The organism is Flavivirga rizhaonensis, from assembly GCF_004791695.1.
Taxonomy (GTDB): Bacteria; Bacteroidota; Bacteroidia; order Flavobacteriales; family Flavobacteriaceae; genus Flavivirga; species Flavivirga rizhaonensis.
The window spans coordinates 1-115,343 of the sequence record NZ_SRSO01000007.1; the positions used below are offsets into that span (position 1 = coordinate 1).

Annotated in this window: 95 protein-coding genes, 2 tRNA genes, 1 other RNA gene and 2 pseudogenes (1 of these 100 running past the window's edge); 42 read left to right on the plus strand and 58 right to left on the minus strand. The window is 33.2% G+C overall.

The genetic code is table 11. The features are described 5' to 3' along the window. Nucleotides 1-181 (minus strand): hypothetical protein (locus EM932_RS21065; protein WP_145988295.1); only part of this gene is annotated, 181 nt, incomplete at its 3' end. Between the two features lie 179 nt (nt 182-360). On the opposite strand from EM932_RS21065, the gene EM932_RS06400 reads away from it, so the two are divergent. Next, nucleotides 361-552, plus strand: coding sequence for a hypothetical protein (locus tag EM932_RS06400; RefSeq protein WP_246040942.1), 192 nt, complete (start codon nt 361-363; stop codon nt 550-552). 2 nt (nt 553-554) lie between these two features. Beyond that, nucleotides 555-1,118, plus strand: coding sequence for a Smr/MutS family protein (locus EM932_RS06405; RefSeq protein WP_135876360.1), 564 nt, complete (start codon nt 555-557; stop codon nt 1,116-1,118). Here the strand turns inward: EM932_RS06405 and EM932_RS06410 are convergent. Continuing rightward, complete coding sequence (locus tag EM932_RS06410; protein WP_135876361.1) at nt 1,115-2,035, minus strand: hypothetical protein; 921 nt, start codon at nt 2,033-2,035, stop codon at nt 1,115-1,117. The two genes, EM932_RS06405 and EM932_RS06410, sit on opposite strands and share 4 nt — an antisense overlap. Before the next feature lie 145 nt (nt 2,036-2,180). On the opposite strand from EM932_RS06410, the gene EM932_RS06415 reads away from it, so the two are divergent. Next, nucleotides 2,181-3,323, plus strand: coding sequence for a cysteine desulfurase family protein (locus EM932_RS06415; RefSeq protein ID WP_135876362.1), 1,143 nt, complete (start codon nt 2,181-2,183; stop codon nt 3,321-3,323). A gap of 3 nt (nt 3,324-3,326) precedes the next feature. Here the strand turns inward: EM932_RS06415 and EM932_RS06420 are convergent, their stop codons facing one another. Further along, nucleotides 3,327-5,789 (minus strand): TonB-dependent receptor, encoded by a 2,463-nt coding sequence (locus EM932_RS06420; protein ID WP_246040945.1) that lies wholly within the window; start codon nt 5,787-5,789, stop codon nt 3,327-3,329. Nucleotides 5,790-5,801: 12 nt separating this feature from the next. Beyond that, nucleotides 5,802-7,487, minus strand: a complete 1,686-nt coding sequence (locus EM932_RS06425) for a M23 family metallopeptidase (protein WP_135876363.1) — start codon at nt 7,485-7,487, stop codon at nt 5,802-5,804. Between the two features lie 188 nt (nt 7,488-7,675). Between EM932_RS06425 and EM932_RS06430 the strand changes: the two genes are divergently transcribed. The 4 genes from EM932_RS06430 to rny all read left to right on the plus strand — a co-directional run bounded on the left by EM932_RS06430 (nt 7,676) and on the right by rny (nt 10,092). Next, complete coding sequence (locus EM932_RS06430; protein ID WP_135876364.1) at nt 7,676-7,966, plus strand: hypothetical protein; 291 nt, start codon at nt 7,676-7,678, stop codon at nt 7,964-7,966. 15 nt (nt 7,967-7,981) lie between these two features. After that, nucleotides 7,982-8,275, plus strand: coding sequence for a cell division protein ZapA (locus EM932_RS06435; protein ID WP_135876365.1), 294 nt, complete (start codon nt 7,982-7,984; stop codon nt 8,273-8,275). A 56-nt stretch (nt 8,276-8,331) separates the two neighbouring features. Continuing rightward, nucleotides 8,332-8,461, plus strand: a non-coding RNA gene (ssrS, locus tag EM932_RS06440) — 6S RNA. A gap of 56 nt (nt 8,462-8,517) precedes the next feature. Continuing rightward, nucleotides 8,518-10,092, plus strand: coding sequence for a ribonuclease Y (gene rny, locus EM932_RS06445; RefSeq protein WP_135876366.1), 1,575 nt, complete (start codon nt 8,518-8,520; stop codon nt 10,090-10,092). A 257-nt stretch (nt 10,093-10,349) separates the two neighbouring features. Here rny and EM932_RS06450 read toward each other — a convergent pair whose 3' ends face one another. Continuing rightward, a complete protein-coding gene (locus tag EM932_RS06450; protein WP_135876367.1) occupies nt 10,350-11,837 on the minus strand; it encodes a T9SS type A sorting domain-containing protein in 1,488 nt (495 codons plus the stop codon). Nucleotides 11,838-12,026: 189 nt separating this feature from the next. Beyond that, nucleotides 12,027-12,923, minus strand: a complete 897-nt coding sequence (xerD, locus tag EM932_RS06455; RefSeq protein WP_135876368.1) for a site-specific tyrosine recombinase XerD — start codon at nt 12,921-12,923, stop codon at nt 12,027-12,029. Between the two features lie 149 nt (nt 12,924-13,072). Between xerD and EM932_RS06460 the strand changes: the two genes are divergently transcribed. The 3 genes from EM932_RS06460 (at nt 13,073) to aroQ (ending at nt 14,834) form a co-directional block, all read left to right on the plus strand. Next, nucleotides 13,073-13,636, plus strand: a complete 564-nt coding sequence (locus EM932_RS06460; RefSeq protein ID WP_135876369.1) for a porin family protein — start codon at nt 13,073-13,075, stop codon at nt 13,634-13,636. Between the two features lie 180 nt (nt 13,637-13,816). Next, nucleotides 13,817-14,347: a porin family protein gene (locus EM932_RS06465; RefSeq protein ID WP_135876370.1), complete on the plus strand. Its 531-nt coding sequence runs from the start codon at nt 13,817-13,819 to the stop codon at nt 14,345-14,347. Nucleotides 14,348-14,414: 67 nt separating this feature from the next. Then, complete coding sequence (gene aroQ / locus EM932_RS06470) at nt 14,415-14,834, plus strand: type II 3-dehydroquinate dehydratase (RefSeq protein ID WP_135876371.1); 420 nt, start codon at nt 14,415-14,417, stop codon at nt 14,832-14,834. Between the two features lie 243 nt (nt 14,835-15,077). On the opposite strand, the gene lpdA is transcribed toward aroQ, so the two are convergent. After that, nucleotides 15,078-16,454: a dihydrolipoyl dehydrogenase gene (gene lpdA / locus EM932_RS06475; RefSeq protein ID WP_135876372.1), complete on the minus strand. Its 1,377-nt coding sequence runs from the start codon at nt 16,452-16,454 to the stop codon at nt 15,078-15,080. A gap of 189 nt (nt 16,455-16,643) precedes the next feature. Between lpdA and EM932_RS06480 the strand changes: the two genes are divergently transcribed. Then, nucleotides 16,644-17,924 (plus strand): NAD(P)/FAD-dependent oxidoreductase, encoded by a 1,281-nt coding sequence (locus tag EM932_RS06480; RefSeq protein WP_135876373.1) that lies wholly within the window; start codon nt 16,644-16,646, stop codon nt 17,922-17,924. A gap of 499 nt (nt 17,925-18,423) precedes the next feature. Here EM932_RS06480 and EM932_RS06485 read toward each other — a convergent pair whose 3' ends face one another. Then, on the minus strand, nt 18,424-18,975 hold the full coding sequence (locus tag EM932_RS06485) for a DinB family protein (protein ID WP_135876374.1): 552 nt from the start codon (nt 18,973-18,975) through the stop codon (nt 18,424-18,426). Between the two features lie 96 nt (nt 18,976-19,071). Continuing rightward, a complete protein-coding gene (gene msrB, locus EM932_RS06490) occupies nt 19,072-19,545 on the minus strand; it encodes a peptide-methionine (R)-S-oxide reductase MsrB (RefSeq protein ID WP_135876375.1) in 474 nt (157 codons plus the stop codon). A gap of 161 nt (nt 19,546-19,706) precedes the next feature. Here msrB and EM932_RS06495 point away from each other — a divergent pair, with 161 nt between their 5' ends. Both EM932_RS06495 and EM932_RS06500 read left to right on the plus strand, forming a co-directional pair. Further along, nucleotides 19,707-20,525: a M48 family metallopeptidase gene (locus tag EM932_RS06495; RefSeq protein WP_135876508.1), complete on the plus strand. Its 819-nt coding sequence runs from the start codon at nt 19,707-19,709 to the stop codon at nt 20,523-20,525. Between the two features lie 225 nt (nt 20,526-20,750). After that, nucleotides 20,751-22,136 carry an MFS transporter gene (locus tag EM932_RS06500; RefSeq protein ID WP_135876376.1) on the plus strand — a complete coding sequence of 462 codons (1,386 nt, stop codon included), beginning with the start codon at nt 20,751-20,753 and terminating at the stop codon, nt 22,134-22,136. Between the two features lie 161 nt (nt 22,137-22,297). Here the strand turns inward: EM932_RS06500 and EM932_RS06505 are convergent, their stop codons facing one another. The 4 genes from EM932_RS06505 to EM932_RS06520 all read right to left on the minus strand — a co-directional run bounded on the left by EM932_RS06505 (nt 22,298) and on the right by EM932_RS06520 (nt 25,331). Next, the gene (locus EM932_RS06505) at nt 22,298-23,029 is read right to left on the minus strand and encodes a head GIN domain-containing protein (protein ID WP_135876377.1); all 732 of its coding nucleotides are present in this window, start codon (nt 23,027-23,029) and stop codon (nt 22,298-22,300) included. A gap of 25 nt (nt 23,030-23,054) precedes the next feature. Then, a complete protein-coding gene (locus tag EM932_RS06510; RefSeq protein WP_135876378.1) occupies nt 23,055-24,143 on the minus strand; it encodes a hypothetical protein in 1,089 nt (362 codons plus the stop codon). 65 nt (nt 24,144-24,208) lie between these two features. Further along, complete coding sequence (locus EM932_RS06515) at nt 24,209-24,778, minus strand: hypothetical protein (RefSeq protein ID WP_135876379.1); 570 nt, start codon at nt 24,776-24,778, stop codon at nt 24,209-24,211. Further along, complete coding sequence (locus EM932_RS06520; RefSeq protein ID WP_135876380.1) at nt 24,771-25,331, minus strand: RNA polymerase sigma factor; 561 nt, start codon at nt 25,329-25,331, stop codon at nt 24,771-24,773. The genes EM932_RS06515 and EM932_RS06520 overlap by 8 nt, the downstream gene beginning before the upstream one ends. Nucleotides 25,332-25,487: 156 nt before the next feature. Here EM932_RS06520 and EM932_RS06525 point away from each other — a divergent pair. Further along, nucleotides 25,488-25,736, plus strand: a pseudogene (locus tag EM932_RS06525) (Lrp/AsnC ligand binding domain-containing protein); the annotation flags it as partial. A gap of 260 nt (nt 25,737-25,996) precedes the next feature. On the opposite strand, the gene EM932_RS06530 reads toward EM932_RS06525, so the two are convergent. Next, on the minus strand, nt 25,997-28,546 hold the full coding sequence (locus EM932_RS06530; protein ID WP_135876381.1) for an ATP-dependent Clp protease ATP-binding subunit: 2,550 nt from the start codon (nt 28,544-28,546) through the stop codon (nt 25,997-25,999). A gap of 260 nt (nt 28,547-28,806) precedes the next feature. On the opposite strand from EM932_RS06530, the gene gyrA reads away from it, so the two are divergent. Both gyrA and EM932_RS06540 read left to right on the plus strand, forming a co-directional pair. Beyond that, the gene (gyrA, locus tag EM932_RS06535; RefSeq protein ID WP_135876382.1) at nt 28,807-31,380 is read left to right on the plus strand and encodes a DNA gyrase subunit A; all 2,574 of its coding nucleotides are present in this window, start codon (nt 28,807-28,809) and stop codon (nt 31,378-31,380) included. A gap of 19 nt (nt 31,381-31,399) precedes the next feature. Further along, nucleotides 31,400-32,662, plus strand: coding sequence for a tetratricopeptide repeat protein (locus tag EM932_RS06540; protein WP_135876383.1), 1,263 nt, complete (start codon nt 31,400-31,402; stop codon nt 32,660-32,662). Nucleotides 32,663-32,826: 164 nt separating this feature from the next. On the opposite strand, the gene EM932_RS06545 is transcribed toward EM932_RS06540, so the two are convergent. After that, nucleotides 32,827-33,576 carry a C40 family peptidase gene (locus tag EM932_RS06545; protein ID WP_135876384.1) on the minus strand — a complete coding sequence of 250 codons (750 nt, stop codon included), beginning with the start codon at nt 33,574-33,576 and terminating at the stop codon, nt 32,827-32,829. A gap of 123 nt (nt 33,577-33,699) precedes the next feature. Continuing rightward, nucleotides 33,700-34,875, minus strand: coding sequence for an acetyl-CoA C-acyltransferase (locus EM932_RS06550; protein WP_135876385.1), 1,176 nt, complete (start codon nt 34,873-34,875; stop codon nt 33,700-33,702). Nucleotides 34,876-35,000: 125 nt separating this feature from the next. Between EM932_RS06550 and EM932_RS06555 the strand changes: the two genes are divergently transcribed. The 5 genes from EM932_RS06555 (at nt 35,001) to EM932_RS06575 (ending at nt 39,455) form a co-directional block, all read left to right on the plus strand. Then, nucleotides 35,001-37,049: an HD family phosphohydrolase gene (locus EM932_RS06555; RefSeq protein ID WP_135876386.1), complete on the plus strand. Its 2,049-nt coding sequence runs from the start codon at nt 35,001-35,003 to the stop codon at nt 37,047-37,049. A gap of 95 nt (nt 37,050-37,144) precedes the next feature. Next, nucleotides 37,145-37,233: transfer RNA gene (locus EM932_RS06560), tRNA-Ser, on the plus strand. Between the two features lie 17 nt (nt 37,234-37,250). Beyond that, nucleotides 37,251-37,325 (plus strand) — tRNA-Pro (locus EM932_RS06565). A 228-nt stretch (nt 37,326-37,553) separates the two neighbouring features. Next, nucleotides 37,554-38,837 (plus strand): site-specific integrase, encoded by a 1,284-nt coding sequence (locus EM932_RS06570; RefSeq protein WP_135876387.1) that lies wholly within the window; start codon nt 37,554-37,556, stop codon nt 38,835-38,837. 96 nt (nt 38,838-38,933) lie between these two features. After that, nucleotides 38,934-39,455, plus strand: a complete 522-nt coding sequence (locus EM932_RS06575; RefSeq protein ID WP_135876388.1) for an ORF6N domain-containing protein — start codon at nt 38,934-38,936, stop codon at nt 39,453-39,455. 72 nt (nt 39,456-39,527) lie between these two features. Here the strand turns inward: EM932_RS06575 and EM932_RS06580 are convergent, their stop codons facing one another. The 7 genes from EM932_RS06580 to EM932_RS06610 form a co-directional block, all read right to left on the minus strand. Next, a complete protein-coding gene (locus tag EM932_RS06580; protein ID WP_135876389.1) occupies nt 39,528-41,810 on the minus strand; it encodes a hypothetical protein in 2,283 nt (760 codons plus the stop codon). 97 nt (nt 41,811-41,907) lie between these two features. Further along, nucleotides 41,908-42,708 (minus strand): DUF4138 domain-containing protein, encoded by an 801-nt coding sequence (locus tag EM932_RS06585; RefSeq protein WP_135876390.1) that lies wholly within the window; start codon nt 42,706-42,708, stop codon nt 41,908-41,910. Beyond that, entirely contained in the window at nt 42,705-43,661 is a 957-nt protein-coding gene (gene traM, locus EM932_RS06590; RefSeq protein WP_317129358.1) for a conjugative transposon protein TraM, read from the minus strand. The genes EM932_RS06585 and traM overlap by 4 nt, the downstream gene beginning before the upstream one ends. Beyond that, nucleotides 43,648-44,262, minus strand: coding sequence for a conjugal transfer protein TraK (locus EM932_RS06595; protein WP_135876391.1), 615 nt, complete (start codon nt 44,260-44,262; stop codon nt 43,648-43,650). Before EM932_RS06595 ends, traM begins: the two co-directional genes overlap by 14 nt. 19 nt (nt 44,263-44,281) lie before the next feature. Beyond that, nucleotides 44,282-45,121, minus strand: coding sequence for a hypothetical protein (locus EM932_RS06600; protein WP_135876392.1), 840 nt, complete (start codon nt 45,119-45,121; stop codon nt 44,282-44,284). Then, nucleotides 45,121-45,702, minus strand: coding sequence for a conjugal transfer protein (locus EM932_RS06605; RefSeq protein WP_135876393.1), 582 nt, complete (start codon nt 45,700-45,702; stop codon nt 45,121-45,123). The genes EM932_RS06600 and EM932_RS06605 overlap by 1 nt, the downstream gene beginning before the upstream one ends. 36 nt (nt 45,703-45,738) lie before the next feature. Continuing rightward, a complete protein-coding gene (locus EM932_RS06610) occupies nt 45,739-48,144 on the minus strand; it encodes a TraG family conjugative transposon ATPase (RefSeq protein ID WP_135876394.1) in 2,406 nt (801 codons plus the stop codon). Nucleotides 48,145-48,275: 131 nt separating this feature from the next. Between EM932_RS06610 and EM932_RS21310 the strand changes: the two genes are divergently transcribed. Beyond that, a complete protein-coding gene (locus EM932_RS21310) occupies nt 48,276-48,398 on the plus strand; it encodes a hypothetical protein (protein WP_262709943.1) in 123 nt (40 codons plus the stop codon). A 53-nt stretch (nt 48,399-48,451) separates the two neighbouring features. On the opposite strand, the gene EM932_RS06620 is transcribed toward EM932_RS21310, so the two are convergent. Next, on the minus strand, nt 48,452-48,739 hold the full coding sequence (locus EM932_RS06620; protein ID WP_135876396.1) for a hypothetical protein: 288 nt from the start codon (nt 48,737-48,739) through the stop codon (nt 48,452-48,454). Between the two features lie 166 nt (nt 48,740-48,905). On the opposite strand from EM932_RS06620, the gene EM932_RS06625 reads away from it, so the two are divergent. After that, nucleotides 48,906-49,568 carry an N-acetylmuramoyl-L-alanine amidase family protein gene (locus tag EM932_RS06625; protein ID WP_135876397.1) on the plus strand — a complete coding sequence of 221 codons (663 nt, stop codon included), beginning with the start codon at nt 48,906-48,908 and terminating at the stop codon, nt 49,566-49,568. 128 nt (nt 49,569-49,696) lie between these two features. Here the strand turns inward: EM932_RS06625 and EM932_RS06630 are convergent, their stop codons facing one another. Genes EM932_RS06630 through EM932_RS06655 form a run of 6 tightly spaced genes read right to left on the minus strand, consistent with a single transcriptional unit; the run spans nt 49,697 to nt 57,410 of the window. After that, nucleotides 49,697-51,157, minus strand: coding sequence for a type I restriction-modification system subunit M (locus EM932_RS06630; RefSeq protein ID WP_135876398.1), 1,461 nt, complete (start codon nt 51,155-51,157; stop codon nt 49,697-49,699). 4 nt (nt 51,158-51,161) lie between these two features. Next, nucleotides 51,162-52,976, minus strand: coding sequence for a hypothetical protein (locus EM932_RS06635; protein ID WP_135876399.1), 1,815 nt, complete (start codon nt 52,974-52,976; stop codon nt 51,162-51,164). 4 nt (nt 52,977-52,980) lie between these two features. Beyond that, nucleotides 52,981-53,862 carry a hypothetical protein gene (locus EM932_RS06640; RefSeq protein ID WP_135876400.1) on the minus strand — a complete coding sequence of 294 codons (882 nt, stop codon included), beginning with the start codon at nt 53,860-53,862 and terminating at the stop codon, nt 52,981-52,983. Beyond that, the gene (locus tag EM932_RS06645) at nt 53,859-55,460 is read right to left on the minus strand and encodes an ATP-binding protein (protein ID WP_135876401.1); all 1,602 of its coding nucleotides are present in this window, start codon (nt 55,458-55,460) and stop codon (nt 53,859-53,861) included. Before EM932_RS06645 ends, EM932_RS06640 begins: the two co-directional genes overlap by 4 nt. After that, nucleotides 55,457-57,202: a restriction endonuclease subunit S gene (locus EM932_RS06650; RefSeq protein WP_135876402.1), complete on the minus strand. Its 1,746-nt coding sequence runs from the start codon at nt 57,200-57,202 to the stop codon at nt 55,457-55,459. The genes EM932_RS06645 and EM932_RS06650 overlap by 4 nt, the downstream gene beginning before the upstream one ends. Before the next feature lie 13 nt (nt 57,203-57,215). Beyond that, nucleotides 57,216-57,410 carry a helix-turn-helix transcriptional regulator gene (locus EM932_RS06655; protein WP_135876403.1) on the minus strand — a complete coding sequence of 65 codons (195 nt, stop codon included), beginning with the start codon at nt 57,408-57,410 and terminating at the stop codon, nt 57,216-57,218. Between the two features lie 221 nt (nt 57,411-57,631). On the opposite strand from EM932_RS06655, the gene EM932_RS06660 reads away from it, so the two are divergent. Next, on the plus strand, nt 57,632-58,057 hold the full coding sequence (locus tag EM932_RS06660) for an exodeoxyribonuclease X C-terminal domain-containing protein (RefSeq protein ID WP_135876404.1): 426 nt from the start codon (nt 57,632-57,634) through the stop codon (nt 58,055-58,057). A 2-nt stretch (nt 58,058-58,059) separates the two neighbouring features. Here the strand turns inward: EM932_RS06660 and EM932_RS06665 are convergent, their stop codons facing one another. The 23 genes from EM932_RS06665 to EM932_RS06775 all read right to left on the minus strand — a co-directional run bounded on the left by EM932_RS06665 (nt 58,060) and on the right by EM932_RS06775 (nt 81,129). Then, nucleotides 58,060-58,722 (minus strand): ATPase, encoded by a 663-nt coding sequence (locus tag EM932_RS06665; RefSeq protein ID WP_135876405.1) that lies wholly within the window; start codon nt 58,720-58,722, stop codon nt 58,060-58,062. Further along, nucleotides 58,719-59,405: a hypothetical protein gene (locus EM932_RS06670; protein ID WP_211344262.1), complete on the minus strand. Its 687-nt coding sequence runs from the start codon at nt 59,403-59,405 to the stop codon at nt 58,719-58,721. The genes EM932_RS06665 and EM932_RS06670 overlap by 4 nt, the downstream gene beginning before the upstream one ends. 7 nt (nt 59,406-59,412) lie before the next feature. Continuing rightward, nucleotides 59,413-59,691 (minus strand): helix-turn-helix domain-containing protein, encoded by a 279-nt coding sequence (locus tag EM932_RS06675; RefSeq protein WP_135876406.1) that lies wholly within the window; start codon nt 59,689-59,691, stop codon nt 59,413-59,415. A gap of 292 nt (nt 59,692-59,983) precedes the next feature. After that, entirely contained in the window at nt 59,984-60,805 is an 822-nt protein-coding gene (locus EM932_RS06680; protein ID WP_135876407.1) for an RteC domain-containing protein, read from the minus strand. Nucleotides 60,806-61,081: 276 nt separating this feature from the next. Beyond that, entirely contained in the window at nt 61,082-61,993 is a 912-nt protein-coding gene (locus EM932_RS06685) for a helix-turn-helix domain-containing protein (protein ID WP_135876408.1), read from the minus strand. Nucleotides 61,994-62,005: 12 nt separating this feature from the next. Then, complete coding sequence (locus EM932_RS06690) at nt 62,006-62,497, minus strand: asparaginase domain-containing protein (RefSeq protein WP_135876409.1); 492 nt, start codon at nt 62,495-62,497, stop codon at nt 62,006-62,008. Nucleotides 62,498-62,524: 27 nt separating this feature from the next. Then, nucleotides 62,525-63,808, minus strand: a complete 1,284-nt coding sequence (locus tag EM932_RS06695) for a metal-dependent hydrolase family protein (protein ID WP_170179743.1) — start codon at nt 63,806-63,808, stop codon at nt 62,525-62,527. A gap of 149 nt (nt 63,809-63,957) precedes the next feature. Continuing rightward, the gene (locus tag EM932_RS06700; RefSeq protein WP_135876411.1) at nt 63,958-64,857 is read right to left on the minus strand and encodes a hypothetical protein; all 900 of its coding nucleotides are present in this window, start codon (nt 64,855-64,857) and stop codon (nt 63,958-63,960) included. A gap of 3 nt (nt 64,858-64,860) precedes the next feature. After that, entirely contained in the window at nt 64,861-65,325 is a 465-nt protein-coding gene (locus EM932_RS06705; RefSeq protein WP_135876412.1) for a YybH family protein, read from the minus strand. Nucleotides 65,326-65,353: 28 nt separating this feature from the next. Further along, on the minus strand, nt 65,354-66,706 hold the full coding sequence (locus tag EM932_RS06710) for a cadherin repeat domain-containing protein (RefSeq protein WP_170179744.1): 1,353 nt from the start codon (nt 66,704-66,706) through the stop codon (nt 65,354-65,356). Between the two features lie 13 nt (nt 66,707-66,719). Next, nucleotides 66,720-67,637, minus strand: a complete 918-nt coding sequence (locus tag EM932_RS06715) for a hypothetical protein (RefSeq protein ID WP_135876414.1) — start codon at nt 67,635-67,637, stop codon at nt 66,720-66,722. A 12-nt stretch (nt 67,638-67,649) separates the two neighbouring features. Beyond that, nucleotides 67,650-68,660 (minus strand): hypothetical protein, encoded by a 1,011-nt coding sequence (locus EM932_RS06720; protein ID WP_135876415.1) that lies wholly within the window; start codon nt 68,658-68,660, stop codon nt 67,650-67,652. 2 nt (nt 68,661-68,662) lie between these two features. Further along, nucleotides 68,663-69,754 (minus strand): hypothetical protein, encoded by a 1,092-nt coding sequence (locus tag EM932_RS06725; protein ID WP_135876416.1) that lies wholly within the window; start codon nt 69,752-69,754, stop codon nt 68,663-68,665. Nucleotides 69,755-69,759: 5 nt separating this feature from the next. After that, on the minus strand, nt 69,760-70,845 hold the full coding sequence (locus tag EM932_RS06730; RefSeq protein WP_135876417.1) for a hypothetical protein: 1,086 nt from the start codon (nt 70,843-70,845) through the stop codon (nt 69,760-69,762). Between the two features lie 114 nt (nt 70,846-70,959). Then, nucleotides 70,960-72,294 (minus strand): IPT/TIG domain-containing protein, encoded by a 1,335-nt coding sequence (locus tag EM932_RS06735; RefSeq protein ID WP_135876418.1) that lies wholly within the window; start codon nt 72,292-72,294, stop codon nt 70,960-70,962. 150 nt (nt 72,295-72,444) lie between these two features. After that, nucleotides 72,445-75,075 carry an ATP-binding protein gene (locus EM932_RS06740; RefSeq protein ID WP_135876419.1) on the minus strand — a complete coding sequence of 877 codons (2,631 nt, stop codon included), beginning with the start codon at nt 75,073-75,075 and terminating at the stop codon, nt 72,445-72,447. Between the two features lie 232 nt (nt 75,076-75,307). After that, on the minus strand, nt 75,308-76,753 hold the full coding sequence (locus tag EM932_RS06745; protein WP_135876420.1) for a type IV secretory system conjugative DNA transfer family protein: 1,446 nt from the start codon (nt 76,751-76,753) through the stop codon (nt 75,308-75,310). Further along, on the minus strand, nt 76,750-77,778 hold the full coding sequence (gene mobB, locus EM932_RS06750) for a MobB family relaxase (protein ID WP_135876421.1): 1,029 nt from the start codon (nt 77,776-77,778) through the stop codon (nt 76,750-76,752). The genes EM932_RS06745 and mobB overlap by 4 nt, the downstream gene beginning before the upstream one ends. Further along, complete coding sequence (locus EM932_RS06755) at nt 77,741-78,307, minus strand: BfmA/BtgA family mobilization protein (RefSeq protein ID WP_135876422.1); 567 nt, start codon at nt 78,305-78,307, stop codon at nt 77,741-77,743. Before EM932_RS06755 ends, mobB begins: the two co-directional genes overlap by 38 nt. Nucleotides 78,308-78,855: 548 nt before the next feature. Next, complete coding sequence (locus tag EM932_RS06760) at nt 78,856-79,053, minus strand: hypothetical protein (RefSeq protein ID WP_135876423.1); 198 nt, start codon at nt 79,051-79,053, stop codon at nt 78,856-78,858. Between the two features lie 15 nt (nt 79,054-79,068). Next, a complete protein-coding gene (locus EM932_RS06765) occupies nt 79,069-79,518 on the minus strand; it encodes a JAB domain-containing protein (protein WP_135876424.1) in 450 nt (149 codons plus the stop codon). Nucleotides 79,519-79,591: 73 nt separating this feature from the next. After that, nucleotides 79,592-79,948: a single-stranded DNA-binding protein gene (locus tag EM932_RS06770; RefSeq protein WP_135876425.1), complete on the minus strand. Its 357-nt coding sequence runs from the start codon at nt 79,946-79,948 to the stop codon at nt 79,592-79,594. Nucleotides 79,949-80,721: 773 nt separating this feature from the next. After that, nucleotides 80,722-81,129 (minus strand): hypothetical protein, encoded by a 408-nt coding sequence (locus EM932_RS06775; RefSeq protein ID WP_135876426.1) that lies wholly within the window; start codon nt 81,127-81,129, stop codon nt 80,722-80,724. 332 nt (nt 81,130-81,461) lie between these two features. Here EM932_RS06775 and EM932_RS06780 point away from each other — a divergent pair, with 332 nt between their 5' ends. The 7 genes from EM932_RS06780 (at nt 81,462) to EM932_RS06810 (ending at nt 92,859) form a co-directional block, all read left to right on the plus strand. Beyond that, nucleotides 81,462-82,226 carry a type IV toxin-antitoxin system AbiEi family antitoxin gene (locus EM932_RS06780; protein ID WP_246040949.1) on the plus strand — a complete coding sequence of 255 codons (765 nt, stop codon included), beginning with the start codon at nt 81,462-81,464 and terminating at the stop codon, nt 82,224-82,226. Then, entirely contained in the window at nt 82,219-83,112 is an 894-nt protein-coding gene (locus EM932_RS06785) for a nucleotidyl transferase AbiEii/AbiGii toxin family protein (protein WP_135876428.1), read from the plus strand. Before EM932_RS06780 ends, EM932_RS06785 begins: the two co-directional genes overlap by 8 nt. Nucleotides 83,113-83,135: 23 nt before the next feature. Further along, complete coding sequence (locus EM932_RS06790) at nt 83,136-86,123, plus strand: DEAD/DEAH box helicase (RefSeq protein ID WP_211344263.1); 2,988 nt, start codon at nt 83,136-83,138, stop codon at nt 86,121-86,123. Between the two features lie 1,456 nt (nt 86,124-87,579). Then, nucleotides 87,580-89,754 (plus strand): hypothetical protein, encoded by a 2,175-nt coding sequence (locus tag EM932_RS06795; RefSeq protein WP_135876429.1) that lies wholly within the window; start codon nt 87,580-87,582, stop codon nt 89,752-89,754. 1 nt (nt 89,755) lies between these two features. Further along, nucleotides 89,756-90,307: a hypothetical protein gene (locus tag EM932_RS06800; RefSeq protein ID WP_135876430.1), complete on the plus strand. Its 552-nt coding sequence runs from the start codon at nt 89,756-89,758 to the stop codon at nt 90,305-90,307. A gap of 8 nt (nt 90,308-90,315) precedes the next feature. After that, on the plus strand, nt 90,316-92,238 hold the full coding sequence (locus EM932_RS06805; protein WP_135876431.1) for a hypothetical protein: 1,923 nt from the start codon (nt 90,316-90,318) through the stop codon (nt 92,236-92,238). A 27-nt stretch (nt 92,239-92,265) separates the two neighbouring features. Further along, nucleotides 92,266-92,859 (plus strand): hypothetical protein, encoded by a 594-nt coding sequence (locus tag EM932_RS06810; protein ID WP_135876432.1) that lies wholly within the window; start codon nt 92,266-92,268, stop codon nt 92,857-92,859. 127 nt (nt 92,860-92,986) lie between these two features. Here the strand turns inward: EM932_RS06810 and EM932_RS06815 are convergent, their stop codons facing one another. Further along, nucleotides 92,987-94,591, minus strand: coding sequence for an ATP-binding cassette domain-containing protein (locus EM932_RS06815; RefSeq protein ID WP_170179746.1), 1,605 nt, complete (start codon nt 94,589-94,591; stop codon nt 92,987-92,989). Continuing rightward, nucleotides 94,572-95,618, minus strand: coding sequence for an ABC transporter substrate-binding protein (locus EM932_RS06820; RefSeq protein ID WP_135876434.1), 1,047 nt, complete (start codon nt 95,616-95,618; stop codon nt 94,572-94,574). The genes EM932_RS06815 and EM932_RS06820 overlap by 20 nt, the downstream gene beginning before the upstream one ends. Before the next feature lie 1,204 nt (nt 95,619-96,822). Here EM932_RS06820 and EM932_RS06825 point away from each other — a divergent pair. Beyond that, nucleotides 96,823-97,700 (plus strand): annotated as a pseudogene (locus EM932_RS06825) (IS982 family transposase). A gap of 122 nt (nt 97,701-97,822) precedes the next feature. On the opposite strand, the gene EM932_RS06830 reads toward EM932_RS06825, so the two are convergent. Together EM932_RS06830 and EM932_RS06835 are read right to left on the minus strand one after the other, a co-directional pair. Continuing rightward, on the minus strand, nt 97,823-98,926 hold the full coding sequence (locus EM932_RS06830; RefSeq protein ID WP_135876435.1) for a Fic family protein: 1,104 nt from the start codon (nt 98,924-98,926) through the stop codon (nt 97,823-97,825). A gap of 76 nt (nt 98,927-99,002) precedes the next feature. Further along, a complete protein-coding gene (locus EM932_RS06835; protein ID WP_135876436.1) occupies nt 99,003-99,281 on the minus strand; it encodes a helix-turn-helix domain-containing protein in 279 nt (92 codons plus the stop codon). A 611-nt stretch (nt 99,282-99,892) separates the two neighbouring features. Between EM932_RS06835 and EM932_RS06840 the strand changes: the two genes are divergently transcribed. From EM932_RS06840 to EM932_RS06870, 7 genes are all read left to right on the plus strand, one after another. After that, the gene (locus tag EM932_RS06840; protein WP_135876437.1) at nt 99,893-101,488 is read left to right on the plus strand and encodes a hypothetical protein; all 1,596 of its coding nucleotides are present in this window, start codon (nt 99,893-99,895) and stop codon (nt 101,486-101,488) included. An 11-nt stretch (nt 101,489-101,499) separates the two neighbouring features. After that, on the plus strand, nt 101,500-102,852 hold the full coding sequence (locus EM932_RS06845; protein WP_135876438.1) for a hypothetical protein: 1,353 nt from the start codon (nt 101,500-101,502) through the stop codon (nt 102,850-102,852). A 6-nt stretch (nt 102,853-102,858) separates the two neighbouring features. Beyond that, the gene (locus EM932_RS06850) at nt 102,859-103,095 is read left to right on the plus strand and encodes a hypothetical protein (RefSeq protein ID WP_135876439.1); all 237 of its coding nucleotides are present in this window, start codon (nt 102,859-102,861) and stop codon (nt 103,093-103,095) included. 137 nt (nt 103,096-103,232) lie between these two features. Then, complete coding sequence (locus EM932_RS06855) at nt 103,233-104,195, plus strand: hypothetical protein (RefSeq protein WP_135876440.1); 963 nt, start codon at nt 103,233-103,235, stop codon at nt 104,193-104,195. A 13-nt stretch (nt 104,196-104,208) separates the two neighbouring features. Continuing rightward, the gene (locus tag EM932_RS06860) at nt 104,209-105,132 is read left to right on the plus strand and encodes an esterase-like activity of phytase family protein (protein WP_170179747.1); all 924 of its coding nucleotides are present in this window, start codon (nt 104,209-104,211) and stop codon (nt 105,130-105,132) included. 482 nt (nt 105,133-105,614) lie between these two features. Then, the gene (locus tag EM932_RS06865) at nt 105,615-107,768 is read left to right on the plus strand and encodes a S8 family serine peptidase (protein ID WP_135876442.1); all 2,154 of its coding nucleotides are present in this window, start codon (nt 105,615-105,617) and stop codon (nt 107,766-107,768) included. Nucleotides 107,769-107,792: 24 nt separating this feature from the next. After that, entirely contained in the window at nt 107,793-109,127 is a 1,335-nt protein-coding gene (locus tag EM932_RS06870; protein WP_135876443.1) for an MBL fold metallo-hydrolase, read from the plus strand. A 442-nt stretch (nt 109,128-109,569) separates the two neighbouring features. On the opposite strand, the gene EM932_RS06875 is transcribed toward EM932_RS06870, so the two are convergent. Beyond that, nucleotides 109,570-111,831, minus strand: coding sequence for a S8 family serine peptidase (locus EM932_RS06875; protein ID WP_135876444.1), 2,262 nt, complete (start codon nt 111,829-111,831; stop codon nt 109,570-109,572). A gap of 476 nt (nt 111,832-112,307) precedes the next feature. On the opposite strand from EM932_RS06875, the gene hsdR reads away from it, so the two are divergent. The 3 genes in view from hsdR to EM932_RS06890 are tightly spaced (each overlapping or abutting the next) and all read left to right on the plus strand, a layout consistent with a single transcriptional unit that may run on beyond the window. Continuing rightward, entirely contained in the window at nt 112,308-114,608 is a 2,301-nt protein-coding gene (gene hsdR, locus EM932_RS06880) for an EcoAI/FtnUII family type I restriction enzme subunit R (RefSeq protein WP_135876445.1), read from the plus strand. Beyond that, nucleotides 114,608-114,943, plus strand: coding sequence for a hypothetical protein (locus EM932_RS06885; protein WP_135876446.1), 336 nt, complete (start codon nt 114,608-114,610; stop codon nt 114,941-114,943). The genes hsdR and EM932_RS06885 overlap by 1 nt, the downstream gene beginning before the upstream one ends. Continuing rightward, nucleotides 114,944-115,343, plus strand: partial view of a class I SAM-dependent DNA methyltransferase gene (locus tag EM932_RS06890; protein ID WP_135876447.1) — the beginning only. The gene runs 1,127 nt beyond the window's last position; the window shows 400 of its 1,527 coding nt (coding positions 1-400); it begins with the start codon at nt 114,944-114,946; the stop codon falls past the right edge of the window. It abuts the gene before it with no gap.

Consider the following 115,343-nt stretch of genomic DNA (forward strand, 5'->3'; position numbering starts at 1 on the left):
CTTGAATAACTTGAGCTTCGTTACGTAAATAAATAGAACTATCTGCTTCGTTTAGGTTAATATCATCTTCAACAAAGACAATTTCATCATTTATAAAAACATAAGCATCATTTCTTACTGATAATTGCGAGAAAGAGAGATTGCTTATTAATAGAAGAAAAAGGGCAGATCTGCTAAACATTGCTTAAATAGGTTACATGTATTCAGGATAACAAATATATATATTTTTTCACAAAAACTAGTTTTTCATCGATATAAAACGTTTTTAAACGAAATAGAGCTCAGAAAATCACGATTAAATCATTATTTAAAATCTAATTTTTTAATGTAATTTGCCAACCATAAAAAGACATGTCACTAATGAAGTATTTTAATTATGTATTGATAATTTTAGGCGCCATTGTTGCTATCTACGCCAAATCTGGCACAGAGCAAAACGAATATATTTTAATAGGAGGAATTATTATACTCATGATGGGGGTTTATAGAATATCTAGGAGCATACCAAGTAAAGAGGATAGTGATGATGTTGATAATACTGAAAACGGCTAGTTATGTCTTTAAAATTGGGTGATTCTGTGTTAGTTATTGATGAAAACTTATCCGGAGTGATAAGAAAAGTTTCGGGAAATACCATTTCTATTGAAACAACTGATGGTTTTTTATTAGATTTTCAAAGTGATGAGTTAGTTATAAACAAAGCTAGTAGTACTTTTACTAGAGAATTATTTTCACAAACAACTATTAATGCTGTTGTTTCAGAAAAAGAGCAACCTTCAAAAAGAAAACAGGTAAAAAGGAGAGCAAAAGATAGGTATGAGCCTACTCTAGAGGTAGATTTACATATTAATCAATTAGTTAGATCTTCAAAAGGAATGTCTAAACACGATATATTAACGCTACAATTAGATACAGCGAAGCGTCAATTAGACTTTGCCATAAGGAAACGCATTCAAAAAATAGTATTCATACATGGGGTAGGCGAAGGCGTATTGAAAGTAGAATTAGAATATTTATTTGGACGCTATAATAATGTAAAATTCTATGAAGCCAATTATCAGAAATATGGTTTGGGAGCTACCGAAGTATATATTTATCAGAATGTTATGCCTAATTAATTAAAAACGGGTTCTCCTTTTCTTGTTTTTGTTAATCTAGAGTCTTGTAGGATTCCAAAATCAAATATATCTAAAGATATTAGCGTTAAATCAAAATTAGAAATTGTAAGTGATACTGTAAATGTTTGGGTAATATTATGATCCCTATACGCTGTAGCTTCTACTAAAGTAGATACATCTGGATTTAAATAGTCAGGTGTTGTACCAATGGTAATATCGTTTGCAGGGTTTAGGTCATCAGAATCGTTTTCCTCATCGCGTGTTTTAACCCCGTCACCATCATCATCATTATCTAAATAATCAGGTGTACCGTTTCCGTCAGTGTCTTGGGCATCACTAAAAATACCGTCTTTATTTGGATCGACACCTTCATCTTTCGTTAAAATGTTATCACCATCATCGTCTGGGTCAATATAATTAGGTATAGAATCGTTGTCAGTATCATCATCTTCTAAATTTCCATTACCGTTTATATCCTCAAATTCAGCAGGGATGCCATCATTGTCATCTTCTGTTAAAATGGTTTCAATTACAGCAGTTCCAGATGTACTTTCTATATCTTGGGTTATAATGACATCAGAAAGCGGAATGTCATTACAGAATAAATTAGAAGGTAGCGTAGCATTACTATAAGTTCTATAATTAAATGGGTTAGAGCTATTTATTGTAACCTCTTTTGTGTAAGTTTTAGTCTCCTCATCAACTTCAAGAAGTTCATCAAAAGTAAGGGCATTCACTCTTAAAGATAAAGATTCGGATGGATCATTTTTAGTTTTGTAAAGTATTAAACTTGATACGCCTTCGCAAGCTTCAAAAGTTTCTTCAAATTCTAACTCAACAGTAATTACATCACCATCGTCACAAGAGTATATATTTAATAAAAATATAGATATTAAAACTAAAAATAATTTACGCATTGAGTTCGAATTTTAGGACAAAAATAATGGAATTGTTATTTATAACGTAGCATATTGAAAATAATTTTATTTCAAGTATTTTTGAACTCTAAAAAGTTTATTTGGTTATCTGAATTTTGTATTGAATTAATAAAATGTCTTTTCTATGAAGAATGTATATTTTGATAATGCTGCGACTACTCAAATGAGAGACGAAGTTATAACTTCCATTACGGAAGTTATGAGAAAAAACTATGGAAATGCCTCATCGTCGCATAGTTTTGGAAGATCTTCAAAGTCATTAATTGAACAATCAAGAAAGACTATTGCTCAATATTTAAATGTATCAGCTGGAGAAATTGTGTTTACTGCTGGAGGTACTGAAGCTGATAATTTAGTACTTAGAAGTGCCGTTAGAGATTTAGGAGTTAATCATGTTATTACTTCAAAAATTGAACATCATGCAGTTTTACATACTATAGAACAACTTGAAAAAGAGTATGGTATATTGGTTAGTTATGTTAATATTACTGCTCATGGCGATGTTGATTACAAGCATTTAGAAACGTTAATACAAACAGAAAATAAAACACTTGTAAGTTTAATGCATATCAATAACGAAATTGGTAATATTTTGGATATTAAGCGTGTTGCTAATTTGTGTAAGGCTAATGATGCTTTATTTCATACTGATGCTGTACAGTCTATAGGACACTATAAAATGGATTTACAAGAGTTGCAAATTGATTTTTTAGCGGCAAGTGCTCATAAATTTCATGGGCCAAAAGGAGTTGGGTTTACTTTTATTAGAAAGAATTCAGGCTTAAAACCGTTAATTTTTGGAGGTGAGCAGGAGCGGGGTCTTAGAGCAGGTACAGAAAGTGTGCATAATATTATTGGTATGGAGGTAGCCTTAAAAAGTGCTTACGCTAATATGAATAGTGAGGCTGATTCTATTAAGGCGTTAAAGCATTATTTTATTTATAAGGTAGTAAAAGACATCCCTAAAGTAACATTTAATGGGCAGTCTGGTGATTTGGAAAAAAGCACCTACACACTTGTTAATATTTGCTTGCCAGTACCTCCTAAAAAAGCTGCTATGCTATTATTTCAATTAGATTTAAAAGGCATAGCATGTTCAAAAGGAAGTGCATGCCAAAGCGGTAGCTCCCAAAACTCACATGTTTTGACCGAAATTTTAAGCGATACCGATTTGCAGAAACCTTCAATTCGTTTTTCATTTAGTGTGTATAATACTAAGGAGGAGGTAGATTATGTTATAGACGTTTTAAAAGCTTTTATTGAATAAATTTTAAAACTTCATAGTTGTTCTTACATTAAAAACACGTGGTGTTAAAAAATTAGGAATGGCAAATTGACGCTTACTAAGTGCGTCTCTTACCCAGGTATTTGTAATAGAGTTTTGGACATCAAACATATTATAAATTTCAAATCCGAAAGAAAGCTCTTTAAAAGGTTTTTTCCAGCCGCGTTTAAATTGTTTTTTTGCATCAACAAGTACAAATTGTAGACCTAGATCAGCACGTTTATAATCTGGTAATCTGTTTTGGAATTCGTAAGGATCTGCATAACTAGGAGACCCCCCCGGTAAACCGGTATTATAAACCAAATTTAAATACATTTTCATACTTGGCACATTTGGTACATAATCTTGAAATAGAGCGGCGAATTTTAAACGTTGGTCTGTTGGCCTGGAGATATAACCTCTGTTATCTATATTTTCTTCGGTTTTTAAATATCCAAAACTAAACCACGATTCAGTGCCCGGAACAAACTCCCCATTTAAACGCATATCTAATCCGTATGCATAAGCTTCAGCATTATTACTTGCCCTATAACGAATACGTACATTTTCTAAAGTATATGGATTTACATTGGTTAAGTTTTTATAATAAACTTCTGAGGTTAGTTTAAAAGGTCTATCCCACATTTTAAAACTATAGTCATTACCTAATACTAAATGAAATGATTGTTGCGCCTTTACATTAGGCTGTACGGCACCATTAGCCTCTCGAAGCTCTCTATAAAAAGGAGGTTGATAATACAACCCAGCTGCAACTCTAAAAAGCATGTCTTTTTCCCAAGAAGGTTTAATAGCAAATTGGGCTCTAGGACTAAATACCGTTTGATTTGAAGACGCGATACCATCTCCTTTAACACTCCAATTATGCACCCTAGCACCTGCATTATACCAAACATCGCTTGTTCCTATTTTAGAGCGTTTACTCCATTGTACATAAGCCTGTATTCTATTTATTTGTGTATTATTGGTCGCTCTTACATTTTGAAATGCTTCTAACGGACCACTATAAGGAGTATACGGTTGTTCGTTTATAGGTGTTGTTCTTGGTGGTCTAATTGAGAATCCAGACGAATCAATAATTTCCCATTCAATTAAGCGATCTCTAATATCTTCGTTGGTGTATTTTACAGACCACTCTATTCTATTATCATTAATATTAAAATCGCCTTTATGTTCAATATTAGTTATTAGGGCATCTAAATCATTTCGACCATGGTTTAGCTGACTACCAATACCTTGACTAAATTCTACTTCACCTAAATTTTCATCACCAATATTTGTATTTACTTCACCTAATCTGTATTGTGCAAAAATATCGAAATATTCTTCTTCGGTAGTGTGATATGTAGATGTAATTAGTTTAAGAGTTAGGTCGTTATTAGCAAAATAGGTGCCTTTTAAAGCACCAAAATAAGTTTGGTAACGATCTTTTTCTTGACCTTCATAAAAGACTATCAATGCAATAGGATCGCTTAATGTGCCAAAATTAGTTTGCCTTGTTTGTGGCTGGTAATTGTACTTGTTTATTGAGGCATTTCCCAAAAAGCTTAAATGAAATTTATTTGAAAACTTATAAGTGAAATACGTTTGGGCATCAGCAAACGTAGGATTAAAATTGGTTTCAGTTTCTTTAGCATTTACTAGCAAGCTATTATCACGATAGCGAACACCGGTAATAGCAGTAAACCTCGAATCTTTGCTTATATTTTCAACAGAAAGACTACCTCCCAATAAACTTAAATCTGCATTAATTTCAAATTGGTATGGTGTTTTGTATGTTATATCAAGAACTGAAGAAAGTTTGTCTCCATATTTTGCCTGAAATCCACCTGCAGAAAAATCAACGTTTTGTACTAAGTTTGTATTTACAAAACTTAAGCCTTCTTGTTGTCCAGAACGTACTAAAAAGGGACGATAAACTTCAATGCCATTAACGTATACTAAGTTTTCGTCGTAATTTCCACCACGTACCGAATATTGAGTACTTAATTCGTTATTATTACTTACGCCGGGTAGTGTTAATAATAAATTTTCTACTCCAGCATTGGCACCAGGTATTTTTCTTATAGCCTCAGGTTTTAAAGTTATTATACCTTCAACTTCTTTACGTCTATTGTTAGTTACAACAACAGTGGCTATTTGTTCAACAGAAGTACTCATTACAGGATTAAACTCGTATTCTTCTCCACTTTTCAAATTGAATGTACTTACAATTTTTTTATGAGAAAGGTGAGTAAACTCAACTACGATGTCTTGATTGGCATTGATTTCTAAAATAAAAAAACCGTTAGAATTTGTTACGGTTCCACTAGTTCCTGTTTTAATATTGACTTTTTCTACAGGTTGATTATTTTCATCTAATATAACGCCTTTAATTGTTGCTGTTTGTGAAAAACCAATTGTGATTATGAAAAAAAATATAAAGGAAGTTAATAATAGTTTTGTTTTCAAAAGTGCGTAAATTTATTTTCGGTAAAATAACGCTTCAAAAGTAGAATTATTTCCAACATTATCAGTTATTATTACCTTTAAATTATTCTTTGTATCTGTAATGATGCCATCATTAAAATCATGAGTAAGTATTTTTGTTTTATAATCGTATTCCATTAAAATCCATTTGCCATTCACTGTAGCTCTGTATTTAGAAATTCCAGAAAGCTCATCTTCAATTTTAATTTTTAAATAACGATATTTACTTAACCACTGTCCTTTTTTAAAGTTAACAGGGGTAATTGTTGGCTTTACGCTGTCTGTAGCTAGTGTAAAAGTACCCAGAGTTTTTGTTTTTGCTATCAAAAGATCTCCTTTTCTCTTTGTAGATGTGTAAGCAGGTTGTTTTTTACGCCCTAACAGACGGGCTATGTATAATTTCGATTTATCTTCATCATTGTATGCACTCACATCATAAGTTATGTTAAATGTTTTATTAGCAGCAATAACATTTTTATGTAAAGTAAGTGTGTCGTTTTTTACTTGAAAGTCCATGTAAAAATCATCATAAAACGTATCCTTGTAAAAATCAACAGAAACGTGTCCTTCTTTTAGGTTTGTAGCTTTATTAGCTTTTATATAATAAGGTGTTGATTGCTTTTTTTGTGGCTCAGAAATATGGTCTTTAGTACCCTTAATATGTATAGTCACCCATGATTCATTGTTCTTATAATCTGCAACTCTAATTTTGTAAACCGAATATGTACTATCTTGTATAGATACACAACCATCTTTTACAACAGACTTATATAAACTTAGAAAGTTATCTTTTTTGAATAGTTTCTGAATCCGCTGTTTTTTTGTAGTGTAATGTTCATAATCAATAAGCCGATTGATGTGTTTAGTCTCGCTAAATGAAAACTTCCTAAAATCCAATTCAAAGTTTCTACGACCATTTAAAAAAGTTTGAATGTTATAAACACCATTTGAATTTGCAGCCAAGTCTTGCCTATCTATAGTTTCAATACCAAAGCCAATATTGCCATAAGCTTCAATATTCTTTATAGTATAATCACCATTCTTTAAAGGTATTAATTGCAGCTTTTGTTTGGTATTCGCTTTATTTACAAACGAATTTTCATCCAAAGGGTATGCGTAAATCGATTTTATTATTGGGTTTGTGGAATCCTTTATATCAATGCCAAAGAGCATCGGGTTAATGGGGTGTTCTTTTTTATCCCGAATTTCATAATGTAAGTGAGGCCCCCCCGAGCCTCCCGAATTTCCACTATAAGCTATAATACTATTTTTTGTTACTGGTAAAACCTCTGCGTTTGGAAATAACTCGATCTCATAGGATTCTTTTTCATATTGATGCTTTTTAATGTACGCTTGAATCTCTGGAGCAAATTTTTGCAAATGTGCATAAACAGTTGTATAGCCATTTGGATGTGTGATGTATAATGCTTTTCCATAACCATAATGGGAAACTTTTATTCTGCTTACAAATCCATCAGCAGATGCTTTAACTTTTAAACCCGTTCTTTGTTGCGTTTTTATGTCTAAACCAGAATGAAAATGATTAGAACGTAATTCAGCAAATGTACCTGATAATATCAACGGAATTTCCAAAGGACTATCAAAATAATCTTGAGGATAATTATTTTGCGCATTTAAAAAAAACGAGGATATAAATAAAAGAGAAAGTATAAAACGCATATAAAAGTATTATGGCTAAAATATTAATTTGAAATGGATATGCAAAGAATAAAACAATAATCGAACCATAGTTGTAACCATTAATCTGATTATGAGCAATATCTATAGATTTTGAAATTTTATGAAAAAACAATTGTAATTTATAAACAGGTATGTTAACTTTGTGTTATAAGTATTGAAATTTGTAAATGAGTAATATTGAAGATATTGTAGATTCTTTAGAAAACAAAATTAGTAAGGTATTACACAAATTAGAGCTTTTAAAACTTGCTAATTCTAAATTAAACGAAGAATTAGAAGTTTCAAAAAAAGAAATTCAGAACCAAAAATTGCATATTGCAAGTTGGGAAGAAAAATATGAAGCTTTAAAAATAGCAAATACAATGCTTGGTAGTGACGATAATAAAAGAGAAACTAAGCTTAAAATAAACGCATTAATTAGAGATATAGATCATTGTATTGCTCAACTCTCAGATTAGTGTAACATAAATTCAATGTCAGAAAAGCTTAAAATAAAGCTGTCTATAGCAAATAGAGTGTATCCTTTAACTATTGAAGCAAGTCAAGAAGAAGGATTGCGTAAAGCAGCTAAAAACATTGAAGCAATGATAAAGCAATTTGAGCAAAGTTATTCTGTTAGAGATAAACAAGATGTATTGGCGATGTGTGCCTTGCAGTTTGCATCTCAAGTAGAACAGGAATCTATTAATAAAGATAATGTAAATGAACATGTAGAAGAAAAGCTAAATTCGCTTAATGATTTATTACATTCTTATTTGATCTCTTAACGTTCTTTAAAATAAACTAAAAAGTTACTGCCTACATTGGTTATTTTTTTTGATAAACTCAACGTTAATTCTTTAAAAAGGGTGAGTTTAAGTTGTAAAAGCATGCTGCCAGTACTGGATTTATTTCAGTAGTTTGGGCAGACCCTTGATCAACTTGTTAGCCCTAAACTTGTTTTTAAGGAGTTTATACAAAACTTTATACTGGTGTAGGCTTTTTTATATACAATAACTAACTAAATACGATGGACAACTTAATTATATATGCAGTAGGAGGCGTTATTTTAGGACTCATAATAGGTTTTATCATAACAAAAAGGCTAGAAAAGAATAATGCTTCTAAACTTATAAAAGAAGCTAAAAAAAATGCAGATTTAATACTCAAAGAAGCTAAAAGTGAAGGGGAAAGGCTAAAAAAAGATAAAATTCTTCAGGCTAAAGAAAGATTTATAGAACTCAAATCAGAACATGAAAAGGTCATCTTATCTAGAGATAAGAAAATGGCAGAAGCAGAGAAGCGTACACGTGATAAAGAATCACAAATATCCAATGAACTCTCAAAAGGAAAAAAACTTAATGAAAATCTAGAAAGAAAAATTAAAGATTATAACCATAGACTTGATGTTCTTGAAAAAAGGCAAGAGGAGCTAGATAAGCTTCATAAAAACCAAGTACAGCAATTAGAGGTTATTTCTAGTCTTTCTGCAGAAGAAGCCAAGGAACAGTTGGTTGAGTCTTTAAAAGGAGAAGCGAAGAATGATGCGATGGCTTACATACAAAGTTCTTTAGAAGAAGCCAAGCTAACCGCAGAGCAAGATGCTAAAAAAGTTATTATTAATACCATACAACGTATAGGAACTGAGGAAGCTGTTGATAATTGTGTGTCTGTATTCAATATAGAATCGGATGATGTTAAAGGACGTATTATTGGTAGAGAAGGTAGAAATATTCGTGCTATTGAAGCTGCAACCGGTGTTGAAATTATAGTTGATGATACACCAGAAGCCATTATATTATCTTGTTTTGATTCAGTAAGAAGAGAAATAGCCCGTTTGTCATTACATAAATTAGTGACTGATGGTAGAATTCACCCAGCACGTATTGAAGAGATTGTAAAGAAAACTAAAAAACAAATTGAACAAGAAATTATTGAAGTTGGAAAACGTACTGTCATTGATCTAGGAATACATAATTTAAATCCAGAACTTATTAAGATGGTAGGACGTATGAAGTATCGTTCTTCTTATGGGCAGAACTTGCTACAACACTCACGTGAAGTTGCAAAGCTTTGTGGTGTTATGGCTGCAGAATTGGGACTTAACCCTAAACTGGCAAAACGCGCTGGATTATTACATGATATAGGTAAAGTACCAGATGCTGAAGCAGATATGGAAACGCCACACGCTATTCTTGGGATGCAATGGGCTGAAAAATTTGGAGAAAAAGCCGATGTATGTAATGCGATAGGAGCACACCACGATGAAATTGAAATGAAATCGTTATTAGCGCCAATCATACAAGTCTGTGATGCCATTTCTGGAGCACGCCCTGGAGCACGTCGCCAAGTGTTGGATAGCTATATCCAGCGATTAAAAGATTTAGAGGATATTGCTTTTGGTTTTACAGGTGTTAAGAAAGCATATGCTATTCAAGCTGGTAGAGAACTAAGAGTTATTGTTGAAAGTGAAAAAGTAGATGACCAAAAAGCAGCAGATTTATCATTCAGCATATCTCAAAAGGTACAAACAGATATGACCTATCCTGGTCAAGTTAAAGTTACTGTTATTAGAGAAACACGTGCTGTAAATATTGCTAAATAGTTTCATCATTGTACATACTATGAAGTAGATTATATTCAAAAATAAAGACTTAATCCAATTTAAAAGAGGCTGTCTAAAAAGTAAGTTTTTAGTTTAAATGTCACATTGAGCGCAGTCGAAATGCTTTAGTTTTCAAAACATTATAACTTCGACTGCGCTCAGTTTGACAATAATTAATTGCTTTTTAGACAGCCTCTTTTAAGCTTAAGGATTATAATTATGGATTAATCCTAAATAATGTAATTATTGAAAATCTGCTATTTAACTAAGAATTTAGAGTTGATTTCATTTGTATTTCCTTTAACTTGAATAAGATATAGTCCGCTTTTTGGATTTAGATTTAATAGTAAGGTTTTATCTTCTTTTAGCGTTAAATTTTCATTCTGATAAATAATTTTTCCGTCTATACTGGATATGATTACTTTAGGGTTTTCAATACTATTGGGTATAGTAACATTTAATGTACTATTTCGTGCCATTGGGTTTGGGTAAACTTTAAAATCAGCTTTAATAGTAGCATCTTCCTTTACTGTGTTTACTGTTTCTATCTTAGTTTTTTTGTTGCTATTATTACCATTTTTAATAGAATAAAATCTTTTACCCGTACCTATGCTTTCTGATGTGCTAAAAGGATTATTTCCAGGTTCTCTCCCAGGTTCTTTACCCCTGGCACCCTTATATACACGTCCTTTGTTTTTGCATCTTGGGTTACTTCTGTTATATTCGGATACCGTATTATTGTAAACATAATTATCAGCTCTAGAATCTGTATGCTGATTTGACCAAGGTCCCATCACTACAAACCGTTGTTGGTTATTTGTACTCCCAACAATGGCTTGTCCTATGGTGATGTTATTTTTTTCTATAAGATTATTTCCGCTATCATCATTATGAAAATTGATATCCTGGTTAATGGTATTGTTATAAACAACATTATACTTAGCGCCTCCATTTTGAATTGCAAAGTGTCTAAGTTTTTCAATGGTACATTTGTATACTAAGCAATACCCAGAGCTAATGTTAAAGTAACCTTGACCTCCGCCACCTTTGTTCCATACTCCACTTATTAAGCAATTCCTAAAGGTATGATGACCAGTTCCATTACTATTAAAAGTGCTAATGGGAGAACCGCCACTGTTAATAATTTTTACATTATCTAAAAAAAGATTTTTAGATCTTAAAAAATTTACCATAATATTGTTTGCTTTGGGTTTTGCAGTAGTCCAGCTATTAATAACTGGGTTTCCCGAAAAAGGTCCTTTTAGAGTCATGTTTCTAATACCACCTACAGAATGACCAGTATTTAAGTTTTCAAACTTTATAACGACACCATTAGTATTACTGTTGTTTGTGGATAATTTGTCTTTAAGTGTTGTAACTCCGCTACTAGAACCCTGTAAAACTACATTTTTTTTAACGTTAAGTGTTTTGGTAATATTAAATGTTCCTGAAGGAAATTTGAGCACACCACCACCAGCATTAGAGAGGGCGTTTATTTTTGCTTGAATCTGGGATGTGTTTTCACCGGCTGCCACATTACGAGACCGGGCTGCAGGGTTTCGAATTCCTCCAACAACACCAGCTGTTGCCCATTTTTTCTGTTTTGATTCAAAGAAGTTATTTACTTTGCCAGACGCATCGTAAACCCAACCTGGACCACCAATGGATTGTGCACATAAATAAGATGTTGTAAAACCAACTACAAATATTGCAAATAATAAAATTTTTAAGTGTTTTGTTTTCATGTCTTAATTAGTTTTAGTTTATCATAACAAGGTAAAAAACACTAAATATATTTTATAGGGGTATTTTATTCTTTTTTAGGGTAATGATTAGTTTGTTGTGCTAGCATGATTATTAAAATATATGGATAGAAATCACATTAAAATGTTAGGCTAATTGATAAATACTAAGTGTATTGCTAAGTTTAATACTTATTTTCTAGGATGATATTGTTCTATGACTTTAGTTAAATGACTTTTATCTAAATGAACATAAATTTCAGTAGTCGTTATGCTTTCATGACCAAGCATTAATTGTATAGACCTGAGATCTGCATCATTTTGTAATAAATGAGTAGCAAAAGAATGTCTAAAAGTATGGGGGGAAATATTTTTTTTGAGCCCAATTTTCTCTGCCAACCGTTTAATAATTGTAAAAATCATTGCTCTGGTAAGTTGTTTCCCTCTCCTGTTTAAAAAAAGTGTATCCTCAAAGCCAGCTTGTATGTTTAAATGATTCCTAATTTCTTTTCTATATATATTAATATATTTTTGAGTAACATCTATAATAGGTACAAAGCGTTGTTTGTCACCTTTACCAGTAACTTTTATAAAGCCTTCATCAAAAAACAAATCAGAGATTTTAAGATTAATGAGTTCGCTAACTCGCAAGCCACATCCATAAAGTGTTTCTAGCATAGCGCGATTACGTTCTCCTTCCGGTTTACTAAAATCTATGGCATTTATAATCGTATCAATTTCTTCTTCACTTAAGGTATCAGGTAACTTTCTTCCAATTTTTGGGGATTCAATTAGCTCTAAAGGGTTTGAGGTTCTGTAATCCTCAAATATTAAATAGCTAAAAAAGCTCCGCAAGCCAGAAATTAGACGTGATTGCGAACGTGCATTTATGTTTTTAGCAACATTATATATAAAGCCTTGAACAATTTCTTTGGCAATTGTTATTGGAGATTCGTTTATATTATGATGCTCTAAATAGTTAATTAATTTTTTAACATCCCGTGAATAGTTTTCGATGGAGTTTTCTGATAAGCCTCGTTCAATTTTTAGATATAATTTATAGTCTTTAAGTGCCTGTCCCCATTTCATATTTTGTAAAAATAATAATATTTTATTCTTTATAAAAATCGATGAAATACATTTTTATTCGTCTAAAAATGTATTTTTTATTGATTTCTTTTTGTTTTATGGAAAAATAAATTTTATTTGCCACAATCAAAAACTAAAAACAATATCTTATGAAAAAATTATTACTTTGCGCTGCTATTGCAGCATTCGGATTATCAAGTGTAAATGCTCAGGGAATTAAATTAGGTATTAAAGCAGGTGCTAACTTTGCTAGTCTTAGTGGGGATGATGTTGATGATTTAGATGGAAGAACCAGTCTTCATGTCGGAGCTGCTGCAAAAATTGGTATTTCTGATAAATTCGCTTTACAACCAGAATTAGTTTATTCAGCTCAAGGGTTTTCTTACTCTGAAGCAGGATTTGATTCTACAGGTAAATTAGATTATATTAATATACCGGTTTTAGCTGATTTTACTATCATTGAGGGGTTAAGTGTACAAGCTGGACCGCAAATAGGATTTGTAATTAATGATGAGGAAGATTATGATGATGGAGAAACGGAAGATATAGGTGCAGAAAGTATCGATTTTGGTGCTTTGTTAGGAGCTCAATTTAAATTAGAAAATGGGTTGTTCTTTCAAGCTCGCTATAATTTAGGTCTTAGTGACGTTATTAGTGATGTTGACGCTAAAAATAACGTTTTTTCTCTTTCTGTTGGTTATTTTATATTTTAAAAATAGTCACCTTGAAATAGGTTGACAGATTTAATAAAATTAAAAACCTGAGAAGCTACTTCTTAGGTTTTTTTTGTTATCTACAGTTAGTAAGATGAAGTTAAGTAGTTGTTTTTTATTAGTAAAAAAACCTTAAGATAATTTTATTCGTATTTAAAGTTAATTAAACCCAAATCTATTATGAAAAAGATATTATTATGTACCGTAATTGTGTTATTTACATGGTTAAACACAAATGCTCAAGAAATTAAATATGGGGCTAAAGCTGGTGTAGATTTCTCTTCATTAAAAGTTAAAAACAGCGTGTTTAGCATAACAAACAATGAAACAGGTTTTTATGTAGGAGGGTTTGCTGAGATAAGAGTTTTTGAAGCAGTTACTTTTCGACCTGAGTTGCTTTATATTGCTGTAAAGGATTTAAATCAGATTAGTGTTCCGCTTATGGCAAAATATGAAGTATCTGAAGATTTTAATGTACTTGCTGGTCCAAGCTTTGGTTTCTTACTTAATGTTAATGATGGATTTAAGTCTTTTAATTATGGCATTGAATTTGGTGTTGCTTATGATATTTATATTAGCAGGTTTATAGATGGATTATTTGTAGAAGCTAGATACAACATTGGTCTATCTAATTTACTTGAAGAAGCACCTAGTGGCCTTACTAGAAAGCTAAGTGGTCTTTTTGTTGGTTTAGGATATAAGTTTAAATAGAACTAGATAAAGAGAAAGCCTTTGAGGGTTTCTTTTTTTATGCTCAATTTTTTAATATTTTTACTTCATGAAGAAATTGACAATCATTAACGGACCAAATTTAAACTTACTAGGAAAAAGAGAGCCTAATATTTATGGAAGTTTATCATTTACTGAATTTTTAGAAGAAATAAAACAAAAATATACTCATGTAGAGATTGATTATTTTCAATCTAATATTGAAGGCGAGCTCATTGATAAATTACATGAAGTAGGTTTTAATCATGATGGTATTATATTAAATGCAGCAGCTTATACACATACCTCTGTAGGTATTGGTGATGCTGTTAAAGCTATTGAAACACCAGTAATTGAAGTGCATATTTCAAACACGTTTAATAGAGAAGAATTTCGTCACCAATCTTATATTTCACCAAATGCTAGAGGCGTTATTCTTGGTTTTGGATTGCAGAGTTATGAATTAGCTATTCAAAGTTTTATAAATTAGAACCTAGAACCTAGACTCGCTCGCTTATAGAAACCAGATCATATTTAATGTAAATAAAAGAGGCTGTCTAAAAAGTGTCATTCTGAATGGAATGAAGAATCTCTTTAAAATATATGACTCTGATTATGAGTGAAATAAGATTCTTCGCGTTGCTCTGAATGACAAGATTAACCACTTTTTAGACAGCCTCTTTTTAATCTAATATCTATATCTAGCCATCTAGATATCTATATTCTTTCATCTTTAAAGATGTATCACTTCATCATAAGCATCAGCAACTGCTTCCATGACAGCTTCACTCATAGTTGGGTGAGGATGTACAGCTTTTAATACTTCGTGTCCAGTAGTTTCTAATTTTCTACCTAAAACAGCTTCTGCGATCATATCGGTAACACCAGCTCCAATCATATGGCAACCTAGCCATTCTCCATATTTAGCATCAAAAATCACTTTTACAAAACCATCGGCAGCACCACCTGCTTTTGCTTTTCCAGAAGCAGAGAAAGGGAACTTACCAACTTTAATATCTAAGCCTTTTTCTTTAGCTTGTTTTTCAGTTAGACCAACACTGGCAATTTCTGGCGAACAATAAGTACAACCAGGAATATTTCCGTAATCTAAAGCTTCAACATGCTGTCCAGCTAATTTTTCAACACATAAGATGCCTTCCGCAGAAGCGACATGTGCTAAAGCCTGACCAGGAGTAACATCTCCAATAGCATAATAACCAGGGATATTTGTTTGGTAAAAATCATTAACAATAATTTTGTCACGATCTACAACAATACCAACATCTTCCAGTCCAATATTTTCAATATTTGTTTTTATACCTACAGCAGATAAAATAATATCAGCTTCAAGAACTTCTTCGCCTTTTTTAGTTTTTACAGTTGCTTTTACACCTTCTCCAGAAGTATCAACAGAAGTAACTTCGGCAGAAGTCATAATTTTTATACCACTTTTCTTAAATGACCGTCCTAATTGTTTTGAAACATCTTCATCTTCAACAGGTACTATATTTGGCAGATATTCAACAATAGTTACCTCAGTACCCATCGAGTTATAAAAGTAAGCAAACTCAACGCCAATAGCACCAGAACCAACAACGATCATTTTCTTTGGTTGTTTAGGTAAACTCATAGCTTCTCTATAACCAATTACCTTTTTCCCGTCTTGAGGCAAACTTGGTAATTCACGAGATCGAGCACCCGTTGCAATAATTATATTATCAGCACTATATTCAGTTCCGTCAACATCAACCTTTTTACCGGGTTTAAGTTTTCCAAACCCATTAATAACGTCAATTTTATTCTTCTTCATTAAAAACTGAACGCCTTTACTCATACCATCAGCTACACCACGACTACGTTTAACTACCGCATCAAAATCTTTATCAAAATCTTTAACTGTAAGTCCATAATCTCCTGCATGTTTAAGATATTCAAATACTTGAGCAGATTTTAATAAAGCTTTCGTTGGGATACAACCCCAATTTAAGCATACACCACCAAGATTTTCTTTTTCAACAATAGCAGTTTTAAAGCCTAATTGTGATGCCCTAATAGCTGTAACATACCCCCCTGGGCCGCTACCAAGAACAATAATATCGTATTTATTCATGTGTGATTTTTTAAGCTACAAATCTACAAAATCGAATTCGAATAAAGAATTTAGAAAGCCTTAAATTTACATCTTTGTATTACCTTTGTGTTGCAAGCATTTATATATGAAATAAGCATAACCAATGTTAAATAATAATCTGAATTTTACGAATTACATAAAACCTATTAAAAAGACAAAAGCCTGTTTATGAATATACCAAGAACAAGTTTTCCTCGAATAATTATTATTGGGGGTGGTTTTGCAGGAGTAGCTTTAGCTAAAAAATTATCGAAACAAGATCTTCAAGTTGTTTTATTAGATAAGAATAACTACCATACATTTCAACCATTATTATATCAAGTATCAACAGGTGGATTAGAGCCAGATTCTATTGCTTATCCCATTAGAAAAATATTAAAAGACTTTCCTAATTTTCATTTTAGATTAGCCAACGTTGGAGAAATTGATGTTGAGAAGAATAAAGTAATTACCAATATAGGTAAGCTCAAGTTTGATTATTTAGTTGTAGCATCTGGATCTACAACTAATTATTTTGGAAATGCAGCCATAGAAAAGTATAGTATGGCCATGAAAACCATACCGCAATCTCTTAATTTAAGAAGTTTGATTCTTGAGAATTTTGAGGATGCTTTACTGACTTCAGATCTTAATGAACGGAATGCACTTATGAATTTTGTAATTGTTGGAGGTGGACCTACAGGTGTTGAGTTAGCTGGTGCTTTAGCTGAAATTAAGAAAGGCATTTTACCAAAAGATTATCCAGATTTGGATACACGGTTAGCACAAATTCATGTAGTTCAATCTGGTAATTGTATTTTAAAAGGAATGAGTGCTAATGCTTCGCAAAAAGCTGAGGACTTTTTAGAAAAATTGGGAGTAAATGTTTGGAAAAATGTTAGAGTGACTAACTATGATGGAAAAACAGTAACAACCAATACGGATTTAACATTTGAAACAGCTACTTTAATTTGGGCTGCTGGAGTAAAAGGGGCAAATATAAAAGGATTGGATGCAGAAAGGTTTGTGACTAGAGGGAATAGACTTTTAGTAAATGAATTTAGTCAGATAAAAGGATTCGAACATATTTTTGCCATAGGGGATGTGGCTTGCATGATAAATGAAGAACATCCTAAAGGTTTACCTATGATGGCGCAGCCTGCTATTCAACAAGGAAACCAATTAGGAGATAATATTCTACGGTTGATTGAGGAACAACCTATGAACCCCTTCTCTTATAAGGATAAAGGGAGTATGGCAACAATAGGAAGAAATAAAGCAGTGGTAGATTTAAAGCGATTTAAGTTTCAAGGTGTTTTTGCCTGGTATGTTTGGATGTTTGTTCACCTTTTTTTTCTAATAGGTTTTAGAAACAGGATGGTTGTTTTTATAAATTGGGTGTATAATTATGTGCGTTTCGATAGAGAAGCTCGTTTAATTATTAGACCTTTTAAGAAGAAGTTGGAATAATAATGTTGTTTGGGCGAGTTACTGTGGAAATTGGTTTTAATCTCGCAAAGTCACTAAGGCGCAAGGTTTCCAAGTAATGATGTTTCAGTTTAACTAAAAATAGGTCTTTGTTCTTGGCTCTAACAGCGAAGCGGTCTTAGGTCATTGGTTTTAATCTCGCAAAGTCGCTAAGGTGCAAAGTTTCCAAGTAAAAATGTTTCAATTTAACTAAAAATAGGTCTTTATTCTTGGTTCTAACAGCGAAGCGGTCTTAGGTCATAGGTTTTAATCTCGCAAAGTCACTAAGGCACAAGGTTTCCAAGTAAAAATGTTTCAATTTAATTTAAGATGAGTCTTTGTTCTTGATTCTAATAGCGAAGCGGTCTTAGGTCATTAGTCTTGGTCTCGCAAAATCGCTAAGGAGCAAAGTCGCTAAGTGATCATGTTTCAATTTAACTAAAAATAGGTCTTTGTTCTTGGTTCTAACAGCGGAGCGGTCTTAAATATCCAACTTATTCAACTACAAATCATCTGTAAAGTGACGTCTACCTTTTTCTTTACTGAACTTTTCCTTATTGTACTTTGAAGAATCTCCTTTGGGAATTGATAATGATTGCCAGTTTTTACCCTTAACTAATTTCCCAAGAAAAACGATCTGTCCAGTATGGTAAGAGTAATGTGCTAACTGTCTGTTAATAGCTTCTACAACTGTGTGTCCTTGATTTCGAATATAGATAATACGTTCTAGGTCGTTTTCAGATAATGGAGTAATAGCATCAAACAAACATTTCCAACCTTGATCCCAGGCTTTAGTAAGGTCATTTTTTGAAGTATAAGTATCTTCGAATTCCTGATCGCGATGCCTCCATTCTTTTTCACCATCTTCAGTTAAAAAATTCGTCCATCTACTTAACATATTACCTACAATATGTTTTACAACTATGGCAATAGAATTAGAATCTTCCGTAAATTCTTTTTGGAGTTCTTCAAAGCTTAGTTGGTTAAATGTTTTATCTCCTAAACTTTTATAATATTCAAATTGTTTAATGATACTTTTTAAATAGCTTTCCATTTTTTAAAAATAAAACTTCATTTTTAAATTCCAAATAGCAATTATAAATAAAAGCGAATTGGAATTTGGTAATTGTTATTTTGAATATTAAAAAGTTTATTCTTTTGGAATAAATTTTAAAGCAACCCCGTTAATACAATGACGTTTTCCTGTAGTATCTCTGGGACCATCGTTAAAAACATGACCTAAGTGTCCGCCACATGTAGCACAATGTTCTTCGTCACGAGAATATCCCAATTTATTATCGGAACCAAAAGCTACATTACCTTTAATTTCTCTATCAAAACTAGGCCACCCTGAACCAGAATCAAATTTGTGTTCACTTTTAAATAAAGGTGTATCGCATGCTTCACAAACGTAAACCCCCTTTTTATAATTTTTATTAAGCGGACTAGTAAATGGGCGTTCAGTTCCTGCTTCTCTTAGAACATAATATGCCATTTCAGATAACTGTGCTTTCCATTCTGCATCAGTTTTAGAAACTTCAAAGGTTTTTTGTTCTGTTTTTTGAGCACTACTATTACAACTAAATAGTGTTATTGCAAAACAGAATATAATCAGCTTTTTCATAAGGTTTAAGTTTTTTAATATGTCGGATATATTAAAGAGACATAACACCTTTTGTTTGAATATTTTTGTTCTATTAATGTGACTAATAAAAATATGCTGTGTCTAAAAATATATAATACTCCGAATTTTGTATTTTTATAGAAAATTATAAACCTTATATGATGAAATTAAAAAAGGCACTTTTAGTATTTGGTATAATCGTATTCATATTATCATGTGCTACGAATCCATTTACAGGTAAAAAGACAATGGCTTTAGTACCGAACTCTCAATTATTTCCAACAGCCTTTGCTCAATATAATCAGTTCTTAAACGACAATAAAGTTGTTAAAGGAACAAAAGACGCTGCTATGATTACAAGAGTAGGACAGCGTATAGCTGTAGCTGCAGAACGTTGGTTAAATGCTAATGGACATCATGGGTATTTAAACGATTATAAATGGGAATATAATTTGGTTGAAGACAATACGGTTAATGCTTGGTGTATGCCTGGCGGAAAAATAGTATTTTATACCGGTATTTTACCCATTGCAAAAGGAGAAGCTGGAGTGGCAGCTATTATGGGGCACGAAGTAGCACATGCATTGGCAAATCATGGACAACAACGTATGAGCGCAGCTTATGTACAGCAAGGTTTAGCTGTAGCAGGAAATATAGCCATTAAAGATGAAAAATCTAGAAATGCATTTAATCAATACTATGGTGTTGGATCGCAGGTAGGAGTGATGCTGCCTTTTAGTAGAAGTCATGAAACTGAAGCTGATAAAATTGGATTATACTTAATGGCAATTGCTGGTTATAACCCAGATGAAGCGTCAGAATTATGGAAGCGTATGAAGGCTAATAGTGGCGGTAAAGCACCACCGGAAATCTTAAGCACACACCCATCAAATGATTCTCGTATTGCAAACCTAAAAGCATTAGCTCCAACAGCTAAAGCAGAGGCTAAAAAGTTTGGGGTTACTACGTTTAGAAAATAATTTTTGTAATAACTAGTAATCATTTTAATTGATTATTACTACTTGTTATTGCTGATTTCTTAACATAAATAAAAATATTTGATTATTTTAGTGAGCTGCTCATATAAGGGCAGCTTTTTTATTAAAACAGGAAAAGAAGATTTTCTTGTTTTAATAATCCTAACAAAGGTTGGGATCTCGCGATTTAAGAGATAAAAGGGTTATTTATTATATCTAAATATTTATATGGAGCAACTTAAAAAAGGGAGTAAAAAACTCTTAAACGCTTGGGCGTTTTATGATTGGGCAAATTCAGTTTATACATTAACAATAACATCATCTATTTTTCCAATATTTTATTCGGCATTGTTTCTTTCAGAAATAAAAACCATTTCAGCTTTTGGGTTTGAATTTAAAAGTACAGCTCTTATTACGTTTGTTACCGCTTTCACTTTTTTAGTGGTTGCTTTTATGTCTCCAATTTTATCTGGTATTGCCGATTATATTGGAAATAAAAAGAATTTTTTAAAATTCTTTTGCTATGTCGGAAGTGCAGGTTGTATAGGATTGTATTGGTTTGATTTAGAGCATATTCACTTAAGTTTGCTATTTTATTTTATGGGTTTAATAGGGTATTGGGGGAGCTTGGTTTTTTATAATTCATATTTGCCAGATATAGCCTTTCCAGAACAGCAGGATAGTATTAGTGCGAAAGGCTTTTCTATGGGATACTTGGGGAGTGTTCTTTTGTTGATTTTAAACTTGTTGATGGTGATGTTTCCTCAGTGGTTTGGTTTTGATATTAGTATATCCGAATCTATAAGAAACACAGGTTCTGAGTTAGAAATCAATGAAGCTTTAAAAGTGGCAAAAGATACGGCTTCTATTGAAGCTATGAAAATATCATTCATTACGGTAGGTGTTTGGTGGGCACTATTCAGTCAGTATTCGTTTTACCACTTACCAAAGGGTGCTTCATCAGGACATAAAGTAACAAAAGCTATTGTCTTTAATGGTTTAAAGGAACTAAGACAGGTGTGGAAACAACTAAAATCAGATTTAAGATTAAAACGCTATTTATACGCTTTTTTTGTGTTTAGCATGGCAGTACAAACCATCATGTTAGTTGCTGCTTATTTTGGAGAAGAGGAAATAGCGTGGGGAAGTGCTTCAGATAAAACTATGGGATTAATAGGAAGCATTTTAATTATTCAATTAGTTGCTGTACTTGGTGCTTTTTTAACATCAAGAGCTTCTTCAAAATATGGAAATATTAAGACTTTAGTTGCTATTAATTTTATTTGGATGGCATTATGTTTTTATGCCTATTTTATGGAAACACCTTCACAATTCTATATTGCAGCATCTATTGTTGGTTTAGTAATGGGAGGCATTCAATCTTTAGCACGGTCTACGTATTCAAAATTTTTACCAGAAACAGAGGATACAACATCTTATTTTAGTTTTTATGATGTTGCAGAAAAAATAGGAATTGTAATTGGTATGGGAATCTTTGCAACCATAGATCAGATAACCGGAAGTATGAGAAATGCGATTCTATTTTTATTTATTTTCTTTTTAGCAGGTATTATCATGCTTTTTAGAGTGCCTAAATTATCAAAAATAGATTAAACGAAAAATGCAGTCTAAAAAGTGATATATTTTATTCTGAGGAGTACTAAAAGTGTGACGTAAGAATTTTTTAGATTAAATAGATTGCCACAGTTGTTCCTTCTTCGCAATGACACTTTTTAGACAGCGCTTTTTGTTGATTGATGAAGATCGTCTAGTTGTTAATTATTAGAAATACTTCCAGAGCCTGCTACTTTGCTGTCTACTACAGGATCTCCTTTGTAAACAATATCTCCAGACCCAGATACCCTAGCTTTTAAGGTTTTGTTGCTAACAACTTTTGCATCACCAGAACCGGCAACAGAAACGTCTGTGTTATTTGCTTGTAAATCGAACCCATGAAAATCACCGGATCCAGCCACTTTAGCTACTAAATTATTAGCGTTTCCTTTAAGCTTGAGATCTCCAGAACCTGCTATGGAGGCTTTAGCAGATGTTGCTTTAATGTCAAGGCTAACATCGCCGGAGCCCGCTAATGATATATCTAAGTTGTTAGCTGTTATTGTGTCTTCATTCCATAAATCGCCAGAACCAGCAAGAGAGACATTACTTATATCTTTAACAGGAATAGTAATTTTTATAGTTTTTGTCATGCTGGATTTTAGATTTATTCCTTTTTTTGTTTTTACTATTAAATTTTTGTTTTTAACTTCAGTAATAATGTAGTCCAGCAAATTTTCTTCTCCTTTAATTTTAATGTTTCCCTCTGTGCCATTTACAATAACGAAATCCATATTTCCGGCACATTTTACACCATCATATTCTGGGGTCGTTCGGGTTATGGTTTTCATAGTACCATTTCCTCTTATTGATTTCCATTGAGCATAAGATGTAGATGCTAAAAGTAAGGTCGCTATAACTAAGACTGTTTGTTTTTTGATTAATGTTCTCATGTGTTTAAGGTTTATTATTGATGAATTAATTTTTGTAAAGAGATACACTTCCGTACTCAGATTCTATATTAATAGTATTACTTGAGTTTTTACTACCATAATAGCCTATATAAAGTTTATCTGTAGACTCTATAATTTTCTTTGTGAATTCCAGTCCGTCGGTGTTTAATGATCCATATTCTAGATCAATATTAAAATTAAAATGATATGCAGGAACGTAACCAATTTTTATACCAACATAATCAGATTTTATAGTCACACTACCAGCATTTTCATTCATCCTTTTTATTTTTATGGAACCATAATCTGCTTTAATAATTATGTTTTTATATACATCACCTATAATAGTTGTTAAATAGTCGCCATTTCCAATAATATTGTTTGCTTTGTCAATACTTATGTTGCCATAGTCACAATTATAATTAACGTCTTCGGCTATTTCGATTTTAGAGTTTGTGTAGTCTGCATTAATATCTAGTTTATTTGCTTTAGACACAGTGAAACCACTATAATCGGCATTTATTTTTCCGCTTTTTATATATTCAAAGTAGCAGTTTTTCGTGTAATCAAAATTAATACTATTGTTATCGGACATTAGTTCTTTGGTAGTGATTTTACCATAGTCACAATTTATTTCTGCATGACCTTCAAGCTTATCAACATTAATACTTCCGTAGTCGTTATTTAAATCTATATTGTTTGTGATTGGAATTTTAACAATGTAATTGATTTTCATATTGACTTTATTATTCCTTGTCCAATTCCACCAAGAGTTTGATCTTCTTTCCCCAAATCTTGTTTCTGCAGAAATATTAGAAGAAGAAGCTTCAAAATGAATAGTTATATCATCTAGTTTTTCTTGAACTTTTTCTTCGTCATTACCTGTGGTAGTAATTGTAATTTCAAAAACCACCCTATTTTCGTTCCAAGTAATAATATCTATATTCCCATAGCTATTATCTACACTTAGCGAGGCATTCGATGCGACTGAGTATTCCTTGTTAATTGTTTTCTTTTTTGTGTATTTACCTTTGGCTTCTGTTGATGAGGCAGTAGCTAAAAGCGGTAATATTAGAAATAATATTAGTGTTTTATATGGTAGTGCTCGTTTCATGTGATCGATTTTAATTGTTTTTTAATTGGCACATGTAATATCTTAAATGAATCATTTTCGGATTATTAAATATTGATATTAGGCATTTCATGTGATCGATTATTTAATTGCTTTATTTTTTCAATTTGCTCTAAAGCATTTTGTAATATGTCTATTCTATTTTGAAAGTTGGAGATCATAGCATAGATAACCCTACGATCATCTCCACTTACAGTTAAATCTATTTTTAAAGATTCATAATCTTTTTCCAATACTTTTATACGTGCCATAGTATCTTGAATTAACGCTTGAGCTTTAGGTGAATTTTCATTCTTGATTTTGCTTAATTCTTCGGCTATTGTAGATGTGAAAAAGTCTTCTGTTTCTGCCATTTTAGGCGATACACTGGCTAATTCCCTATAATTTGTCTCTTGTTGAGAACCTATAAAAAGTGTAATTAATAATATAACAGAAGCGGCTACACCAATTAATGGTTTCCATAAACGACGCCTTTGTTTACCAACTTTAATTGATTGTAGCCCGCTTTGCTTATTTAATTTGTGTAAGAAACGTTCTGTATGATTTGATTCAGGTGTTTCTATATCGAAATCATTTTCATGTTCTTTAAACAGTTGATCTATACTCTTTTTACTCATAAACCATTTGTAATTTTGTTCTTAAGCTTTCTTTGGCTCTAGAAATAGTTGTTCTGCAATTAGCATTTGTAATATTTAAAATATCACTGATTTCATCATAATCGTAACCTTCAATTAAATTTAAGGTTAAAGCAATTCTATAATTGTCTTTTAACAATTTCATTGTGTTTAAGATTTGCTTTACTTTTATATTTGCAAACTCGTAATTGCTATCTATGCCATTATTGTCATCTTCTATCTTATGTAACATATCATCTAAAGGAACTTCTTTGTTTTTACTATTCTTTTTGTAATGATAAATACTATTATTTATAACAATTCGTTTTAACCACGCTCCAAATATTTTTGATTCTTTAAGGCTATTTAATTTTGTAAAAGCCATTAAAAATGAATCTTGCATAATATCCTCTGCTTCAAAACTATCTTTTACAATTCTAAAAGAAGCATTGTACATGGCTTTATAATATCTGTTATATATTTCCAATTGTGCAGATTGGTTTCCAGATTTACAAAGCTCAACAAGCTGTTCGATATTTAATTTAGTTGGCGTCAAAAAAACAATTTGTTATAGTATAGAGAGGTATTATTTTCTTTTGTTACAGTTTCACAAAAAAAATCCTAAATTCAGTTAAGAATATAGGATTTTAATATGGAACTCATCTAGGCTTTTTCTATTTCCTAAAAAACGGCTAAAATTCGCCCATATTTTATTACGCTTAAGGAGCATACTCGTAAAATAGGAAACCAATTTGTAAGAGACATTCTTTCTTTAAATGAAGTCATTGAGTGTTATAATATTTCTGGTGATTATGATTTTTTATTGAAGGTTTTGGTTAAAGACATGAAGGCTTATCAGAATTTTGTTTTGAACCATTTAGGAGAACTTAAAAACATAGGGAGCGCTCACAGTACTTTTGTGATGGGAGAAATTAAAAATACTTATATGGTTCCTATTTAATTCAATTTGTTATATGGACTATTAGTTATTTTATCGAGGAGAAGGAGGAGTCTCATGATTAATGAGGTTGCTTTATGTGATGTCGTAGAAATCGAAATGATTCAAAATACAAATGGATCTCGATGTTATGTCGATGATAAGAGACATAACATGATACTTTTTAATAGAAATAACAACTGAATTTATGTGATAAATCGCGTTAATTTAAGAGCAAAAAAAACTCGGAAATATTTCCGAGTTTTTAATTTTTAATGGTTACTTTAAGACTCTGTAGGCTTTTCAGCTTTTTCTATCGATATACTCAATTCTTGAGCTGCTTTATCTAAATCAATTTTAATTTTATCACCTTCTTTAAGATGAGAAGCAACAATTTCTTCAGCTAAAGCATCTTCAATATATTTTTGAATAGCTCTTTTTAAAGGTCTTGCCCCATATTGTTTATCGAAACCTTTTTCGGCAATATAATCTTTAGCACTTTTAGTAAGTTTTAAGATATAGCCTAAGCCTTTAATTCGGGCTAAGAGTTTTTCTAATTCAATATCAATAATTTTATTGATATCTTCTTTTTCTAAAGCATTGAATATCACAACATCATCAATTCTATTTAAAAACTCGGGAGCAAACGATTTTTTTAATGCGTTTTCAATCACACCTCTAGCATTTGCATCTTCCTGAGCTTTTTGTGATGCTGTTCCAAAACCAATACCAGTACCAAAATCTTTTAGTTTTCTGGCTCCAATGTTGGATGTCATAATAATGATGGTATTTCTGAAATCGATTTTTCTTCCTAAACTATCAGTTAAATAGCCATCATCAAGTACCTGAAGTAGCATGTTAAAGACATCTGGATGCGCTTTTTCGATCTCATCTAATAGTATGACTGCATATGGCTTACGTCTCACTTTTTCAGTTAACTGACCACCTTCTTCATAACCAACATATCCTGGAGGTGCTCCAATTAATCTGGAAATGGCAAATTTTTCCATATATTCACTCATATCAATTCTAACGAGTGATTCTTCACTATCAAATAACTCTCTGGATAATACTTTTGCTAACTGTGTTTTACCAACACCAGTTTGACCTAAAAAGATAAATGAACCAATTGGCTTATTTGGATCTTTAAGTCCAGCACGGTTACGCTGAATTGCTTTTACAACTTTGGCTACTGCGTCGTCCTGTCCAATAACTTTTCCTTTTATAAGGTTAGGTAGTTCGGCCAGTCTGTTAATCTCTGTTTGTGCAATTCTGTTTACCGGTACTCCGGTCATCATCGAAACTACATCTGCAACATTATCTTCTGTGACTATTTCTCTGTGCTGTTTAGTGTCTTCTTCCCATTTTTCCTGAGCAATAGCTAATTCTTTTTCGATGCGTTTTTCATCATCTCTAAGTTTTGCAGCTTCTTCATACTTTTGCTTTCTAACTACAGCATTCTTGGTTTCTTTAATACCTTCCAGTTGCTTTTCGAGTTCTATTATTTGTTTAGGAACATCAATATTAGTTATATGTACACGAGATCCCGCTTCATCCAAAGCATCGATAGCTTTGTCTGGTAAAAAACGTTCAGTCATGTATCTGTTTGTTAACTTAACACAAGCTTCAATAGCTTCCTGTGTATAATCAACGTTATGATGCTCTTCGTACTTTCCTTTTATGTTATTAAGGATTTCAATAGTTTCTTCTACCGAAGTAGGTTCTACTATAACCTTTTGAAAACGACGTTCTAAAGCACCGTCCTTTTCAATATATTGTCTATATTCATCTAAAGTCGTAGCTCCTATACATTGAATCTCGCCACGCGCTAAAGCAGGTTTAAACATATTAGAGGCATCTAAACTGCCTGTAGCTCCACCAGCACCAACTATGGTATGTATTTCGTCAATAAAAAGGATAACATCGTCATTCTTTTCAAGCTCATTCATAACAGCTTTCATGCGTTCCTCGAACTGTCCGCGGTATTTTGTTCCAGCAACTAAACTGGCTAGATCTAAAGTAACAACACGTTTATTAAATAAAATACGAGAGACTTTTCGTTTTACTATTCTAAGAGCTAAACCTTCTGCAATGGCAGATTTACCAACGCCAGGTTCACCAATTAAAAGGGGGTTATTTTTTTTACGTCTACTTAAAATTTGTGAGACACGTTGTATTTCCTTTTCACGTCCAACCACAGGGTCAAGCTTCCCTTCTTCAGCTAAGGCGGTTAAATCACGCCCAAAATTGTCTAAAACAGGTGTTTTGGACTTCTTGTTTGTTTTCCCTGTAGGTGTATTAAAAATATTGTCCTTTGATGCTTCGCCCTCGGTGTTCATATCATCATCTTGAAAAGATTCAGATTTTGGTTCTATATAATCATTGTCGTTAGTAATCATAAGTTTAAATTGTTCTTTAACGTTATCGTAGTCAACTTTAAGCTTATTTAAGAGCTTAGTCGTAGGATCATTTTCATTTCTTAAAATACAGAGCAGTAAATGAGCTGTGTTTATTGAAGTACTTTGAAATAGTTTAGCTTCTAAAAATGTAGTTTTTAAAGCGCGTTCTGCTTGCCTTGTAAGATGTAAGTTCTTTTTTTGATTTGAAGTTACAGTAATGTTGGGGTTTGCAGGGCTTAATATCTCAACTTTGCGTCTCAAATGATTTAAATCAATATCTAAAGCGTTTAGGATGTTTATAGCTTTGCCACTACCATCTCTTAGAAGTCCAAGCATTAAATGCTCAGTACCAATAAAATCATGGCCTAGCCTTAGTGCTTCTTCTTTGCTATATGCAATTACGTCCTTTACTCTTGGGGAAAAATTATCATCCATATTCGTGTTCCTTTCTGCATTAAAAATACTAAAACATTTTACTAAAGGCAAAAACTATACCTTAAATTGTCTGTAAGTTGCTAATTGACGAAAAAATCTTTAAAAAATCAAAATTTTTTAAAGCATACTTATCAACTAAAAAAACATATAAAATTGTTAATAAAAAACATGAAAAAATAGTCAGGAAACGCTTAACATGACTATTGAAATACTTATATTAGCATGTTTTGAAAAATAGATAAAACTTAATTAAATTATATATGGCAGAAGGAGAAAAATTGATCCCTATTAATATTGAAGATGAGATGAAATCGGCATACATTGATTATTCAATGTCAGTCATTGTGTCACGTGCTTTACCGGATGTAAGGGACGGCTTAAAACCAGTTCATAGACGGGTACTTTATGGTATGCACGAATTGGGTGTTAGAGCGAGTTCAGCACATAAAAAATCCGCAAGAATAGTTGGAGAAGTTTTAGGTAAGTATCACCCTCATGGAGATACATCTGTTTATGATGCGATGGTACGTATGGCTCAGGAATGGAGTTTGCGTTATATGCTGGTCGACGGACAAGGAAATTTTGGTTCTATAGATGGTGATAGTCCAGCAGCAATGCGTTATACAGAAGCACGTATGCAAAAAATATCTGAGGACATGTTGGCAGATATAGAAAAGGAAACGGTAGATCATAAATTGAATTTTGATGATACTTTACAGGAACCTACTGTTTTACCAACTCGAATCCCTGGGCTTTTAGTTAATGGTGCATCAGGTATTGCTGTAGGTATGGCTACTAATATGCCACCACATAATTTAACCGAAGTGGTTAATGGTACTATAGCTTATATTGATAATAATGATATTGAAATTGATGAATTAATCACCCATATTAAAGCTCCGGATTTTCCAACAGGAGGAACTATCTATGGTTATGATGGTGTAAAAGAAGCATTTCATACAGGTCGTGGACGTATCGTTATGCGTGCTAAGGCCAATATTGAGGAAGTAAACGGGCGTGAGTGTATTATAGTAGATGAAATACCTTATCAGGTTAATAAGGCAGACATGATTAAGAAAACTGCAGACTTGGTAAACGACAAGAAATTGGAAGGTATTGCGACTATTCGTGATGAGTCTGATAGAAATGGAATGCGTATTGTTTATGTTTTAAAGCGTGATGCTATTCCTAATATCGTTTTAAATAAGTTATTTAAATTTACAGCTTTACAATCATCTTTTAGTGTGAATAATATCGCGCTTGTAAATGGAAGACCGCAGTTATTAAACTTAAAAGAACTGATTCATTATTTTGTTGAGCATAGACACGAAGTTGTTGTAAGACGTACTACTTACGAATTACGAAAGGCTGAAGAACGTGCTCATATATTAGAAGGCTTAATTATTGCATCAGACAATATAGATGAAGTTATTGCTATAATAAGGGCTTCTTCTAACGCAGATGAAGCTAGGGAAAACTTAATAAAACGTTTTGAACTTTCCGAGATTCAGGCTAAAGCTATAGTTGAAATGCGACTACGTCAGTTAACTGGTTTAGAGCAAGATAAGTTGCGTTCAGAATATGAGGGAATAATGAAAACCATTGAAGACTTAAAAGATATCTTGGCTAAAAAAGAGCGTAGAATGGATATTATTAAGGAAGAGTTGGAAGTTGTTAGGAATAAATATGGTGATGAACGTCGTTCGATTATTGAGTATGCTGGAGGGGATTTAAGTATTGAAGATATGATTCCTGATGAAAAAGTGGTGATTACCATTTCTCATGCCGGTTATATTAAACGTACATCACTAACAGAATATAAAACACAAAATAGAGGAGGAGTTGGTCAAAAAGCATCTACTACAAGGAATGAAGATTTCTTAGAGCATTTGTTTGTTGGTACCAATCATCAATACATGTTGTTCTTTACGCAAAAAGGAAAATGTTTCTGGATGCGTGTTTATGAAATCCCTGAAGGAAGCAAGGCCTCTAAAGGGAGAGCGATTCAAAACTTGATAAATATTGAGCAAGATGATAAGGTAATGGCCTTCATTTGTACTCAGGATTTAAAAAATGAAGATTATATAAATAGCCATTATGTTATTATGGCTACTAAAAATGGACAAGTAAAGAAAACCTCTTTAGAGCAGTATTCTCGTCCTAGAACAAATGGAATTAATGCTATAACAATTAAGGATAATGATGAGTTGTTAGAAGCAAAATTAACCACAGGGAATAGTCAAGTTATGCTTGCACTTAAATCTGGTAAAGCGATTCGTTTTGAAGAAGCAAAAACCAGACCTATGGGTCGTGGTGCTTCTGGAGTTAGAGGTATTAGACTTGCTAACGATAAGGATGAGGTTATAGGTATGGTAACTATAGAAAATTCTCAAGAAGAATCTGTACTTGTAGTTTCAGAGAATGGTTATGGTAAACGTACTTATATTGATGATCCTGAAGATGGAGAACCAGTATATAGAATTACAAATAGAGGTGGTAAAGGAGTAAAAACCATTTCTATTACAGAGAAAACAGGAAATTTAGTTGCTATAAAAAGCGTAACAGATAATGATGATTTAATGATTATTAATAAATCAGGTATCGCTATACGTATGGTTGTGGCAGATTTACGAGTTATGGGTAGAGCTACTCAAGGTGTTAAATTAATCAATTTAAAAGGAAATGATTCTATAGCAGCAGTTGCTAAAGTTATGCATGATGAAGATGAAGTTGAAGTTGAAGATTCCGAAACTATTGAGAACACTAACGATTTAGAAGACGGCACAACTCTTGATAATAATGTAGAAGATAATAACGATAATACCGAAAATTAATTAATAATATTTTATAAAAATGAGAAAACAGTTAATCATAGCTTTAATCTTTTCAGTAAGTGCTTCATTTACATTTGCGCAAAAAAAAGAGCTAAAAACAGCAGCAAAAGCTATTAAAGGAGGAAATTTTGCAGAGGCAAAAACAGCTTTAAAACAAGCAAAAACGTTGGAGTCTAGTATGGATGATAAAACTAAATCAAAGTTTTATTATTTAAATAGCCAGGCTTTGTATGCACAAGGTAAAGGTTCATTAACAGATATCGATGGAGCTTTAGCTAACCTGAAAAAAGTTAAAGTAGGGTATTCGGCAGAGGTCAATCTATTAAAGCAAGACATTGCAAATGGTTTGCTATTAAAAGGAAATGAAGCCTATGAGAAAAAAGATTTTTCGGATGCATCTGTATTTTTTGAAAAATCTTATAGAGTAGCAGAAAGGGATACCGTATTTCTTTATTATGCAGCAGCTACAGCTGTTAATGTTAGTGAGTATGATAGAGCTTTAAAACTTTATGAAGAGCTAAAAAAATTAGGCTATACAGGGATTTCAAAGCAATATTACGCTACTAATGTTGAAACACAAAAAGAAGAAGCCTTTAATAGTAAAGATCTGCGTGATATTTCTGTTAGAGCTAAAACTCATATTAAACCAACTGAGCGTAAATCAGAATCAAAAAAGCCAGAAATTGTAAAAAATATTGCTCTTATATATGTTAATAAGGGGGATAATGAAAAAGCAATTGCAGCCATGAAAGAGGCAAGGGCAGAAAGTCCTAATGATGTTAACTTAATATTATCAGAGGCGAATGTTCATTATAAAATGGGCAATACAGAAGAATTTAAAAAGTTATTAGAGAAGGCTACACAAATGGATCCTAATAATCCTGAGTTACAGTATAATTTAGGGGTTATTGCTGCGGAGTCTAAGCAAACTGAAGAAGCAAAGCAGTATTATGAAAAAGCGATTGAGTTAGATCCTAAATATATAAATGCATATATAAACTTATCAGCCTTAGTTTTAAATGAAGAAGAGGCAATAATTAAGGAAATGAATGGATTAGGGACTTCCAGAGCTGATAATAAACGTTATGATGAGTTGAGAGCACAACGTCAAAACCTTTATAGAGAAGCGATACCTTATTTGACTAAAGCGCTTGAAATTGATTCAAAAAGTATAAGTGCTGCTAAAACGTTAATGAATATTTATAGTATTCTTGGAGAAACTGATAAATATAAAAGTATGAAAGAAAAGGTTGCTGCCATAGAAGGAGCTGAAGCTAACTAATCTGAAAATACTTAATTGATAATACATAAAAGAGGCTGTCTAAAAAGTGTCATTCTGAATGGAATGAAGAATCTCTTTAAAATATATGACTCTGATTATGAGTGAAATAAGATTCTTCGCGTTGCTCTGATGACAAGATTAACCACTTTTCAGACAGCCTCTTTTTAGATTATTTTTTTAATAACACGTAGTTTATGTGTATGTGTTTTTTTGTCGACATTATAAATGCCTGAGTGGTCTAACCTGTCTATTCTAACTTTACCATGAGCGTGTATTATGTAATTATCTTTCATAATAATACCTACATGTGTAATAACCCCTTCGCTATTATCAAAAAAAGCTAAATCACCAGGTTCACTTTCTTCAATAAAGCTTAAGGCTTCTCCTTGGGTTGCCTGCTGTGATGCATCACGTAGTAACTTATAACCGTTTAATTTATAAACCATTTGAGTAAAGCCTGAACAATCTATGCCAAAAGGTGTTTTTCCACCCCAAAGATAAGGGCTGTTTAAATATAAAAACGCCGTTTTAATAAGGTCACTTTTTACTTTTTTACCTTCAATATAATTACCTTCATGTTTATGGTTTAAATTGGATAACCCATTTAAAGAAGTTCCCAATACAATAGGATATAACTGGCTGTTGCTATCTTCAATAAACTCGACTAAATCAGCAGAAAGTTTAGGAGTTTCTTTATTTAAATCTTTATATGCTTCTTCTGTAATTTCAAGATGTTGTTTGTTATCAATCCAACCCTCATAAGAGTCAAATGCTAAGCGAATTTTACTCCAGTTTTTACGTTGCTCCAAGATTTTAAAAATTTCACCATAAATAACTTGAGATACAAGTTCACTGGTATCTGCGGGTTCTTCTCTAAGGGGGACAATGCTTAAATTACAAATTCCGTATTGCATAAAATTAATATCTATTGGCTATTACTATTAATTATTTATGCAATTATTGGAGAGGATAATAAGGTTGCTGAATAAAAATTTTAAAAAGTATTTCATAATAAATAATAACAATATTTAATATTACTAACGCTCTATAACTATTGCAGATGCTCCGCCACCTCCGTTGCAAATAGCTGCTGCTCCAATTTTGGCATTGTTTTGTTCTAAGACATTTAATAAAGTGATTATAATTCTAACACCAGAACAGCCTAATGGATGCCCTAAAGAAACAGCTCCTCCATTTACGTTTACATTATTATCATTTAATCCTAGAATTTTCATGTTAGCTAAACCGACTACGGAGAAAGCTTCATTAAACTCAAAATAGTCTATGTCGCTAATTTTAATTCCTGCTTTACTTATAGCTTTTGGTAATGCTTTTGCAGGAGCAGTTGTAAACCATTCAGGCTCTTGAGCAGCATCAGCATAACTTTTTATGGTTGCTAAAGGAGTTAGTCCTAATTCGTTTGCTTTTTCTTTACTCATTAAAACCATAGCACCTGCACCATCATTTATAGTTGAAGCATTGGCAGCTGTTACAGTGCCATCTTTTGTGAACGCTGGACGCAATTGTGGGATCTTCTCCATTTTCACATTAGTAAATTCTTCATCTTTGCTAACTATAATAGGTTCTCCACGACGTTGAGGCACTTCAACAGGAACAACTTCATTATCGAATTTTCCACTATCCCATGCAGCGGCAGAACGATTGTAAGACTGAATTGCAAAAGTATCTTGCTCTTCTCTTGAGAATTTATATTCTGTAGCACAGGCATCAGCACAAACACCCATAGCGTTATTATCGTAAGCATCTACTAAACCATCTCTTTGCATACCGTCGATTAATGAAGAAGGACCAAATTTAGTGCCAGTACGGGCATGTAAATAATGAGGAATTAAACTCATGTTTTCCATACCTCCAGCAACTACGATGTCAGCGTCACCAAGAGCAATAGCTTGAGCAGCTTGCATAACCGCTTTCATTCCAGATGCACATACTTTATTTATAGTCGTACATGGAACGGTATTAGGTATACCTGCATAAATAGCAGCTTGTCTCGCCGGAGCTTGACCTGTACCAGCTTGTACTACATTACCCATTAAAACTTCTTCAACTAATTCTGGACTTAAATTTATTTTATTTAAGGCTCCTTTAATAGCGATAGCGCCTAATTCTGGGGCTGGAATAGTTGACAGAGCGCCTAAAAAACTCCCAATTGGAGTTCTTGCAGCTGATACAATAACTACTTCTTTATTCATTAATTTGATGTTTAGTTTATACTTGCGAAAATAACGATTTTTTAGTAGAAATATAAACGATTCATTTATTATAAAAATGGTGAAAGCTTATAATTTTATTACATTTGAAACCATTACGCGTTTTGATGAAAGATTTTATAAATAAATTATATAAAAACCACTCCTTAATTTACAAGGGACTGTTATTTATAGCGACTACTTTTTTAATTGTTTATTTGTTTCCTAAAGGAGGGAAGTTTAAATATGATTTTGAAAAAGGGAAACCTTGGCAATCGGAAAATTTATATGCCCCTTTTGATTTTGCTATTATAAAAATGGATGCAGAAATAGCTTCTGAAAAAGATGAGTTGGTAAAAAAATCAATCTTATATTTTAACCTAGATAATACCATTGAGGCCAAAGTAAAAGCTTCATATAAAAATCAGTTTAATAACGTGTTTTCTGACTCTATTTCTAGAGGTGCATATAGAAAATTATACAATGCAGGAGAAGTTATTATTTCAAACTTGTACTTATTTGGAATTTTAAGTGAAAACTATAATTTTCCAGATGAAAAGGCTATAGTCATACTTGATGGAAGAGTTAAAAAACAAGATGGATTCTTTTCCAATTTAATTAAACCAGATGCTGTCTCAAAAGTAATAGATAATGTATTAAATAAATATGAATTAATGCATTACAAAACAGAATTTACTTCTTTGTTTTTTGATTTAATAGAACCTAATTTAACATTCAATAAGTCGTTTACAGACAAAGTATTACAAGAAGAAATTGGAAAAATAGCTTATGCCAGAGGAAGTATTGAAAAAGAAACTTTAATAGTTTCAAAAGGAGAAGTTATTGATGGTGAAAAATATCAGGTTTTAAAATCATTACAATCTGAGTATGAATCGCAGGTCTGGAATGAATCTAATTATATATGGGTGCTATTTGCTTACACATTATTGGTGGCTTTAGCTTTATTGATGTTACTTTTATTCTTGCGAAAATATAGAATGCGTGTATTTGAAAATAATACAAAAGTTACTTTCATTTTCTTTAATGTTTCTTTAGTAATATTTATAACGACTTTGGTTGTAAATTATGATTCAAAATATATTTATGTTGTCCCTATTTGTATTTTACCTTTAGTATTTAAAGCTTTTTTTGATGCTAGATTGGGGTTGTTTGCGCATGTGCTTACAGTATTATTAATAGGGTTTATTGTGCCTAATAGCTATGAATACATGTTTCTTCAAATTATTGCAGGAATTGTAACAATACTAACTGTTTCTGAGCTATATAAAAGAGCAAATTTGTTTATTTCGGTAGGGCAAATAACACTTATTTATATTATAGCTTATTTTGCGTTTTTTGTAATTCATGAAGGAAGTGTGAAAACTATAAAGTGGGAAACATTTATGTGGTTTATCTTGAGTGGGTTAGCAACTTTGTTTGTGCAGCCTTTGATATATGCTTATGAAAAACTGTTTGGTTTGGTTTCAGATGTATCTCTTTTGGAGCTGTCTGATACTAATTCTAAATTACTTAAAGAGTTATCCGATAAAGCGCCAGGAACATTTCATCATTCTTTAAATGTTGCAAACCTAGCTGAAGCATCCGCAAATGAAATTGGCGCAAATGCTATGTTGGTAAGGGTAGGGGCTTTGTATCATGATATAGGTAAAATGGAAAATCCAACTTATTTTACCGAAAATCAATCTACAGGAATTAATCCACATGATGAATTATCATCAAGAGAGAGTGCCCGAATAATTACAGATCATGTTATAAATGGTATTGAGATAGCTAGAAAAAATAATTTACCAGACAGAGTTATAGATTTTATTCGGACACATCATGGCACTAGTATTGTTTATTACTTTTATATGCAAGAAAAAAAGGATTTTAAAGAGGTTGATAAGTTAGATTTTTCTTATCCTGGACCAAAACCATTTAGTAAGGAAACTGCTATATTAATGATGTGTGATAGTATAGAGGCAGCTTCTAAGAGTTTAAAAGATCCTACGTCAACAAAGATCGATGCTTTTGTTGAAAGTATAATAAATAAACAAATTGAAGAAGGTCAATTTCTAAATGCAAATATTACGTTTAAGGAGATTGAATCTATTAAAAAAGTGCTAAAATACAAGCTTGCAAATATTTACCATTTACGTATTGAATATCCCGAATAAAAATTATAAAAAAGTAAATAAAATAGTTGCGTTATATCTAAGTATCTAGTACATTTGCAACCGCAATTTTATTGCAATGTTCTTAATATTAGAAAGGAGAGGTGCCTGAGTGGCCGAAAGGAGCGGTTTGCTAAATCGTCGTACCTAGAAATAGGTACCCTGGGTTCGAATCCCAGTCTCTCCGCAAATAGATAACCAATTCGGGGTGTAGCGTAGCCCGGTTATCGCGCCGCGTTTGGGACGCGGAGGTCGCAGGTTCGAATCCTGCCACCCCGACAAATAGGGTATTAAAATTAAATTTTTAATACGCAAATAAATGAAAACCAGTAAAATACATTTTTACTGGTTTTTTTTGTTTCCATTTGAGAGCAAATCTCTTAGTGTCCTATTTCGTGTCCTGTTTTTTAGGAAATAAATTCCTAAATTTACAGTTCACAGCCCGTATTTGACTTTCGAGGCGATTTGGCTTTCGTTTAACTGATTTAATAATCAAAAACGAAAGTAATGACAACTTCACACACCTTCAATGTCCATTTTTGGTTGAAGAAGACCTCAATCAAAAAAGATGGGACCATTCCCATATATGCCCGGATTTGGATAGACAGTATCCCTATTGATGTAAGTGCCAAAGAATCTATTTTGGAGGAACATTGGTGCGCTATTGCCTGCCGTGCAAAGATTAGGACAAAGAATGCAAAGTACATCAATGAAATTCTGGATAATATAAATTCTGGAATCAAAAAGGCCTATAAACAGCTCAAGGATGAAGGTAGGTCAATTACCGCACTAGCTATAAAGCAACGGTACTTAGGTAAGGATAAGGCGATTTTAACATTCAGGGACGTTATTCAATACCATAGGAAGGAGGAATCGGGAAAACTAGCTCCGGGTACCATAAAAAACTATGGCGCAACCGAAAAATATATAGTCCGTTTTATCAAAAAGGAATTCAAGTCGGACGATATCCAATTGGCGTTAATAGATTATTCATTTATAGTCAAATTCGAAAATTACCTCCGCACTTGCCCTCCACTATGTAAATCCCAACCATTGAACAACAATGGTATTATGAAGCATTTGGAGCGCTTACAAAAATTTACGACACTCGCCTTTAAGCATGGTTGGATTAAGGCAAATCCGTTTGCATTGTATGAACTGAAGTATGAAGAATTCGATTGTCCATTTTTAGAGCAATTCGAGCTTGATGCGATGGCTACACTTTCCATAACAAACGAAAGTATGTGTTTGGTCAGGGATGTATTCGTTTTCTCATGCTATACTGGACTCTGTTACATAGAAGTGAAAAATTTGAACAATAAGGATATTATGAACGGAATTGATGGTGAGCAATGGATTATGGTCAGACGTCAAAAATCTAATACTCCCGTAAAGTTGCCATTGTTGGATGAAGCAAAAGCGATTCTTGAAAAATATGCTAGTTATCCGTCAATTGAAAACAACTATTCGCTTTTACGGGTATTCAGCGACCAAAAGGTTAACCAATACCTCAAGAAAATAGCTAAGCTGTGTAATATTGAAAAGAACCTGACCTTTCACGTGGCAAGACATACGTTTGCAACTACCGTCGCACTTTTAAACGATGTCCCTATCGAAACAGTCTCAAAATTGTTGGGCCATACCAAATTATCGACGACCCAAAAATATGCCAGGGTCATTGAAAAGAAAATCAGTAAGGATATGATGCAATTAAGGGCAAAGCTGAAAGCTAATTCCAAAAAGGGTTTAGAATATACGGATACGGCTTACAGTCATTTGAAAATTATATAAAGAAGTCAAAAAAGTAGAATTCATTACAAACTACGTTAAACAAAAAAAAGAATTTGATATCACAAATTGTGATACTATATCCAAAAAACAAAGACAATGGAACTAACAATTATTAAAACCAAAATACACCATATTCAAGGTAACAAAGTAATGCTTGATTTTGACCTCGCGGAACTTTATGAAGTGGAAACCAGAGTACTTAAACAAGCCGTAAGACGTAACCTAAAACGATTTCCGGAAGACTTCATGTTTCAGCTTTCAAAGGAAGTTTGGAAAGAGGTTATCACAAATTGTGACAACCTTCCAGAGAACATAAAATTTAGTCCGACCACTCCTTTTGCCTTTACAGAACAAGGCGTGGCTATGCTTTCTAGCGTACTCAATAGCGACAAGGCGATTGACGTGAATATATCCATTATGCGCGCTTTTGTAGCACTACGGCAGCATCTTACCGATTATGGCAACCTTAAAGAACATATTGCCCTACTTGAAAAGGAAATGAATGTCAAGTTCAAAGACATTTACCAAGCTTTAAATTATTTGCTCCAAAAAGACAAAGTACAGGTTGAACAACAGAACAGGGAACGAATTGGTTTTAAAAAGGATAGGAAGGAATAAACCTATGCTAATATATTTTTATTTTAGAGGACTGGATTAGGTTTTAATAGGACACGTTGTTACCTGCTGGTTTCATTCCAATGGTTCAATGTCATTTAGATTATTTAATATGCCTTGTTCGCTATAAGGTGAAAAGATATTTATTTGGACTACATTTCTTATGTTTTTCCAAATTATGACCGTTTTGAAAGCAATTGTAAGGACTACTTTTTTTCTTAAATCACTTTCAGTTTCTTTATCTAGCCATCTTTCACGAATTGAATCATTCTCAGCTAAGTTTAAATCTAGTACAGAAGTGTATATACTGTTACCTCTAGTCGTTAATTTATTCAATGCTATTTCGTCATCGCCGAATTCAATATTCTTAATTGTTGGTAAATCAGACTTTTTTAAGATGAAAAATGTATCTCTTACTCTGTTATTAGTTGAATGAATTTTGATGACAAATTGTTTATAGTCATCAAGTAATTCTAATTTGCCATAAGAAGGATTAATAGCAACTATGATGTATTGGTCATTAAGTTTTAGTTTTTTAATTGCAGATTTTAACTCCTGTTCTTTAAATAAGTAACGTTTAGTCCGTGCTGTAAGAAATGAATTAGGAATGAAATAGTCTATTTGGTTAGTTACAACAGAGTTTGCCAAGAAAGTATCATAGTCTAAATGAGAATCATCCTCTGTAAAAGCTACCTTAGGATAAAGTGTATGTAATCCATTCACGCCAAATTTAGTCACGTCATCTTCACTTGATAAATCATTAGCATTATCTATTATTTTGTATTTATTGAGAGCCTGATTTATAATTAAATCAGTTTGTTCTGTAAATTTCTCAACTTTTGGTGCGTGCAAGTCAACATTAATTTCATTATTCTCGATTTTGTCTTCAATTCGTTGTTTGAGTTCCTCAAAGAAATGTGGAAAGATGTTCTCGTTATTGTTTTTCTCTATTATGCCCGAATAATTTAACAACTCAATTAATTCGCCATTTTTAGACACTTTTTCAACAGTCTTTTCAAATAACAAAACATTCTTTAGCCAATAATTTAACTCCGTATTATTATCTGGTAAATGCGGTTGTGATGTAAAATCTTGAAAAGTATAAATTCGTGTTAGTGAATATTCTCTAATAAATAAAAGGGCTATGTAACTATTTATAAATTCACGAATGTTTTGACCCCAGTAATCATCGAGACCTGAAAATGGATATTTAAACTCGATATTATTTTCTAAAAGATAGTTGTTGTCGGAAAATAGATGCAATACAGTAAATATTTCAGTCATACTAGATGGAAGTAAGACGTAATTTGGTGGTAGGCTTGAAGAGTGATTAAATAGGTATTTAATAGCAGAATAATTTTGCTTAAACATTAATAAGCCGCCGAAAGCATAATTAAATTCCAAAAAATCCCGTCTTTCTTTTTCTCTATTTTCTATATCATCTTGATTATCAAAAGTTCTACTTTCTAAGTCGTAATTATTACCACTTATTGGTTTTAGTTTAGTGTCATAATGTTGTGATGCTCTCGACCAGTACATTTTTATAAAATCCGTTTTTTCTGCTATTAAATTAAGATTTCGCCAAAGCCATGTATAAGACTCTTGAGATATTTTAACAGCACTAAAACCTTCTCCTAATATCCATACACCGCTAACAGCTCTATGCTCCAAGGCTCTCAATTTATTTTTATCATTTTCAACTAATTCGGATATGATATTGTAAATGAATTGGTAAAGGTCAGATTCGAAGACTAAAGGTTTTCCATCTTTTTGTGCTTTTTGTGCTTTTTTGGATTTAGAGAATTCTTCAAAGTAGAAATTCACTAAGGTTTTTTGAATATGAACATCTTGACTTTTAATGGCATAGTAACCAAATTCGTTTATTGTTTTTAAATGATAATTCCCATCTTCTTTAGCTGTTATTTGATGATGTTTTTTTATCAAATAGTTTAGAAGCCTAGTTGATTTATGATTATAGATTGATACTTTGTCTAGCCACATAAAAAACAAAACCACTAATATTAGAGAAAATATAAACACTAATAAATCAGCAGAATTTCTAATAAGCCAAAACTTATCCCAATCATATAACGGTTGAAACTTAAATATTTGAGGTATAAATGAAATAATAGTTAAGTAGAGGAATAATATAAAGTATGAGTATTTTTTACCAAAAATTTTGAATCCTAGTTTCTTTTGAGGAAATTCATCCTCGAATAACTCAGACAAATAATCAGATGAATATTTAGTACCAATATTTGATATCTTGTCGATTATTATGGGATATGCAATACCTATAATAGCAATGTCAAGTGCTATACATATTTCTACTATATTATTTATTTCAGGCAATGTCATTTACTATAGTTCGATTTTTTTTTCAACCCGTTAGTAACTTGTTATATCTGTAACAAATATACTTTTATTATCACAAAATAAGATAACAGAAATCGCTTTAAAGCATAGTCTCCAAAATCACTTTTCTGCTCCCTTTTAGTTCCTTCAACTCCAACATCAACTTTTCATTATCTCCTAAAACAAACTTAGGAAGCACATAAATAAAGCGTTGGGATTGCCCATTTATAATGACATCAGGCATTTTATGTTTGTATATAACCTCCTGCAACAAGCGTTGATAAGAAGCTTTCCGTTTCTTGTTTCCGTTGGTTCTATACACGTTGAGATAGTCTATTTCAAAATTGATTCCGGACTTGTTTTTGACTTCTATGACCAGATAAACTTCTGAAGTATCATAGGCCATTTTTTGCAGTTGCAATTTGATACCATTTTTACATTTAGTGGCGATAAGTTTGAAACTTGATTTTAGCAAATACGCACTGGCTCTTTGAATATATGGTTTTCTGTTTTCATAGGAATCAGGAATTGTCTTTTTTTCTTCTACTGATTTTATAGTGGGTCTTTCGTTCCCGATACATTCATTTTCATTGATAAAATAGTTCAGTTCTGGAAGATGGTTAGAATACTTCAAAATATAGGAATATACCTTGCCATCATTAGTAACAGTTAGTAAGTTGCTTTCCGTTCCTGGCTTTGCCTGTAACAATCCAAAGTACTGCTCTTTTTCACGATTGTAAGTAAATACAAAGTGGGAAGCTCCAGTGATGCCTTGACGTATCGGGTTGGGAAAAAATAAGGCCACGTTTTTCTGGTCATTGGCATAAATGGTGTCAAGGGGTTGCTGTGCTACTATTGACATCGAACAAGTCAATAGTATTAATGTGAAATATGTTTTCATTGGTATTTGATTTTAGGAATTTTCAATATGAGTTTGTAATTATCGGTTATCGTAACCTTTACATTTCTTTGGTTGCGTTGGAAAATCCTTTTGAAACCGCTTACCTGTGGTACGCCGGCAATATTTATATCTTCTACCATATCACCAACGATTTCATTAGTGACTTCCGCCCGAAAACTGTTTTCCACGTAAATGCCTTCGCTGCCATCCTGAAAATCATAAGCTGTCAGTTTAACTGGACGATGGTCAATATTTTCAATGGCAATTATTGTCCGGTTGGGCTTAAAACTGACAAATCCGTAGATAGATGTGTTCTTAGAATAGTGCTGTCCATAGACATTAGCATCCTTTAGCAATCGCATCTGTATACGGTGATTATTCTTCACGGTTTGGCTTCCATCCACACGCACATAAATGAAATCATCTGTGTTTTTTGAATTCAAATCTTCATTCTCAATGGGATGTGAAGCAAAAAAGAGTTGATGTTCTAAGGCTCGTTCCTTAGTTGCAACATCCGTTTCCTTTTCTTTAATAGCGGTCGTTGTATCTTTTGTAACCGCTTTAGCTGACTTTGAAGGCCTGTATCTTGGATTGATATTTTCATATGTTTTCTCGGAATAACGGATTTGTCCTTGTTGGTAGATGCTATCTACCATCCGCATTTTTTTCTTGTCCAATAAATCTGGGTCATATACGCCTGTGGAGTCCAACAGGCGTTCATCATAAATACTTGGAGCATTGGTTTCCCTGACTTCCTTTAAATCATTTAGTGCATCCAATTTGGATTCGTATTCCTTTTGGTCGTCCTCCAGTTCCGGTACAGGAATCTGGTTGTTCTCAATTGTTGGTTTTTCGTCTTCGCCCAATACCAACATTGCATAACCACCTATAAAAAGGAGTATGCAAAGCAGTACAATGGAAAAGACTATTTTGTTTTTTTCAATTTTCATCATTGATTTTCTTTAAAGTGTTTTCAAAAAAGTTGGTAATCAAAAGACCGTGGGTATTCTTTGGAAAGTTTCTATCAACCTTTATAAGATTGCCTGTTGTCTTTAACTCATAAGTGTCGGTTACCGACCCTCGGTTGATTTCAAAAATGGTTTTCGTTTCAAACCTATAAGGTTCATTTTGTATATCGACTTTTGATTCCATACCCAATACTTTCTGAACCAGAGAGTATTGTAACAAACGGTTGTAGACCCCATCGGCCTTTTTCTGACGGTACAGGGCATCAACGGAACTATTGCCCAACCACAGAGCCTTTTCTAAGTTCTTCTCGTAATTGCTGGCATCGATGTTATAGAAATAGGTGTGAAAAAGTTCCAGGTGTGCCAATGCTTCTACTTTTAAATTTTCTTGCTGGGAAACTAATTTCAAAGGAATAACGCTTCCGTCGGTATTGACAACAAAAGCATTGTTTACTGTTTCCTTATGTAGTTTTATGACCATAATCACAGAAATAGTACACGTTAAAACTGCTCCGATAATGACTGCTAATACGATAAATCGATTTAGTTTCAGAACATTGTAAATATTTCTATAAGGTGTTTTCATTTAATTGATTCTTGATTTATTATCCTGCAAAGAGCCTGAAGGTGAAAGAGGTTGCCCTACTATATAATTTGAACTTTAGGAATACGATAAATCCAATTGACCCTAATTGTAGAAGTGGTGCAAAAAAATTGCTACCCCAATCTGTTCCAAACAGGTCGCTCCAAAAATTAGTATTGATTTCTGTATAGAGGTTATTGACGAACACATTGACCAGAAAGAAGGCGGGTACCAGCATATAGACCCCTGCGTAGAGCTTAAAGAAATTGTAAGCCATTGACCTGAACTTTTCAAAAACGGCCAGACTAATGACCAAAGGAAAAAAGGCCTGCATAATGCCCAATAAAAAGTAGCGTTCCGCTAAGAATAAGGGATAGATAAATAAATCCAACAACCACAGAAATACACCGATGATGAAGGATAATATCTTTAGTCCGTATAATGGAGTGACCAAAGCTTCATAGAGCAATGCCCAAGCTTTTTTGGCGGCATCCCAAGCACCCACATCCTGTTCTATGTCAATGTCTTGCATCTGTAACGGGAGGAGTGCGGGTGCCGTGTCCCGGTATTGGGTCTCGATGGCCACCAAAATGGAATCGAAAACACCCAATACTTGTGTAGAGAAAATGACCAATATAACTATGGCAAAGTTTTTAGCGAGTTCAGTGGGGGTCAATCCCCAGGTATAACCCTCGTTATTGGCCACGCCTTCGTTGTATTTTTTTAGGATGTTTACAAGAAAGAACAATACCGCAAGAGCTTTCATTCCCCCAATGGTATATTGGGAGAAGTCACTGTTTTTAATCGTTTGAAAAACAGTGTCCACATATTCCAGTCCTATGCCTAAAAAAATCCCTGCCATTAGTAATTGGTCTCCCTGTTATTGATTTTGTGCTGCATTTCACGAAAGGCAATAATCTCACGATAACGTCTGGTCTTTGCCTCGATTTCCGATACCATTTCTTTAGATTGTAATTCTTGCTCCTTAAGCACTTCTGCGCGTTCTGCATCCGTCATTTTCAAATTATCGCTGGACAATATTTGGTCTATGTATTCCATACCTGCGATAGAATTCTCAAGGATGGCATCAAAGGAATCTGAAATGCGGGTAACTTCATCTGGCTTGATAAAAGGTGAATTCAAAATTTGCCTTAAATCACTTTGCACAACTTCATACAGGCGTTGATTGTTTCTTGCTAGTTCCCTGACTGCTTTTAGTTGTTTAATAACATTATTGACCTTATCGATGTTCTCTTTTTGCTGTTTCAAGAATTTGACGGTCTGCATTAGGTTACTGGTCTGTTTGGCGGATTCGACCAAGGATTTCATAAAAGAGATAAAGTTTGTGTTATCATACACGGGCATCCCCTGGCAGGCAGCGCCTGCAGGCATTAATAAAGCCAAGGTCAATGCTATACCTAAGATTTTGATTTTGCGTTTCATTTTTTTAAAGTTTTAAATGTTAATACTAAATGCAGTCTATGACTGCTTAATAAATATTTTGATGGCTTCCTCCATATTGTTTGTTTTGTCATAAATGGCCATTATAGCTTCGCTTTCACGTCCATCGGTCAGATAAGCTGCAAAGACCTCTGGGGGTACTTCCAATCGGAAAATGTTGCTTTCTTTTCCGATTTTGATGAACATCTCGGTATATTTTCGTGTTCCAGTAAGGTTGTTACGGATGGATTTTAACTGGTTTAAATCGTGACTGGAAAGGTTCAATCTACTTTTCAATTCTGCATAGCCTTTTTCATTTCGTAGGCTGTAAATGACCTGTGTATTTTCAAGAATACTGGCCGAAGTGGAATTATTGGGCAGTTGGTTGATGGATTGTAAAATGATGCCTATCGCTCCGTTCTGTTTTCTAATGGCCTGGTAATAGAATTCCACACTTTCCAGTACATTTCCGAATTTAAGCTGTTTGGCAAACTCATCGAATAGGATAATTCCCCTTTCAGCTTTGTTACGCCAGATTGTTCTTTGGATTGCCGACTTGATGAGCTTCAACATTACTGATAGCATTTCCTTGTTGTCCTTGACTTCATCAAGCTCAAAAACAATTAGCCTTTTGTCCTCGATTTTATAGGTTTGGTCTTCACTTACGTTGAATAGGAAACTGTACAGACCATCATCCACATATTCAGAGAGAATATGCAAAAAATCATAGAGGTTGAAATGCTGCTCTTGTATGTGAAGCTCTTTTAAAAGTGTATCTTTTTCAGCATCGACAAACTGATATAAACTGACCAGTGAATGCGTACCATCAACATTCTGCTGATAGTAGTACCGAAGCACTTTTTTGATGGCTACTTCTTCGGCTTTGGTCGTTTCTTTTCCGGATGCGAGCAGTTCTAGTATGAAAATACCCAAATCTTCCAACCGCTCCGGTGTCAAATCATCTGCATTGGAAATATAGAAAGGGTTGATACCCAAATTCTTCCCTTGTTCATAGCGTAGAATGATATGGTCGTTGGGATAGAGTTTGGCAAATTTGGCATACGAGCCACCCAAATCAATGACGACCAATCGTACACCACTTTCAAAATATTGGCGTAGAATGTTGTTTGCTAAAAACGATTTCCCTTCGCCAGTAGGTGCAAAAATGGCAAAGTTCCGAGCCTTGATGCGTTTCTTTTTTTCGTCCCAAACATCCTTCAAAACAGGAATGTTATGTTGCCTGTCATTAAAGATGATGCCCGTTGTATCCGATTTATAATTGCTGTTATTGATGAACAGGCATAGGGCGTGCTTTAAATCGGTTACGTATAAATCCTCGTTAGAAAAATTGGAAGTAAAGCAACAGTAACTGTTCAAAAAATAATGCTTCCGTTCTTCGCCTTTCGGATAGTAGGGAACAATATCCAGTTCTTTGAATTCGGTTTTTATTTTGGAAGCGATTCGTTCAAGTTCTTGGCCATCTTTGCTCCAAAAGATGATATTAATATGCCCCCGAATAATCCGTGAACTGTCGTCCTCATTAATTTTGGCAACAATTTCTTCAATCTTCTTTAAGATGACTTTGTTCTGTGTCCCGAAATTGGAACTCTTTTTAAGTTCCTCGATTTTCTTATCGAGCAGCTTTCGCCATTTATGCTTATCATCCAAATAGATGATTTGGTTGACAATATGGTTTTCATTAAGGTTGAGCCCCAATCCGTCAATAAATCCCTGATGGAACACAAAATCGTCCGAAGTGAATTTATCATTGGTCTTACTGCTTTGTACTACATCGCCAAAACAAAGCTCACTATTGATGGCCAGCACGTCAAAATGATTTTCCCCGATTTCAATGTTCGATTTTTTCAATTGGATATCGGTATCGAAACCTTCGTTAAAACCATTAAAATATGTATCCGTAAGCGTGAGGATATCAGAAGGAGCCAATGGCATCAACGACACCTTTCGGCTGTTATTGACAAAGGAAACGGCATCGTTTACTGAGGCAATAAATTCCAGTACATTATGGTCCATTTTCTTATGGATGCCCTTTTCAACCTTACGAAACGGATTAGTATACTTAGAGGCATTCAATGCCTTGTTATGTGGAAGGATAAAGAATAGGTAAGAAGAGTGTTTGATGTATTCCCGTCCTTTAAAATAATCGTGTGTGGCACGTTGCAAAAAACTTGTATTCGGCAATTCTTCAGCTAAGTATGCCGCCTTCCGATAAATGTCCTGTTTATGGATGACTGTACCGACAGGCAGTGATTTAAAAGCCTGAAACCACGAACCGTGAATATCCTCAAAATCTTTTTCCGCTAGTGAATAGATTTCAGGATTGTCCGCAGCATAACATATTACTACATTACCATTATTAGCAAAAACATTATGTTCTTGGATGTCCAAAATAGGATGATATGCCGATAGGTTAATCTTCTTCATAATACAAGCGACTTCCTTTTTTATTACTGATAGTTTGTGGGAATACCTTATTGATGTGCATTAAGGCTGGATTCTTGGTAATGTGGGTCAAGACGATATACAGTCCCCCGTTCAATAAAAATGTGGAAACGATGACAGCAAAGCTGAACGAAAAAATGATGAACAATAATGAACCTATGACTACGGTCATCATCAAAGCGAACAATGATATGGGCAAGCCCATTATCACAGCTCGCTTACGTATGTTTTTATAGACTTCGAACTTTTTCATAAGCATCATTTGTTGTTTAAAATGCCTCTTAGGGGCTCAGACTACGATGCTAATGAGATAGGTAAAGATGCCTACCACAGCTCCGGCTATCAAAACAAAGACCAATACTCGTGTGATGCCCTTTTTCAGGTCTGCGTTTTCACCAAAGAAATGTCCTGCATTAAAGAGGAAGCCTATTAAAAAGATGACCCCAAGAATGATTGGAAAAATGGCACGAATGGTATCCGAAACATCGTTTACGGAATCTTCGATACCTCCAATTTGTGCAAAAGTTGAACTTGAAATAAGCAATGATAAGATGGTTACATAATGTGATTTTTTCATACCCAAAAAGATTAAGATTTTACATCAATTTTGATATTTGAAAAATACTGTATATTGTAATTCAAATAACTGATAATCAGTTATTTGTGAATAAAATAAATTTTGAAATCAATTGTTTTTATTTGGTGTGAATTGGCATCAAATTGTATGAAAATTTGAGATACCTATGTTGATAACTGCAAAATCTTGGAGGTGGGCACCGCTCAAAAACGTCAGTTTTGCGATTTTGATGCTACAAATCTGTGTGATTTTTGGTCAGCAAAAAGTGATTGTTATCGACCCTGGACACGGTGGAAAAGATACTGGTGCAATTGGTAAAAACGGAATCAAGGAAAAGGAAGTTGTTTTAAAAGTGGCCCACCAAATTTTGTTTTTGAATAATGCGCTGTTTGATAATAGAAGTGATATATACCTGAGCCGATATGGTGATACTTTGATTTCATTAAAAGATAGAAACCGATTGGCTAATACCCTAAAAGCCGACCTATTTATATCGTTGCATTGCAACGCTTCTACCACTTCTTCAAAGGGAATGGATGTTTACATACATAATGCCACTAACGCTGACCAGATGGATATTAAAAAATCCATTGTACTCGGATTATCCATTTTGGAAGAAAGCACCCTGAAATTGGGATTTAAAAAATGGAGGATTCAATTTGCCAATTTTCAAGTGCTGCGGGAGAATATCAAATTTCGTCCGGCAATACTTATTGAAATAGGCTTTGTTACCAACGCCGATGAGGCGGATTATTTTTTAAAGCCTAAAAATATTAGGGCAATGGCATTAGCCATTTTAATGGGATTGTATAACTATTTAGATAATTGATTATGAAAGAATTTTTTCAACAAACCGTAAAAGTTCTGAAGGAGATTACTTTGGCTGTTCTAAAAGACTTTATTAGATATATCAAATTTTTTAAAGAAATTTAAAACGTTTATTAAGTTTAAACATGGCTAATCATCAATTTTCAATGCAACCGCTTTAAAGCTTTCTAAAGCACCTTCAATATTTTCGATAATCTCTTGAGCCAATACATTTGGCTCTGGTAGATTTTCTAAATCAATCATGTTCTCATTACGTAACCAAGAAACATCCAAGCTAGTTTTATCTCTTGCTAAAATTTCATTATAAGAGTACTTTTTCCAACGACCTTCTTGATTTTCTTCAGACCAAGTTTCTTCTCTTTTCGTGCGATTATCAGGTTTATATAGTTCTATGAATTTTTTAAGGTCATCATACTTTAAAGGATTTTTTTTAGGAGTATGGCTAATATTAGTTCTATAATCATAATACCATATTTCCTTGGTTGCAGGAGTTTTTACTTTGTCTCTTTTGTCAAAAAATAAAACATTCGCCTTAACTCCTTGAGCATAAAAGATTCCTGTTGGCAATCTTAGAACTGTGTGTAATTCTGTTTCTTCCATTAATCTCTTACGAATAACTTCTCCTGCCCCTCCTTCGAATAAAACATTGTCGGGCAAAACTACCGCTGCACGTCCATTAGTATTTAGCATAGCCACAATGTGTTGTAAAAATGCTAGTTGTTTATTACTTGTAGTTACCCAGAAATCTTTTCTCAAAAAATAACCTTCTTTTTTTGATTGCTCTACATCCACAGTTGGAATATCACTACTGCTAACACCAAAGGGAGGATTTGCCAAAACAACATCTACTTTTTCTTCATCATTAATTTCTCCTTCATCCCCTTGTTTTAAGCTATCTGTAACTTCTATCTCTGGAGTTTCTTTTAAGTCTCCTACACCGTGAAGAAATAGATTCATAAGGCAAAGACGAGCGGTGGATTTCTCAATTTCCCAACCATGAAACGTTTCGAATTTTAAAAACTTCGCTTCTTTAGAGCTTAATTTTTGTTTGTTTAAATACTCTAAAGCTCCTAAAAAGAAGCCTCCTGTACCGCAAGAAGGATCAGCAATTGTCTCCAAAGGAGTAGGTTTTACACAATCAACCATAGCTGAAATAACTGAACGTGGAGTAAAATATTGACCAGCACCACTATTTTCGGCATTTTTCTGAAGAAGGGACTCATAGATTTCTCCTTTTATATCAACATCTTGTGATGTCCAGTTTTCCCCATCGATAAGATTAATTAACCGTTTTAATTTAACGGAATCGTGTATTTTATTTTGAGCTCCAGCGAATATCTTACTGAGCATTCCTCCTGAAGTTGATAGGTTTTTTAAAAGTGCCTCATAATCCTCAATTATTTGAGTGCTACTTAAAATTGATTGCCAATCACATCCTTTTGGCAAACTATACTCACTCTTATTTTCGTCAGCCATTTTAAGAAACAATAGATACGTCAATTGTTCTAAATAATCTCCATAACCCAATCCATCGTCTCTGAGAGTATCACAGAATGACCATATTTTCGCTACTAAATTGTTTGTTGCCATAAGTTTATATTTCTGATATTATTTCCCCTTTTTCTGTGTCAAAATGAATATATGAAAAGGGTATATTTATAAATTTCTTAATATGGTTAAAGTATGTTATAAGTTCCTCAGACGGAGAAACATGAGATACTAGAACTACTTTTTCTGCCTCCTTAACGTTAGGATAAAGACAATACTCTAATAACTGCCCTACACCTTCCCTAATGGAAGAACGTAGGTTGTTGTATGTTTTTATTTCATAAAAAATATAACCACCATCCTTAGTTCTCTGTGTTATGTCTATTCGAGAAGCTCCTGATGCTCTACATTCTCGTTTAACGAACGATTTTCCATACTTATGTTGAAGGTATTTAAGGAATTTTTTTTGAAGAACGTTGTGTTTGAATATAAGCTCAATTTCGTTCTTAGTACCTTTTCGTGTTCCATTAGTATCTAAATCTGCATCTTCACTTCCAGTATCATCAAATGAAAAACCTGTTTTTATTTGTTTTTCATATTTCTGTTGAATTGTTATAGGTATATCCATTAAGGTATACCGGCTTGAAGGAACATCCTTTGGGTCCAAAACGGGAGTCAACAGATTTGGAACTTGATTTATTTGTAAAGCGTCAAACCTGATATTAAAGAGTTGCGAAGAGTCTTCTTTTACCCACTCATCCAATTGTTGAGAGTTCAAACTAAGGTTATAAAGGTCTTGTTTCATCTCATCGAACCAACCTTCTCTTTTGTAATGCCTTAACACTTCATCTGCTTGATTTTTATTAATAACTTCAACATCTTTTAAGGTTGTAACCCAATAATTCTTCCCTGATTTACCATCACGGCTATAAAGGGAAATATCAAAAATTTTACCCTCATATTTTGATCTGAATTTATGTATAGGTTCCAAAAAAGCGTATTTAAAGCCATTGATAATTTTATCTCCATCGAAAATCCACTCTTCATGTCCAAAACCATTCTCCTTTTCAAAACTTGGGTTAATAGATTTTCCCAACAAACCTGACGGCTTAACCCATTGATTTGTATTCCATGTAATTCTTGCTATTTTGGTCTCCTTAGAAAGGATTTTTTTTAGATGATTGTGATGTGGCAAATATCGTTGTACGTATTCGCGACTCTCGGACAATAATCGCTCCCAGTTGTAGTCATCTAGAGTATCGAATAAAATTTTTGGCCACTCCCAATCAATTAAATCCTTATACTCTTGAAGGAGTTTTATTTTATGTTCAGGGAGCGCTTTTGTAGTTTCAAAATAACCATCTAATTTGTAACTAATGAATTTCTCAGATCCATTAACTTCTACATTAAAAAAAACGTCCTTATCTACATCAGTATATATTCTTGGCCAGAAATAAGGTTTTATTCTAGCGACATGACCATTTAACCAATTTCCATCCTGCTTTAATTTAAAGTCATCGATTAAAAGTTGCTCAGCCCAATATTTAGCTTTTGCAATAACAGGATACAATTTTTGCCCATAATACTTATGTTTCGGGTTAGAAGTTCTATAATCAGTATTGACAATAGAGCTATAAAATTCTAGTTCTTGCTTGGTAAAAAAATTGTAACCCCCTTCATAATAAGTGAATTCAAAACCTAATTTTTTTATATAGTCGCGATTAGAATCATTAGATAAGAATTTAAGTTTATCGTTAGAAATTAGATTGTAAGCTGTTCTGAGCAAATGTTTAAAAGGGTACTCCTTCCCATCTATCAAAACATAATATTGGCTCCAGATACTATCTTTTGGAATACCCTGGTTATCTATAAGCTCAGAAGCCTTTTGAATATGATATGGTTTTATTTTTTTTAGTTCCACAATACTACAATGTTCTTACTAAATCTTTTAGCCACGGAAAACCGCTCAATTCTGAATAAACCATTAGACAAGCTTTTGCAGTACTAGTATATGCTCTCCGTTCCGAATCGACTAATTTTCTAATTTCTCTAAAACACTTCTTCATCATTAACTTCTTTTCAGCAGAAGTTTGTGAGTTGTCAATTGATTCTTTGGCATCTTTTAGCTGTTCAACGCAATCATCCCAAACAATTTTTCTTGCAGTATTTAGTTGGTCTAAATCAAGATGGTAATAAAATATAGATTGTTTAACCCTTTCAATATCGTCGCCATCATTTGTCGCAGGTACAGGAATACCTTTGTCAAAAGTTAATAAGCAAACATCAACAGGATTAGTTGGGTCCAATAAAATGGTTTCCTCACAAGCAATATTTTCTTCATCATTTGCTATTCTTCCTACATTAAGATCCAAAGGAAAATAATCGCCCTTTCCTTTTACATCGTCACAATCTCCCAAACGATCTCTTCTAAGCTTGTTAGCTAATGCTCCGGACAATCTATAGTTATCCCAATCATATGATAACCACCAATATCCATTTTCTTTATGAACAGTAGATTTACTTTTCGGATCGGTATAGTCAATTTTTTGTTTCGATTTATTTTTTGGCCTAAAATGGTCAACCTCCATATCGCCATTGCCTATAGGTGCTTCTGAGTACCAACATTTATTATGGGAGAGGCCTAGCATGGCAGGTTGTAACTGGTTCCAATCAGGATGCTCGGTAATATATTTTTTTCTGTCTGCTACGGATAATCCATCCATAGCTTTAAAATGGGCCTGTCTGATGGCACCCCAATTTAACTGTTCAACAGTATTTTCAATTTTACTAATATCTATATACCTCATTCTTCCGGTTCTTCTTTTAGGATTTCATCCAGAACTTCTTTTGCAATGCGATCGAGTTCTTCAGTCTCTTCTTTGGTATATTTCCTCTTTGTAAAAGCTTTATTTTCGCTTGTCAGACGCAAGAATTGATTATATCTACTATCTGCAGTATCTTCATTAAACCCAATTCTGTCAAAGTAATTTTTTAACCTTTCAAATTCATGTTTTTCTGTATCGCTAAGTTCACCTTGAATTAATTTAGCTTGAAGAAACCTCTTTTGATTTAAAAGATCTTCAAGCTTTTTACTCATTAGAGAAGGGATGCCAAATAATTCGCTAGTAAGTATTTTGGAAACACTCATCTCTCTTGGGCTTACATAAGGATTAAACGCCTCAGTTTTTCCATTATCATTCTTTTTAAATATCTGCACTTGATTCTTTTTCAGGTTACCAATCACAAGGGGGTCATGAGAGCAAAATATAATTTGAGTATTTTCCTTACGTTTAACAACTTTATCTAGATAATCCAGAAACTTCCATTTCCACATTGGATTAAGGTGAGTATCCGGCTCATCAAGTAGAATAAGGGATTCCTCATCCTTAGTAAATTTTAATAGTCCGAGAACAGTGAGAAACTGCTTTTCTCCTTCACTAAGCTCTGCCATTGCCAATTCTCCATTTACATTTTTTTTCCGAACTTTTATCCGGACATCATAAAGCAAATCAGAAATATAAATACTTTCCAAAGCGTTGAAAAGTTCTATTTTGTTTTTATATTTAATTTCAACTAAATCTTGAAAAGTAGCCCGATCCTTTAAAAACAGATAGAGATGGCTTTGCGTAATAGATTGCTTATAGGTTACATCAACTCTCGATTGATGTTCAATTGGAGCAAATGAAAAAAGTAAGAGATCATCTAAAAACCTCCTTACAAGACCTGTTGCTCCCCACAAATTAGATGCTGAACGATTTGATTTTCTACCTCTTGCCCAATCAGGCTCCTTTAACATAAATAAAGCAGAGCCAAAATCTTCTATATTCAATTCATCTCTAAGGAATTTTACGGTTTCTTCCTCTTGATCTTTGAACATGTAAAAAGCTATTAATGCAAAACTTGCATGTACATTTTGGGCAAGAAAAATTTTTCTTATCGTATCAAATTGTCCTCGTTTGGCAGATGGCTTTATTATCTCATCATAATATTTTCGCTGATGAGGAATGTATAATTCATTTAATCTATCACTTATGCCAGAATAATAGATAAAAACATGTTTTGGGAGGTAATGGTCTATATTTTTAGTGAATTCAAATCCAATAGATTCACCATTAACTTTAAACTTATACTTGTTATCTTCTAATGTAATTTCGATATTGTTACTGCGACACTCGTATTTGATATAATAGTTAAAGGGCTGAAGTTTGAAATGTGTTTTTTTTGACTTAGCATTATAAATCAAATCCAAATCGCGGAAAATTACTACTAAGGCCTCAAGGAAATTAGATTTACCTGTGGCATTGAGACCCAACAAGACTGTTTCCCATGCATTTTCATCAATATCAATTTTAAAATCTCTAAGATTTTTGAATTGAGTTTTTATGTGAACCTTGTCAATTCTCATGCTATGAGAGTTAAAAGTGCTTCTGTTCCTTTTTTTACTTCTTTGATGTTTTTCTGGATTTTCTTTAGTTCTGCATAAAACTCCTCGATATTATCTTTGTGCTTACTGGCTTGCCACACATTTACTGCTAGCATTGGCTCATCTGAAGATTTTAGAACATCCTCTATGCTTAGTTTTTTACTCATTGCTATATGTTTTTTAGGCTTTTTTTTCTTTTCTTCATTTTGTAATTGTATATATTCCCTCTTTTCCGATTTGATACGATTCAGAAATTCAATAGCGGTTTCATCGCTAGAGTTTTCGGACACTAATTTTCCTGCAAAAGCCTTTTTTAATATACTTTGTCGAAGAGCTTCTGATTGTTGGATGCTTAATTGGATTGTTCGCTCTAAATTGTTAATGATGAAAAAATTGGATTCCAATTCATTTACAATCACTTTTTGTTCTTCCCTTGTGCTTAAAGGAAATGGAAAATTTCTTATTTGCTCGAAGGTTAAGGCTTCTCTTGTTGCACCGGAATTTATCATTTGAATGATTCTTTGCGCTATGGGGGAATTAAGGTATTGGCATAAGTATTTATAATCTATCATATCCGTGAATGATCTAATAATACATACATGCTGGTTAACATTGCTTTCACCAAATCCTTGGGGTAAATATGTACATCGACCAATTGAAGCTCCAGTAATGTTCAGGAGAACATCTTTTTCCTTAAGTTGACTCCTTTCCATTTTTTCATGAGTTTTCCTATCAATGAATGTAAGACCATCTAAAACAAGTTTATTAGGATAAATATTCATGCTTCTTATAAGCGGGATGCCTTTATCTAAGTAAACATTTTTTCCTCCCTTAGGTGTTGAACCACTTCCGATATGCTTTTCAAATTCACCTACCTTTATCCATTTCCATTGTGATGGTAAATCAGTAAGATTTTCATGGTTATCTATTTCAGATTGAATTCTAAGTACTTTTGGCTTCTTTGGTTTCTTTCCGGTCCCTCTAATTTTTTTCCAATTATCTAGTGCTCTATTCCACTCCCTGAGTTCCTGCTCATAACAATTTTTACGCTCTTTTTTAATAACTTTCAGAAGTTTATCTGCTTCATCGGGGCTATTATTTTTTCGCCATTGTTTACTTAGCTTACCTTCAAAGGCAATTTTCAATAATGTTTGGCGATACACTTTCAACTGGTTTTGAGCTAACTTTAAGCTCTCCTCTCCTTTATCCAAATCACTAAATAGCTCATCCACAAAAGATACAATACGCTTTTGTTCAGCAAGAGGGGGTAGAGGTATTTTTAGATTATTAAGTATTCTTTGGCTGATATTGCGTTGAGCTCCACCAACTCTTTTCTGCAATAGTTCCTCCTTTTTATGCAATAAATAGTAATACAAAAATCTATTGGGCATTCCAGCAAAACACATAATGGAAGCAACAGCTTGGTTGGTTGCAGCATTTATGCCCAGAAATGCTAATCGACCAACGGTTGCTCCATACAGAGCAATTAATAAAGTTCCTTTAGGAAATATTTTTGCGCTAGATTTTTTAAGAGCCTCTTCACTAATTACTTCTTCTGATTTTAAAATAACATTATAATTTAATTCTCCAGATTTTACCCACGGTATGTCTCCATTATAGAAAGAGCTATTTTTTCTGTTGGGTGTACCCCCACTAGATGTCAAACAGATATCATTCAATGTGACTTTAACCCAATTATTTGGAAATTTTAGTTCCTCATTCATTTATGCTAAGGATTCATGGTTTTGTACTTATAATTAAATCTTTAACGTCAACATCAAGTGTACTAGCTATGTCTTTCAAGGTTTCTAATCTAGGTTGTTGTCTGTTTTGGGCATAAGCATTAACCATGTTGTAACTTTTACCAATTTGAATAGACAACCACTTTTGACTTCTTCCTTGTTCTTCCAATACCTCTTTAATACGATTCATTGCCGTTCGATTTGAAAAATCGAAAGTTAATAAAATTCCAAATGATGTAATCGAAAAATGAGATAAATTATCACGGTTTGTTGAGTGCTATTGTAACTGTCTGTTTGTAACCTATCTTCTGTTTTTAACGTCAATAATATTTAAAAGTTACTGTTTCAAAAACTGTTTTTTTTTGTAAATTACATCTAATTAGAGCATTACAAACTCTAACACATATTAAGATGAAAGTATTAGCAATTTTTCTTTTAAACGTCTTTCAGAATATCATAGGGATGACCTTTGGTTGGTTATTTCGACCTAAAACCAAACGAAATTCATACCTAGGTTTATCTGATATTGACAAAGTAAAATACCTTGAAAAAAGAAGACAATACAAAGGCTATAAAAAACAATGGCTATATTATAGATGCAGGGAAGAAGGTCTATTGGATGCTTACCGTAAATTATTCAAAAATGAGTTAGACCAGCAAGATTCGGGAACAAAATTTAGCTTTGGTAAATATAAAGGTCAATTCGTTGAAGATGTTTGGGAATCTGATAGGGAATACATTAACTGGCTTTCTCGTCAAGAATGGTTGGCCGAGTATTTGGATGAAAACGATATGATTCACGAGTTGCTTCATTTGGAGGAAGAAAACCAAAATTAGATTCACGCTCTTTTATCTCTAGCTTTAGAATCAAATGCAACTAAATTAAAAAGTTGTCGCATCCGGGAACGGACACGATTGCCATAACGTTCCTCCAATTCCTTCGCATTAAGGTTGGTAGTAGCGTGTGTCAGGATGTTATGATTTAAAAACAAATCGTAACGGGAAAGCAGTATTTCTCCCAAGACGTTACAATCCTTTCCAAAGTGTCGTCCAGTTGGTTCTATGCCCAAATCATCAAAGCAATAAAATTTTTTATCACCATAATCCTCGATGATTTTGTAGCCAATGTTGTTAAAGGCAAAGGCAATGTTTCGAGAGGGGATGACCTCATAGTGTTTTTGGTGGGGTACAATATGACGCAGCAATTTCATCAAGCTTGTCTTGCCACACCCAACGGGACCAGAAAGTAAAATACCTTTATTGACGTCAATATTGAATTTTTTACAATTGGCTTTGTCCTTGATGTAGTAATTACAAAGTTTGAACAAAATTTCTCGGTCTTCCTCAAAAATCCTGAACTTCTTGCCGAATAGTAGCTTACCCTTGGCATTGAGATAAATCAGGATTTTATCAAAGTCATATGAGATTTGATTTCCTTGTAGTTTGCCCAATGCATATTGTACGCTTCCCTCAATGATGATATGTGGCTTATGAGTATTCATAAGGGCTCGTGGTAGTTTTTGTTAGTACTTGTCTTTAGGTTGTCCGTATTCTGGCTGACCGCGACCACTGTTTTTTCTTCTTTGAGCTCGTCCGCTTTTAACATCCAGTTGCGAGCTGTGGCATGCCAATCGACAATTTTTGTTTTGCCGCCTACTTTCCAACCGATGCCCTGGTAGTGATTGTAAAATTTTTTGGCCTCCAATTCTGGCCAATTTTCTTTTGAGAAAAAATCAACGACTTCACTTTCATTTTTTGGCTGGTCAAGTTTAGTATCGTTTGTATTGTTTTTTATAGTTTGTATAGGTTTGTTTATAGATACCACTGCTTGTTCATTGCTTGTACCGATATTGGTAGGGCTTGGGTACAGAACTTGTCCATCACTTGTCCCAAAATGGAACATCTTGATTTTACTGCCGTGAAATGGATTATGAGAAGGTGCATACAGCAAATATTTCCAATGGTGCAGCTCTTTGATGCAGCGATGGTAGGTAGTTTTTGAACCAATCTTGGAGAGCTGCATAACTTCATCTCGATTGATATAAAAATCGTTAGGAAAATGATAGTTATTCCACAACTGGAATAATGCCACATACAAACTGATATGAGTGGGGTTTAAACGACCGTCCTTTGAGAAATGCAAAAAGACAGCATTCAAGTGTTTGATGTAATTGATTTGTTCCAAAACCAAACTAGAATTTGTTATGAATCTTGTTCTCTTCCATCACTTTCATTATCTCTTCATAATCGTAATAGAGTACACCCCCGACTTTTGTATAGGGCAAGGTGCCATTAATTCTTAGGTTTTGAAGTGTGCCAGGGGAGATTCCCAAAAGCTTCCTTATTTCGGGGGATTTTAGCCACCTTTTGGAAATATGACCAGATTGATTGTTGAGTAGTTCTTTGATATCATCGAGCAGTTCCATTTTGAACTCCCGAAGGTCTTCAGTAGTGATAATTGTTGCTGCCATTGTAAGACGATTTAAAAAGTAAAGCCGCCAAGGTTATCATTTTTAAATGACGGCTTTACAGGGATTTGACTTTCGTTCTACAAAGTTGAAGCGGATTGATGGATTTTGTTCACAAGGTGAAACCAAGTTGGTAGAAAATTTAACATCATTTGAATTGCCTTAACTTGTTACCGTTTGACAACTTAAATACGCGATTTTTTATAGAAAATGATTTTTTTCAACGCATAAAAACCAAAACCCAAGTTGATACCAACTTGGTTGTTTTTTTAACATTTGAAAGGTTTATGGAAATTCAATTATCGACTTCTTCCATTCTTTTTAAAAGTGCCGATTTTAAGAGGTTCAGAAACTTAGCAGGGTCGATAGCCCTATCGCGTATTGCAATAAACGTTCTATAAAAATCTCCCAAGTCTATATTGAAAATCAATTCAAAGGCTTTGACCAGTTCTTTAATGTCGCCCTGTATTGCACCGGATGCAATCAGTGCATAGGTTAGTTCGATGATATCCGTTTTTGATGCAGCACATTTTAGGTTAAAATTTCTTCTGGGAAAAGATTTTTCATCCCCTTTGGACAAGTTGGACAATCTTTCCTTTAAATAAAGCACCATCAAGCCATACCCCTTGAACTGTGCAAATAGAGCGTCTTTTGGGGTATTGAACTCAGGGTCTTGAACATAAATTCTAGAGGCTCCTACAGGCAGTTCGGCGTTGGATTTTCTAGTGAAATAATACGAATCGAAATGAGTACAACCTAATTCGATGTATTGTCCAAAATCCATATTCCGCAGGAAGAAAGCGTTGTAATTGTCAAGGTGTTTCTTGATATATTTTCGTTGAACTTCTATGCAGTTTTCAGGAAAGGATAACTCAAAATTATGGATTTCAGTATGATAAATCAGTTGTGAGAGTGGGATAGGCTTAATGTTCCTAAAAAAGCGTATTTCTTCTTTTGGGCTGTCAAATCCTTTTTCCATCATTTTTTTTCTGAGCAATGAAAGATTCTCACGGCATACTATAATAGAACGGAATGCCCTTTTATTGACATTGGGAGTTTCAACTTGTATTTGGTCAAGTTCGTTGTGTAATTTTTCTGTTAATCCAAGATATTCCATAGTCAGCCATACTCGTAGATTAGAGCCTACTGTCTATGGGGGACACATTCAAAAACGGCAACGAAAGGCCAACAAAAACATAGTCCTATACACAGAAGGCATAAGGGTCATAGATTTCTCCCTGGTTTGTTCTTTAGCAATTTTTGGCTGGAAAGTTGGCTATAAAAATACTGAAAGGCCATAGTAAAAGCTGTTAACAAATAACGTATTTGCCTACTAATTTAAACGTATTTTTGTACGTATTCTGGTTGTGATTAGTATAAAACTAAAAGTTCTTCATTTTCCACTCTTGAATTTTGCTAGAAACCCTGTTTTGTTCTTTACCCCCGTCTTTTTAAAAATATTAGATGCATGCTTGGAAACGGTTCGCTCGGCGATGAAAAATGTTTCCGAAATCTGTTTGTAGGTTTGGTTGCTCAACATTGAAACAGCAATCTCAATCTCACGTCTGGTCAGGTTTTTGTGAAGGAGTTTGGGCTCCAATAATTTGCCTTTGTTCTCGTAAAAAGCGATTACGCCCAACATCTTGTTTTTGTTTTCCAAAACGTATAAGTATCTATCTACTTCTATTGCAGTAATTGCATAAAAAGGAAAATTCATTACTGTGAAGGTGAGCCATTGATAATCACCAATCACTGTTAAAATGGGTAGCAACACAATACATCCTGCACTTAATATTGAAAGTCTACATCTTCTGAGAGCGAACGAGTTCGATTTGGGAAAATGACTGATTCTTTGACAAAAAGAACCCAAGAAATAAAATCCGATTAAGGCAAAAGGAATAGTAAAATATGCTCGTGCCTTGTCCAGTGAGCCCGTTATGAAATAAGGAGCCAAAAAGAGAATTATAAAACCAAGGCCTAACAATAAGGAAATATTGGTGATGGACCAATACATTTCAAAAATGGCAAAATCGTATTCTTTGTATAAGTAGTAGACAATGTAAATACATAGAGTAATGGCCGTCCCGTAAGTGATTACATACTGAAGAATGAATGGCCCAGGAAAATTATCCATTGGTAGAAATCCTCCTGTCGCATTATAGATGATGAACAGGATTCCTAAAACGATATACCTTCTAAATCCCGAAAGTTTTAATCGTAATGACTGAATTGCGGCATACAATACAATGAACGTATCTATCAACAGATAGAAGAAGGTTGTCCAATGTATTGAAGTACCAAACATTTTTCATATTTATTATGATAAGGTTTCAAATTGGTTAGTTTGTAGATTCTTTTTGACGTTGTTCCAATCGAAAATTTTTCCATTCATCGTGATATAAACTCCATTCTCCAAGAATTTCAATGCTGAAATCGCAAACCCCAAATTGAAAGGGGCGTCGGTATTTGCATTTGTTCCCAAAACTAAAGCTCCTGTAAGTACAACAACTTTCCCAAGATTCATCCTTCCGAGAAAATTTGCGGTTTCAACCATTGTTAATGTTCCGTGAGTAATAAGTATTTTATCTGCAATAGATAACTTGATTTTTTCCGACAATACCTTGCGGTTTTCATCGGTTATAAATCGGCTGTCTTTATCAAAAACTTTATCTATTTCGTATTCAAAGGATACGTTGGCAGATTTAAAGAAATTTTCTATATCCATATCTATATGCTCAGGCTTGTCTATTGTATCCTGATATTCCAATCCTCCAATAGTACCGCCGGTCGTTAGAATATGTATTTCCATATCCAAAGATTTTTCATGATTTGGTTTTTATTTTATATTGGATTTATAAATCTTCCCACTCTTCATTACGAATTCAACTTTTTCAAGTATTGTAATGTCTTCCAAAGGATTTCCTTTCACGGCTATTATATCTGCCCATTTTCCTTCTTTGATGCTTCCGGTATTATCTTCAATTCCTATAAGCTCGGCGGCAATAATCGTAGCTGATTTTATAGCATCAATTTCAGTCATTCCAGCTTTGACCATTAAATTGAATTGCTCTGCATTACGCCCGTGTGGATATACTCCAGCATCTGAACCGAAAACCATTTTCACACCCTGCCTATAAGCTTTAAGGAAATTATCGAGAAATCTTTTATATAATTCGTTGTTACCTTCGCCTAACTTTTTATCACTGTAATCTTCATTTAGTTCTATATGGGAATAATGGGCGGCTAGCAAGTCCATCACGAGATAGACCTTGCGGTTTTTCATCAGTTGAATTGCTTCGTCATCCATCAAACTTCCATGTTCGATTGAAGTAACACCCGCTTTTACAGCATTCTTTATTCCATCGGCACCATGGGCATGGGCTGCTACTTTCAAACCTTGTTTCTTTGCCTCATCTACGGCCGCCCTAATTTCTTCTTCGGTATACGAAGCAGCTCCAGGTATGGAGCCACTGGTGCCAAAACCACCCGTCGCTGTAATTTTTATAAGGTCGACTCCCTGTTTGATGTGACGGCGCACTTGTTTTCTTACTTCATCAACCCCATCAGCAATGGCTGCAGGATTTTGTTTTAATTCAAGTTGTGGTGCCATCCAACTTTCCCAATCTCCGTGACCGCCGGTCATGGTAATTGCAGGACCACTTACGTACATTCTCGGGCCGGGAATAATCTCCTTGATAATTGCATCTCGTAGTGCAATATCACTATAGAAAATACCCCAAATATCTCTTACGCTGGTAAAACCTGCATTAAGTGTTTTTTCTGCATTAAGCGTTCCCATTATACCATAATTGGCAATAGGCAACTCCCATTGGTCAATAGACTTATCGTAAGAATTCAGCACTAAATGAGCATGGCAATCAATAAGTCCGGGTAGGATAGTATATTTTGACAAGTCAATAACCTCTTTGTACTTATCCTTATTGGATGCTTTATCAATTTTTATAATCTTGTCGTTTTCAATAACAATAAGGACATTGTTAATGATTTTCCCTTCAATAACATCAAGCATTGCACCAGCCCAAATAGCCTTTTGTTTTTCCTGTGCAACATTACTTAATGAAAAAAAAAGTAGTAGTACTGATAGAATAGCTCGTGACATAATTCTCTTATTTAATTTACTTATTATACGTCCATTGATATTGAAATTCAAGGGCACTTCCATTTGGGATAAACCTCTTTCTATTAGTGGCTAAGTGATAATCATCTTTATTATACTTATGTTGATAGGTATATTTCTATTTTTAAGACCTATTTTTTTTCGTATGTCCAATCGTAAATCAATTCAGTTGAATTTTGCGAGTTTGGATTAAATATCGTTTTGGTAGTAGTTTCAGGATACCCATCTTGATTATACTGGTGTTGATATGTTGTTTTGTATTGTTTGTTGTCATCTAAATCTGTTCTTGTGTGAAACAATAAATTGTTTTTGCCATAGAAATACAAACTGGGAGGCAAATTTGTAATGCTATTTGTATGAAACGACAATACGCCCATATAATATGATAAACCTTCTTTACCCCCAGAGTTTTCGTGTAAGTTTAATAATGGATTTTTCTTGTCATCGTACCCAAACTTACTTTCAAACTTATCCACATACGTAAAATCATCGATACTTTGTCGTTCCAGTATTTCAGCAATACTACCGTTGCTAGTGTAGGTGATAATATACTTTTTATAAGGGGCTAACCCAGAGTTATTCGAGATAAAATGTTCTGCTATTTCTATAAGCTGTCCCTCTGTATTATACTTAAAAGTTTTATCTAAATTGTATGTATTGGCTACAGCCTCTTCCAGTACTATTTTGCCTTCTTGGTCATAAGTAATCTCTGTGGTATAGTCCGAAGTGGTTATTTTACTTAGCTTGCCTTGAGCGTTATATTCGTAACTTGCTTCTCCTTTTTGTATGGGTAGGTTTTGTGTATTATATGCATATGTAATACTAGAATTTCCGCTTCCACTTTTATTTATCGTGGCGATTTTACCATCATCTTTATACTCAACATCATAAAAATTAATATCATTTTCGTTAATGGTTTTAACTCTTGTTTGAGGTATTTGTTCTTCTACAGAAGAAGAATCATCACTACTACAGGAGGCAAATAGAACAAGTAGTATAAAAAAACTGTTTATGTATTGAATATTTTTCATCTGTTATTTTTTAATCCATGCTTGACTTATCAAATGACTAATGACCTTCCACTCTTTATCTTTCTTTTGAAATACCATAAGATGATGGTTGTGTCTGTCTTTCATGGCCGTGCCATCTCCCCATTCTTGACCTTTTACTACTGTCTTGGAACGTACAATGGCTATTTCTGGTGTCAAGAAGTTGATGTCTTTATATTGACTTTCTGATTTTCCTTTCATCACAAAATCCAACGAATAGATTTCAGTAAGCAATGTCTTTAAGTCTGCTTTGCTTTGCATACGGTCTCCAAAGGCATTGGTCCAATCTACCTTATCGTCATAATGTTTTGTGGTTTTCGCTACGTCCCTTTCTTTCCAGCCTTCGGCTATGGTCTTAATGATGCTTTTAATTTCTTTTTTGTCGTTTTCAGTTTGCGAATGCAATGAAAGAGATAGTAATAAGCTAAGTATAAAAACTAGTTGTTTCATTTTTAATAGGTTTATTTTTAAATCTTAATTATTGAATAAAAATGCTGCGAAATTCAGCATTATCTATTGTGTATTCTGGCACTTGAACACCATTTTTCCAAAGAACTCCTTTCAATGTTGTAGTACCTTTTCTACCAACAACATAGAAATCATTGTTAAAAACTGCAACACCAAGCGCTATGGCATTAGTTCCACCTGACAAACGAAAAGATTCTCCATTCTTCCAATACTTGGCATAGTATATATTACCATCTTCTTCGAATTCATATCCCACGGCATATACATCATTACCAGATACGGCTATATCTTCTATACCACAATTGTTGGCATCAGAAAGCGATGTAGATTGTCCATTTTTCCAAATTTTAGCCTCTAGTTCTCCTTGTAAAGTTTCAAAACCACCCAAATAAACGTCATTGCCAGAAACTGCAATTGCCCGTGCTTGCGCTGTTGCAGTTTCTGTGCTAACTGCAGTACCATTGCCATTTTTCCAATGTAGGGCGAATCTACCGTCCTTGCCTGACACTTCACCATAACCCGCTATGTGAATATCTCCGTTTGCTTTTGTAATATCATATGCTATAAATGCTTCAATATCAAGAATAGTAGCATTGCCATTTTTCCAGTATTTAGGTACATTTCCATAATCAGGATGATCTTCTTGACCACATACATATACATCACTACCATCAACGACAATTGATCTTGCTCTTGAGAAACCATCTCCTAAACTTAGGGATACATCGTTTCCATTTTTCCAGTATTTGGCGATTTCTTTTAAATCATCTTCTGGTCCTTCTACTTCATATCCCGCCACATAAATATCATTTCCTTCCACAAATATTGAGTAGGCTGCTGATGGATAGTCTTCACTAGGTGAAGTAGTGGGCAATGTTATTTCTCCATTTTTCCAATAAGCAGCTTCTGCCCAGTCTTGATTCAATTCACTTTGAGTGTAAATTCCAGCAATATAAATATCGCCTGTTTCGTCATTAACATCGGTGACATTGATAGTAATTTCTGCAGACACCTTTGATTTTCCATCGCTAACCTCAACATTTAACTTATGGGTTGAAGCGGTTTCAAAATCTAATTGCTCATTTTGTGCCAGTCTAATAGTTCCTGAACTGTCTATCGTAAATAGAGCCCCAGAATTGGTGGTTATTGTGAAAACAAGTTCATCTTCATCAGCATCTGTTGCTGTTACCACACCGACTATACTACCAGAATCAAGTGCCTCGGTTACTGTAAATGATTGTGCATTTATGACTGGTGCTGTATTACCAGGTTCTGTATCACTGGGTGCGCTGCCATCGTCTTTACTGCAGCTTACAAGAATAATGATAACTGCCACGAATATTTTTAATAGTTCTTTTTTCATGATTATAGATGTTTTATTTTTTTTCATAGCCCCACTCATATGTTACTTTACCACTTACTTGACCATTTGTACCAAAGACTGTTAACGTGGTGCTTAAAGGGTACTCGTCCTCATTGTATGTGTCGTGCTGAAAGGTTTGTTTATATTCTTCATTATTGATAATAGTTGTGCGAGAAAGCATATTGTTTTTACCATAATATCTATGGATTGGTGTATCACCTAAAAGACTGCCTGTATAAAAATTTAAAATGTCTAAACTATAGGACAATCCCACTGCACCTCCAGAACTTTCATGCATGATTAGAAGTGGATTTTTTTTGTCATCATAAGTAAATGTTGATATATATCTATCAGTGTAGGTTATACCATCAAGACTAGTTGTTCCTACTACTTTAATAGCATTACCGTTGTTATCATAAGTTATGAAATGCTTTCTATAAGGAGCTGCTCCACTTGGATTTGGATAAATAAAAAACTCATCTACGGTTGTAAGTTGTCCGTTGGAGTTATAGCTGAAGGTTCGTTTTAAAGTATATTGGCCATCTGCTAAAGTCCCTTCTTCAAACAATTGCCCTTGGGCATTATAAGTAATCTCTGAAGTGTAATTTGACCCTATAATCTCACTAAGCAATCCATCCTCATTGTAGTTGTAAATGACGCCCCCCTTTTGCGTAAATTGTCCTTGGTCGTTGTACAATATAGACGCAATATTGCTACCGCTATTCGCTGTTCTCTTTATACTGGTAATATTACCGTCATCGTTATACGTTATGTCATAATTGGCGGAACTACCATCTTCAAAAATTTCTTTAATTGTACTTACCCTTATTTTGTTTTGAGGTTGGTTTACACCTGCATCGTCATCACTACTACATGCGGTGAAAAGAAAGATAAACAGTATGCACCAACTTATATATTTCAGCTTTGTCATGGTTTTTTGTTTTTAATTTGAGGTTTTTACAAAAATGTCTATTGGATAGGTGTACAAGCCATCTGTAGGTAAGAATATTTGTTCCATATTTTTCCAGTAACATGCTTGTATTATGCCTTGTTCATTTTCATCATATCCGGATATGTATATATCATTGTCCATTGCAAATATTCCTGATGTTCGAGAACTGGTATTTGATAAAATAACTTTTGCATCGCCCATCCAGTAGACTGCCTTACTTTTGTTGTCTTTGTCTTTTTCAAAACCAGTGGCAAATAGTTTTTCATCAACAATTGTAATATCTGTTACTGATGAAGAATTATTTTCTATTTCTGGCAACTCTTCTAGATTATTATTAAGCCAATATGCTCCTATCATGTTCGGTGCTGATTCTTGTGTAATAATGTTGGCAGCTATATATAAATTGTTATTATTTAGATGTATTGAATGGCAGTCTACTATTATTACATTATTTTCGGGTAAAATGACTTGAACACCGTCTTTCCAATATCCAACCTCACCATTTTTAAAATAACCAACTATATATACTGTTTCATTTTTTACTAATATATTTACAGCCTTTTCGCCTTGATACAAAAGATTTTCTTGGTCATTTTTCCAATATACTGCCTCAGATTTATTGATTGATGAGTTCAAATCATCCCTCTTACCTACAGCATGTACAATATCATTTTGAGAAACCCAGATATCATTTATAACTGCGTTGTTTGTATCTAATATGGTTTTAGCACCGTTTTTCCAATACACTGCATTATCACCTTCACTTCCTGCCACATATACATCATCATTATCAGTTACAAAAATTGAGGTAGCCGAAGAGTTTGTATCTGAGAGTATGGTTTTTTTACCATTTTTCCAATACACAGCTTTATTATCGTCTGTTCCTGTAACATATACATCTGCGACAGGTGTATCTTCGTTAGCTTTATCATCATCTTTTGAACATCCAGTAATTAGGATTACAAAACAGAAATACAATATAGTTTTACTTATTTTTTCCATCTTTAATTTGAATTTTTTGTTATTGCAATACTTGACGCAAATGCAGTATAAGAACCATCAGTTAGTGTTGTCTTAGCTCCGTTTTTCCAATATACCGCGTCATAGGAGGAAGACGCCGTTGGCCTCGATGAACCAACAATGTAAACATCGTTATCAACTACAATGACTTGTTTTGAAAAACTCTGACTGCTACCCGCAGATAAATCAAACTTATTGCTATCCTCCCAGTAAACTGCACTAGATATATTAACATTGTTTTGGTCTGCAACAGCTTCTCTTGCAGATACGTACACTTTATTGTTGGCAACGTAAATTGAAGGGGCAAATATTTTTTTATCCCCAGTAAGAGATAAAACTGTTTTTATACCATTTTTCCAGTACACTGCTTTAGATTCAGGTTTACTATCTTCCTTACCAGCTATATAAACATCACCAGCGTTTGTAACGTAAATAGATTGTGAAATTGCACTTGGGCCACCATCAGATAATACTATTTTACTATCGTTTTTCCAATACACCGCTCGTCTACCAAAAGAGAATGGTTCATACTCATATCCAGACACATAAGTATCTCCACTTGGTGTTATATGAATACCGTAGGCATAAGAACTAACAATACCGCTAGAGTGTAGTGATACTTTAGTGCCATTTTTCCAGTAAATAGCTTCAGCTCCATTGTTTGTATCATTTATTTCATAACCTATTACATATACATCATCATTATTTGATACCTCTATATCCCAAGCGTAAGCGTCCTCGGCATTGTTTGTCGCAAGCGTTACTTTTTCGCCGTTTTTCCAATATACGGGCCTCCTTATCCCAGAAACATCAAACTCAATACCAGCTATATATACATCATTTTTACTGGTAATGTGTATAGCATAGGCATCAGAATATTTATCTGATGGTAATATAAACTCTTCACCGTTTTTCCAATACACGGCTTTAACGGTGCCGTCTTGTTTTTGTATTTGACCTACGATATAGATGTCTGTTGTGGGGTTGCCATCTTGAGATGTACTATCGTCTTTTGAGCATGATACTGTAGTAAACACCAATAAAATGCATAGTATATTTTTAATTATTTTTTTCATCTTTTTTAATTTGAAGTTTTTACAGCAATATCTTTTGCAAATGCAGAATAAGACCCATCGGTTAATGCAGTTTTGCTACCGTTTTTCCAATACACGGCGGTATAGGGCGTTGACATAGCTGGTCTTGTTGAACCTGCGATATAAACATCATTATCAACTACAATTAAGTGGTTTGCATGTGCTTGATTGCTATTGTTGCCTATTGTTAAGTCAAACTTACTTGCACCTTCCCAGTAAACCGCACTCGTCAAATTGTTATCGTTTGGGTCAATTTCTAGTGCAGATACATATACTTTGTTATTGGCTACATAAATTGAAGGGTTTAGTATTTTTTTATCACCTGATGAAGGTAAAATTGTTTTTACTCCATTATTCCAGTATACAGCTATATCTCCTGGAGAACTAACTTCCCTGCCAACTATATATACATCTCCGGCTTCAGTTACATAAACAGATTGTGAACTAGCACTTGGATTACCATCAGATAATAGTACTTTACTATCGTTTTTCCAGTACACCGCTCTACTGCCAAAAGAGGATTGATTATTTTCTCTTCCAGATATATAAGTATCTCCGTTTGCTGATATATGAATACCATTGGCATCTGAACTTTCTACTCCAACAGAATGCAGAGATACTTTAGTGCTGTTTTTCCAATACACTGCGGCGGGAATATTGCCATCATTTCTTTCGTTGCCAACTACAAACACATCTCCATTATTTGATACCTCTATATCCCAAGCATATGTATCCTTAGTGTTATTTGCTGTAAGTGTTACTTTTTCGCCGTTTTTCCAATACACTGGTTTTCTTACGCTAGAATCATCAAACTCAACACCAACGATATATACATCATTTGTACTGGTAATATGTATAGCAAAGGCATCAGAATATTTATCTGATGGTAATACAAATGCTTCACCGTTTTTCCAATACACGGCTTTAACGGTACCGTCTTGTTTTTGTATTTGACCTACGACATAGATATCTGTTATAGGGTTGTCATCTTGAGATGTACTGTCGTCTTTTGAGCAGCTTGTTATCATAGCTATTAAAAGAAATACCGTGGTTTTATATATAATTTTTTTCATGATTTCTATACTTTGTAGTAATGTTTAATCGTGCTATTCCAGTTAAAAAAGTTTAGTGAAAACAACATCGATAGGGTGTGAATTATGGGGAAGAATAGCACGTTAAACATTACATCACTCTTGCACTATTTTTTTTATTTTATTATTTACTATATCGGCTACATAAATGTCTCCCAATTCATCAACACACAACCCTCTTGGAAATGCAAACTTTGCTTCTAACAAACCGTCTCCATTTGAATCCCCTTCTGTACTTCCTGCTAAAGTGGTTACATGGCCCGCAGGCGTAATTTTTTTTATTTTATGATTATCGATGTCCGACACATATAAATGGTCCCACTTATCAATAGCTATGGCAAAAGGGCTATAAAACTTTGCTTGATTACCTATACCATCTTGGTCACCTTGGTCACTCCCTGCAAATGTGGAGACAACGCCATTTGGTGTTATTTTTCGTACTCTGTTATTAAACCCATCAGCCACAAACAAATTTTCTTCCGAGTCTATGACAATGCCCATAGGAAAATTGAACTGTGCGCTCAAAGCCACTCCATCAAAGAAGCCTTTAGTACTGCCAGCTACGGTAGTAACTTCTCCAGAAGGAGAGATTTTTCGTATTTTATGGTTTTCGCCATCGCATACATATAAATTGCCTTTGTCATCGAGAGTCAGTCCTTGTGGTTCGTTAAATTGAGCAGTTGTAGCATTTCCATCCGCAAAACCTGCAGTACCATTACCTGCATAGGTGGTAACTTCACCACCCGTGAGTTTTCGTATGACATGGTTTTTAGTATCTGAGATATAAAGGACTCCAGTTCCATTTTCTTGTACCAAAGCGATGTTTCTAGGCTCATAAAATTTGGCTTGGTTGTATTGGCCATTCATATAGCCCATAGTAGAACCGCCAATAGTAGTAACAGCTCCGGCTGTGCCTATTCTTTTAATTTTATGGTTTGCCAAGTCAATCAAATAAAAATGCTTGTTTTGGTTAACCAGGCCATAAGTTATATCGTAGGGTGCCTTGAAATTCGCCTGTAAAGGGTTTTGGGCATCTTCATCTCCAGGGACTCCACTGCCTGCAACAGTGGTTACAAAAGTGCTTGTAATGTTATAGGCGAATTCAGGGCCTTCCAATTCTTCTCCATTTACAGTAATTTTTACAGGTCCAGTAAAAGCCTTTGGAGGTATGGCTACCTCTATTTCAGTATTGGTTAAATTGCTTACCAGAGCCTCTTTGTCGTTAAAAAAGACCTTGACCAATGTTTCATCTGTTCCAAAGCCATTGCCTATAATTTTTATCACATCTCCTTTACCACCATTGTCTGGAGATAGGGATGTGATTTTTAAAGATTGGTCGGTATTTCCTGTACTATTGTCATCGTTGCTACATCCTATAAATAGTAATAGGATTACTGCCATAGATGCCAGTTTTTTAATTTCTTTTTTCATTGCTTATGCTTTTTTGATTTGAGTGATATTATAGTATCGGCGTGACACTAGAACAACTGGCAAAGTTCTAGCACTAAGTCAAGGGGTATTGCCTCCTATGTTACATTGTTTTGCTGTAATGTTACCTACAAGGAAAAAGAAGTAAAAAAATTATTTATTTTCTGAAGGATATAGGGAGGGGAGTATTCCAAAATGCTCTTTAAAGGCAGAAGTGAAATATGATAAACTAGAAAAACCAACAGCATAAGCTACTTGTGAAACAGATTCTCCAGCTTCAAGAAGTTGCGCTGCACGCAAAAGGCGTTGATTTCTAATAAAGGTTGTTGTGGATTGTCCGGTAAGGGCATTGAGTTTGCGATGAATCTGTACACGGCTCATTCCTATAGCTTCACTTAGTTGGGTAACACTAAAATTACCGTCATCCAAGTTTTGGTCTATGATATTGAGTAGTTTCTTTAGGAACAGTTCTTCGGTACTTGCAATAACAATATCACTGGGTTTCAAACGGATTATTTTTTGAAACTTATTCTTCAGCTTTTCCCGTTGTTGTAAAAGGTTTTGGATTCTTGCAATGAGTTCGTCGGTAACAAAAGGCTTGGTAAGGTAGTCATCCGCTCCTGTACGCAGCCCTTTTAATTTGGTGTCAATATCCGCACTTGCTGTAAGTAAAATAACAGGGATGTGACTCGTAAGTTCATCTTCTTTTAAAGATTCACATGTTTTTATACCATCTATACCCTTCATCATAATATCACTTATAACCAGGTCAGGTAAATTTTCCCTAGCATATACAACTCCTAATTCCCCATTCAAAACATGCGTTACCATATACATGGGGCTTAGTTTTGAGATAATCATATCGGCCAATTCTTGATGGTCTTCTATTAAAAGGATATGATTGTCAGCTTGACCAACCTCTTGACCTGTTTCATTTTTTTTGGTGTTATCTACTTGATTAAAAACTTCTTTGCTAGAAACTTCTTGTTGTTCTACGAAAGCATTCAATGATTTTAAGGGAAATGACAAGGTAAAGCAAGTGCCTTTATCCACTTTGCTCTTAACGCTTATTGTACCGCCGTGTAATTCTACTAATTCTTTGGTTAGTGACAGCCCCAAACCTGTTCCTAAATTAGAGGAGTTTTCTACTTGAAAGAATCTATCAAATATTTTGGGGATATTTTTTTTATTAATGCCAATACCCTCATCTTTTACCTGAATTGATAATTCCCCATTTTGATAGGACGCACTTACTTTTATTTTTGTTTTAGGTCTGGAAAACTTTATGGCATTGGATATTAAATTGTACATGATTTTTTCCATGGCATCCTCATCAATAGGAACCCATAAGCTATCTTTCGGAATGCTTGTCTTTAACTTGACATAGTTAGAGGCAGCTAACGATTCAAACATAGCTGTCCAATCCGATAACAGTTTGTAAATGTCATTTCCACTTTTGTTAATCTGGAACTTGCGAGATTCTATTTTTGTTAAATCAAGAATCTGGTTGATTAGTCGCAACAGTTTATCTGTTTGCGCTTTTAAAAGTTTCCAATCATCGTTGACATCTAATTCATCTATATGGTCTTCTATGACACCCATCATTAAGGTGAGAGGGGTTCGTAGTTCATGAGAAATGTTGGCAAATAATTTAGATTTTAATTTATCTACTTCTTTTATTTTTTCGGCAAGTATCTTGGCACGTAAGGCTTTTACCCTTTCTTCCTCAGCTAAGACTCCAGCAATTTTATTTGCACAAAGTGCAGAAATTGTAGAAAGTATGTTTAGATGCTTTTCTGAATAAAAGTTTTTATCTGGATGTTCAGAATCTATAACCCCAATAACCTTATTTTTAAAAGATATAGGTACTGCTATTTCAGAAAGCCTATTATTGTCATCTGAAATATATCTAGAGTCCTTGGATGTATCAGGAACTAATAATGGCTTCCCTGTCTTTGCCACATGACCTACAATTCCGTTTCCCAAGGGAATTTCCAAAGGCTGATAAATTTCAAATGCTTTTGGATTTTTAGTCCCATAAGCTGCTCTTTGTTCTAATATTTGCTTTTCATCGTCTAGCAGATATATAACACAGTCAATAAACCCAAGCCTCCCTATACAATTCTTGGTTACGTCCCATAAAATTTCATCTACAGTATTTTTGCCAAATAACGAATTGGAAAAATAGTAGATGGTACTTTCAATTTCTTCTGCTTTTTCAAGGGCGTTTTCTTTTTGTTTAATCTGAACATTATATTGTACGGCATATAGAAATCCTATGCTTATGGATCCGGATATAGCAATAATTAAGCTGAAGTAATAGATCAACTTCATCGTACTTTCAGAAATTGTCACTTTATATAATGAATATGAAGTCATTTCCAAAATCAGAAAACCTATAATACAAATTATGATGTTCCAGATAAATGCATGTTTTTCCTTTAGTTCGAAAAGAATGACTCCACTAAAAAGAACAATGACCAAAAGAAGTTGTACAGCACTTGATTGACCTAGAGTTGAGGCTAACCAAAAAAGGTATAAATAAGAACATAAAAACAACCATATCTTTGCTAGACTATAGCTTCTTTTTATGTTGAATATCCATGTAAAGGAAAGAATAAAAAAAAACAAAAGGGCAGTAACACCTACTCTTGAATTGATAGAAAAAAAGAAAAAGGCATAAGGTAAGGAGGTGCACGCTGCCAAAAGCGTGTACAAATTTACTAAACGTAATTTTCTTAGCTGATCAAATGTTAATTGATCTGTAATACCCAAATTTAACATCTTAAGTTCTACATATTTTCTTTTTAGTGTACTAAAGTATGAAAATTTCTTAGGATCTTGATTGTTGCAATCTCCATTCTATAAAGTAAATGTATTGATGAGTCACATCTAAATAAATGACAAGTAAAATAATATTATAAGGATGTAACAGATAGAAAATTCTCAGAAGGAAATCGGTATTACTATAAAATACTAGCGCAATTTAGGATAATATCATTTAACTGTAATTGCACTATTTTGGTTCAAAAAGAAGTTTTACGTCTCGATATATTTTCTCAAAATTCAAACGTAAATCCTCATCGGAATACTGCTTTGTTTTTTTAGGCATATCCTTTTGAATCTGTTGTAGTTTGAATTGTACTTTTTTATCCTTACCATCAGCAAAAGCAACAAATTCGCCTTGTTTTAATCTAAAGAAAATATCTGCCCTACGTTTAGAAACTTCTTTTTCTCCTTTGGTTATGCGGCTTTCAAAACTCAATCCACTGCTTTTGCTGATACTGTGGGTGGGCTTTTTTATGATTTCAAAGAAGCGTTCATAATATTTGGCTGTATCGGGGTCGTTGACCTTACCGAAGAATTGATAAGATAGGTTGCTCAGAATGGCTTTGCTCATTTTGTCTCCATATAGAATATCGTTCTGTACTTTGTCCTGCATCACATAAATAGTAGCGATGTCATAACTTCGTAGCGTTGCCGGAATACGGTGCATATTAAGCAGCTTAATGGTTGGAGCTTCTTCCATCATCAAAAAAGAAGGTCTTTGACCTCTAATGCTCATTTGCTTTATAACTGTATGTAAAATTGCTGCAATTATGGGTGAATAAGCTGATTCGTATTTGGGGTGGTTCACTAAGGAAATTACCGCTGGATTTTTCTCGTCATTTATATTCAAAGGCACTTCGTCTTTCGACAATGCCATAAATAGTTGTCGTGAGCTTATCTTTTTAAAAGCATTGGCTAACGTGCTTTTGACTCCTGCCGTTTGCTTGTCCGAATCCATACCATTGATAAAAGCACTCGCCATACTCCTTGATGTGATATTGGAACTTACAAAAGCGACCAATCGCTTGGTTGTCATCGATTGAAAAATAGCAATCAAATGCGGTAAGGTGCAAAATTGTGGATAGGATATCTTCAGCTTCCAAATCAATCCACCCAACAAACCTTCCACAGCATCGTTAAAGAATTTTGTGGTACTGTTTGTACTAGATTCATCGAACCCTAACAGGTTTTCAATAAGAACTTTGGATAATTCATTGACACTTTCCTCATTGGGTAGATATCCTGGTGCAATGGGATTGACACAATAATGGATTTGGTCAAAAGCGATGGTATAGAATTCTATGTCCTTTTCCCTGAACAGGGGATAGGCAATTTCCGTAAGTTCAAAATCCTTGTAATCGTGTAGGATGCCACAGAATTGATGTTTACTAAAATGCTGAAGGAAATTATAAATAACACTTTCTGTTTTTCCACTTCCTGCGGACCCAATGACGGATGCACCCCTTTTTATATTTTCGATTTGGAATTTACCCCAACGTAATCTGAAATTTACTTGATATTTCTTATCCCTATTTAACGAAACTTCTTGATTGAAAAATACATATAAAACCGTACTGACAAATAATAACGGAACTATGATAAAAAGAACGATATGTGCCGCCGATAAATTCATATTCCGATTGAACCTGATTGTACAGCTCTGTCAATACCTTTTTTAAACTTGTTGATTACCTTCAATGCCAATTGGACTTTGTTTGTTGGGATGTTCATAATGGGAACACCAGCTTTACCAAGTATTCTATAGGCAGTTGCCTTTTCGTTGGTTGGCAATCCTGACAGCATAGAGAAATACAGCTTTGGGTTTTTGAGAAATGTTTTCCTTGCGGTATAGGTTTCAACGTAATTTCTTTCGTATTGAAATAAAGTGTCGAACGTCTTTTCAGAAGCCTTAAAAAATTTATCCCTGTCAAAACCACGTTTTACAGGTTTTCCGTTAAAGACGGTTTCAGAAGCTTTGTACTTGCTTCCAGGTGACAAACTGTACTTGTTGGACATATCCTTTCTGCTTACAATGATATGGATATGGCTTTGCGAACCTGCCTTTGGCATACCTCTCACAATACGTTTGCCGTTTTGTTGGTGTGGAGCCTGTTTTTCCAGTTTTGCGATTTTCAGTTTCAACCGTTCAATATTTCCTTTCGCTTCGCCAGCTTCTATTTTGCGAATGTCATTTTTAAGTTGAAGTATTTTTGTGGCATACGGTTGGTTCTCTACAATTTGTTTGTCCGTACCTTTAAAAGTGCGTTGATGCTCAATCTTTGCGTAATATTTTATATCATCCACGGTAACAGCCCGTCCGTTTATTTCTCGATTGAAAGATTTTGCATATTCCTTCATCACTTCACGAGTATATTGCTTTAGTGCTTCCGAGGAATCTTGTATATGCTTTAATTCTCTTGAGCTTGGATTAAGGGTAATGGAGTAAAATTTGGGTTCGGTCTTTTTAAGTTTTGCAGTATTCCCATCAATTTCTTTGATGACTTCCTGACTGGATATTTCCTCTCCGTACTGATTGAAAAAATGTTCCATTTCATCAATGGATTTACTTTCATTTTCTTTTTCAAGATAGGCTACAAAATCGGCAACGCTTTGAGCATAATTACCTTCGGTAGTCTGTTTGGTTATTGTGGTGTACATCTTGTAATCGTTGTTTATAGTTTTCAAATTCTTCCATTGTGAGCTCCAGTTTTAGATAACCTTTTCCAAAACTTCCTTTTACATAAGAGGTCTTGTTGAGGATTTTTTCCAAATCATCCTTAATGTTTTGATATTGTTGTTGTATTCCTTGGTATTGGTTTCGGTAGTAGTTCAGTTCCTCATTCTCGGTAATCAGTTCCTGTGGCTCAAATTCAAAAAGTTCCTCTTGTGTCTCATTCTGCTCTGGGCTTTCCTGAAAGAGTAGTTCTAACATGGCATTAGTAGGTTTGGTTTGATTCTTTTCAATATCCTTAATGATAGCAATAGCAGCTTCTGTGCGCTTTCGGTTTTTGACCAATTCTTGGCCAAGGCTTTTTTCAAATCGTTCGGAAGGCAAAAAACCGTGCCACTCAAAAAAGTCGATAATAAGTTCCATTGTAACAGAATAGGAATTGGAGACCTTCTTGGAGAAGCTCTTGAACCTTTTTGCTGTGGCTCGTTTGAATCGTATGGTATAAAAGTTGTCCATATAAGATTGTAAGGTATTGGGTCATATTTTTTCAATGCTTGTGGGGCTTACCGAACGATTTGACCCAGTTTTCGGTTTGTTCCTTTAAAATTTGAAATCGTGAAACCCTATAAACAGGGGATTTGCAAAGCAAAACCAATAATTAACATCGCCTCGGCGTGTTACCCTCTTGCTTCTCCAAATCCGTCCCGCAGGGACAAAATTTTTCAAACAACCTGACTAAAAAGTCAGTTGCTTTTTCGGAATTAAAAATTCCGATATGTCTAATTTTTGGTGGTATCGTTATCGGCGAAAGTCAAATCAAAATGGGATAGCGATACTTAAAAAATGGTACTGCTTAACAGTCTTTTAAAGATATTCTATTTACATATAATATTGAAATACGGATTGTTTTCAATTGATTGGTTTTGATACCAAAAAATAGGATTTTTAAGAAAAAGTAAATTCAGGACGTCGAGTTTCGGAATATTGGTTCTTTAAATTTTGAAAAAGTAAGGCACAAAAAAAGACCTCTGAAAGTTCAAAGGTCTAATCCGTTGTATTTTAGCTTAGATATTGAAAACATACTTATAATTGTATAGATTTCGTATCGCTTCTTCTTCCAACAGGGTCTGGTAATTTACATAGTGTTCCCTGGCATAGTTCCTCAATTGCTCCCCAAACCTTTTTTCAACTTCCTTTTTTGATATAGAAAGCAAGCGTTCTTGGGTAGCATCATCTAGGTTGTTATAATTCAAATAGACCATAATCAAAACTTAAAATCATAACATGCCATTATCCGCAAAACTGTAATATTCCCCGTTGGATACTATAATCAAATGGTCTAGTACGGTAATATCAAAAAGCTGTGCCGCTTTTTTGATTTTCTTGGTCAACTGGATATCCGCATCGCTGGCTTCAAGTTTGCCCGATGGGTGATTGTGCGAAAGTATGACGGCTACTGAGGCGGTCTTTAGTACCACGGCAAATAAGAGCCGTAAATCTACCAATGTGCCAGTAATGCCACCTTGTGAAAGTTGATAAATTCCCTTTACCTTGTTACTATTGTTCAATAACAGCACTTTAAAGGATTCATGCAGTTCTATGGTATTCTTGTTCCAATGTTCATAAAGAAGTTCGGAAGCATCACGTGATGAATTTATTTTTGTCCAAAAGGGAGCTGGGACACGCTCTTTGTAGCTGATTTTTATTTCATTAACTTGTCGTTTCATTGTAATGTCTTTTTAGAAATAATGATGAAAAGAGGGCGTTGCTTTCCACGGGAACGCCCTCTTAATTTTGATGTTACTTATCCGAAGTATCTCCGTTTTTATTTCCCAATAATAGGATTTCATTGGCTACCACTTCGGTAACATAGCGTTGGTTGCCATCGTCCATAGTGTAGGTACGGGTCTTTAGTTTTCCGACTACACCAACTTCCTTACCCTTTTCAACATACTTTTCGACGATTTCAGCGGTCTTGCCCCAAGCGACAATAGTGTGCCAATTGGTGTCCGTCTGTTTCTCTCCCTTGGCATCCTTATAATATTCATTGGTTGCCAATGAAAAGCGGGCTACTTTCTTACCGCTTTCAAGGTTCGTAATGGTTGGTTCCTGTCCAACGTTTCCGATTAACTGTACGTGATTTTTAATGGTACTCATGATAAAAGATTTAAAAGATTAATATTTCCCTTTTTTTAAACTGAATTAAATTTTAAGGGGTGTTTGTTTGATTTCTTTCGTGCACCGCACAATGGATGAAGTGGGTTTTGTCAAGACTTTTAGGGAATAAATCAGGAGTGTCTGCAACGTAGCAAAACCTGCCTGCCGACAGGCAGGTCCTCGGTTTTCAAGGAAGTAGAAACCTTATTTTTCACTAAAACTCGTATAGTCTTGACAAGTTCCATAAGGGCATTAGCAATTCCTTTAAATCCGGTTGCGATTTGAGCGTACCGACAGTTAAGCGAAATGAGCGATTGGGTTTAATTTAGAATTGGTTATGCACTGTCTGTTTTTCGACGCCCCGAAAAACAACAAAGGCTTTATCCATTATAAACCCCTTAAAATGTGTAAGTCAAAGGTTCGGTTTTTAAGAATTATCGAGCAAAGACTCAAGAAGGATTTGCCGGGAATTCTGTTAAGAAAATCGAGGCTTTGACTTTCCGATTGGAAAGCGGACTTGATTCACGGTTTTGGCTTGGGAATGTAGCGTTCCTTCCCGGCGTAGCGGGTAGGGTAGCGAAGTGGAAAGCCAAAAACGGGGATTGGGTTCAAGACCTTATGTAGAGAAGCTCTTTGCCCGGAATGCAGAGCAACGAAATGAAGGGAAATGTGCTGAACGGCTTATGTAAGTTGTTTAGATTCATAATTAAAAACTTAGGTTAAAAAAGCCCACTCTTACGAGCAGGCTTTCACATTTGAATACATTAGCAATATTAAAGTTCAAATTGTACAATCTGTTCTTCAATTTCAGATTTACGTTGTTCCAAAGTGGACTGTAAATGTGATGTTACCAACTTGATTAAATTCGTGTTGGTCGTCTTGAATTCCAGGTTCCGGGAATCCCTTAGATAAAAAGAACTCGAATCATCTTGATTGTAATTGAACTTGGTCAGCTCGTTCAACGTTTGTGTCAATCGTTCACGTTGTGTTGCCAAACCTCTCAATTTTTCAAACTTTTGAATTCTGTCATCCAAATTGATTGCTGGTTTTTTAGCTACAACCGTTTTTTCCAGTGCAACAGTTTTGCCGATAGCCTCGTCGGTCAACTTCTTTTGGACTTCCTTTTTAACGGTTGCATTTTCCTTGGTTGCAGTTCCGTTTTGTTTTGCTACTTTTTGCATAATTAAAAATTTTAGATTAAACAATATTTGAGCAGAACCCAAACGGAAGACAAAATTTTGGAGTGGGAAGGAAACGGAATAAACAAGCGTGGGATGTAGCGATGGCTTTATGCTGTCCCTTTTCCGAGAAATATTTTGCGACGTTTATATTTCGATAATATTGTATGAATACTCTCTATTACTATACTTTTTATAAAAAAAGCACTCACTTTTATCAAAAATATGTTTAAAAATACTTTAATACACAAACTATTAGTTTGTATATTTGAATAAAAATAAACTTAATCTAGATTTTTAAAGTTTAAAAAAAGTTAAAAACAGAAACTATTAGTTTGGAAAAAGAGCAAAAAATAAACTATCTTCTAAATTCGCAGCCTTCGGGAGCTGTGTATTTGAGTTCGTGGTTAATGGAAAACGGATTCTCTACACAATTGTTAAATCGCTATAAGAAGAGCAATTGGATATATTCCATAGGAAGAGGAGCTTGGATGCGGACGGGTGATACACTTACCTATCAAGGTGCATTGTTTTCATTGCAGCGACAAGCTAACTTGAATATCCATCTTGGAGGAAAAACAGCATTATCTTTATTAGGGAAAGCCCATTATTTGGAGCTATCCACAAAACAAATAGTATTATTTGGTAGCAGTAAAGAAAAACTACCTGCTTGGTTCTCCAACTACGACTGGGGTTTAAAAGTCAATTACCATGGTTCTTCGTTTCTTCCTCCCAAAATAGGGTTGCAAACCTTGGAACAGGGAGCTTTTAGCTTGTTGGTATCCAACCCAGTAAGAGCCTTATTGGAATGCCTGTATTTAGTGCCCAAAAAACAAGAACTGGTCGAATGCTACGAAATAATGGAGGGGCTTAATAATCTCCGACCAAAGCAGGTACAGGAACTTCTGGAAAAATGCACTTCCATAAAAGTAAAACGCCTTTTTTTATATATGGCAGAAAAAGCGAAACACGATTGGTTTAAGTACATAGAATTGGAAAAAATAAACCTTGGAAAAGGGAAACGCTCATTGGTAAAGGAAGGTGTCTATATATCCAAATACCGTATCACTATCCCTAAAGCACTGCAAAATTATGAGTAATTATAAGCATCAGGTTTCCCTATTGTTACAGGTGTTACCAGAAGTAGCAAAAGAATCCGTTTTTGCACTGCACGGGGGTACGGCCATCAATCTATTTGTAAGGGATATGCCCAGGTTGTCCGTTGACATTGATTTGACCTATATCCCCATAGAAGATAGAAAAACGTCCTTTAAGAATATTATTGATACCCTAGGCGGTATAAAAATAAAACTTGAAAAAATTCTGCCAAGAGCTGTAGTTTCATTGAAAAGGGAAACTTTAAAGCTTCAAATTTCTACTGTAAAAGCACAGATAAAAATAGAGGTGAACCAAATCAATAGAGGAGTTATGGATGAAACAGTAACGTTGCCGTTATGCGAAAAATCCCAAGAGGAATTTGATGCTTTCTGTACTGTTTCAGTAGTTCCCATAGGGCAATTGTACGGTGGAAAAATCTGTGCCGCATTAGACCGCCAACACCCTAGGGATTTGTTCGATGTAAAATACCTGTTGCAAAATGAAGGATTTACCAACGACATTAAAAAGGGTTTTATGTTATGCCTATTAAGTAGCAACCGCCCCCTAAATGAAATGTTGTATCCCAATTTTATTGACCAGAGAGAAACTTTGGTCAACCAATTTGAAGGTATGAGCACAGAGCCATTTACCTATGAAGATTTTGAAAAGAGTCGGAAGGAATTGGTATATATAATTCATCAAAACTTAACCGAAAAGGACAAAGAGTTTATAATAGGTTTTAGCAAAGGAACACCTGATTGGAGCATATATGATTTTGAAAAATTCCCTTCTGTTCAATGGAAGCTACAGAACCTTATTAAACTTAAAAGCGGTAATCCCGAAAAATATAAGCTTACACTTGCTTCTTTGGAGAAAGTATTGCACTGAATAAGCTATTTTCCCACCGAAAAATGAAACTCGAAGAACAAATACAACTCATAAAATCCTTATTCAAAGGGCGCGATGATGTATTTGCATTGCGATGGGAAAAAGGCAATAAAAGCGGTTATATGCCTGCCTATCATTATGATCCTTACATGTATCGCCTACACAAGCAAAAAGGAGGCACATTCAAAGACTATAAAGATAAAACCTATTTAAAACTAGACGAGCATCAATTATCAAAACACCTAAAAGGCGAAAAATTTACAGGTATTTATCCGCTTTTAAAAGATAACACCTCTTGGTTTATTGTTGCCGATTTTGATAAAAAGGATTGGCAAAAGCAATCAAAAAAAGCTATTCAAATTTGCCGAGAAAATAAAATACCAGCCTATTTAGAGCGTTCTCGTTCAGGGAACGGCGGACATGTTTGGGTGTTTTTTGAACGACCATACCCAGCTACAAAAAGTAGAAAGATTGTATTGAAGTTATTTGAGCAAGCAGGTATTTTTTCCCTATTTGACAAAAACACAAGTTTTGACAGATTGTTTCCAAATCAAGATTATTTATCAGGTAAGGGGTTTGGAAATTTGATTGCTCTCCCACTTCAAGGAAAAACCTTAAGAAATGGCAATTCTTGCTTTATAGACCTTGAGACATTTACTCCTTATCAAAATCAATGGCAATTTTTAAAAACCATCAAGAGAGTTTCGACTACTCATTTGGATAGCGTTTTAGAAAAATTACCTAAGCAAAAGGAGGTCACAAAAGCTCTTTTCAAAAATAATATTTCCGATGCTGGAAAATTACAGATTATTTTAAAAAACAGTATTGTAATCCATCGGAATAGCTTAACCTCTCCAATAGTTAATTTCCTTAAAGACCAATTAAATTTTTTCAACGCTGATTATGCGATTAAAAAGAAAGCAGGAAGAAGCACTTGGAAAACGGAGCGATATTTTAAACTTATTGATGAAACTGAAAACACTATTGAAATCCCAAAAGGGTTTATCGGTCAACTGATTCGGTACTGTAAACAGCAACATATTGATTATGAATTTTTAGACCAAAGAAAACAGTTGAACAATGTTGGGTTTTTATCCTCAATTCAATTGCTAAAGCACCAATATCATCCCGTAGAAATAGCATCAAAAAAAGATTTTGGAATTATTGTCGCACCACCAGGTTCGGGAAAAACTATCGTAGGACTAAAAATTATCGAGCAAAAGAAACAACCAGCATTAATCATTACCCATCGAAAACAGATTGCCGAACAATGGATAGATAGAATTGAAACGTTCTTCGGTATTCCAAAAAGGGAAATAGGCAAAATCGGTCAAGGAAAAATGAAAATCGGGAAGCACATAACGGTGGCATTAATCCAAACATTGGCGAAGAAATTATCCAATGAGAATGATACTAAAAAATTAGCATTCTCCTTTGGCACCATTATTATTGACGAATGCCATCATATTCCAGCCAAATCATTTCGAGAAGTTATTCATCAACTCGCTCCCTATTATCAATATGGGCTAACAGCAACACCTTTTCGGAGAAACAATGATGAAAAACTATTGTTCGTTTATTTGGGAAATATCATTTCTGAAATCACACCTCAAGAAATAGAACATTACAAAAAAGCAAGAATAGTAATTCGAGAAACCAATCTTAATATTCCCTTTAACTCCAAAACTGACCATTTTGAAACACTTTCCAAAATATTAATCCACGATTCGGAAAGGAATAGATTGATTTTAAACGATGTTGAAAATGAAATAAATAATGGTAGAAAAGCAGTAATCATCACGGAACGAAAAGAGCATATTCAAACATTGTATCAATATCTGAAGAACCGCTTTGAAATTATTCCAATTTCCGGCGATGACAATGCTACTTCACGTACCATAAAATGGAAAAGCATTGAACAGGGTAATTATCAAGCCATTATCACTACGGGACAATTCTTTGGAGAAGGGGTGGATATCCAAAGCATATCCTGCTTGTTTTTAGTTTATCCCTTTGCCTTTAAAGGTAAACTAATCCAGTATATTGGAAGAGTACAACGCTCTGAATTAACACCTATTATTTATGATTATCGAGATAAACAAATTCTGTATTTGAACAAGCTTTTTTTAAAAAGAAACGCTTATTATCGAAATCTAGACAGACAGGCTACGCTATTTGATGATTTAAAAGAATTCACTGAAGACAAACCAAGGCTAAGCGATATTGATAAAGTTATAAAAGTTGCAATTAACGACTTAGATTTTCATTATGGAATGGTCTGTTTTTCATATAAATTATCAAACCAGAACTCGCTTGAATTTGAAATCGAAAATGAAGAAATGCTACCTGAATTTGAAGTATTGAAACCTTATTTTTCTAAAATTTTAAATTCTAAATCGATTCGTGTTCACATTCAGGTTGGATATGAAAATGGTGTAATTGTTTCACAGATTGGTACTTCAGAAGACATTGACCGTATTAATAAAGAAATAGTGGATAGTGTGAAATTTCAATTTGTTGAACAACATTTTATCAAAAACCAGAAACCTAAAAATGAAGAAAATCCAGATGAAGTTTCCATAATGGTTGGAACTTTCTTTGGCTCGGAAGGCAATCTCTTGGAAATTCTATTGAAGAATAACAGTTATGTTCACCAAGGACAGCTTTTGTACTTAGCAAAGAATCATGAATATGAAAAATTGAAAATCAGGTTTGTCCTATATCCGTTTTCATTTGTATTCTTATTGGAAGGCATACAGAAATATCATATCGTTTTAGAAACATTAGATACTAAGGAAGCTACCTATGTTTGGCACCTTTCCAAAGAAACCACTCAATTCAAAAAGGAATTGGAGCTAATAAATCAGAAACTGAATTGGATTCGCAATAATGGCCGTCAATCGTTTTTAGAAACTGAAAAAGAAAATTTCAGCAAAATCATTCACGACTATAATAAAGATAAAAAAGGGTTCTATAAATGGAAGAATGCTTTGGAGGAGCGGTTAGTGTAATATTGATAAAACATCTATTAATAAAGTCCAATTTTATTTGGTTCTGAATGTTGTTATTTGGTATCATTTAGTTAGATTTGTTACTTAGAAAGCGTAAAACGCTCACATTGATGTCTTAATTGATGTCCTATTTTGGAAATTAAGATATAAAGTACTGGTATATAAGGGAATGTGGATAGGGTTTTAACTCTGCCACCCCGACGAACCTAGAAATAGGTCAAAACAAAACACTGTTAATCATTTGATTTTCAGTGTTTTTTGTTTTTATGCATTTTTTTTGATGCTAAATAAAACCATTTAAAACCAATAAAAAGGTGTGCAATTAGGTGTGCAATATTTCATCAAAAATGTACTAACTTTATGAGACTTTGAAGCGTGATTTGACTTTCGTATTTGCAAATTATTGTTTAACCAAAGTCACGTAAAATGAAGAAAGAGGCTCCGCTGACCTTTAAATTTTATCAGTAATAACAAGGGTTCCCGCTTTTTAAGTTTCCTTAGGGTAACTCATAGGGTAACCACTTTTTTAAGTAGCAAAATGTTCTATTGTAAATTAACGAAAATTATTTTAAAAGATAAATTTATATTTTAATAAGACCTTTTCTTGATTTTGTAATGATTAATCATTGGATAATCAGAAATTTAATAATCCAATAAGCGCCAATAGTTGTACTATTAGGAGAAGCTTCATATTTAATTTGGATTGTAAAAAATACAAAGCAAAGTAAGGACTATATTAAATTGACTTTCCCAAAACTCCAACACCTATTAGACTTTTTCCAGTGAAATTAAGTGTTCCCATTTTTTAAAATATCAAATGTTCCGATATAAAAAGCGAAAAATTATTTTCAAAACGAAATGTGTTCTTAGATTTTTTCATGTTCAATAACACTTTAATTAATAGTTTGAGTTCTGTTTCCGCTACCAATTGAGGCCCAAGAACATTTTGCGTTTGAGTATTGTTTTTTTTAATTATATTTGAATGTGGTAATTAAAAACTGACATTTGGCTTTTGTTTCAACTAATAAATAGTATGAAACAGAAAATATAGGTAAGTAATAAACTGAAAAGTTAGTGCGTGAAAATCCGTTATTTTTGATAAATAACTACGTTTTAGTGAATGAAGAATTCAAAAAAAATTGACGGACTAGTCAATAACGTGATGCAGAATTTTTTTGACACTATAAATTATCAGTACAGCAGATTCACTCATGAGTGTAATGGGGTCGATTTCATGTATGCTGGACTAAAAAAAGCAAATTTAGTAAAAATTACTATTAACATTTCAACTGCGATAATTATTCCAGGTGAGATACAAACTTCTCAGCTAAGAAGGTATTTGGGACTATTTGAATCAATTGTTCTTGATAAATTGACTTTGAATAGATTTAGTGAATATGATTCAAGTCAGCTAAACTAATATGCAAACTACTAGAGCCTAAATCTAAATATATTAATGATGGAAATCGGAAAATGTTTACATGAGATTGCGAAGGAATATCGAAATTTAGAACCCATTATAGCTAGGATGAGGCAAAATCCAGAATTTAAAGCCAATACTTTTCTGCCTAACCCGCTATTACCAATTGCTCCAGCGATTGCTTATGGATATAGACCAAAAACCTGTCTTGATGCTTTAAGGGAACTTGAAAAGTACGAAATTTGGGCTGGTAATAATAAGATTAAACAAAAGATTACCAAACTCTATACAGAGGGTTTTGTTAAACAATTTGATAATAATAATGTAATATGGATGGGTTGGAATTATTGGCAACCGTCTGGAAGGCTTTATGAAAAGGATAAAAGGAATATACAACTACTGTGTGCAGATGATAAAGAATTTGCAGACTTTATAAGAAACAATGGAGAGCCTTCTATGGATATGGGAGGAATTGGATTAAACAAACAATTTTTTATTAATCATGGAAGAACAAATATACAAGGTAATGAAGTAATAGATGAAGATAATTTATCGGAAGATGTCAAATTATGTAGAAACTATTCTGACGGTGTATGGGATTTGTTATTTACGAGAAGCATAAATTATTTTAGAGAAGAAAGAAACCTTAATACGGTAGTTGATTTCATACGGGATCAATATCATGAATACCTAAACCATACTACATTTGAACAGAATCATGACATCCTTAAACCAATTGAAATTATTTTTGACCCTAGTGATGCTATGAAACCTAATGAAAGTACAGATATTCATTCATTTGTCATGACTTTAGATGAATTTGATTGCTTTTGGGGTTTTATGTTAAAGGAATATTCATCATCAGATTTAGCTCAGCCTGAAGAATACGATAATGATGCAATAGTTAGTAAACTCATAGCAACTTGGGATAAAATTTCGAAAATGATTCTCAGTGAAATGATTAATCAAGATGTTCTGAATATCATTACGAGATTTGCTAAAAAGTTAAACATTCCTAAGGATAGATACGACGAAGCCTATATAATTTTACAACACTTCTGTCTTCTCAAAAAATTTATGTTCGCAGATTGTCAATATGTAATTCCAATCGTATTCGGTAAACAAGTAAGCGTAATGTACCTGTCTTTTAAAAAGCCTATACCTCTTCCGATGGATGCTATTGAAGGATGGATGTCTATAGCTTATCAACTGTTTTCTTCATTATTTATTGAGCATTTATCAAATATTCAAAATTCATATAAAGCAGAACAGGAAGCTGCTACTCAAAGAGAAATGTTAAGACACGCATTGCCAAAATTTGTTTTTAAACCATTAGAATATTTTTTAATTGATATCTTAAATACAAGTAATAATTTTGAGAAGAATAAAAATAAAGGCATTGAAACCATTGTCAAGAATACTGAAGCCGCATGGTTTCTGTCTGGTATTGGACAACAGCAACTAAAACAATATTCTGAATCAAAAGAAGCTATGAACAATGGTACTAGAGCAAACCTTAGAGGTATTTGTGAAACACTTGAGCAGGTTTTTGAAAAGGTAAAACCACTTTATATAAATGGTTTTACTGACCAATATGATGGTGTAAATAATAAGAATATACTTACTGAACTATTCGACACGTTTAGAAACAAACCAAAAAGTGGGTCAATTAGAGAGCAATTAAATAAGGACGAGCATATAACAATAGAGAAAGGTGAATATATTGAACATGAAAATGCTTTTGTTATTGGTAACGAAACGATTATCACAATGCATCTTTGGAATATTATTGAGAATTCACTACTCCATTCAGAAATTTCAGTGTCAGATGGTATTAAAATAGCTATTGAAATTTCAGAAGATGAAAGCAAAAATTCATGTTTAATGCTTCAATTTATATGTACTAATCCGACAATGGATAACGAAATTCTTCAAATATTGAATGGACTCTTTAAAAAACCATCCAGCACACAAGAATTTGAACAAATAAAAAATAAATTAAAGATAATTGCAAATTCAAAAATTGATCAATCTGGTTTCCAACATGAACATAGAGGAAGAGGTTTAATCGCTTTTGCTCAATATCTCAATGAATTATGGGGTTCAACCGAACAAGATGATCAATACGAAAATAAAAATATCTTTGGAGAATTCGAACTTAATAGCCTATATCTAAAAACGAAGTTCTATTTTCCGAAATCAATGCAATAGTATGGCAAGTAAGAATAAAGAATATCAGATTTTATATATTATCCCAGAAGCGAATTCCGGACTCGTTAATATGGATCCCTTAATCAAGCAACTATGGAATGAATCAATTATAAACATAATACCAGTCAAAAATAAAACATCAAATGAATTGCCACATCTCTACTTTCTTATTAAGAAAGTAATTGATTCGTACAAATTGAACTTATATAATATTGTTATTATTGACGCTTTTTTATTACCGAAAAAAGAAGGAGTCATAAATAATTGCAAGTGGAATCCATCAGAAGATAATATGGACAACTTATTAAGTTTTAGCTGTAAAGATAATACTTTATTAAGTCTTCGCCTTACTAGTCTATTGCGCAGAAAGTTAACAAATTGCCCATTATTAATGGTTTCAACAGATAATGTTGAAATCTCACCATGGAACCTTTTCGAACTTTCTAAAGCTTTTAATGATCGCAAATATTGTACACTATACAATTGGAAAGATGAAAAACTTTTATCCAATTTTAGATCACTGTTGAAACCAAAATTATTAAATGGAAATTAATATTCCTAATGACAAATATAATGGGTAACGAGAAAAAGTTAAAAGTTGTTTTGATTGATAATAATCCACTTGATAGAGCCGTAATTGATGCTGTTTTCAATGCTGATAAGACAACCTTTGAATTACGTTATTCTTGTAGTCTTCTTGACAATAAAGTAGTAAGAGCAATTGGTTTGAACGATTTAAAAATCATTCTGGAAAATTCTGATTTTAAAGAATATAAACCAAATATTGTACTATTAGATTTAGCATTAACGTCCCCTGGTTTGGATACCTTTAGGGATTCTGATTTTACCGAAGAATTTTGGAAGGGTGGCTTATTCGCTTTATCTTCAAAAATTCTTGAATTGAAAAATATTATTGAACCGATTAAAATTGCCTCAATTTATTTTGGAGGAATTATTAATAAAAATTCTTCAATTAATTATAATAATTCAAAAGAGATAATTGATAAATATAATGGTCAAAATATAAAATCCGCAAATACGAAATTGGATTCCGCAGAGATAGAAATAATTAATAAAACAAGTGATTTCTATAAAGAGTCCTTAAAAATAGAAAGTGAAATACATTCATTAATAAAAACTTCAAAATCCAATACAAATCTTCAAAACAAAAATAGAGAATTAGAAGAAAATGCTAAATCTTTTTTCAGGGAAGTTTACTCTGATCTTTCTGAAATAACAACAACTTTAACTCGTGCACCAGAACTGTTTGAGATGTTTTCATTAATAGCCTTGTATCCTCAAATTTGTTTTGGTATTATTTCGCATTTTGCCTCTATTCATAGAAAAGAGGTGTTGAGTATGATTCTATCGTTTAGATATCCATTATCGAAGCAAATTAAAACAAAGATTTTCTCTCCATTGATTTGTGATAAAGCTCATCTATTTGGGCTTAATAAAGAAACATATACGGAAAGATTGAAAGAAAGTTACATTGACTGGAAAAAGTATTCACATGAAAAATACTATTTAGCACCCTTTTCTAATATACCAGTGGTTAAAGTCTCAAATAAGAAAGAATTTAGGTTATTTGAGTTTTTAAGAGAAATTAAAAGTGTATTTGAAAAATCTGATAGACTTGTAATCATTTTTGATGAAACGGAAGTATTTATTAATGGATGGTCCAAACATCCAAATTATGATAACATCAATGATGTTCTTAGCACTAATGGTAATGACCATAAATTCGCTATGACTTTAAACTGGAGTCAACCTCTTAAGTTAAAAATATTGAAGGATAAATTTAATATTAAAGAACATACAAAATATTTTAATAGTTCTTTCATTATTTACGTTCCTTCGATTGACATAAGTGTGAGAGAATTTTATGCAGATTTATCTGATCTTTCAAAAAATATTGAAAGTAGTATCGAACCAAATTCTACAGTTTTAGTAATTAGAGGTAAAGAGAAAAACTTTAAAAAAAACCTTATTAGAAAAATAACTTCTGGAGGTGATAAAATTTCAATATATGAGATTCCGAAGTATGTTGAAGATGGTGATAAAAAACTAAACTTTAAGCTCTTCGATTCAATTATATTAAATACACTTTTAGCGTATGATACTAAAGATAAAATATATAAAGTGTTATTTGCTAATGATATTAATAGGTTACAAGACAATTTGAGGATTTTTGACTTTTTATCATTTGAAGATTATTTACACAAAAAATGTGACGGTGAAGTTTATAGAAATATTATTTATACAAAAGAATTCATGCTCTTTAGAAAAGAAATAATTAATTCCAATTATTTTAATAAATTAGATAAATCTCCAGAAAATTTCTGGCAAGACTTTTGGAAAAATATTTCGAATATTTTGGAATCCAGAATAAATAAAATCGAGAATAGTTCTGAAATAACTAATAGGATTTTGCTGAATATTCTTGCTGATTCAAAGGTCGGAGACTCACCGCAAATGAAATAATTATTTAAAGATTAAAAGTTCATAAAGATGTCTAAAAATTATCACTTAACACCATGGCCTCTTGGGGCAATTTTAAGAGAAGCGCTAGCAATTATTGGAGAATTGAGAAATGTATTATTAATGTTTCTAAGCTCCATCATTTACCTTGTTTTTGTTGATTATCTGCATAATGATTATAATTTCGGCGAGTCTCTGAAGAAAATTTGTTTATGGTTTATAGGTGAATCGTATAGCTCAGTTAATATTATCCCTTTGGAATTTACTTGCTTTTTTTTAATTAAGCTATTAAGTTATTTTTTCTTTGGTTTAGCTTTATATATTATGTTAACATCATTAAGATCGGTTGCAAGTGCTATTGAGAAAGGAGATAAAGACAACAATAAAGTTAGGATTGAAGTGCATTCATATGATGAAGGATTAAAATTGTTGCGGAATAAAACTGAAATAATATATAGTAACCCGACAAAATCAAAAAAAAAATTGTTTATAGGCATAATAATTACTATTCTATTATTATTTCCAATTGTAACTGGGTGTTTGGCTAAAAAGAATAAGACACCAAGTGAAGAAAACTTAAACAAATCAATTAGAGCTGTTGAAATTCCCCATAACTTATGGTGATATAACTCATATTGCAAATCCAGTATAAAGAACTATACGGGCTTTAGGCAGAGAAAAGTTCATTAGCGGTCAATTTTATAAGATAATCCAAAACCTAACAGGCTTATCCAAACTTAATCTTGTAATTTTAGTCATTCTCCAAGGCACTTAAAATACTCTTTTTTAAACCTACAAATTGTTCGGTAAACTCAAAACCTGAGACATCTTTTTCATTATTAATAATGAACTCTTTCTTACCTTTTTTCAGACCAACTATAACTTTATTTCCAATAATTATAGCCTCATTGATATCATGAGTAACAAAAACCGACGTTATTTTCCCATTGATTTTTTCATTAAAAAACCTCTGTAGTTTGTGTCTTGTAATAGCATCCAAAGCCCCAAACGGTTCGTCTAATAAAAGGAGAAGTGGTTTATTCGCAATGGCAGATGCTAGTGCTAATCGTTGACGTTGTCCACCTGATAAATTAGAGGCTTTTTCAGTTAATTTATCCAATAACCCGAAATTTTTAATCAAATTAAGGGCTAATATCTTATCTTCAATGGCCCGAATATTATTACCTATAATTACATTTTCCCATATTGTAAGATTATCAAAAAGTGCTGGTTCTTGAAAGACTATGCCAATTGATGATGATACCTTATCAATTTCATTTGAATTTAACAGGACGGTTCCTATACTTTGAAGATCCCCATTATTAAAATGACCTATTGATTTCAATAATGTGGATTTTCCTGAACCACTTTCACCCACAATTGAAAGAACAGAGCCAGTTTTCAACTCTACATTGAAATCATCAAAAACTTTAAAATCTGAATACCGAGCTGACAGGTTTCTAATTTCCAAATCGGCTGCACTCGTTAATAAAATTTCTTGTTTATTAGTGCTAACTTCAGTTAGCATCTTAATTTTTTTAATTATGCTTTTCTTTTTAAAGTAATATCGAACAGAGGAGAGCATTTTCCAAGTTGACGAAAGAATAAAATCATAGGTAATACCGAGAAATGAGAACACTAAAATTGAGGCCATCATTATATCGTCTCGTGCCTGATCAGAAGCCCTAAAAATCCTATAGCCAATACCCTCGCTCCACCAATGACTTGCCGAATATTCATATACTCCACTTAATTCCGCCACAGCGACTACAATTAAGCCTAAACTTAATGACGTCCTTAGGGCGGAAAGAATCGAGCTATTAATATGTGGAAGCATTATTTTAAATATCCAAGATATTTTATTAACCCCTAGACTACGAGATCTCCAATATATCATTTGAGATACTTTTCTCGAACTTTCGTGGATTACAGCCCAAGTGACGCTAAATGAAGCCCATCCTATGATAAAAAACTTTCCTGATTCTGCTAATCCAAATATATATATAACCAACGGCACGAGGGCTATGAAAGGGACGGCTCTTAAAATGAGGATGAACCCTTCAATAAAAGTAGCAATAATCTTATTTCGTCCCGTTATAATTCCAAATAGAATACCGAGAGAAGACCCAACTGACCAACCAATTATCCATCTAGCACTTGATACGGATATGTCATGTAGCAAAATACCTTCATTAAATAAGAATTTTAATGCAATTAATATTGATCCAGAATCTGGTAAGAAAAACGCATAAGAAAGAAATTCAATAAATATAAATAATAGGATGAATCCTAATATAAATTGAAATGCCTTTTTAAATTTCACTAGTCCTATTATACTATTTAACCCTAGTTTCATCAATTTCTTTAAGAAGTGATTCATCGATGAAGACGGAATAATCTTTTGGCAAAACTATTTCTGGCTTCAATCCTTTTAACCATGTGTATTCAGATTCAATCCATTCTTCCATTAATGAAGTATTTAGGTAAACTTCAAAATTGGTCGTATTCATGAAGTCATCTAAATCACCTGCTTCTAGATTAAGCCATTGCTCTAACTTTCTTTGCGAGCCAGTTTTGTTTTCTTTAATTAATTCACTAGCTTTAATTAAGTCTTCCAACATTTCAACTAACTCATCTCGATTGTTTCTTAACTTTTCTTTAGTTGTAACAATATTAAAAGCTAATGTGTAAAGTGTGGAATCCAAAAGCACCTCTCCTTGTCCTCGGTCTTGATATTTTTCTATTTTAATACCTTCCTTATATTCTTTTTTTGCCTGGGTTATAAAAGGATCCCATAAAACTGCGGCTTCAATGTCACCGCTAAGTACTAATCTTTTAAGCTCAGCAGGCTTTCCATTAACTCTGACAACGTCTTTTTCAGAAAGGCTGTGCTTCGCCAATAGTCTAGAAAGATATATTTCTCCAACAGTTCCCAATACAACACCAATTTTTTTCCCTTTTAGGTTTTCATAATTTTCGGAGATTTTTGTACTGCGGGTGGTAAATATTCGCACCCTATGATTCGAAGTAATAGTCGTTGCTAAAACAATCGGGTTATATCCTGCAGAAGCTAAATAAACCACAGGTGTAACTGCAATCGATCCAGCTTCTGCGGTTTCTTTTCCACTTCCTCTCAATGATGCGACTATATCTGGACCAGCTGGTAAAGACATTAAATTAAATTTGTAACTGTTGTCATCATATAGATTCTCAAGATAAGCAAGGTGACTTACCGCTGAGTAGGCAATTGGAAGTTCCCCAAAAAAGAGTTCTTCTTGTGATTCAGAAACTATTAAATCCTTGTCCTTGTTTAATTTTTTGCATCCTAGAAAACAGATAACTGCTAAAAGTGCTATCAATAATATTTTGCTATATTTTTTCATATCTAAATTTTTTTATTGGCTCTATATTTTTTATCCACTTTAGATTAACCCAGTGATCAAATTCAAGATTTGCCAATGAATTGTAGCATTACATAGGCTTCAAGTCAAAGAAAAAGGCAGTCTTATTTATTTTCTCATTCTTTTCGACATAAACGATAATGTACGTTGTCAAACGAAAGTGGATTGAGTTGGCTCTAAGTTAAGATATTAATTTAACATTTTGGTTAAGTAATTTTTTCTTTGTTTCTGTATTGTTTTTTCGTTTGTGACCTGTCTTTGCTTAAATAGGTGCGGTAAGGAACATAGCTTATACTTTTTAAATGTGTCTATTTGATTTATCAATTGTCCATAGTAAAAACTAAATCAATAATAAGTAGAATATTTAATAATTTGATGAGGATACCTCCTCTAATTGACCTCATGATTACTTTTGGTTATGGATTAGCTGCTTGATTCTCTCCAAGAGGAACTTTTGGAACAATTATTTCGCCTCCGCAACAGAGCGAGACTTTAATTTCATCACTTTTGTTAAGTCTTTCAATCTTTTACATATTAGTTGAATTTCTGGGTTCTGTCCTTTAGATTTACAATCTGATTATTTAGGAGAAAAGATATTGTTTGGACGAGAGATATCTAATAGAAGATTCATAACTTCTATTTCGTAATAATTAGAAAAAAGAATGGGGTGAACTATGGTTCTGTCTAGGCGAAAGGACTTCGATGCGAATTAGTCCCAATTCACATCTGTCAATAATAAATTTAATTAATCAAATTATGTAATTAATGAATGGAATGATTAAATACAGTTATCCTAGGATTAATCATCTGTTTCTTAAAAAAAATTAAAGATAAAAAATATTTAGATGAGATAGAACCAAATATTATATATAGTATACAATTATATCTGTCAAATTGTGAAACCCTTTTATAATTATAAAATGAGATATTTTTACTATAATGGTTAACATATTGCAACCTTTAATTTGGTATAATCGAAGTCTCCCTCCTCCGGAACCCATATAGTTTTTGCAGTGATATAGGATTTAGTTTTTCAAGAGAGCTAAGGGTAACTATAATTATTTATTTTTATCTTAGAAAACGCTAAATTATTTTATTAAAACCCGTTGTGCATTATGATTTAAAAGAAAAAAGTTGTTCATCTTACTGATAATCAGTAATTTGTTTTAGCTATAAAACATTAACGATGAACAACTTAAATGCAAATTACGAAAGAATATTGGAAGTATTAAGAGAAATATCAAAAGAACAGCTTTTAACTTACCAAAGGCGTCAACCAAAACTTAGCGACTTAGAACTCATCAGTTTGAGTTTAACAGCTGAATTTATGGGAATAGATAGTGAAAATGACTTGTTTAGAAAACTTCCAAAAGCGATATTAGAAAAAATAGAAAGAAGTGTCTATAATAGAAGAAGGCGAAAACTAGCTACTAATCTCAATAGTATTCGATTAACATTAGCTTCTTATTTCAATGAATTTGAAGACTATTTCGTCGTAGATAGTATGCCTTTGAAAGTTTGTAAATTATCACGAAGCTCTCGTTCAAAGATTTGTAAATAAGATACTTATGCACTTCCAGATAAAGGTTATTGTGCAGCACAAAGTTCTAATTATTATGGTTATAAACTACATGCAGTTTGCTCTGTAAATGGTATTTTTCAAAGTGTTGATTTGAGTCCTGCATCTGTACATGATGTGAATTATCTCAAAGATATTAAAGCCAAATAAGTGATTGTACCTTAATTGGAGACAGAGGGTATTTATCAGCAGAAATACAGCTCAATTTGTTTGAAACCTGCAACATAAAGCTAAATACACCTATGAGAAGCAATCAAAAAAATTATAAAAGGCAACCTTATGTTTTTAGAAAAAAGAGAAAAAGAATAGAAACATTGTTCTCCCAATTATGCGACCAATTTATGATAAGACGTAATTATGCTAAGTCTTTTCAAGGATTTAAGACTAGAATCTTATCTAAAATAGCTGCTCTAACAACCATTCAATATATTAACAAGTTCGTCTTTCATAGAAATATAAACAATATTAAAATTAGCATTATTTAAAATGCACAACGGGTTATTAAAATAATTTAGAAATTTAATTTTTTAGATTTCTTAATCTAAGAAAGGTGTTTTTTTGACATACAAGGAGCATTGTAGAAGGTTTATTACTCTTGTACTAACAATTAAAACTTGATTTGATAAGATGTACTTCGACCATCCCCCTGAACTTTAAAAACACCTAACTCTAACAGTTTTTGTAAATCTCTCGTGGCAGTAGCTTTAGATGTCTGGGTAATGCGCATATATTTTTTAGCAGTCATACCACCTTCAAAGCCTTTTGGACCCTCTTGCAACATACGCATTATAGTTTTTAATTGCCTATCATTAAGTTGATTTTGGTAAATATCAAATAGTTTTGTCTTTTTTAATGTAAAATCAATCAAAGCTTCTGAATTACTTTGTGCTTGTAATATCACATCAATAAAATATTCTAACCAAGCTGTAATTTCGTTACTACTTTGTCCAAATTTCAAAGCATTATAATAATCTTTTCTCTTAACTTCTATAGCGACAGAAAGGCTCAAAAGTAGTGGATAACCAACTGTTTGGGATAATGCTTTTTCCGCTATAGCTCGCCCAACTCTACCGTTCCCATCTTCAAAAGGGTGTATCGTTTCAAAATACAAATGAGAAATCGCTGACCGTATGGGGGCATGTTTAATTGGATTACCTCCACTGGGAGAAGTCTCATTAAACCAATTGATGAAATTCTCCATTTCTAAAGGCACTCTATCAGATGGTGGTGCTTCAAAATGCACCGTCGGTTTATCTATTCTACCCGATACCACTTGCATGGGTTCTTCGTGGGTACGCCATACTCCGACATTAATATTTTTAACATTGGGAAATACCATTTTATGCCAATCGAATAGCTTTTCTTTGGTTAAGGCCTCAGCATAACTATTTTGGACATCTGTTATCAATGTCGCCACACCTTTGGCTTCTTCATCCTTAACCTGTTCTACTTTGATATTAAGACCTAAATTATTTCGTATAGAAGAGGTAACATCTTTTCGACTTAGATATTCGCCCTCAATTTCAGATGTTTTAATGGCTTCAGCAACTAGAATATCAATCGTCGTTTGCACATGGGCTTCTTTGGGCATTGTTTTTAGAATCCCACTAATACGACCAGATTTTTCAGCAAAAGCATATATTCGTTCTTCCAGCTTGCTTATATCATAGCTGAATTTTGTCCAATCTTTTTGTTGCCAATTATATTTCATGAGCCGATAATATTACATAATTGGCTCAAAAATACATAAAATAATGAGCCGATTAACAAAATTAATCGGCTCATACCTAAAAAACTTCCCTAGCATTTTTTTCTAAATATTCAAAAATTGAATTTTTATCATAAAGAATGATACGTTTCTTTGGTTGCGAAAAACGTATCTTTCCATTGTTACGTAATTCTTGCAAAGTTGTCTTGGATTTAATATTTAGTAATCTCATTGCTTCAACCTCATTAATCCATTTCCACTGTGCTTTTTGTTGTTTTGTCAATTTTTCATCTACATAACCTATAACCTTATCTATAAGTTTGTAAAAAGCCTTTTCTTCAACACAAATTACTTCCATAATTTTTCAATTTTAATGAAGTATAAATATAACTTGTATTTCTATAAATCTAAATCTATGTCCTTGTCTTCTTTATCGGGTATTAAATCAATATGACTTATCTCCCTCATCCGGAACCTCTAAGAATTTTACCTGTGATATTAAAGGGTTGCATTTTTAACATAACATGAGGTAACTAAAAAGGTAACTTAAAATTTTCCTTGTTTTTAGTTTGTCGAGAATCACTTAGTTTTTTTACAGTATATGCTTTCTGCGAACTAGAATCTTAAATATGGTGTAGCAACAAATAAAAATTTAACCTCAAAAAGTTTCTTCACGATTTTGATGTGACACTCATTATAACGACGACTTAAAGAAGAATTTGGATATGTAAAGAATAAATTATTAGCATTTTTTGCAATTATTTATTTTTGTGTTTAATTTCCTCTAAATTTTTAGTATATTTATATTTCAATCTATAATAAATGATTGTGTTTTCCTCCCTATAAAACCTTTAATACTAAACTTCTATTAATTACCCATTATCGGGTATTTTAGACAGTTACTTAGTACATATTTTTATACCAATATAATTCGGCACAAACCAGAACTGTATTTATCAACTATTATCTATGAAAAAACTAAAAAAAAATAAACCTTATGGAAAGTATAATACATATTATTTGCTGTTATCTTATATTTTCTTTTCTATTTCAACACTCACTTTTTCTCAAGCAGATAAGCCCCAGTCTGAAAGCCCTAAAACCACTTCTCAATCAGAAGAAGTCAAACCAAATTTTGGGAGGACACTTGATAATATAGAATTTGAGCTATCTAATAAGTATCAATATGTAGTTGATGTTAAATTAAAAGTTTTACAAAAAAAGAAATCCAAGGGCTTCTACAATTCACAAAATTTAGAGTTATATAAATTTTTTTTTGATTCTGTTCCAGAAGCTAAGGTTTCATGGGAAAAAAAAGAAGGAACAGATAATACCTATAAAACTGTTATACCTCCTTTAAAACCCAATAGATTTTATTTGTTAGAAACATATTATTATTCTAGTGGAGGTATGATAGCATTATTTTTAATGATGCACGATCAAAAAAACACAAATTGGTATACAGATAAAAAAGAATGGATGAATCTATTAACCAAGATAAGTGATACAAATACAACTATTTATAATGGACAAAAAAGACCTTTGCCTATTACATATGATCCTACTAAAGAAGAGCTCATAAGTTTTAAAAAGAGTATAGATAGTATAAAATTAACTCAATATGATATAACAGAGTTACAGTATATAGGTGATACAACCGATAAAGAAGAAATAAAGAAAAAGAAAATAGAATTAAAAAAAATTAAAGAAGACATTATTTCTAAGCTTGATAAAGAAGCAAAAAAAGCTTTTAAGCTTTTAAATTTTAGCGAAAATCAAGATAAATACTGTAATGACAGTCTAGTTGAGTTTTCTAAATGGGTACAAGGTAATACTACATGTTTTAGTGGAGAAGATGATGATATCAAATTTTCCAGTATCATGGGGGATTTTCTAGATTATATTAATATTTATAATTTTTATAAAAAGTATCTTTCAAGGCCTTTTGATGACCAAAGTATTGAAAAAGGTACCTTGAAAAGCTTTATAGAAAAGTCTATTAAAACAGAGAGGGAATTGTTTAATGATAGTGACTTTTTTATTCCAAGTTATTTACATCCTTTCGAAGAAATTATTGAGAAAAAAACTAAACCAATACCTTCTACCTATCCTAAAACCTTTAAAACAGCTTATAAGTTATCATTAGTGCCAGATTTTGGATATATAGGTTATTTGAGTGACAGTGAAAATACACCCAAAGGCGGGAATTTATTTTTAGGGGTTAACGTTTCACTTTCACCGTCCAATAAAGATGTCCCCCTAAGAATCTCTAGACTAAGTTTATGGCAGCGTTTGTCAATTCATACTGGTGTAACAGTTGGGTCAATAGCTGAAACTAATGTAAGAGACAATTTTTTTGGTAATTATTCGCTGTTACTAGGAGGTAGCTATAAAGTAATAACTCAAGGCACCAGAATTAATTTTGGTGGGTTATTGTATAATAAAATTGATGCTATAAATGGTAGTAAATCTATAGCCGTTCAACCTTACATTGGTTTGTCTATTGATTTAGAAATAAAAAAATGGCTTAAGACAGTTTTTCCTAATTTAAAAATACAACCATAATAAATATAAGTATGAAATATATATCACTTGTACTTTTCATTGTATTGTTTTCTTGTAATAATGAGAACGAATTCAGTCCTGAAAATTTAGATAAAATATTATCATTATCAATTGAAAATGATGGAGCATTAGCTAATGGTATTGAAGAAGTTAGGGTCGTGGCAGAGTTTCCTAATGATTTTACTACAGAAGATGATAAAAAAGTAGAATTTGAGGTTTTTAAGAAAAGCATTGAAACAATTAAACAAGATATAGAATTGGTTCAAGAAAATAGTGTGCAACGTAGACAAGCTAGTATTTTAATAACACATAATGAAGCAGATTCTTTAAGAGTAAAAGCAACTATTTCTGTAAATGATATTCTCATATCAAAAGACGTATATGTGCATTTTTCAGAAGTAAATCTAGATGATATAATGCAATTATCAATTGAAAACGATAATGCATTAGCCAATGGTATTGAAGAGGTTAAGGTTATTGCAGCTTTTCCTGATGATTTTACAACAGAAGAAGATGGAAAAGTCAAGTTTGAGGTTTTTAAGAACCCCAGCGAAACAATTGAACAAGATATAGAGTTAGTTCAAGAAAATGGAGTACAACGCAGGCAAGCTAGTCTTTTAATAAAGCATAATGAAGCAGATTCTTTAAGAGTAAAAGCAACTATTTCTGTAAATGATATTCTCATATCAAAAGAAGTGTATGTGCATTTTTCTGAAGTAAATCTAGATGATATAATGCAATTATCAATAGAAAATGATAATGCCTTAGCAAATGGAGTAGAAGATATTAGAGTGATTGCTAGTTTTCCAGACGATTTTACAACAGAGCAAGATGGAAAAGTAGACTTTCAAGTTTTCAAGAATACTCCCGAAAATTCTGCACAAGACATACAATTAGTTCAAGAAAATGGAATATTAAGTAGGCAAGCTAGCATTGAAATAAAGCATAATAAGGAAGGGAGCTTAAGAGTAAAAGCAACTATTTCTGTTAATGAAATTCTTATAACAAAAGAGGTAAATATAAATTTTTCAAAAGCGTATTTTGAAACCATAAATGTATCTAGCTCTACTTTAAAAGTGCAAGCAAATTTGTTTAATGAAATAGATATTTTTACCAAACTACTAAGAGATTCAGGTACAGTGAGTCTTAATTCTAAAGCAGAAACTGTTGTTAAAGATACTTTAGGTGAAGTTAGAGGGGTATTTAATAATTATCAAAACAAAACGGATTCTGAAGGCAAAATAACAAACAAGTTTACTTTGGGTAATGATGATTATGTAGGTAAGTTATTTGTTATAGGTACCTCTATTGATGAAATGAATGAAATAAAGTCAGATACATTAACTATATATTCACAAAATTAAAATGATATGAGCAATTTAAAAGCAAACTTAAAAAACGTTCCTACCGAGTTATTTGAAAAGATTGAAACACTTTTATCTGAATATGGATTAGATAATGCCAAAGTTACTGGTGTAGATATTACATCTAATAGTGATGTCTCAATAGCAAACGTAACCGAGGAAGATTGTGCAGAAGAGGGAAAAAAATTAAAGTGTAAGTATAAACCCAATGGTACATTAAAATGCTGGTGTGTAAATAGATAGTAGCATTCAACTTTAATTGACTAATTCATTTTTAATAAGCCCCTCTAGTATTTGTTTTTGAGGTGTTATTCTAGAGCTACAGCTGTTAATAGCATTGTTATTAAGACTTATAAACTAATTAAATTGATTGAGAAATTATGAAAAACATCATAAAGATATTCACTGTATTGTTAATTATTGCCTTAGCTATATTATCATTTGTTGATAGAACAATGTTTAATGATGAAACTGAAGTTGGAACATTAATAGATGCTAGAAAAGTTTTAATTGAAAATAAAGATTCTAAACACATAGACAGTTTAATAAATATCTTAGAGACTAAGATAGAAACGAATGATAAACAGATATCATCATCAATTGAAGGGTTGAGTTTAAAAGAAAAAAAACTAGAATTCAAGAAACATATTAAAGACTTAAAGCTTCTTAATAAAACCAATACTGAGAAGATTAACAAAATTATTGATGAGCTTGATCTTGAGGATAAAAAAGAAGAGATCAAAGCATTACTTGAGTCTAAGAATGAAGAAATTATTGATTTAAATTCTAGTAATTTGAAAAGTTTTAAAGATTCAAAAAATGAAATTGTTTTTAAATATGAGTCCTTTAAAATTAAAGACAAACCCAATATTTGGTTAATTATCCTCATTATTCTTTCTGCTGGAATAATAGGAGGTTGGGCCCGAACAAATTATTCTTTATTGGCACCTTTACAAAATAATATTGCTGAACTTGAAAAGAAAATGAAAGCAATTTTAGAGGAAATTAAAGGAGTGGATAGTGAGGCTAAAGAAGTTAGAATTAAAATGTTAACGCTTCAGGCTTCAGAGCTCAATGAAAACACAGAAAGTTTAGCCAAGGAAATAAAAAGTGTTCTTGATGAAATTCCTGATCCAAGCAAAAGAGTAAATACAAGTATAGTTTTTGGAGTCATAGCCTCTTCTATTTCTATTTTAGCTCTTAAACTTACAGATAGTCAAGTTCTAGATTTTGCTGATACTATTGACTATTTCATTCTATGGGCTTGGTGCTTATTGGGTGCAGTATATGCAAAAGACACACTTGAGAGAGTGTATAACAACAGATTTACAAAGAAGGAATAATAAAAAAATGAATATGAACAGAACTATACTAGTTGCAACTATATTTTTAAGCTTAGTAGCTCATGCACAGAAAAAAGTGCCATCAAAAACGTATAATCTTCATTCTGAATTTAAGTATCAAGTGGAAATTTCAAGTATGGATATTATTGGCAATACTATGTTCGTCCTGTCTGAAAGTTGTGAATATCTATATCAGTTTAATATTGATAGTCTCAATGATTCCAGAGAAAATATACCTAGTATGAAAGTACATTTACCCTTTTTGGGCGGCTCAGATGTAGAGGGTTTAGCGTTATTTGATCATTATGTGTTTTACATTAATGAAGATGGAAATAGTATTAAATCATTTGATTTAGAAACGTTAAAACCAGTGGCAATTAAACCTAATAAGATAAAGTTACCAAAAAACAACTCAAGCTATAGATTGTATACAGGTTTAGAAGGGATAGATATAAATAGTGAGCTTAGTATTTTATATGTTATTCAAGAAAGAGATAAGAAACAAGAAACATCTATATCGCGCCTTTTAGCTTATCGTATTGGTAGAAAAAACAATGAATTTGTGCTCACCTATTTAGATGAGTTAGAAATCTCTCTTGAACATGATTTTAGGTATTCTTCAATAGCTTTGAGTGAAGATTACAACTCCATTTTTTTAATAAGAAGTAAATTTATTAAGCGTTCAAATAAAGGGGAATATTTTATTGATAAAATAGATTTTGAAAGCACTAGTATGTTCAGTAATTCAAAAATAGATATGAGTAAAATAAAGCATTTTCAAATTGATAACAACAAAATTAATAATGCTAATATAGAAGGTATGGCACATTTTAATAATACACTTTATATCATAAATGATAATTTAGAAAGTGCTTCTAAAAATTGTTATAAATCTATAAATAAACCTACCTATATTTTTACTTTTAAGGATAAATAAACGTTAATATGATTTAAGATTTACAAGTCACAAATATTATATGTGAAATAGCTCTTTTAAGCCTATACAATTAGTAAAGTTTTGTTTCATAAATATTAACCAAATAACCAAAGACCCTTTAAATTTTTATCGATGTCTATTCTCATATTTACCCGATTTAAAAAAGTAGTAAACATTAGGGTTAGGTGGTTAGAATTTTAATAATCGTAGTATATTAAGAATTATGATAATCTAGTAAATAATAATAGCAAAGCAACACAAATTTTAAGAAAACTTAAGCCAAAGCTTGCTGTATATAAAAGTTCTGATAATAATGAAGAGATATTGGCTTTAGTTGAGCAAACAGAATCTCTGAGCAGTATCGTACAAGAAATTGTGCTCAATAATTAATATTTTTTGTAAAAAGGCAGGAGTAATGGAGAAAATGTATGTGTAAAATAAATTTATTAGTTAAATAGTACTAACTGAAATACCTTAAACAAATGTCAAATACTATTAAGTCCAAAGAGGAACTAGGGAATTATTCAAAGGTTTATGGTAAACTTCGTATGATTGCCAATGGTGGCAATGAAGTAAATGCCATTCGATCCATCACAAATCAGTGTATTGCAACAAGTGAGACGGTTATAGATTCGTCTACATTTTCTAATATTACCAATTTGGTAGCGCAAAAAATATCTTTGGCTTCAGACCTAGATTTTGCCCAAGAGAAGCACGAAAAACCAAAAGGTAAAGTAAAGAAATTGACTCTAAAAAAAGGAAGTCTTGCAGAAGACCCACCCACACGGGTAGAAGCCAATGTTTATATTGAATTAAGAGCAACTAGTTCCTGGGCTGATGTGGTTAAAGATTTAAAGAATTCAATTGATTCTAGTGTAATCAATCGTATTAAAAATATCAGACATTGCGGTAAAATTGTAAAAGCTAATGTCATTCTTGATGATCTTCAATTAATTTCTTCAAGTCCTAACATTGTAGGGATTGAAGGAACGCAATCCGTATTAACACCGCCATTAATTAATCTTGCAGTAGCCAGTAGCCCAAAACCAAAAGGTTTAGAACTGGATAATAATATACCAAATGTAAATAGTGCTAATGTAATTATCGGAATTATAGATGTAGGTGGCTTAGACTTTGCACATCCAGATTTTCTAAAATCAAATGGAGATACAAGATTTTTGGCAATATGGGATCAAGGGGGCGATCATAGACCAGAACCAAATAGGGTTTGGGGTCACCACAAAGAGTTTAAGGATTTCGATTATGGTAGCTTGCTTACACAAAAGAATATGAACGATGCTATTCAAGCGTCACCCAATATAGGAGCACCGATACATGATATCGAGCCACAATCACAGCAATTTCCATCGTCACATGCCACACACATGGCAAGTATTGCAGCTGGAAATACTGGGGTTTGTTCTAAAGCGGATATTGCAGGGGTATTGATATCTCTACCACAGGAAGATAATCATAGAACAAAATCATTTACTGATTCTTCAAGAATTTCAGATGCTGTAGATTTCCTGTTGGAACTAGCAAAAAAAGAAGGAAAACCAATTTCTATTAATATTAGTCTAGGCACTAATGGTCATGCACATGACGGAAGTGCTGCTGTTAATAGGTGGATAGATAGCCAATTAACACTCGATGGTAGATGCGTTTGTGTAGCTACGGGCAATGCAGGTCAAGAAAAAGGAGAAACACCGGATGATTTTGGATATATTATGGGGCGTATTCATACATCAGGGAAGATCGAAAACAAAGGGCTTTCGGTAGACCTCGAATGGCATGTTATAGGTAACGGATTTGTTGATGTTTCTGAAAACGAACTCGAAATCTGGTACGAACCCCAAGATCGCTTTTCGGTTATGATAAAACCACCTGGATCTGATTGGATCGGTCCTATTAAACCACAGGAGTTTATAGAAAATCAGCAATTGGATGATTTTTCATTTATAAGTGTGTATAATAAGATTTACCACGAAGCAAATGGCAATAACTACATAGGTATTTACTTAAGCCCTAATTTAAATACTAGTCAAATTGTTGGTGTTAAATCGGGTCTTTGGAAAGTTAGAATTATTGGTGATGAAATTCGTGATGGTAATTTTGATGCTTGGATTGAAAGGGATGATCCGGTTCGAAGAGTTCAAAACTTCTGGAATTTCCCATCCTTCTTTAGTGAAACAACTAATGTGGATAATAAATCTATAAACTCTTTAGCTTGTGGACATAACGTAATAGCTGTTGGGAATTTTGACACCGAAAATGATAAAATAAATATCACCAGCAGTCAAGGGCCTTCAAGAGATAACAGAAAAAAACCAGAAATCGTAGCCCCGGGAACTAATATAGTAGCGGCCAATGGTTTTAGTGGTCAAAATCAGCTTTGGACTGCTAAGACTGGCACAAGTATGGCAAGTCCATATGCCTGTGGAGTTGCTGGGTTGCTGCTGGCTAAACATGAAAAACTAACATCTGTACAAATTGCGGGTATCATGAAACGTACGTCAACACCAATTACAAATGAGAATTATGACTGGAAAAATGATACTGGCTTTGGTCTCATTAACATCAATGCTTGTCTAGAAGAGGCACAAAGATTTCTTGATTTTAAGGATATAACCGCGTAACGCATTAACTTAAATTATAATAAAATGAAACTCATCATATTTAGATCTTCCAAAGGAGATTCACTCTTAATCTCACACGCTAATGGCTCTGGAAAAAACAATCATATACTCGTAGATGGCGGTATGAAAGGAAGCTTCAAAAAAGCTGTGGCCCCTTATCTTAACAAAGAAATAAAAGGTAAGAATGAAGATATTGATTTATTATGTGTATCACATATAGACGATGATCATATTGTAGGTGTAATTGCTTTAATGGAACTCCAAGCAAAGTGGAGGGTTTTCAATCATCACAAAAGCAATCCCAATTCTACAGCAAATGTGAGAAAACCAAAAGATGCAGAGCCACCATTAATAAAATCAATATGGCATAATTCGTTTGCTGAAACATACGATTTGGGTGATGCACTCCCGCAAGTGGCCAACGCTTTGCAAAGTATAGAGCAAATGACTGCAGAACATTTAAATGATGTATTACTAGATAAAGTCAATCATAAAGCCACCAGTATTAAAAAAGGGATCACGCTTTCACAGCGTATCAGACCAGAGCAATTAAACATAGATTTAAATCCAGAGTATAATGGCAATTTGGTAAAATGTAATCAAAGTACCATATCTAAAAACGAACACAAAATTGGAGATATAAACCTTTCTGTAATTGGGCCGTTTCAAACAGATCTAACAGATCTCAAAGAAAAGTGGATAAAATGGGAAGAAGAACACCGTCAGGAATTACAAGAGTTTTATGTTGATTTAAGCATAACAGCTCTAAATCAACCATTAAGTAATGCCCAAATTTCGAAATTCTTAATCAATAGTGGTTCTATTACCGAATTAGGTGTTCGCAAAGATGTGAGTATTCCTAACTTGGCATCAATAATGTTCCTAGCCGAAGCTAATGGTAAAACTATCCTTATGACTGGAGATGGTCATTCAAATGATATTATAAAAGGGCTTAAAAAGAACAAGAAACTAAATAGTGATGGATGTCTTCATGTTAGCGTACTCAAAATTCAGCATCATGGTGCAGCAGCTAATATAGATGAGGATTTCTGCAGAAAAATAACGGCAGACCATTATGTGTTCTGCGGAAATGGTACGCATACCAATCCTGAAGAAAAAGTACTTGAGGTTATTATGAACTCTAGAAGAGGTTCTGTATCAGAGAAAAGTAAAAATTCCGAAGTGAATGATGCCTTTACTTTTTGGTTTAGTGCTAATCCAAAAGATCAACTTACAGATCACCAAAAAGAGCATATGGAAAAGGTTGAAAAGAAAGTAAAAGGTTATAAAGCAGAATATCCTAGTTTCAACTTTAAGTTTATGCCAACAAATAAAAATTTTCACAAAATAGAACTATAAAAAAATAATTGTTAATATTAAATGAAACACTTTCTAGCTAAAATTAGATAATAGTATCTACACACAAAACAATAAGTTATGGTTTTATTATTTACAAAGAATACTCTTAGGGAATGATTAAAATCTACCATTTTCATTTCCTAAAAACACCAAATAACTAGGAGGTTCCCTCCTCCAGAACCTAGTCCCCAACTCCAGAACCTATAACAATTTCGCCAATGATATCAAGGGTTTGCTTTTTTTAGTTATTCTAGGGTAACAAAAAGGGTAACCAATCATTAAAAAGTCAAACTCGAATTATTAATAAAAACAAAAATTATTTTTTAGAATAAATTTTTGAATCTACTTAAAAAAGAGGTTTTCGGTTCTACAATGTCAAAATTAAGAACAATTAATTCAATGATTTTACCGCCCCGTTTAATCAATTTAATCTTTGAGCAAACTAATCAGTAAAATTTGTTTTAACCACCTTAAAAGTATTTTGTTTTTTGGTGCCAGTAAACGAAAGAAAATAAATATCAGGTTCTATATTCGTTAAATTTATTGAATACCCCTTGTTTACTGGAGTTACAATGAGCTCTTTAATCTTTTTTCCAAGCACGTTAAAGAGCTCAAAACTTGAATAGTCATGAGTGGTTTTAATAGTGATAAAACCGTTAGTTGGATTGGGGTAAACTTTTAATTCTTTTGTTGGTTTTTTATCACTAATTGTCAATGACTGTTCAATTAAAAACATAGACAACCAAGCGTCAATTTTTCCTCGCCCCCAAGTATTGTTATTTATAGTTCCAGTGAAGGAATCTTGTATGGCTGTATTGTCAAAAATGGCTTTTATATCGTTAACATCAAGATCGGGCCTAGCTTCTAACCATAGTGCTATTATTCCAGTTACTACAGGTGCGGACATAGATGTACCTTGAGAAGTAGCAAACCACCAATCTTTGAAACCGTCTGTCATTCTCGCAACTACTTCTGCACTGGTACTGGTAAAATCATTGTCAAATGAGTTTACAGAGGATACCACAACATTTCCAGGAGCAGTGATGTCTGGTTTTATGCGTCCATCAACTGTAGGTCCTTTACTTGAAAAGGAAGCAATGTCTCCAACCAGACCTAAAAATGGAATATTGTGATTATTTCCTTGAAAATCAGTGTAGTTGTTTTTAGTAGTATAAGCGCCAACTGTTATGATATTATTTGCTGTTCCTCCAATTTCGCCAATGGTAATATTTGTATCTCCGTCTTCAACGGTTGAGTAACCATAATTCTCAAATGTAGAACCATCGGTAGTAACCCAGGCATGAACGTTTGTATTTTGTGCTTTTATCTCTAAAACGAAAATATCTCCATCGTTTAAAGATAAATCATTGGAATAGTTTATAATAACTATAGCTCTTGGTCTTAGATTTGGTTCTAGTGTAGGTATTATATAATCTATTGTCCATTTGTCATTATCTATAGCGTCGTTAAGTTCCAATTGGTTATTGGAGCTGTTATTAGTATTGTAAAAGTTAGAGTGAACATCAATCCACTCATCATTTATTGTATTATAGATACTAAAACTAACATCAAAATTTGTATTTGTAGCTCCCCATATATCAACAATAGCAGCTAGATTTTGATTGTTTTCGATAAAATAGTATTTGGTTTCTTCGGTATTGAAAGAGGAAGTCATATGCAATTTTTTACTACCTTCATTACCAGCTGACCCAACGATGATAATACCATCATCAACTAAACTATCAATTTCTTGATCTAATAAGGAAGTACCATCATGAGATCCATAATGACTTCCCAAACTCATATTGATAACTAAAGGTTTATTAACTGACTTTGAATAGTTTACAAGATAGTTTAATGCATCAATAAGGTTAGTACTTCTATTAGAAATACTTTGTTCAAAGGGTATAGTATATGATACTAAAACAATTTCACTGTTATAAGCTATTCCTTTGAACTCATCGCCAGAGCCGCCCGTTCCAATACCAGCAGCAATACCAGTAACATGAGTTCCATGAGAACCTGTATTTGTATCCGTTTGTTTTGTTAAGATTTGAGTTTCTCCAGCATATTCTGTCCCATAATTGTAGCCATTAGGATTAGTTCCGCTATCATCACCTTGAATCCAAACTTTACTTATTCTTAAATCTCCATTGGAATCTTTAAATGTTGGATGAGTAAAATCAAAGCCACCGTCAATGATTCCAACAATAACTCCAGAGCCATCATATCTAGAGTTGAGCCCTAAACCTTGATGTACTTCATCAGTATTAGTATAGTATCTTGCTTCGTCCAGTAAGGTCTTAAAAGGAACACCAATATCCAAATATTTGATACAATCGTTATCCGATACTAGTTCGAAACTATTTACAGGAATTAATGCAGTTATTAAATTTTTATTGCCAGTATTTGTTAAAATTGGTAAGTTACTAATATCATCAATAGAGCACCCTTCATTAAGTAGTATAGCAGTGTTAATATAATCTACACCGTTTTTTGTTATCTGACTTGTTTTCGAAGCAGTATTTTTTTCATTAAGAAATAGAGCTGTAGTACCTGAAAATTTTGAATTAGTGCTTTTTGAATTTGAAATTTTAGAAGATTGAACACTTGGCTTTTTTGAAAGTGTTTTTTGACCAAAAACATTGCAAGTAATAATGATAAAAAATAAAACAAATAAAGCTTTTAATGGGTGAGTTTTCATAAATAAAAGTTTTTACTCACCCAGTTCCAAAGTGACGTTTATACAAACAAAAAAGCGTGGAACTGTAGCTTACTGTCCGAGCGGTACTGGTATACCTGTGTACAAATAAACTAAGCCCACGCCGTAGCGCAAGCGTATTGTCTATTCATCTCGTACACATTCAAAAATTACCAGTTTTCTCGAACAAGATTAAATAGCTAACGCTATACTATATTTTCTTACGCTAAATTACATTAATTTTTTTGAAATAGGATATGTTAAAAAGTGGATATAAAAGCTTTATTCTTTTTGAGATAAAAAAACTAAGAAGTCACCCTTTAAAACTTATAGTTACTAACTTAGGTCGTGTATTACTATAGTTCTTAATAATTTTCCTAGAAAAGACTGTATTGCGAGAAAAGATTTATATTTTTAAGGACTCCTATAAGAATTAAATAGCTATCAATGAAAATTGATTTAATTCATCTTATTATTTAATGACTAGAAATATATCAGAATCAGATACTAGAGCAAACTTTATTGACCCAAAACTAGTTGATAGTCAATGGGAGTCGATCTATGTTATAAGAGAATACTATTTTACTGATGGTAGAAAGTTATTAGGAAATAAACGTGGAAAACGTTTATTCTTAGATTACCTATTAAAATACAATAATACCAATTTAGCAATAGTTGAAGCTAAGAAATTAGATGACCATCCAACAAAAGGATTACAGCAAGCTTTAGAATACGCAGAAAAACTAAAAATCAATTTCGTTTACGCTACAAATGGTAAACAAATCTATGAGTTTGATAGACGAATAGGTAAAGGAGACTACGTCGATAATTTCCCTACACCTAAAGATTTATATGACAGACTTTTTGGGGCTAAGAATGCTTTAAAAGAACAACTTCATAACATTCCTTTTTTACTAACTGGTAATTTTGGTGCACGTTATTATCAAGAAATTGCGGTTAGTAAAGTCATGGAAAGTATTGCTGATGGTCAAGATCGTATCTTACTAACCTTAGCAACAGGCACAGGAAAAACCTTTATTTCATTTCAAATTGTACATAAGTTATTGCAAGCCAAATGGAATTTAGATGGAAACGACAGAAGGCCAAGAATTTTATTTCTAGCTGACAGGAATGTTTTAGCAGACCAAGCCATTAATACATTTAATCCTTACGAAAAAGATGTCATTAAAATTGATGGAGAAGAAGTGCGTAAACGCAATGGGGTTGTGCCAACAAATGCCTATATCTTTTTCGCCATTTATCAAGCTATTGCAGAACGCGAAGACATTGGTGGTTATTATAAAGAATACCCATCAGATTTTTTCGACTTAATAGTTATAGATGAATGTCACCGTGGAAGTGCCAATGAAGAAGGTTCTTGGCGCGCCATTTTAGATCATTTTAAACCAGCCATTCATTTAGGATTAACAGCAACGCCAAAACGAGAGGATAACGTAGATACTTATAAATATTTCGGAAAACCTATTTATGAGTATTCGTTAAAAGAAGGCATTCAAGATGGATTTTTAACACCTTACAAAGTTAAGCGTGTGACTACTAATATTGACGAGTATATTCACACTAACGATAGCAAAATCATTCAAGGAGAAGTCACTAAAGATCGTTACGAACTTAAAGATTTTAATAAGAGCATAACTGTAAAACAACGGATTGAATTAGTTGCACAAACCATTTTAAAACAAATTGGCAAAATGGATAAAACTATTGTGTTCTGTAGTAACCAAGATCATGCTTTAGATTTAAGAGATTATATTAATAAATACAAAACCGTTTCCGATAGTAATTACTGTGTACGTGTTACCAGTGACGAAGGAAAACATGGTAGGGAATTACTAGAAACTTTTCAAGATAACGATAAAGACATTCCTGTAATATTAACCTCTTCTAAGATGCTAACCACAGGAGTAGATGCCAGAAACGTACGCAATATTGTATTAACAGCACCAATTGGCTCTATGGTAGAGTTTAAACAAATTATTGGTCGTGGTACACGTGTGTTTGATGGCAAAGACTTTTTTACCATCATCGATTTTGTTGGTGCTACCAATTTATTTTATGATGCAGAATGGGATGGTGAACCAGAAGAACTAGAAGGAGAAGGAACATTAGGAGAACCAACACCAAAACCACCAAGACCCGTTAAAGAATCAGGTGAACCCTATGAGCACAAAGAAAAATTAATCATTTCGTTGAGTAATGGTCGTCAATTAAAAGTAACAGATATAGATACACGTTATATTGATGAAAACGGAAAACCACTAACATCTCGTGAGTTTTTAGAAAAATTGATAGGTGAGTTACCTGCTATTTATAAAGATGAAACGCATTTGCGCAAAATATGGTCTAATCCAGATACTAGAGCAGATTTATTAAAACAATTGGGGCAATTAGGTTTTGATAACGAACAATTAAATGACCTCAGAAACATGATTGCTACACCAGAATGCGATATTTTTGATGTGCTATCACATATATCTTTCAATTCTAATTTAATGACACGCAAACAACGTGTAAAATTTGTAAAAGATGAACCCGAGTTTTTTGAAGTCTATAAAAATCTAGAAGCTCGTGAGTTTCTGGAGTTCATCTTAAAACATTACCAAGACTATGGTATTCAAGAATTACAACGTGATAAATTAGGCGATTTAGTTAAATTAAAATTAGGCACACCTAAAGACGCTAAAACTGCATTTGGAGATATGAAAACTTTACTTAAAGCCTATTACGAATTACAAGAAAATATATATAAAGCAGGATAATGGAAGATTTAGAAAAAAAATTAAAAGAGTCAAGAGAACTATCTAACAATAAAATGTTTAGATATAAAGAATTGGAAAACCTTTTAAATAAGGGGAGAATTGATAAAGAAGGGAAACGAGAGATGACATTATTATTAAAAGAAATGAAGGAGTTAAAAGAAGAACAAGATCACAATGAAGTTAAGATTCTTAAAAATGAGGTTCAACACATAAAAGTTAAAAGACATGAATTACTTGAAATGGTTGAGTTATCAAGATCATTAAGACAACAATTAGAAAGCCTAAACAGTCAAATTGAAATAAAGGAAAATCAGATATTAAATCTGGAAAGATAAATGAGCATACAAAACAACATAGACAGAATTACGGACATCTTACGTCGCGACGATGGTATCTCTGGTGCCATGCACTACACTGAGCAAATCTCATGGATTCTGTTTCTTAAATTTTTAAATGATTACGAAGACAATAAATCAGACGAAGCCTTTTTAGAAGGTACAGACTACAATTATGTACTACGTAAAGATTTACGCTGGCACCAATGGGCTTGTCCAAAAGATGATACAGGTAAACTCGATGTAAAACGTGCTTTAACGGGAGACGATCTCATAGACTTTGTCAACAAAACCTTGTTTCCGTATTTACAAGTGTTTAAAAACACTACTAACGATCCAAAATCCTTAACCTATAAAATAGGTGCCATTTTTGAGTATTTAGACAACCGTATTGCAAGCG

What these genes read in the sequence shown, in the direction of transcription:
- EM932_RS06400 (WP_246040942.1), top strand. Translation starts at nt 361, where the DNA reads ATGAAGTATTTTAATTATGTATTGATAATTTTAGGCGCCATTGTTGCT.
- EM932_RS06405 (WP_135876360.1), top strand. Translation starts at nt 555, where the DNA reads ATGTCTTTAAAATTGGGTGATTCTGTGTTAGTTATTGATGAAAACTTA.
- EM932_RS06410 (WP_135876361.1), bottom strand. Translation starts at nt 2,035, where the DNA reads ATGCGTAAATTATTTTTAGTTTTAATATCTATATTTTTATTAAATATA.
- EM932_RS06415 (WP_135876362.1), top strand. Translation starts at nt 2,181, where the DNA reads ATGAAGAATGTATATTTTGATAATGCTGCGACTACTCAAATGAGAGAC.
- EM932_RS06425 (WP_135876363.1), bottom strand. Translation starts at nt 7,487, where the DNA reads ATGCGTTTTATACTTTCTCTTTTATTTATATCCTCGTTTTTTTTAAAT.
- EM932_RS06430 (WP_135876364.1), top strand. Translation starts at nt 7,676, where the DNA reads ATGAGTAATATTGAAGATATTGTAGATTCTTTAGAAAACAAAATTAGT.
- EM932_RS06435 (WP_135876365.1), top strand. Translation starts at nt 7,982, where the DNA reads ATGTCAGAAAAGCTTAAAATAAAGCTGTCTATAGCAAATAGAGTGTAT.
- rny (WP_135876366.1), top strand. Translation starts at nt 8,518, where the DNA reads ATGGACAACTTAATTATATATGCAGTAGGAGGCGTTATTTTAGGACTC.
- EM932_RS06450 (WP_135876367.1), bottom strand. Translation starts at nt 11,837, where the DNA reads ATGAAAACAAAACACTTAAAAATTTTATTATTTGCAATATTTGTAGTT.
- xerD (WP_135876368.1), bottom strand. Translation starts at nt 12,923, where the DNA reads ATGAAATGGGGACAGGCACTTAAAGACTATAAATTATATCTAAAAATT.
- EM932_RS06460 (WP_135876369.1), top strand. Translation starts at nt 13,073, where the DNA reads ATGAAAAAATTATTACTTTGCGCTGCTATTGCAGCATTCGGATTATCA.
- EM932_RS06465 (WP_135876370.1), top strand. Translation starts at nt 13,817, where the DNA reads ATGAAAAAGATATTATTATGTACCGTAATTGTGTTATTTACATGGTTA.
- aroQ (WP_135876371.1), top strand. Translation starts at nt 14,415, where the DNA reads ATGAAGAAATTGACAATCATTAACGGACCAAATTTAAACTTACTAGGA.
- lpdA (WP_135876372.1), bottom strand. Translation starts at nt 16,454, where the DNA reads ATGAATAAATACGATATTATTGTTCTTGGTAGCGGCCCAGGGGGGTAT.
- EM932_RS06480 (WP_135876373.1), top strand. Translation starts at nt 16,644, where the DNA reads ATGAATATACCAAGAACAAGTTTTCCTCGAATAATTATTATTGGGGGT.
- EM932_RS06485 (WP_135876374.1), bottom strand. Translation starts at nt 18,975, where the DNA reads ATGGAAAGCTATTTAAAAAGTATCATTAAACAATTTGAATATTATAAA.
- msrB (WP_135876375.1), bottom strand. Translation starts at nt 19,545, where the DNA reads ATGAAAAAGCTGATTATATTCTGTTTTGCAATAACACTATTTAGTTGT.
- EM932_RS06495 (WP_135876508.1), top strand. Translation starts at nt 19,707, where the DNA reads ATGAAATTAAAAAAGGCACTTTTAGTATTTGGTATAATCGTATTCATA.
- EM932_RS06500 (WP_135876376.1), top strand. Translation starts at nt 20,751, where the DNA reads ATGGAGCAACTTAAAAAAGGGAGTAAAAAACTCTTAAACGCTTGGGCG.
- EM932_RS06505 (WP_135876377.1), bottom strand. Translation starts at nt 23,029, where the DNA reads ATGAGAACATTAATCAAAAAACAAACAGTCTTAGTTATAGCGACCTTA.
- EM932_RS06510 (WP_135876378.1), bottom strand. Translation starts at nt 24,143, where the DNA reads ATGAAACGAGCACTACCATATAAAACACTAATATTATTTCTAATATTA.
- EM932_RS06515 (WP_135876379.1), bottom strand. Translation starts at nt 24,778, where the DNA reads ATGAGTAAAAAGAGTATAGATCAACTGTTTAAAGAACATGAAAATGAT.
- EM932_RS06530 (WP_135876381.1), bottom strand. Translation starts at nt 28,546, where the DNA reads ATGGATGATAATTTTTCCCCAAGAGTAAAGGACGTAATTGCATATAGC.
- gyrA (WP_135876382.1), top strand. Translation starts at nt 28,807, where the DNA reads ATGGCAGAAGGAGAAAAATTGATCCCTATTAATATTGAAGATGAGATG.
- EM932_RS06540 (WP_135876383.1), top strand. Translation starts at nt 31,400, where the DNA reads ATGAGAAAACAGTTAATCATAGCTTTAATCTTTTCAGTAAGTGCTTCA.
- EM932_RS06545 (WP_135876384.1), bottom strand. Translation starts at nt 33,576, where the DNA reads ATGCAATACGGAATTTGTAATTTAAGCATTGTCCCCCTTAGAGAAGAA.
- EM932_RS06550 (WP_135876385.1), bottom strand. Translation starts at nt 34,875, where the DNA reads ATGAATAAAGAAGTAGTTATTGTATCAGCTGCAAGAACTCCAATTGGG.
- EM932_RS06555 (WP_135876386.1), top strand. Translation starts at nt 35,001, where the DNA reads ATGAAAGATTTTATAAATAAATTATATAAAAACCACTCCTTAATTTAC.
- EM932_RS06570 (WP_135876387.1), top strand. Translation starts at nt 37,554, where the DNA reads ATGACAACTTCACACACCTTCAATGTCCATTTTTGGTTGAAGAAGACC.
- EM932_RS06575 (WP_135876388.1), top strand. Translation starts at nt 38,934, where the DNA reads ATGGAACTAACAATTATTAAAACCAAAATACACCATATTCAAGGTAAC.
- EM932_RS06580 (WP_135876389.1), bottom strand. Translation starts at nt 41,810, where the DNA reads ATGACATTGCCTGAAATAAATAATATAGTAGAAATATGTATAGCACTT.
- EM932_RS06585 (WP_135876390.1), bottom strand. Translation starts at nt 42,708, where the DNA reads ATGAAAACATATTTCACATTAATACTATTGACTTGTTCGATGTCAATA.
- traM (WP_317129358.1), bottom strand. Translation starts at nt 43,661, where the DNA reads ATGATGAAAATTGAAAAAAACAAAATAGTCTTTTCCATTGTACTGCTT.
- EM932_RS06595 (WP_135876391.1), bottom strand. Translation starts at nt 44,262, where the DNA reads ATGAAAACACCTTATAGAAATATTTACAATGTTCTGAAACTAAATCGA.
- EM932_RS06600 (WP_135876392.1), bottom strand. Translation starts at nt 45,121, where the DNA reads ATGGCAGGGATTTTTTTAGGCATAGGACTGGAATATGTGGACACTGTT.
- EM932_RS06605 (WP_135876393.1), bottom strand. Translation starts at nt 45,702, where the DNA reads ATGAAACGCAAAATCAAAATCTTAGGTATAGCATTGACCTTGGCTTTA.
- EM932_RS06610 (WP_135876394.1), bottom strand. Translation starts at nt 48,144, where the DNA reads ATGAAGAAGATTAACCTATCGGCATATCATCCTATTTTGGACATCCAA.
- EM932_RS21310 (WP_262709943.1), top strand. Translation starts at nt 48,276, where the DNA reads ATGACAGCAAAGCTGAACGAAAAAATGATGAACAATAATGAACCTATG.
- EM932_RS06620 (WP_135876396.1), bottom strand. Translation starts at nt 48,739, where the DNA reads ATGAAAAAATCACATTATGTAACCATCTTATCATTGCTTATTTCAAGT.
- EM932_RS06625 (WP_135876397.1), top strand. Translation starts at nt 48,906, where the DNA reads ATGTTGATAACTGCAAAATCTTGGAGGTGGGCACCGCTCAAAAACGTC.
- EM932_RS06630 (WP_135876398.1), bottom strand. Translation starts at nt 51,157, where the DNA reads ATGGCAACAAACAATTTAGTAGCGAAAATATGGTCATTCTGTGATACT.
- EM932_RS06640 (WP_135876400.1), bottom strand. Translation starts at nt 53,862, where the DNA reads ATGAGGTATATAGATATTAGTAAAATTGAAAATACTGTTGAACAGTTA.
- EM932_RS06645 (WP_135876401.1), bottom strand. Translation starts at nt 55,460, where the DNA reads ATGAGAATTGACAAGGTTCACATAAAAACTCAATTCAAAAATCTTAGA.
- EM932_RS06650 (WP_135876402.1), bottom strand. Translation starts at nt 57,202, where the DNA reads ATGAATGAGGAACTAAAATTTCCAAATAATTGGGTTAAAGTCACATTG.
- EM932_RS06655 (WP_135876403.1), bottom strand. Translation starts at nt 57,410, where the DNA reads ATGAATCGTATTAAAGAGGTATTGGAAGAACAAGGAAGAAGTCAAAAG.
- EM932_RS06660 (WP_135876404.1), top strand. Translation starts at nt 57,632, where the DNA reads ATGAAAGTATTAGCAATTTTTCTTTTAAACGTCTTTCAGAATATCATA.
- EM932_RS06665 (WP_135876405.1), bottom strand. Translation starts at nt 58,722, where the DNA reads ATGAATACTCATAAGCCACATATCATCATTGAGGGAAGCGTACAATAT.
- EM932_RS06675 (WP_135876406.1), bottom strand. Translation starts at nt 59,691, where the DNA reads ATGGCAGCAACAATTATCACTACTGAAGACCTTCGGGAGTTCAAAATG.
- EM932_RS06680 (WP_135876407.1), bottom strand. Translation starts at nt 60,805, where the DNA reads ATGGAATATCTTGGATTAACAGAAAAATTACACAACGAACTTGACCAA.
- EM932_RS06685 (WP_135876408.1), bottom strand. Translation starts at nt 61,993, where the DNA reads ATGTTTGGTACTTCAATACATTGGACAACCTTCTTCTATCTGTTGATA.
- EM932_RS06690 (WP_135876409.1), bottom strand. Translation starts at nt 62,497, where the DNA reads ATGGAAATACATATTCTAACGACCGGCGGTACTATTGGAGGATTGGAA.
- EM932_RS06695 (WP_170179743.1), bottom strand. Translation starts at nt 63,808, where the DNA reads ATGTCACGAGCTATTCTATCAGTACTACTACTTTTTTTTTCATTAAGT.
- EM932_RS06700 (WP_135876411.1), bottom strand. Translation starts at nt 64,857, where the DNA reads ATGAAAAATATTCAATACATAAACAGTTTTTTTATACTACTTGTTCTA.
- EM932_RS06705 (WP_135876412.1), bottom strand. Translation starts at nt 65,325, where the DNA reads ATGAAACAACTAGTTTTTATACTTAGCTTATTACTATCTCTTTCATTG.
- EM932_RS06710 (WP_170179744.1), bottom strand. Translation starts at nt 66,706, where the DNA reads ATGAAAAAAGAACTATTAAAAATATTCGTGGCAGTTATCATTATTCTT.
- EM932_RS06715 (WP_135876414.1), bottom strand. Translation starts at nt 67,637, where the DNA reads ATGACAAAGCTGAAATATATAAGTTGGTGCATACTGTTTATCTTTCTT.
- EM932_RS06720 (WP_135876415.1), bottom strand. Translation starts at nt 68,660, where the DNA reads ATGGAAAAAATAAGTAAAACTATATTGTATTTCTGTTTTGTAATCCTA.
- EM932_RS06725 (WP_135876416.1), bottom strand. Translation starts at nt 69,754, where the DNA reads ATGAAAAAAATAATTAAAAATATACTATGCATTTTATTGGTGTTTACT.
- EM932_RS06730 (WP_135876417.1), bottom strand. Translation starts at nt 70,845, where the DNA reads ATGAAAAAAATTATATATAAAACCACGGTATTTCTTTTAATAGCTATG.
- EM932_RS06735 (WP_135876418.1), bottom strand. Translation starts at nt 72,294, where the DNA reads ATGAAAAAAGAAATTAAAAAACTGGCATCTATGGCAGTAATCCTATTA.
- EM932_RS06740 (WP_135876419.1), bottom strand. Translation starts at nt 75,075, where the DNA reads ATGTTAAATTTGGGTATTACAGATCAATTAACATTTGATCAGCTAAGA.
- EM932_RS06745 (WP_135876420.1), bottom strand. Translation starts at nt 76,753, where the DNA reads ATGAATTTATCGGCGGCACATATCGTTCTTTTTATCATAGTTCCGTTA.
- mobB (WP_135876421.1), bottom strand. Translation starts at nt 77,778, where the DNA reads ATGTACACCACAATAACCAAACAGACTACCGAAGGTAATTATGCTCAA.
- EM932_RS06755 (WP_135876422.1), bottom strand. Translation starts at nt 78,307, where the DNA reads ATGGACAACTTTTATACCATACGATTCAAACGAGCCACAGCAAAAAGG.
- EM932_RS06760 (WP_135876423.1), bottom strand. Translation starts at nt 79,053, where the DNA reads ATGGTCTATTTGAATTATAACAACCTAGATGATGCTACCCAAGAACGC.
- EM932_RS06765 (WP_135876424.1), bottom strand. Translation starts at nt 79,518, where the DNA reads ATGAAACGACAAGTTAATGAAATAAAAATCAGCTACAAAGAGCGTGTC.
- EM932_RS06770 (WP_135876425.1), bottom strand. Translation starts at nt 79,948, where the DNA reads ATGAGTACCATTAAAAATCACGTACAGTTAATCGGAAACGTTGGACAG.
- EM932_RS06775 (WP_135876426.1), bottom strand. Translation starts at nt 81,129, where the DNA reads ATGCAAAAAGTAGCAAAACAAAACGGAACTGCAACCAAGGAAAATGCA.
- EM932_RS06785 (WP_135876428.1), top strand. Translation starts at nt 82,219, where the DNA reads ATGAGTAATTATAAGCATCAGGTTTCCCTATTGTTACAGGTGTTACCA.
- EM932_RS06790 (WP_211344263.1), top strand. Translation starts at nt 83,136, where the DNA reads ATGAAACTCGAAGAACAAATACAACTCATAAAATCCTTATTCAAAGGG.
- EM932_RS06795 (WP_135876429.1), top strand. Translation starts at nt 87,580, where the DNA reads ATGATGGAAATCGGAAAATGTTTACATGAGATTGCGAAGGAATATCGA.
- EM932_RS06800 (WP_135876430.1), top strand. Translation starts at nt 89,756, where the DNA reads ATGGCAAGTAAGAATAAAGAATATCAGATTTTATATATTATCCCAGAA.
- EM932_RS06805 (WP_135876431.1), top strand. Translation starts at nt 90,316, where the DNA reads ATGACAAATATAATGGGTAACGAGAAAAAGTTAAAAGTTGTTTTGATT.
- EM932_RS06810 (WP_135876432.1), top strand. Translation starts at nt 92,266, where the DNA reads ATGTCTAAAAATTATCACTTAACACCATGGCCTCTTGGGGCAATTTTA.
- EM932_RS06815 (WP_170179746.1), bottom strand. Translation starts at nt 94,591, where the DNA reads ATGAAACTAGGGTTAAATAGTATAATAGGACTAGTGAAATTTAAAAAG.
- EM932_RS06820 (WP_135876434.1), bottom strand. Translation starts at nt 95,618, where the DNA reads ATGAAAAAATATAGCAAAATATTATTGATAGCACTTTTAGCAGTTATC.
- EM932_RS06830 (WP_135876435.1), bottom strand. Translation starts at nt 98,926, where the DNA reads ATGAAATATAATTGGCAACAAAAAGATTGGACAAAATTCAGCTATGAT.
- EM932_RS06835 (WP_135876436.1), bottom strand. Translation starts at nt 99,281, where the DNA reads ATGGAAGTAATTTGTGTTGAAGAAAAGGCTTTTTACAAACTTATAGAT.
- EM932_RS06840 (WP_135876437.1), top strand. Translation starts at nt 99,893, where the DNA reads ATGAAAAAACTAAAAAAAAATAAACCTTATGGAAAGTATAATACATAT.
- EM932_RS06845 (WP_135876438.1), top strand. Translation starts at nt 101,500, where the DNA reads ATGAAATATATATCACTTGTACTTTTCATTGTATTGTTTTCTTGTAAT.
- EM932_RS06850 (WP_135876439.1), top strand. Translation starts at nt 102,859, where the DNA reads ATGAGCAATTTAAAAGCAAACTTAAAAAACGTTCCTACCGAGTTATTT.
- EM932_RS06855 (WP_135876440.1), top strand. Translation starts at nt 103,233, where the DNA reads ATGAAAAACATCATAAAGATATTCACTGTATTGTTAATTATTGCCTTA.
- EM932_RS06860 (WP_170179747.1), top strand. Translation starts at nt 104,209, where the DNA reads ATGAACAGAACTATACTAGTTGCAACTATATTTTTAAGCTTAGTAGCT.
- EM932_RS06865 (WP_135876442.1), top strand. Translation starts at nt 105,615, where the DNA reads ATGTCAAATACTATTAAGTCCAAAGAGGAACTAGGGAATTATTCAAAG.
- EM932_RS06870 (WP_135876443.1), top strand. Translation starts at nt 107,793, where the DNA reads ATGAAACTCATCATATTTAGATCTTCCAAAGGAGATTCACTCTTAATC.
- EM932_RS06875 (WP_135876444.1), bottom strand. Translation starts at nt 111,831, where the DNA reads ATGAAAACTCACCCATTAAAAGCTTTATTTGTTTTATTTTTTATCATT.
- hsdR (WP_135876445.1), top strand. Translation starts at nt 112,308, where the DNA reads ATGACTAGAAATATATCAGAATCAGATACTAGAGCAAACTTTATTGAC.
- EM932_RS06885 (WP_135876446.1), top strand. Translation starts at nt 114,608, where the DNA reads ATGGAAGATTTAGAAAAAAAATTAAAAGAGTCAAGAGAACTATCTAAC.